This window comes from Corynebacterium sp. MSK004 (genome assembly GCF_030232515.1).
Taxonomy (GTDB): domain Bacteria; phylum Actinomycetota; class Actinomycetes; order Mycobacteriales; family Mycobacteriaceae; genus Corynebacterium; species Corynebacterium hesseae.
Window position 1 is genome coordinate 1 of sequence record NZ_JASPKB010000005.1, and the last position, 114,972, is coordinate 114,972.

Below are 114,972 nucleotides of genomic sequence, written 5' to 3' on the forward strand. Positions count from 1 at the left end.
TGCCTGACGACCCCGTAGAAATCGCCAGGCAGCAAAACTGGGGCCAGGACGCACTCGCCAAAGCACAAACCCTAGCCAACCAGGAAACACAAGCCACCAGCGGCCACGAAGACGGCCGACCAGCAACCTACGACAGCGCCATCGACACTGCCTACAACCACTCTATGGGAATACGCAAAGGTCACATACGCTAAACCCCAACCCCCACCAACACAATCTGTCGTTTAACTCGACACACCGGAAAACAACACGTTTTGTCGTTTAGGCCTCATTGTCTAGTCTTTAGCCCAAACCGAAAAGGCGGCGAGCATGATGCTCGCCGCCTTTTATTGTTGTACCCCGTACGGGATTTGAACCCGTGTTACCGGCGTGAGAGGCCGGCGTCCTAGGCCGCTAGACGAACGGGGCTCGTTTAGCTATCCGTTGCGGACTTGCTAAACACTATAGGATCGACGAAAGAATGCACAAATCGGCAGCTAGTATGGCTTTTTACACAAAGAAAATCCCGAACCTCGTTGCCGCTTTCGACTGCGATGAAATCATTGACTCTCAGGGCCCGGGCGCGGATCGAATCAGTGGTTATTCCGCTGGCGTGCCGTTGGCAGCTGGGGCCGGAGCACTCGTTAGTCATCGCTAGAGGTTCGGGAGGACACGTGCGCTAACAGCATGTGGTGCAAGGCTCCTACTTCGCTCGAATGTTGGCTTTAAGAAGTTGTGGATTATGGCGATGCCGCCTCGTATTATCTGCTAGAGTCGCGTCGGCGATAGTGATGATTATCAGCTTCCGCCATCCGCTCTCCTTTCTGTCGGGAATGCCTTATACCTGCAGTGTATGACCGCCAAAGGCATAGCGGAAGGGATTAGACCAATTGGCCACTGGTATACCCCCTGGTAACTTTCCCAAGTCCGCTTACACTTGGACTTTTAACCCTCCGGTAAGGGGCACAACCACACCACTCCTTGATTACAACAGCCCGCACCCCTTACTTGCACTTAATGCAAGTGATACACTTGCATTAGATGCAAACAAAGGAGTCAGGCCATGAACGATGAACTCAAGATCATTCAAGACGCCCAACAGCGGACCGCCTGGACACAAAGCTGGTGGGCGGTGGCACTTGTAGCGCTCGGTATCGGTAGCAGTCTTGCGCTATCCAAGGTGTCCTGGTGGTACACACTCGCTATCCTGATACCGACGTTCATTCTCGGTTTCCTCCTCAAGGACAAAATCGCGAACCCTTTTGTTCGCCCCAACCCCAACAAGGGGCCGAGGAACGATCGCGCGACATGGTCACGGGTAGTCCTCCCCTTCGCCATGATCATGTCAACTACACCGACCCCCGACACGTGGCCGTGGATGATCGCTTGCGGAGTCATAGTTACTGGCGCGACAGCCTGGATGCTTTACGAGAACAGTAACTCCGCCGTAAAGGGCATCAATGTCTAGGAAAGCATCTCACCAGCCCCCTGAACTAGACCCAGTCATCCACCCCATCAATCGGCTCAAGATCTGCGCCACACTCTTCTCCGCCGGCGCCACCGAAGGACGGCAGATGAAGTACGGACAACTCGCCGAGCTTACGGAGCTTCCCGCCGATACGCTCTCCAAGCAACTAAAGCACCTCGAAGACCACGGCTATGTAAGCCGCACGCGGGAGTACGGCTCTACGCGCGCCAAGGACGCCGTGTGGGTCACGCTCACCGAGGCGGGTGCACAAGCTTACGTGCAGCACGTCGAGGCGCTCAAAGCGATGACTGCGGGCCTATAGGCTGCGCAGCCACTGCGTGATGCGATCCCCCAGCTGTGGAAACTCGGTATAGCCGTCGTCTTCAAGAAAGTGTCCCGCGTCGTGGATGGTGATGGACACGGCCGAGAGTGCGTCGGCAAGCTGCTGCGTGAGAGCGGGGTCTACTAGGACATCGTTGGTGGACACGAAGACCTCTGTGTGCGCGATGTGGTGTTTGACAGCAGCTACGTCGACGCGAGCCTGGCCAATAAACTCGTCAAGCTCTGGGATGACACGAAGCTTCTCCACAAACCCAGAGACAATGAAGAGCCCAGGAAGCTCCCACTCACCCTCCAATGCCGTGAGATAGTGCAGCAACGCGGTGCCGCCCAGGCTATGCGTGATGATGCAGGTATTAGCGTTTGGACGCTCAATATCGTTGCGTATCGACTCTACCCACTCATCGAGCTTCGGAGCGTTCGGTTCCGGCAGCGCGATGGTGTGAACGGTGTGGCCATCGGCGGTCAACAGTCGCTCTAGCCACGGGAACCAGTGACTGTCAGGGCTGGCTTGGTATCCATGAACAATGTAGAAGTGCATGGTCGCCAATTATAAGAAAAAGAGTGGCAAGCACGTAATGCTTGCCACTCTTTAAGTGGTACCCCGTACGGGATTTGAACCCGTGTTACCGGCGTGAGAGGCCGGCGTCCTAGGCCGCTAGACGAACGGGGCATAGAACTGTGACCGCTGACTGCAAAGTGCCGCTGCACTTTGCGCAGTTATCACTGCTGGCCTACCAGGACTCGAACCTAGAATGACGGTACCAGAAACCGTTGTGTTGCCAATTACACCATAGGCCATTATCGCTTTGAACTTGCTTGGGGCTTAACCCCTCGCCGCTCGCTGCAACGGTTTATTACTATATCCAGCACCACCGATACACACAAATCGCCAGGCCAGATAGCATTTTCGGGACATTAAGAACGATTCTTAATGCCCCGAAATTACAGGCCTGTGAGACTAGCGCCTGAGACTACTCAGCGCTCCACGGCGTCACGGCCAGAGCTGCCTTAAGGCGAGCCAGCGTGGACTCCTTGCCCAGCAGCTCCATGGACTCGAACAGCGGCGGGGAAACCTGCTGCCCCGAGACCGCGACGCGCAGGGCGCCGTAGGCCTTGCGAGGCTTGAGACCGAGGTCGTCGATAAGCGCGCCAGAGAGAACCTTTTCAATCTCTTCGGTCTTCCACTCCCCGAGCTCCTCCAACTTCGCAATGGAGACCTCGAGAGGCTGAACAGCCTCCTCCTTGAGGTTCTTCTTGGCCGCCTTGGCGTCGAGCTCCAGCTCAGCGTCCGGCGTGGTCAGGAAGGACATCAGCCCGTAAGCGTCAGACAGCGTCTTAATGCGGGTCTGCACCAGGTCGGCGGCGAAGGCGAACTTGTCTTCCGGGTAATCCGCAGGGAAGTCGGTGTACTCGGTGAGGTAATCCCGCAGGCGCTGGGCAAAGTCAGCCGGCTCAAGCAAACGAATGTGGTCGGCGTTGATGGCTTCCAACTTCTTCTGGTCGAAACGGGCGGGGTTGCCCAGGACGTCGTGCACATCGAAGTTGGCAATGAGCTCATCGACGGAGAAGATGTCCTTGTCCGCGGAAAGGGACCAGCCCAGCAGGGACAGGTAGTTGAGCATGCCCTCCGGGATGATGCCCGCATCGCGGTGGTTGAACAGGTTGGACTGCGGATCGCGCTTGGACAGCTTCTTGTTGCCCTCACCCATCACGAACGGCAGGTGGCCGAACTCCGGGGTCTGCTTGGCAATGCCCAACTCAATGAGCGCCTCGTAGAGGGCGAGCTGGCGCGGAGTGGAAGACAGCAGATCTTCGCCGCGCAACACGTGCGTAACCCCCATGAGCGCGTCATCGACGGGGTTAACCAACGTGTAGAGCGGTGCGCCATTGGAGCGGGCCACCACATAATCCGGCTGGGTCTCCGACTTAAAAGTCAGCTCTCCGCGCACCAGGTCATTCCAAGTCCAATCCCTGTCCGGCATGCGGAGGCGCCACACCGGCTTTCGGCCTTCCGCCTCAAAGGCATCGATCTGCTCCTGAGTGAGGTCGCGGTCAAAGTTGTCGTAGCCAAGCTGCGGGTCGCGGCCGGCTGCCTTGTGGCGCGCCTGCACTTCTTCATTGGTGGAATAAGCCGGGTAGACATAGCCGCCATCCTTGAGCTTCTGCAGGACATCAGCATAAATATCCATGCGCTGCGACTGACGGTACGGCTCGTCCGGACCACCCACATTGACGCCTTCATCCCAGCCCAAGCCGAGCCAGTTCAGCGAATCAATGATGGCCTGGAAGGACTCCTCGGAGTCACGAGCGGCATCGGTGTCCTCGATGCGGAAGATGAGCTTGCCGCCGGCGTGGCGGGCATAGGCCCAGTTGAACAGCGCCGTGCGGACCATGCCCACGTGGGGCGTTCCTGTGGGCGACGGGCAAAAACGTACGCGGACGTCGGAAGTTGTTTCAGTCATGTCAACCATCGTAGTTCAGCGCCGAGTTGCTGCACCGCCCGCCCCACTTGGGGGTAATTGAACCCGGTTTCCACTAAGTGCGAACTGGGATTTCAATCCGACCCAAACGGAATTGATTTCCATTCCCTATAGTGAAATTCTCTCGACAGAACTGAAGAAAGGTTCCACACTGTGGCTCGAACTCGCTCCGTGGCGCTGCTTACCTGCGCCACACTTCTCTTCTCCCCCGCTACCGCCGTAGCCGGCCCTGACGACGGCAAACACGTGGCCACCAAAACGCACATCGATTCCCCCAAAGCATTCTGGGAAGACGATTCTCTTAACCTCAAGAGCCATTCAGCCGAGTCTGACCACGACCTCGCCGACACCGTCACGTGGGTAGGCAAAGGCTGGGACCAAAACGGCACGAACCAATACCAGTTCACCGTGCCTGAAGACCCTGCGCTCTCCTTCCTGGGGAAGCCGGGCGAAACCTATTACATGGCCCCTGCCAGCGTGCAGGGCAGCCTGGACCCGGTATGGATGGGCTTTGGCGCGGACACTGAGCTGCCTGTCGACAGCTTCCGCGATAACATCGCCTCCCTCGACCTGTTAAGCGTCGATGGACCGGGCGAAGTAGAGATGTTTGGCTACTACCCCGGCCCTGGAGGGCTTCAACGATTCTTTGGCACGTCGGAGGGCGCACCTCACTCCGCGTGGCTGACTAGTGGCACGCATACCCACAACTTCACTGTCTTTTCCAAACCCGGGCGCTACCAGCTCACCTACCAAACCACCGCGCGAAACAAAGACGGCGAGTTCATTTCCTCCAAGCCGACAACCACGTCCATTCAGGTCGGCGGGCAGCGCCCGTCAGACCACAGCACTCCCTCCCTCAAGAAGCGCTTCGAACAGGCATCCGGAGGGGATGCTAGCCAGAAGGACTACCGCCTGCGCATCTCCCCTGCCAAGTCCCGTGACAAAGATGGAGATGAGCGGCTTTCCTCCATCGACTTCACTGGGGGCAGTAACGGCACGCTCACGCTGCTTATCGACGGCTACTTCCTCACCGATCTAGCCGTGAAAGATGGCAAGGCACACTTCGATGAATTCTTAGGGCCCGAGGCCTCAACAATCCAAGCTGTGTACACCCCGGAGGACGGCAGCCCGCGCTGGGTGAGCAAGGAGCTCGCCTATTCTGAAAACGCTGAGCTTTCTACCTCCTCGAAGACGTCCGCGGAGTCCTGGGAGGAGACGACCAACCCCCGTCAACTCTTCTCCGGAGAAGAGGTTTCGCTATCTGACACGGGACTGTCCGCGCGCGCCATTCCGGAGGGCGAAGACGCCACCCGCATCATCCTGGAGGCAGCCGATAAAAACCTGGAAGGCTACGTGCACGGTGGCTTCTTTAGTAAGGGAAGCTCGCTTCCGGACATCGATTTCGACGGCACTATCACCCGCGGCCGCGCGGAATTTGTCGTCGGTGCCGATGCAAACTTCAACGGCAATACCGTGCGCCTCGATATTCTTCCGCACCCAAGCATCACGCAAGACTCCGGCAGCATCACGCTGACCGACAACTTCGCTTTCGGAAAAACGTACGAGCGCGTGGGCAAACTCGGCGCTGGGGCTCAGGCTCCTGCGCCAGCCCCAGATAACACTCCTCAGCCCGAACCCGGCGACAACACCGGTGTCTGCGCCGACAAGGCAGTGCTCGACCACGGACACGTCGATATTGCGGTAGCCCGTGACGGCGATAAGTTTCTCACCCGCCTCAAGGATGAAACGGCCATCGTGGATAAGAAGACCGTTGAGCGCCCGCTTGACGACGTCGTCCTCGCAGTACACGACAACGCCCTGCGCTCCCGCCCTGCCGCGCTCAACGGCAAGGAATTCGACTACCTGGGCAAGGAGAAATTCTTCCTCCTCCCCCAGACTCAAGAGCAGAGCATCATCTGGCCGGGATATAACACCCAAGCTCTCAACTACAAGGACTACAAAGACGGCAAGGTCATGCTCAATATCAAGCCCGTCGAGAAGCCTGAAGGCGCAGAAATTGGGCTCTTCACCACTGAAGGATTAGGCAAAGGTTTTACCCCGCTGATCAACTCAGCGGAGGGGGACTTGTCCATCGAGACCACTTTTGCCTCGCATACCCACAGCAATTGGGTCTTTACCAAGCCGGGTATCTACAAACTCGAAGTCAGCTACACGGCTACCACCACCGATGGCAAAGAAATTGCCTCCGCACCCCAGGTGCTCACCGTCGCGGCTGGCGACGCCGCAATCAAGGACTGCGCAAGCTCAAAGGAAGGAAGCGAAGGCGAAGGCACCAACACACCCGGCGGTAAGAAGCCAGGAAACACGAAACCCAGTGGAGATAAGGGGATGACGTCCTCTAAGCCCAAGCTCGACAGCCTGTGGGGATTAGTGCTTCCGGCCGTCGTGGCCCTCATTTTCCAACGCCTCTTCAATTTCTACAACGACCACAGAGCCCAGATCGAGGCCCGCTTCAACGGTCTACTTCACCGCTAGAAAGGACACTTCGATTGCATTCCGCACCGCTGAAAACATTCAATGCCGCCGTGTGCGCCATCGCCGTGACACTTCTCGTGGCCGTCTTTGGCTTTCCAGCGACTGCCCGCGCCGAAAGCGAGGTTATAGATTCTGGGCACGTGGATGCCTTCTATGTCTCCGCGCCGGATGGTCAGCTGACGCTGTCGATGAAGGAAGACGTAACTGGTAGTGGCGTCATCAGGCCCGGTAACGATGTCACCCTCAAGGTGGCTGAGGAGGCATGGAGCGAGGCGACCGAGCGCATCGATGGCATCGGCACACCGACGTACTACCTCCCCCAGACCCAGGACAGCTCACTCCTGTGGCCGGGTTGGGATACGCAAGCGGCCCAATCTGCTGGATATAAGGACGTGAACTTCGAATTTGTTGAGGTCACCGGGCCCGGCGACATTTTCATCTTCGAAACCGCAGGCTTTGGTGATATTCAACCGGTCACGGACGCCGGCGAGCTCGACTTGGTGTCCGGTGACGTCATCAATCAGGCTTACCCGGCGCACCGCCACGTCAATTGGGCGTTTAGCGAACCTGGTACGTACACCATGACTGTTCAGGCTGAATCCAACGGCGACACGAGTAATCAGGTCACCTATACCTGGGACGTCGGCGACGGCGAAGCCGCTCCCCAGGATTCCGGGGACGAGGAATCCAGCGTCGATGATGGCACTGACGGTGCCGACGATGACCACGGGACTGCGCAAGGCGCCGCCTCCCCTGAGCAACCTGCTTCCTCCAACTCCGGCTCACGCTCTCACGCTGGAAGCACCGGAGCCGGCAGCTCTGGAGGCGCTGCCCGCGGATCGGCCACCGCTGCCGGTGCCAAAGACACCAAACAACAGGCCCACAACAAGGAGCGTAAAGACCGCACAACTCGCGGGGAAAGGAAGGAGCGCAAGCCTTCTCACCGATCCGCCGAAACCGCAGACGGGGAGAATGTGGACACGGTGGCTGCGGCCGGCTACTACGACAGCGGGCAAAACCTGTTGCCGTGGGGCATCGGCATCCTCGGCCTGGGAATGCTTGTGCTGGGCCTGGCGCTAGCGCGCCTCGCGCTGCTGAGGGGCCGCGACTGATGCCTCGGAAAGTACGCACTCGGATGGCGTGCATCGCGATTCTTTCCGCCATCTCTCTCGGTGCCTCAGCGCTGAGTGGCTGCGCGAGCACTGCCAGCGGAGACGATGCAAAGGTGAAGGTGGTGGCGACGACACCGATACTGGGGGACGTCGCCAAGCATGTGGCCGGACATGACGCCACGGTGACGACCCTGATCCCCGCGGGAAAGGATCCCCATACCTTTGAACCGAGCCTGCGCTCGGTGCGGGACATCGCAAACGCAGACGTACTGCTGTCCAACGGGTTTCTTCTCGAGCCACAGAATTTGCTGAAGTCCATGAAGGAGTCGTCGGATGTGCCCGTCACGGAGGTGGCGGATCAGGCTTCCACGCGTGGAGCGAAGCTGGTCCCGCTGGTGGAGAACATCGCGCTCGACGCCGTGTGGCTGGGGTTGCGCGTGCGCAACGCGCCCCTGGGGACCTCAAGCGTCGACCTGCGCCTGATCGACGCAGAAGGCCCGGGCGATGCCGCCGCCTACGTGGTCTCTACATTCGGTACGCCAGAGGTCCTTTTTAACACCGCCGATGGGATAGATCCGCGCGAGGATTCCACGACGCTGCCAGCCAACGCCCACACGCACGTGTCCTGGGCTTTTAGCAAGCCCGGTATCTACAGGATGAGCTTTGGTGCTCACGATGGCTCCCCGCAGGAGTTCACAGTGGCGGTGGGCGTAAGCGCACCTGAGGGGATGCACGAGCTCGATGCGGGCCACGTGGATATCACCGCTGACATGGCTACAGGAAAACTCGATTTGGAGGACCAAGGCGAGCGTTTTGATCCGAAGACCACGGTGTTGCGCGTGCCTAACTCCGCGCTGCAGGAGATCCCGCCGGATCCCTCCTACCGTTTCTTAGGCCGTCCAGGCGATGAAACCTATCTCCTGCCGCAGGCGGTGTTAGGAAAGCACATTCACGGTGAGGTGGACCCGCACCTGTGGCATAACGCCGCCAACGTTGTCAGTTTTACCGAGGTCATCGCTGAACAGCTTGCCCAGGCGGACCCCTCGCACGGCGCGGATTACCGTGCCCGCGCACAGGACTACATCACGCAGTTGCGGGAAGCCGATGCCGAAGTAAGACGGCTTATCTCCGCCATCCCGGAGCGCAACCGCCACCTCGTCACACCCCACCACGGATACGCCTACCTGGAGCAAGGCTACGGCATTGATATCGCGGGCTTCGTTACTCCGAACCCGGCCATCGAGCCCTCGCCGCGCGATGTCATTGCTCTGCGCCGCACCTTGGAGAACCTCCAGCTTCCCGCCGTATTCGTAGAACCAACGCAACAAGCCAGCGCGGATGTCATCCGGGAAGCCGCCGATTCCCTCGGGGTGGCTGTATGCCCGATTTACGGCGACACGCTTGATGACGCCGTTCCGACGTATCTCGACCTCTTGCGCTTCAACGCGCACTCACTCAACCGCTGTCTCAGCAACACAACAAAGGAATCTCATGTCTAAACTCACCATCCGAACCGTCACTATGCCGCTTGCGGCAACGCTTACCGCCGCGGCCTTGGCTTTCGCACCGGCAGCTGCCTTCGCCGGAGATCTCGCCCAGGTGGTCAGCTCTAACGAAGAGGTAGCCGCGCCTGGAACGGCTGCCACCATCGATCACGGCCACGTCGACCTAGGGCTCCTGCTCTCCGAAGGCCAAGCTGAGTTCCTCGCTCGCGATGATTCGGCTGAAACACCCGTGTGGCGCCAGCCCGAGGATGTGGTCTTCCAGGTGGGTGACAACGCCCTGTTGACTCTGCCGGAGGACAAGGCATTCTCCTTCGTTGGCGCAGAACCTGGCTCGCAGGTGTGGGTCGTACCGCAAACGGAGCAGGCTGACGTTCCGTGGTTGGGCTGGAATACCCAAGCTCCCTCATTGGCAGACAATGTTGAGCGAGGAGTGACCATGGAGTTCCTCGGGCACCAAGGCCCGGGTGACTTCTCCCTCTTCCTGCAAAACGGCGGCTTCGAAGAACCTCAGCTGCTGTGGTCTACAGCAACCGGGGACTCAGAAGGCTTCTGGGTGGACTTGGGCACTCATACCCACGCCAATTGGGTGTTCACCGAGCCCGGCATTCACCAGATCCGGGTCCGCATGAGCGGCGAGGGCGCAGGAGAAAGCGCCGGAAAAGAGGTAGCTGCCGAAGCCACCTTGACCTTCGCTGTGGGCGATGACGCCGACGTTGCGCAAGCACAGGCCGTGGAATGGGACCCGAATGCCGAGTCCTCCACCACGTCCGGCTCTATGTCGGCATCGGTGCCGACGTGGATCTGGGTGCTCGCGGGCGTAGGCGTCCTTGTGCTCATCGGTGCCATCATCGCGGTCGTGCGCGCGAAGGGTGGGCGGCGTGGCTAATCCCTTCATTACGGTAAATGATCTGTCCGTATCGCTGTCCGGCCGCCGCGTCATCGACGGGGCAAGCTTTTCTGTTAACCCTGGCGAGTTTATCGGCCTCCTCGGCCCGAACGGCGCTGGCAAAACCACGCTCATGCGCGCTGTCTTAGGCCTCGTGCCCTTTACCGGGACCATCGACGTGACCACCTCGCTTGGCTATGTCCCGCAGCGCCACGACGTGGAGTGGGACTTCCCCATCAGCGTGGCCAAGGCGGTGCTGAGTGGGCGCACTGGACTAGTGGGGTGGTTCCGGCGCCCAGGGCGCCTCGATAAGGAGGCCGCACGGCGCGCCATCGAGCTGACCAACCTGGAAGAATTCGCACGGCGTCCTATAGCCCAACTTTCCGGCGGGCAACGCCAGCGCGTCCTCATCGCCCGCGCCTTAGCCTGCGAACCAGAGGTGCTGCTTCTCGACGAACCTTTCACCGGACTCGACGCCCCCAATACCGAAGAGCTCTTGCTTCTCTTTGACAAGCTCACTACGGATGGCACCAGCGTTGTCATGTCCACGCACAACCTCTCAGAGGCCGTGCATTCCTGCTCACGGCTTGTGCTCTTCAACCGGGGCATCATCGCTGACGGCCCGGCGGAAAGCCTGCGCGCAACCCCGCAGCCGTGGAGCACCACCTTCGGGGTCTCAGCCTCCTCACCCCTGCTCTCCGCGATTGGGGTGGCGGCATGATCGACATCTCGCTAGTTGAGTTCTTCCAAGACCTCACCAACCCGCACTTGGACTTCCTCGCCCGCGCAGTAGGGATCTCCCTTCTCGCCGCAATCGTGTGCGGCGTGGTGGGGTGCTACGTCGTGCTGCGTGGAATGGCCTTCATCGGCGATGCAGTGTCCCACGCAGTGTTTCCGGGACTGGCCATCGCCTTCGCACTTCACGGGTCAGTACTGCTGGGCGGCGCCGTGGCGGGTTGCGCGGTGGCCGTGCTCATCGCGTGCTTCTCCCAGCGGCGAACTGTGCGCGAAGATTCCGTCATCGGCATCTTCTTTGCCGCTTCCTTTGCGCTCGGCATGGTGATCATCTCACGCGTGGAGGGCTACACGGCCTCGCTCACCAGCTTTCTTTTCGGCTCGCTGACGGGTGTCTCCCACGCTGATCTCTACACCGCGTTCACCGTCTCGGTGCTTATCGTGGCCACAGTATTGCTCCTCGGCCCCCAGCTCACAGCCACCTGCCTAGACAAAGAGACTGCCCGTGCCATGGGGCTTCCCGTCTTTGTCCTAGACATCGTGCTTTACCTTTGCGTCACGGGCGCGGTGGTTATCTCCGTGGGAACCATCGGCAACGTCCTCGTCCTGGCCCTCCTCATCACCCCAGCCGCGACCGCCAGGCTGCTCTGTGACTCGCTGGGGTCAATGATGGTCGCCTCCGCGGTGATCGGTTCGCTGGGCAGCTTCTTCGGAATCTACCTTGCATGGGCCATCGATCTTCCCGCCGGCGCAACCATCGTGCTGCTGCTCACCGCCTGCTTCCTTGTGGCGTGGGCACTCTCCCCTCTACTGCATTCCCGCCGCGACGCGGCATCCACCTCGCAATCACACACCTCGAAGGAGACCTTGTCCGCATGAACTCTTTCCATATGACACGTATGAGCTTCCGCCCGCTTACCCTGACCGCTGTCGCTGCACTAGCTCTCAGCACACCGCCGTTGGTGGCCGCTGCACCGCCAGCCCTCGCCGAAGAGCACGCGAGCGAGGCCTCCTGCGATGCCGACTCCCTGCACGCCTTTACCCGTGGACACCAAGACCTAGCATTGGTCGGGGATTCTGGAAGCCTCTCCTTCTTGGCCCGCGATGACGAGTCAGGCAAGGACTACACCTCCGGCGAGTTTTACGTGGAGGTGGGCAGCAACGCCGCCTTTGAAGAATCCGCAGGCAACGACATCCCATCGAAAGGCTGGCAGATTCCCCAAACCCAGAACCCGGATATCCCGTGGGTTGGATTCAACACCAGCTACCTCGACGAGGCTGCGGCAGCCGACGCCACCCTATCCTTAACGCTGCACGCCGCGCCGGACGGCGGGCGCATGGTGGGTTTCCAGAACTCTGTGGGCGCTGAACCCACCGTGCTCTTTGATTCAGATAACCCGGATATCACTTGGGACTACCCCGATCACTTCCACAGCCACACCGGGATAATCTTCACCGAACCGGGAGCATACGCCGCTACCTTCACGTTCACGCTCAACGATGGCTCCGAGCACTCCATCGACGTACCGTTCTTGGTCGGCAACGCCGATGCCTCCGACATCTGCGAATTGGAGTGGGACTCCAGCGAAGGCGACAATGCTGGCTCGGGCAGCCCGAAGAACCGGCCGCAGCAACTGGCCAAGGACATCAATGACACCTCCAAGTCCATCGCACAGTTGGATAAGACTATGGACAAAACACTCAAGGAGGCAGATACCCTCCTCAACGGTGGAAAGCCCTCCGAAACAAGTCGGGCTCAAGATTCGCGGCACTCCACGCGTCCGAGTGCACGCAGTAAAGCACAACCGGGAACATCATCAACGTCAAAAGAGCCCAGTACTGAACGCCCAGCTGATGGCCAGCGCTCAGTGTCGCAGTCCCAAAACTCGACACAGAACGGTGTAGCCCACACAGCGCAAGGACAGAGAGATTCGGCACACCGTGGGGCGTCGCCAAGCACTGCTTCCTCAGGAGAAAAAGGCTCCACGCGCAACACCGCTGCCAACCGGGAACGCGGCGCAAAGCAGGAAGCACAGCAACAGCACTCTGCGTCCGACTCCAACGAAGACTATGCTGAGGCCGAAAACATCCAGGCCATGAGCTATGGAGCACCGATGGTCGGCTTCTGGGCAGGCTTTCTCGCAGGCATGGGCTCCCTGGCCCTGCTACTTGGTATCGGGCTGTTTGTTGCCGTGCAGTTCTTCCGCCCGCGCAATCGCGACTAGCACCTCGATACCGGTCATATCACAAAAGCAAGGGATCTGGTTTCGGCGCTAGCAGCGGAAGGAACTAGAGTTATTCCTTATGTGTGAAAACAGACCCTCTACCGCCCCCGACTTCCTCCTGTCCCGCGCGACGGGGTCTGTGCGTACCCAAGGTTCAACCACCACCTTTAGCGATGTCGATGATGCAGTGTCCGCACTACGTGCCGGCAGCGCGCCCATGGTCGTCGGGGCACTTCCCTTTCACAAGGGTGATCCAGCTGCGCTCACCGTGCCGCGCAGCATCATTCGTGAGGACGGGCCTCTTGAGCCCCATGCCTACTACCGCAGCGGCAAGCTCAATGCGCGCGTGACCGGTTTTGATCCGGAGCCGGAAGAGCACCTGCGCCGCATTGAGGCCGCCATCGCTACGATCGAAGCCTCCAAACTGGACAAGGTGGTTCTTGCTCGCGCCGTTGACATTGAGTTCAATGCTCCGGTGGATCCACTCCTCGTGGCCGCGCGGTTGATCGATCTATCCTCGCACCGCGATGGCTTCATCGCCGACCTCTCGCCGGCGGGGCGCCCGGGTTCTATGCTCGTGGGCTCCTCCCCGGAAGTGTTGATTAAGAAGCAAGGATCAACGGTTACGGCCTTCCCCCTAGCTGGCTCGGCGCCCCGCCAGGCCGATAAGGCACGCGATATCAAGGCCGGTCAAGACCTCCAAAACTCAGGCAAGGATCTGCGCGAGCATGCCTTCGTCGTGGACCACATCCGCCGGATCCTGCAGCCGCTGTGCAGGACTCTCGACGCCCCCACCACCCCGCAGCTGACCTCCACGAACGAGATGTGGCATCTGGGGACCCCGATCGCGGGAACACTGAAGGATTCGAATTTCACGGCACTCGAACTGGCCGAGCTGGTCTACCCCACCCCCGCTATCTGCGGTACCCCCACGGAAGCCGCGCAAGCGCTGATCGAAACCGCCGAAGCCGACCGCGGCTTCTACGCCGGTGCAGTGGGCTGGTGCGATGACTCCGGCGATGGCGAGTACATGGTGGCCATCCGCTGCGCCGAGGTGGCCGGCGATGGGCTCTCCGCCCGCGCGTGGGCGGGCGGCGGAATCGTCGTGGATTCCGACCCGACGGCCGAGCTTCAGGAAACCACGGCGAAGTTGCGCACCATTCTCAAAGCACTCGGCCTTTAGGCGCGCTCAATCGGGTTGGTCAGGCTGCCCACGCCGGGGATCTCAATTTCGATGGTATCGCCCGGCACCATCGGCGCCGTACCAGCCGGGGAACCTGTGGTGATGACATCGCCGGGCAGCAGCGTGTACGACTGCGAGATCTCCGCGATGATGCCGCCCATCTTCACGATCATCTGGTCGGTGTTGGAATCCTGCTTTTGCTCGCGCTTGCCATCGTGGGTCAGGTAAGCGTTGATCTTCTGGTCATCGAGGTCGATGCAGTCCAGGTCCGTCTCGATCCACGGGCCCAGCGGGCAGAAGGTGTCAATGCCCTTCGCACGTGCCCACTGGCCATCCTGGAACTGCAGGTCGCGCGAAGAAACGTCGTTGCAGATGGTGTAGCCAACGACGTGATCCCGCCACTTCTCCGGATCAATATTCTTCGAGACCTTTGAGATCACCACCGCGAGCTCTCCCTCGAACTCCACGTTGGTGGCGAACTCCGGGATCTTGATGGGGGCACCAGGGCCAATGACCGCGGTGGAGGGCTTAATAAAGATCGTCGGCGGCAGGTGCTCCGCGGATTCCTTGAAGACCTCAGCCACGTGGTCGGCGTAGTTTCGGCCAAGCGCCACGACCTTGGTGGGCAGGGTCGGCGCCAGCAAGCGCACCTCGCTCAGCGGCCACTCGCGGCCAGTTGGCTCCGGCGGGGTAAACGGGGTGCCGGAGATTTCCTTGGCCACCAGCTGGTCAAGCGGGGCGTCGGCGGGGCCATCAATGATGGCGAAACAAATACCTTCGGTGTGAGCAATTCGTCCTAAACGCATGACGGCCATACTACTCGCAAGGGTTTTTCACTCGCGTTCAGGGGCTAGGTGTAAAGCTTGCAAAGAACGCGATGATACTGCAGGCGTCCAACCTGTGGTACAACGCCCGCTCGGCCGCCTAGCGCTTGGCGACGTCCCCCAAGGTCACCGCCCGCGTGCTCCCCCGCAGTGCTAGATATAGCTCAGCGCAGGCCAAAGCATCACTCAGCGCATTGTGATTGCCATAGCGTGGCAAACCGTATCTCGCGCGAACTCGGGGAAGCCGCAGGTCCTCGCCGCGCGGATAAGTGCCCATGCGTTCCATGTGGCGCCGCTCGATAGCAAAGGTATCAACCACGCTCAGCCGAGGGACCTGACCAAATATCTCTTTGGAAGCCGCTTCTATGAAGCCCACCTCCACAGGCGCGAAGTGAGCGAGTAGCGCTCGGCCGTTCAGGGCCTTTCGCAACTGCTTCATCGCCACTTCGCGTTCCTCGCCGGCATCGACTTTGTCTTGGGTGAGCAAATGGACATGTGCATCTTCGGCCACCTTCGCGCCGCGCACCACGGTATAGCCGGCGCCAGATAAGTCGATAACACCGCCGTTCACCGGTACCCACCCGATAGAAACAATCTTTCCTGTGCGCGGATCAAGACTCGTGGTCTCCATATCTACGGCGAGTAGCCCTAGCTCTTCGAGCGGGGTACTTCGTGCGGGCGCGCCCCAATCCGCGCGGCGGCTCCACCGGCTCCACATCTAGATACTCCTCACCGGGTACTTGGTGGCAAGCGCGTTCTGCATGGATTTGATCGCACGGAAAGCATCGCGCAGGTGCTCGCGATCCATCCGCCCCAAGCTCTTGGGGTCAATGTGGTAATCCGGCTTGTGCCCTTCCCGCAACTGTCGGGCCTGGTGCTCGAAGGAAAGGGATCGGAGGTAGTCGAAGGCGTCGAGAAGCTCCTGTGCACCGCGGCGGCTCACCGCGTTCCCGGCGGCTTCGCTTAGGCGCTGGCGGGTGTCCACAACCGTGGAGCCGGATGCTAAGGCAAAGAGCCGGGCCATCTGGACAATACCCGCGGTACCTCCCTTTTTGATGTCGAGGGTATGTGCATAGTCGCCATCGCGCTCCACCACGAGTCCGCGGAAGAGCGTCAGTGGCGGCTCGCGGCGCGCGGCCAAGCTAGCCAGGTGGGCGTGCAGGCGCGTCGCACCCTTGCCCATCTCCACGGCGGCAGTGTGGACCTCGAGGGCCAGCTCCTCGCTTCCGTAGAGTACGCGGAAGTCGAAGAAAATCTGGGCGTTGAGCAGCGCCTCCGGTTGGGGGTCCCGGATCCATTTGCGGAAGGTGTCGATCCATTGGGAGCGCGTCATCCGCCACTCGGCGTTCATGGCCATCATGTCACCTGGGCACAGAGCCTGACCGGCGGCGGCAAGGCCCTGGCACACGAAGGTACTAAACCGTGCGAAATACTCGCCGTGCGCGTTGGCATCATAATCATCCGCGAGGACGAGCGCATTATCTTGATCTGAGGCCAGCGCCATCTCGCGCCGCCCCTGCGAACCCACGGCCACGAAGGCATACTCCACTGGCGGAGGACCCAGTTCTTCCTCGGCGAGGGTGCACAGACGGCGCGCTACCGCATCGGCGGCCAGCGTGACCAGGCTGGACGCTTCCGCCGGCGTAGAGCCGCGTTCCACGAAACGCCCGGCAAGAAGCGTGGCTTCGCTGAAGGCTTCACTAAGCTCAGCGGCATTGGCGCGCCGCGAGAGATCTGCTGCGAGGTAGACCGGATCATTGTAGAGCAGCCGCGTGATGTCCGATTGCGTGACTATTCCCTGTAGGCTGCCTTCTTTAACCACCGGCAGGTGGTGGATTCCGCGCTCGGCCATGTGCAAGAGTGCTTCCATGGCCGGGGCATCCGCCGACACCGTGAGGGGCTGAGGCGTCATGATCTCCCCCACCGATTCAGCAGGGTCGCGCTCCGCGGCGAGCACGCGGGTGCGCAGATCACGGTCGGTCACAATGCCGGCAAGATGCTTGGCTGAATCTGAACCCGGTGTAACAACGAGCAGTGAGGACACACCGCGGTCCGTCATCAGCATCGCGGCTTCACGGATGGTAGTGGCAGCCGGCGCAGTCAGTATGTCGGCGCGAATGAGCTCTCGCAGCGGCGTGCGTAAAACGTCGGTCGAAGTGGATTCAGAAAGCTCGCGCGCTGCGGCGCGGATCTGGCGCGATTGCGCTGAAAAGAATCGCCCAATGTCGGGGTTCCGGCGGGACAACTCGCTGAAGTCCTCCTGCGCCAGGGTGAAGACGAGGCTGTCCTCCACCGCGACCATCTCATAAGCGGAGTGAGGCTCCCCCTGCAGCGTGGAATAGCCAAAGGTGAGGCCGGATTCGCGGCGGTCTAGCAGCATGCCGTCCTCCCCCAGCACATCAATCGCGCCGGTGCGGATGATGTGCAGGTTGGCATTTTCTTGCCCCAGCTTGATGGGGATATCCCCTCGGCGCAGGTAGATCATGCTCAACTGTGAGGACAGCGCGTTAAGCTCTTCCTCCGGCAAGTGGGAGAAAGGCTCATTCTTGGCCAGGAAGCTGGTGACCTCGTCTATTTCGACGCTCATGCGCCAACCATACAGGGCTAGGCGCTGAGCGCGGAGGCGATTCGATCACCAATTTCGGTGGTGCGCGCTTGTGCGTCGCCGCGAGAGGAGACGTCGGCAGCCACGGCCTCTTCGATGCGCACGGCGTTCTCCTCATCCCCGAGGTGGCGCAACAGCATGGCCGCCGACAGGATAGCCGCGGTGGGATCCGCGATGCCCTTGCCTGCGATATCCGGCGCGGAGCCGTGGACCGGCTCGAACATGGAGGGGTTAGCGCCGGAGGCATCGATGTTGCCGGAGGCAGCCAGACCAATACCGCCGGTGACTGCTCCCGCCAAGTCGGTCAGGATGTCGCCGAAGAGGTTGTCGGTCACGATGACGTCATAGCGCGCTGGGTCGGTGACCATGTAGATCGTTGCGGCATCGATGTGGTTGTAATCTACGGTGACCTCGGGGAATTCCTTCGCAACCTCGTCCACCGTGCGCTGCCAGAGGCCACCGGCGTTAACAAGGACATTGGTCTTGTGCACCAAAGTCACGTGCTTGCGGCGGCCCATCGCACGCTGAAAGGCATTACGCACCACGCGTTCAACGCCGAAGCGCGTGTTCTGGGAGACCTCCGAGGCCACCTCGTGTTCAGTACCTTCGCGCAGCGTGCCGCCGTTTCCACAGTACAGACCTTCGGTGCCCTCACGGACAACGACGAAGTCGATATCGCCTGGGTTTGCCAGCGGAGAGGTGGACGTCGGGTACAGCTTGGAGGGGCGCAGGTTGACGTGATGGTCCAGGGCGAAACGCATCTTCAGCAGCAAGCCGCGCTCAAGCACGCCGGGCGGAACCTCACCGGGCGCACCAATGGCGCCGAGCAGGATGGCGTCGTGTTCGCGCAGGGAGGCCAGGTCGGCGTCGGTAAGCAGCTCCCCGTTGCGCAGGTAGCGTCGTGCACCAAGGTCATAGTCCGTAACCTCAACGTCCTGGCGCACCGCGCGCAGGACCTTGAGTGCTTCCGCGGTTACCTCGGGACCGATTCCATCGCCGCCAATCACTGCCAGTTTCATTTTGCGGGATTCCTTTCTCACATATTGGATATTTGTGAGAGTACCACTCCCTCTGCCTGGAGGGCGGCGAAACCCCCGCAAAGAACCGTTCTTGGTCCTTCACGGGGGCTGGGATGAAAGGTTTAGCTGTCCAGACTAGGCATCCAAATCAAGCTGGCGGCAGGTAGCACCCAGCGCCGCGTTGATTTCCTCGACAAGCTCTTCCGGTACCTCGCGCTCAACTCGCAAGATAAGGACTGCATCGGAGACATCCTTGCCCTGGGTCAATGCGGCCGCCACAATGTTGATGCCGGCAGCGCCAAGCTTCGTACCCACAGTACCCAAGGCACCCGGGGCATCCTTGTAGGAGAAGAAGAGATTGCGGCCCGTTGCGCGCATGTCGACGCCACGGCCATTGATGCGGATGATCTTCTCGACGCCGTCGATGCCAGTCAGGGCACCAGTGAGCTGCGAAACCAAGCCGTCGGGGCCGATAACCTTAACCCTCACGGAGGAGCGGTGCCCCTTCGATTCCACGTTGGTCTTGACGTCCACGCTCACGCCGCGGCTTTCGGCGATCTGCATCGCGTTCACAAAAGTAACGGTCTCCGAGACCACGCCAGAAAACAGCCCGCGAGCAGCGGACAAACCAAGAGCCGAAACATCCTCGTTGGCCAGCTCGCCGCAAGCCTCCACTTCGACGGCAACCGGCGCAGCGTCCAACAGGTTGCCTGCGACGAGGCCCAGCTTGCGTGTCAGATCCAACCAGCCGGCAACCTCTTCGCCGACACGGCCGCCTTCGACGTTGACGGCATCGGCAACGAATTCGCCGGCCAGTGCCTTGAGCACGGAGGCAGCCACATCGGTACCCGCGCGGTCCTGAGCCTCGACCGTAGACGCGCCAAGGTGCGGGGATACGGTAACTTGCGGAAGCTCGAAGAGTGGGGAATCCGTGCACGGCTCGGAGGCATAAACATCGAAGCCGGCGCCGCGGTGGTGACCGGATTTGATCGAAGCAGCCAAGGCTGCCTCATCCACGAGGCCGCCGCGGGCAGCGTTGATAATGATCTGCCCCTTCTTGGCCTGCGCCAGGAGCTCGGCGTCAAACATACCGGCGGTCTCCGGAGTCTTGGGCAGGTGAATGGTCACGAAGTCAGCGCGAGACATGAGCTCCTCAAGGGGCACCAATTCCACGCCCAGCGCTGCCGCACGGGCCGGGTTGGCATAAGGGTCGTGCGCGATGACGGTGGTCTCAAATGCCAGCAGGCGCTGGGCAAAGAGCTGGCCGATGTGGCCGAAGCCCACGATGCCGATGGTCTTGCCGTATACCTCAACGCCCTTGAAGGAGGAACGCTTCCACTCACCTTGGCGCAGGGACTGATCCGCCGCCGGAACCTGGCGTGCGGTGGCGAGAAGCAGCGCGATCGCCTGCTCGCAGGCGGAGTGGATGTTGGAGGTCGGCGCGTTGACAACCATGACGCCACGCTCGGTGGCAGCGGGGATATCAACGTTGTCCAAGCCGACGCCGGCACGCCCCACAATCTTCAGGTTCTTCGCTGCGGTCAACACCTCCGCGTCCACGGTCGTAGCGGAGCGGACGAGGAGGGCGTCTGCCTCCGGCACCGCGGCAAGCAGCTCCGCGCGGTTGGGACCGTCAACCCAGCGGACTTCAACTGTGTCCCCGAGAGCATCGACGGTGGATTCTGCAAGCTTATCGGCGATAAGTACGACCGGCTTCGACATAACTTCCTTCACTAGTCTGAAATGTGGATGCCGAGAAGTGTAGTTTATTCTTTCCAGCCCTGAGCGATTTTATGCGTGAATTCTGTCACTGAACCGAATTCCGGCCCGAGGGCCACGATCGGGCCATCCGCCAACCCCGCAGTAATCGCCGCGCCGGCTTTCGTTGCCGTCGGATCCGGTTGCGCCATCACGAACACCGTACCGCCATACGCGGTGGCGTTCACCACGTTTGCTAAAGGGCTGTCCTTCGTCGCAACGATCACCGGTGCCATCTGCGCATCACGGCGCGCCTGGGCAGGAATCGCTGGCATCTTTTCCTTCGTAAGGTGCTGCGACAGGGGTTCCCACGCGGCCTTCAACTCCGTCTTGGTTGAGGAATCTAGGCGGGTGATGCTGTCCACCATGCGCTCGCGATTCACCACCACCTTGGATTCAAAGCGGAATGCGGTGTACTCCCCCAGCGCCTTGGTGTTTCCCGGATCATGCACCACTTCGCGTTCGCCATTGTGGCTAGCCCATGGGACATCCCCGATGACGAGGATCTGGTCAACGTCAAGGTCGGTAAGCAGCTGCGAGATCTGCGGGCGAATCGAGGAATCGTAGGTCACCATTGGCACGCGCTGCGATACGCTCAGCGTCGCGGCCCGCAGGGCAGCGGCATCTGAGTCTTCGGCCAAGATCAGCGTATTGCTTTCCTTGAAGAACAAACGCGCGGAGTCAATTCCCCAGCGGTCCTCAACCACCGTAACCTCGTTGGCGAATTGCGGGTCAATAAGCCGCAGACGGTTTTCTTCGCTCGCGCGGGCTAGGTCAATCTCCGCCTCAGGGCGGGCGGCAATGTCCTGCGTCAGGATTGGCTCACCGCGCCCCAACGAGGAGCAGCCCACGGCCGCAAGCGCGCTCATGCCCAGCAGCAGCGCTACAGGCACGACACGCAGTGCACCCAGCAACGACACCTTAACGTGCAAAGGCCTGCGGGCCCTCTTCGCCGCCGGAAAGGTTCGCCTCATCCACGTCGCGCACAACCTTCTTGTTGAGCGCGTACTCAACGATGCCCACGAAACGCTCGCGGCGATCGGCAAAGAACTGATGCGCAGTCTTCGCAGTCAGCAGCTCCGGCTCTAAGTCATGGGAGGCCAGCACGCTGTCGAACTCGGCGTCTTCCATGATTGACTTCGACTGCACGCGCGGCAGGTAGCGTTCCGGCGAGTGCCCGTCGAGGACAACTTCTGTGCGCTTGCCCATCGGCGTGCGGTTGAGCACGGAGTTGGCGAGCACACCGCTGACGCCGTGGCGCTCACACCAACGAAGCGGGAAGACCGGGAAGAAGCCTGGTTGCAGCTCCTCGAAGCTGTGGCGGTTGAACGGGCGGCCGGTACGCCAGTCCTTCGCGCCGCGTGCCATGAGCAGAGCATAGAGGCCGTGCCATACCCCGTCGTGCTCCCCCACAGACAACAAGCGGGACTCGCGGAAGGAGGCATCGCGCACAGTCTTCGGGACATCCTCGGTCTCACCCGCGACCCACGCCGTGACCTCATCGACATCACGCGCGGCGCGCAGCCTCACTGCAGAAGAGCCATAAAGCTCACCAAAGACGCCGCTCCAGAACCACTGGTTGAGGCGGTCCCATGCGTCCTGGCTGGACAGCACGCCCTTCTTTTCTGCCAGGCGCGCAAGGATGACAGCCAGCGGAATGATCTGCTCGGAATAAGGCACCTGCTCAAGGGAAAGAATGCAGCGCTCGGCCAAGAACTCAGCGACCTCACGGAAAGTAATCACCAGGGTTTGCGAGGCCTTGCGGTACTCATTCAGTGACAGCTGCAAGATATCTTCGCGCTGGCCGCCAGCGTTCCCCTTCTCCCCGGACACCAGCAGCGAAACTGCCGAAAGGAACTCGTTGCGGCCGATGCCGTCGAGCGCGGGGAAGGCACGCAGCTGCTTCTCGACGCCTGCCCAATCCTCCGCCAGGTGAAAGTCCGGATCTTCAGAAGCAAAGACAGCCGTCAGGAGATCGAAGACGTCCATCTGCAAACCGGCCGAGTTAGCCTGAGCGAAAATGGAGCCAATTCCCGAGCTCGCCGTCTCGCGGGAGAGGCGAATCATCGGAACCGTGTAGCCGGACAGGGGCCGTAGAATCCGGTTATTGAAGGCAGCGACGACGTCACGGGTGGCGCCATCGTTGGCAGCGGCGAGCTCGAAGAGCATGCTGGTGCCTTCCTCACTCAGCAACGCCGAAACCGGGATGCAGCACGCCTGCACTGCGGCCTCGCGACTATCCAAGGTGCCCTCGATGTTCGGCGCGAAGTGGGAGCGCAGTTCGCCGTGCTGGTTGATGGCGAAGACAGCTTCATCCGGCATGATGTCCTCGGAGGTAGCTTTGCGCAGGTCCACGAAGTACTTGCGGGAGACTTTCTTGGAGCGGAAATCGGTGGTATCCACAAAGCCCTCACCGCGGAAGCAGTGATACAGGGTGGTGAGCCTCTGTTGCCCATCGAGCAGGAGCAGGCCGGGGTTCACCCCCGTGTTAGGCGCGCCCGCGAGAGGCCGTGGCCGAAAGCGCATGGCTTCATTGCGGGTATCCAAGGCCATGAATGCACCGAGCGGGTAGCCGCGCAGGACGGTGACGATCAGCGATCGAATTCGGTCTTCATCCCAGGCATAGGAGCGCTGGAAATCGGGCAGCTGAATATCACCGCGATCGATGCGAGCGAAAAGGTCATTAAGGTCATAGCTTGGCGTAGAGAAACCCATGGCCCCGAGCCTACAACTAAATGTGGGAACATGCCCGTTTATGTGCGAACATCACATCAAAAGGAAATCCCGCTGACCAGTGGCCAACGGGATTCTTTAGTCGAAGCGCAGTTTAGGCAGTTGCATCCAACGGATTCTTGACCCAGCTCATGAGGTCACGCAGCTGGGAGCCGGTCTGCTCAATCGGGTGGGAGTTCACCTTGGCGCGCAGCTCCTCCAACTCCTTATTACCGCCTTCAACGTTGGCGACGAGGCGCTTGACGAAGGTGCCGTCCTGGATATCAGTGAGGACATCCTTCATGCGCTCCTTCACGGAAGCGTCGATGACGCGCGGGCCGGAGAGGTAGCCACCGAACTCAGCGGTGTCGGAACAGGAGTAGTTCATGTTCTTGATGCCGCCCTCAACGATGAGGTCAACGATGAGCTTCAGCTCGTGGCAGACCTCGAAATAAGCCATCTCAGGCTCATGGCCAGCTTCTGTCAGGACCTCGAAGCCGTTCATGATCAGGTACTCCACGCCACCGCACAGGACCGCCTGCTCACCGAAGAGATCGGTCTCGGTCTCATCCTTGAAGGTGGTTGGGATAACGCCGGCGCGGGCACCGCCGATGGCCGCAGCATAGGACAGGGTCAGCTCGCGCCCCTCACCCTTCGGATCCTGCTCGGTTGCGATCAGGCAGGGAACGCCCTTGCCGTCAACGAACTGGCGGCGAACCAGGTGGCCCGGGCCCTTCGGAGCAACCATGCCGATGGTGATATTCTCCGCCGGCTTGATCAGGCCAAAGTGGATGTTGAGGCCGTGACCGAAGAACAGCGCGTTGCCGTCCTCCAGGTTCGGTTCGATATCCTCTGTAAAGATCGCCGCCTGGGAGGTATCCGGTGCCAGCAGCATGATGACATCAGCCCACTTGGCGGCCTCAGCGTTGCTGAAAACCTTGAAGCCAGCCTCTTCAGCCTTATCGCGGGACTTCGAGCCTTCGCGCAGGCCGATGGCGACCTCAACGCCGGAATCACGCAGGTTCATAGCGTGGGCGTGGCCCTGGGAGCCATAGCCGATGATGGCGACCTTGCGGCCCTGGATGATGGTCAGGTCTGCATCAGATTCGTACAGAGTCTCAATAGCCATGTTTGATGTTCCTTTTCTTTTGGGTTAGTTCGCACTACGCATCCAGTAGTGACTCGGCCTATTGAATTTGTATCACACCTTGGGACAGTTTGCCCACCTTGTGGGATTTCATTTCGTCGGTGCCATTGCTTTCGGGCCGCGCCCCAGTGCGACGTTGCCAGATTGCACCAGCTCGCGGATACCGAAGGGCTCGAGGACGTCGAGAAGCGCCTGCAGCTTGCCCGGGGTACCGGTGGCCTCCACGACCACGGACTCCGGCGACACATCCACGATGCGTGCGCGGAAGATGTTCACTGCATCGACCACCTGAGGGCGGTTAGAGTTATCCGCGGCTACCTTCACCAACATGATGGAGCGCGCAATCGTGTTCTCTTCCTCGAGCTCAACTACCTTGAGCACCGGGACGATTTTGTTGAGCTGCTTCGTCACCTGCTCGATGATGACCTCGGAGGCATCCACGACGATGGTCAGGCGGTTAATACCTTCCGTCTCGGTCCGAGCGGACACCAGCGAGATGAGGTTGTAGCCACGGCGGGTGAACATGCCGGTCACACGGGAGATGATGCCCTCGATATCCTGAACCCGCACGGAGAGGATGTGTCGGGTGATGTCGTCTTTAGCCATTGTTTTCGGCCTCCTCGAGAGATTCGTGGATGTCGGCCGGTTCCTCGGCCGCGGACTCATTGTCATCAAACAGTGGGCGCAGGCCCAGGGCGTACTGGATTTCCTCGTTAGAAGCCCCGCCGCCAATCATCGGCCACACCTGGGCATCCTGGCCCACAATGAAGTCAATAACCACTGGACGGTCATTAATTGAGCGCGCACGTTCAATCGCGGGGCCGATCTCTTCTGCTGTGGTGACGCGAATGGACTCGCAGCCCAAGGCTTCGCTGAGCTTGACAAAGTCCGGCACATACTCGTCGTGCTCGCGCAGCTTGGTATGGGAGTACTTGTTGTCATAGAAGAGCGTCTGCCACTGGCGCACCATGCCCAGGTTGCCGTTATTGATCACGGCAACCTTGATGGGAAAGCCTTCCACGGCCGCGGTGGTCAGCTCCTGGTTGGTCATCTGGAAGCAGCCATCGCCATCAATAGCCCAGACCTCTCGCTCCGGGCAGGCAGCCTTCGCCCCCAGCGCCGCGGGCACGGCGTAGCCCATCGTGCCGGCGCCACCGGAGTTGATCCAGCTGCGGGGGTGCTCGAAGTCAAGGAACTGCGCCGACCACATCTGGTGCTGGCCCACGCCCGCACAATAGATAGCCTCCGGGCCAACGATGGAGCTGAGTTTTTGGATCACCTCTTGGGGGTTGAGCAGGCCATCTGACGTCGGCTCAAAGCCGCGCGGGAAGCGGCGCTGCATGTTCCCCAAATACTCCATCCACGGACCAATTCGCGGGGCATCCAGCTCCGCATCATTGGCATAAGCCTTGGTCAGACGCAGAAGCACCTCGCGGGCATCGCCCACGATCGGAACAGCCACCTCGCGGATCTTGCCGATTTCCGCCGGGTCAATGTCGGCATGGATCACCTCGGCGTGGGGAGCAAAGGTGTCCGTATCACCGGTCACGCGGTCGTCGAAGCGTGCGCCCACGGCGATGATAAGGTCCGCGCGCTGCAGGGCCGCCACCGCGGGCACGGTTCCGTGCATACCGGGCATACCCATGTGCTGCGGATGGTTATCCGGGAAGGCACCGAGAGCCATGAGCGTGGTCACCACAGGGATACCGGTCAGCTCCGCAAACTCGCGCAGCTCGCGGGAGGCCTCGGCCTTGATGACGCCGCCGCCAACGTAGAGCACCGGACGCTCGGCGCGCGCAATGCGCTGAACAGCCTGGGCAATCTGGCGCGGGTGCGGAGTAGTCGTGGGCTTGTACCCCGGTAGTTCCGGCATCTTTGGGCCCGAATATTCCATAAAAGCGTTCTGCACGTCCTTCGGAATATCCACGAGCACAGGCCCTGGGCGCCCAGTGGCGGCGAGGTGGAAGGCGGCCGCGATCGCCCCGGGGATATCTTCTGCCTTGGTGACGATGAAGTTGTGTTTCGTAATCGGCATCGTAACGCCGCGGATATCGGCTTCCTGGAAGGCATCGGTGCCCAGCAGGGAGCTGCCCACCTGGCCCGTGATTGCCACGACAGGAATCGAGTCCAGGTTAGCGTCAGCCAGCGGGGTCACCAGGTTGGTCGCACCCGGGCCGGAGGTAGCGATCATGACGCCGACCTTTCCGGATGCTTGGGCGTAGCCTTCGGCTGCATGGCCGGCCCCCTGCTCGTGGCGGGTGAGCACGTGGCGCAGCTTCGTGGATTCAAAGAGGGCGTCGTACAGCGGAAGCACGGCGCCACCCGGAATGCCGAAGACAAGCTCGGTGCCGAGATCTTCGAGGGTGCGGACAATGGCGTGTGCGCCCGTGATGCGCTCGGGCGCCCGCTGTGGCGGTGTGGAAGCTGTCACGGTTGATGTGCTCCTTCAGTGGGGTGGGTGGTGAAGAGATCATCCAACGAGTAACGCCCCCGTCTTTCCTTCCTGGGTGTGAAGGTAACGGGGGCGCTTGCTGGTCGACGTCACTTGTGGACTCGCTACGGCTCGCGCCGCCCGGGTACTACTACGAGGTGAAGTCGAATAATGATCATGGGCTAAACTGTACACTGATAGAAACACCACCGCTGGCATTTACCCCCATTTTTGGGATCTTTTTCTCATTTTGCGAGATTGCACAGGTGGGGCGGTTCGCCACCGCGCCGCACAGTCAATTACGATGACCCACTATGACGTCCTCACACCCGCAGAACGCATCAACTCGTGCCGAACACCCCACGGCCGAAACGTTCAAGCCCACCCGCGAACATCTCCTCGGCATTGGCATCCTCGCCGCCATTGCATTTCTCAGCATTGGCTGGGCTCCGAAGTACCTCTTTTGGGTCCTCATCTTCCCGGTGCTGGCCATCTGGTGGGTTCTACGCGCACGCACCACCGTTGACGGCAAGGGCATCCACATCACCTATGGCTTCCGCGGCCCCAAGAACATCGCGTGGGGCGACTTCAAGGGAATCGGCTTCCAGCGCTCGCGGGCCTACGCCCGCACCACAAGCGGCAACAACTTCAACCTGCCGGGAGTGACCTTCAACTCCCTCCCCCGCCTTGCCGCCGCTTCCAATGGGCGCATCCCCGACGCATTGACTGCAGGCCGTGATGCTGCCGACGACAAGGTCATCATCGTCCACCGAGATGGCCAGCAAGTCCTCCTCACCAAGGAGGAATACGCCGAGTACCTCAAGAAACACCCCGAATTAAAGGAATAACCATGTACCCGCTCCGCTCCAAAGTCACGACTGTTGGCCGCCAGGCATCCGGTGCGCGCGCACTATGGCGCGCTACCGGCTCCAAGGAGAGTGACTTTGGCAAGCCAATCGTCGCTATTGCCAACTCCTTTACCCAGTTCGTCCCCGGCCACGTCCACCTCAAGAACGTCGGTGACATCGTGGCCGATGCCGTGCGCGAAGCCGGCGGTGTGCCCAAGGAATTCAACACCATTGCCGTCGACGATGGCATCGCCATGGGCCACGGCGGCATGCTGTACTCCCTTCCTTCGCGTGAGATCATCTCCGATTCCATCGAGTACATGGTCAACGCCCACACTGCCGACGCCCTAGTGTGCATCTCCAACTGCGACAAGATCACCCCGGGTATGTTGAACGCCGCGCTGCGCCTCAACATCCCCACCATCTTCGTCTCCGGCGGCCCGATGGAGGCCGGCAAGGCCGTTGTTGTCGATGGCGTGGCGCACGCGCCGACAGATCTGATTACGGCAATCACGGCGTCGGCCAGCGACGCCGTCTCCGACGAGGGCCTAACCCGCGTGGAGGAATCCGCCTGCCCCACCTGTGGTTCCTGCTCCGGCATGTTCACCGCCAACTCCATGAACTGCCTCACCGAAGCGCTCGGACTCGCACTGCCAGGCAACGGCACCACGCTAGCCACCCACAGCGCGCGCCGCGCTCTCTTTGAACAAGCAGGCCGCACCATCGTCGAGATGTGCCAGCGCTACTACGGCGAAGAAGACGACGCCGTTCTCCCGCGCTCCATCGCCACCAAGGAAGCTTTCACCAATGCCATGGCGCTGGACATGGCTATGGGTGGTTCCACCAACACCATCCTCCACACGCTGGCCGCCGCGCAGGAGGGCGAGGTGGACTTCACGCTGGAGGATATCAACGAGATTTCCTACCGCGTGCCTTGCCTGTCCAAGGTGGCGCCCAACGGCACCTACCACATCGAGGACGTGCACCGCGCCGGCGGCATCCCCGCCATTCTGGGCGAGCTGCGTCGCGCCGGCCACTTGAACCTCAAGGTCCATACCGCGCTCTACGACAACGCCGAGGAGTGGCTCGACGATTGGGATATCCGCGGTGGCAAGGCTACCGACGCTGCCCGCGAGCTCTTCTTCGCCGCCCCCGGCGGTGTGCGCACCACCGAGCCTTTCAGCCAATCCAATCGCTGGGATGAGCTCGACACGGACGCTGCCAATGGCTGCATCCACGACGCCGAGCATGCCTTCTCCTCCGACGGCGGCCTGGTCGTCCTGCGTGGCAACCTCGCCCCCAACGGGGCCATCGTCAAGGCAGCCGGCGTTGACGAGGAACTGTGGACCTTTACCGGCCCAGCCCGCGTGGTCGAATCCCAGGAAGAGGCCGTGTCCATCATCCTGAAAAAGGAGGTCCAGCCCGGCGATGTCATCGTCATCCGCTACGAGGGCCCCGCGGGCGGTCCCGGCATGCAGGAGATGCTGCACCCGACTTCCTTCCTCAAGGGTTCTGGCTTGGGCAAGGCCTGCGCCTTGATTACCGATGGCCGCTTCTCCGGCGGCACCTCCGGCCTGTCCATCGGACACATCTCCCCCGAGGCTGCCCACGGCGGCCTCATCGGCCTAGTGGAAAACGGGGATCCCATCACCATCAACATCCGCGAGCGCCAGCTCACCCTCGACGTGGACGAAGAAGTCTTGGAACGCCGTCGCGCCACCGAGGAGCAGCGTGAGAAGCCCTGGACGCCGAAGGACCGTAATCGCCCAGTCACCAAGGCACTGCGCGCCTACGCCAACATGGCCACCTCCGCTGACCGTGGTGCGGTGCGCGTGGTGGATGGTTACGTCAATTAGAGTATGGGGCGATGAATTTCGCCACTAACGCCGCAAGGCGCACACTTTTCACCGCCGCCGGGCTCATCATTGGCCTGGTGGGCGTCATCCGCCACGTCCTCCACACGGACTACCCTGTGGACATGATCATTTACCGTGAGGGCGTCCGCGCCTTCATGGAGGGCCGCTCGGTCTACTCGGAGCCCATGTACGCCGGGGATTTGGCGCTCCCCTTTATCTACCCGCCCTTCGGGGCACTGGTCATGGTGCCGCTGACAGCCTTTGACTGGATGAGTGACGCCCTGGCGGGCGATATCATGATCGTCCTCTCGGACGCCCTGGTCTTTGCGTGCCTCTACGCGATCTTCCGCGCACTCAAGGTGCCGCACCTGTGGCCCACCGTGGCGATCGCGTGGGCCGCGGCGATGTTCTTTGAGCCCATCCGCCTCAACAACGGTTTTGCGCAAATCAACATCGTCATCATGGCGTTGGTCATCTTCGATCTCGTCCCCCGCAAACGCAAACTTCCGCAGGGCTGGCTGATAGGCCTCGCGGCAGCCATCAAGATCACTCCCTTGGCCATGCTGCTCTACTTCCTGCTGCGCCGCGAGTGGAAGCCGATCCTCACAGCCTTCGCCTCCGCCGTCGTGGCCACCTTGCTGGCCGCGGCCTACCGCTGGGAGGCCTTTGTCGAATTCTTCAGCTCAAAGCTTCTCGATATGGGCAAGGGCGTAGACTTCGGTGTGGCCACGGACTATCAGTCCAATTCCTCGCTCAAGGGCGTCATCCAGCGACTCTTCACCTCCCAAGAGGCGATGGACAACCACGGCACGCTCATCAACATGCTGTGGCTGGTCGCAGCGCTCACGGTCATCGGCCTCGGCTCCGCACTCATCCTGGCTCAGATGCGGCGCGGCCTGCTTGTCGACGCCCACCTCACCACCGCCACAACCATGCTGCTCATCTCCCCCGTTTCGTGGTCCCACCACTGGGTGTGGCTGTCGCTCATCGTGCCGGTTCTGGTCTACCGCGCATGGTCCTGGCGGAATTCCACCTGGGTCGCCGGTAGCTTGCTGGCTGTGCTGGCCGCCTGGGTGGGCATGCTGCTCACCGTTCCGCCGAAGTGGTGGTTTGGTGACAGCATCGATGTCCACGCGATGCCGCTGTATCAGAAGTTCTTGGTCGATGACTTCGTGTGGCTAGCACTCCTCAGCTGCATTCTCTACGCCATCTGCCTCAAGGCTCGAGGCGCTCAATCCGACAAGCCACAAACCGAACTCGCTGCGGCCCAAACCAACTAAGCCCCGAAACGCAAAACTGCCCGTTCTGACAAAGTTGTGCGCCGCCACTGCAGCGCGAGGGAAAACTTTGGCAACATTGGCACCTCAGCGACGCCATACCATGCGCCCAACTCAGCCCTCAGCTAAATCCTTGAGTGCTGCCAAGTGACCGTCGAAGGCAATCTTGCCGTGCTCAGTCAATGCGACCCACACCGAGTCCTTAGCACGGCTGGTGCCATATTCGCGGAAGCGAGTCACGTAGCCGGCTTGTTCTAACGCTCCGAGCTGCTTGGACAGGGAGGCGTCGGAAAGCTCCGTGCGATCGCGCAACATAGCGAATTTCATCTCACGGTTGACGTCCCCACCCTGTGTGGCGCCAAAGGCATTGAGCGTGGCGCAAATCTTAAAGCGGTTGAGCGGGTGGATTATCGGATCGAGCTCACTCATCGCGGCATCCTATTCAGCGCACCGGTGTGCAACGTCCAAAAGACCGACAAACTGCACAGCACACCTGCGATGCACGAGGCAATAACGTGCCCTTCAACAAAGGGATTGAACAGTGCCGGCAGCATCATAAACCCCAATCCTGCGTAGAAGCGCCAGGTCACATTCCTGGAGGCGTGCGGATCAACCTTCTGACGCATCGAATCCCGCACCCCCGTGCGGTAAAAGAAGGCAAGACTCACCAAGAGCCCGAGTACAAGAAGCAGTCCACCAACAAGAACGAGAGGATGGACGTCATCCTTGATCCACATGTAGGCAAACCACGCGCCGTAAGCAGCCGATGCGAGCAAACTCAGCCAGATAGGCGGCCGCTTCGCCGCGGCTAGCTGTTGTTGCTCCTCAAATGCGAGTGCTTCTCGAACATCCTGATCGGACAAAACTAAAGCTCCCCTCCTGCGGCACCAAAGTCATTGTTTTCCATTACGGAAACCAACTTACTTTACGCAATGGCAAACAACAACAGTTGGTGTATAACTGCAGGCTGGGAGCTTAAGTAGGCGCTAAAACTCTTAGCTCAACGGGTTGACGCCAGCTCCAAACCACCAGATGGCCACGAGCGCGGCAACGCCAATGACGACAAAGACCCACGAGGTTGCCAGTGGGCGACGGGTCCAGGAGCGATTGAAGTCAAGGGAGATGAATCCCGGACCGGTGAACTGCAGGGCCACAGCGATAACAAAGAGCACCAGACCCAGCCAGACGCTCTCATTCCAGGCAAAGACATCCAACCCAGCACCGGAGGCATTGAGGCCGTGGATAGCAGAAAACCCAGTAACAATGAGGCCGAACATGGCCGCCAGCGGTGTAACTAGACCCAGAAGCAGGAAGGCGCCGGCAATGAGCTGGACGGTGGGCACGCCGATGGCCAAGGCCGCCGCCATGGTGTACTCACCGAACTCATTCTCCAAGCCTGACAGCCCCTCGTTGCCGCCGAGCTTAAAGAAGGTCGAAGCACCAGCCACGAGCAGGTAAACGCTGAGCGCCAGGCGCACGAAAAGTAGACCAAAGTCAATGGTGCCTCGGCGAGCCGACGAGTGCTTTTCTTCTACAGCCTCCGTCTCGGTTGAGGTGACTGGCTCAGCCGCAGGGTCAGCCACGGCAACGGCGCTGGGCTCTTCATCAGCCTCGGCCGCCGGCATGGCAGTCGTCTCCGTATCGGTTCCTGCCGTCGCCTCCGCGCGTGGGAAAGCAGTAGTTTCAGTTTCAGCATCTGCGGCAGCGCTATCGAAAGACAAGGAGTCGCGGGAAGCGCTCTCAAAGGTTTCGGTCTTGGCCTCAGGCTCTGCCTCAACGGCGGGCTCTTCGGCCTTCTTAGGCTTGATCACCTGCGGCTCGGCGCGCCCCGGGCGCTGGAAGAGGCTGCTCTTCTTCGGCTTTTCGGCCGCAGCTTCCGCGGGCGCGTTGTCCTTCACGGAGTCTTTGCCCGTGTAGGTCGGGATATCGTCATCAAAGTCGGTGGCTTTATCAGGAGTTTTATCGCTCATACCTCCAACTTAAGGCAGCACAGCACCCTTATGGTGCATCTTTACCGGCGCGGCGCGAAGCTAAAACCGCATGGCCAGCGTTTAAGACGTCTTCGGTGAGATCAGCAAGCAACTCCGACTCCAGCCGCCAGCGCTGCCAGTAGAGGTCGATGTCGAGCGGGAAGTCGTCGAGAAGCACTAGCTCCCCGGACTCCAGCAATGGCTGGGCCTGCAGGCGCGGCACCAAGCCCCAGCCCAGGCCGTAGCGCACGGCCTCCACATAGGACTCCGAGGAGGGAATCTGAGATACCCGTGCGCGCAGGACGTGCGAGTCGATGAAGCGCTCACGCATGGCGTCATCCAAGGTGGCGTCGTTCGGCCCGAAACCCACGATGGGCAGCGTCTCCCAGTCCTCAAAGGTCTCCGCCAGCTCCGGCGCAGCGACGGCAAAGTAGCGCATGGTACCGAGATACGTGGATTCGCAGCCAGAGACCGGCGTTTGCTCGCGAGTCACAGCTCCCAGAACGTCACCGCGGCGCAGCATCGCGAGCGTACGGGCCTCATCTTCGATGCGAATGCGCAGCGCCGCCTCACCGCGCTCGGCGGTGCGCTGGATTACAGGCCGAAACCACGTGGCCAGGGAATCCGAGTTGATGGCAACAGTCAGTGGCACGCGGGACAACCGCTCAGTAAGCCGCGCATCCGCTTCCGCCTGGACCAGCGCCATGCGCCGCGCGGCTTGGGCGACGATCTCCCCCGCCTCAGTCACGGTGACGGGGGTCCCGCGGCGCAGGAGGATGCGGCCCGTCGACACCTCCAGTGCCTTGATGCGCTGGCTCACGGCCGAGGGAGTGATTCCCAACACAGCCGCGGCACCCTCGAAGGAACCTTCATCGATGATGGCCAGCAGCGTTTCAGTATGGAGCGGGTTCATGAAGCAATATTAAACCAGATGTAGAACATTTAACTGGACTTCATATGTCGCTATACGCACACTAGAAGCCATGTCAGTATTGCTCGCAGGATTTGCGCTGGGCCTGTCCCTCATCATCGCCATCGGACCGCAAAATGCCTACATCATCAAGATGGGTATTAAACGCGACCATGTCGGCCCCATCCTATTGGCATGCTTGCTTTCCGACGTCATCCTGATCACCGGCGGCACCGCCGGCGTCGGCGTCCTTGTGGAGCGCTTCCCCACCGCGCTCGTCGTGGTGAAGTACCTCGGCGCGGCCTACCTCATCTACTTCGGCTTCACGTGCTTCCGCGATGCCTTCAAGAAGGAACAGGAAGCGCTTGTCATTGAGGAAACCGCACCGGTGGCCCAAGTGGTTGATGAGAATTCGGGTTCCTCTGGGACACCGGGGAACTCAGTGCTTACGAAGATCCGCCCCCGCATGCGCTCGAAATCCTGGGTCAAGCCCGTCCTCGGCGCATTGGCGCTGACGTGGCTCAACCCCTTAGCCTACGTCGACGCGCTGGTCATGCTGGGCTCCATTGCAAACCAGTACGGCGACCAGCGCTGGGTGTTCGCAGCCGGCGCCATCATGGCCAGCGCAGTGTGGTTCCCCTCCTTGGGCTTTGGCGCCTACAAGCTCTCCCACGTGCTGGCCAAGCCGACGACGTGGCGCGTCGTCAACATCGTCATCGGCTGCGTCATGTTTGCGCTAACAGCGAAGCTCTTGCTCCACTAGTTCTTCTGTGATTCCTCGGGGAGGTCCTCATCCTCGGCGGGGTCTCCCACCGCGCCGGTTTCTTCCACCCAGGCCTTGATCTCTTCGTCGCTGCGGTCCTGCTCCACGGCGTCGCGCTCGGTGTAATAGGAGTGATCGTTGCGGTTTTCTTCCCACTCTTCCTTGTCGAAATCGAGCTCCTCATCTGAATCCAGCTCATCAACAACATCGGAGACGAGATCCTCGAAGAGGGCTTCATCATCCATGTTGGAATCGGCGATCTGCTGACCAATCTCATCGTCGTAACGCGCTGCGTCATATTCCGAATCGGGGTGCAGCTTCAGGTGAAGCAGGGCGCGGATGCGCTCGCGGCGCAAGCCTTCATCCTTGATCTTGCCCAGGGAACGCAGCCATCCAACCACCAGGATGACGACGAGGACGATGCCCATGTAGCCCAGAACCGGGTACACATACTGCATGAGCGCCTTGAAGCCGGCGAAGGAAACCGCGAAACCTGCAAGGCAGCCGGCGATAAAGATGATGCGGTACTTGGACTCGTTGCCGGAGGACAAACGCTTACCCAGCGCATAGAACATGCCGATGGCCGTATTAAAGATCATCAGGTAGATGATGACTGCCATGATGACGCCAAGGACTGGGTGAACGTTGTCCACCAGGGTCAGCATCGGAATATCTGAATCGCCCACATTCTCCGCGTTCATCAGCAAGGAGAAACCAGCAATGGCCATGAGCACCGCGTAGACCGCGCCGCCTACAATGCCACCGACACCAGCCTCACGCGGGCTGATGTTATCGCCACCGATCACCAAGGACATCGATACAGCCAGAATGAGGGCGAGGCCGTTGTAGTTCAGCGCGGAGACCAACCAATTCGGGATCGGGGACTCAATCGCTTCAGAGGCGCTAATCGCCGCATCAACGCTCTCCGGCATGTGCAGCAAGGTATAGGTGCCCACGAAGAGAACGGCGATGATGATGGTCGGGGTCAAAAGGCCGATAACTTGGGAGACCTTGTCCACGTCGAACATACCCGTAACCATGACAAGCACGAGCATGAGCAACGAACCTACCCACGCAGGCCAACCGAACTGCTGCTCCATGTTGGAGCCAGCACCTGCCAGCATGACGAAGCCCACCGCAAATAGCGTGAGGATTACCGCGACATCAAGAATGCGCGAGATGATCGGGTGGGTAATGTTGCGGAAGACTTGGTTGTGTTCGCTGGCGTGGAAGTAGCTTCCTAGTTGGAGGAAGACTGTACCGGCAAGGGTCATGACCAAACCGGCAACCAGGATTCCCCACATGCCGGGAATACCGAAGGACGTAAAGTACTGGACAACTTCCTGTCCCGTGGCAAAGCCCGCACCCACGAGCAAGCCAATGAAGGACAAAGCGATGCCTACGACGTTTTTATAAGACACGTTTTCCTATCTGTTTTCTAGTTTCTTCTCTTTATGCTTTATGACTAGCGCATAAAAACGCGCCATACCTTTGATGAAGTACGGCGGCACACTACTACCACGGTACTCCATCATGACAGGAAAACATGTGTGCGGCCATGGAGAGCTTGCTCCAATGGCCGCTAAAGCATGAGGCGGCTCACCTCTTAATGCTCGGCAAACGTAGCGGTATCAATGACGAATCGGAACTTCACATCACCCGCAACGATGCGCTCATAGGCGGCATCGACGTCATCGACGCCGACCTTCTCAATGACCGCTCCCAGGCCGTGCTCGGCACAAAAGTCCAGCATTTCCTGGGTTTCTGCGATGCCGCCAATGTTGTTACCGGTGAGCACCTTGCCGCCGCCCACCAAGCGGTTGAGGCGCAGCGGGAGTGCCTCCGGTGGAAGGCCGACGACGGACATGATGCCGCGCGGCTTGAGTAAGCACAAATAGTCTTCGAGGTCATACTCGGCTGAGATGGTGGACAGAATGAGGTCGAACTCTCCGCGGTGGTTCTTAAAGAAGTTCTCTTCTTCTGTGGTGGCGAGGGTGCGGCTTGCCCCCAACTTTGAGGCTTCCTCCGCCTTGCGCGAAGTGCGCGAGATGACAGTGACATCTGCACCCTTGGCAGCGGCGATCTGGACACCCATGTGCCCCAAACCGCCGAGCCCCACGACGGCTACCTTTTGCCCTTCCTTAACATCCCAGCGAGCCAGCGGAGAGTACGTGGTAATTCCCGCGCACAGCAGGGGCGCGGCGACATCAAAGTCAAGGGCATCCGGTATACGCAGGACGAAGTCCTGATTCACCACGATCTTTTCCGCATAGCCGCCTTGAGTAATCGTACCGTCCACGTCGGTGGAGTTATAGGTGCCCACACCACCATTGAGACAGTTTTGCTCCATACCGGCTTGGCACTGCTCGCACTCGCCACAAGAATTCACCAAGCAGCCCACACCAACGCGGTCCCCCACCTTAAATTTGGTTACTTCCTCCCCCACGGCAGAAACCACGCCGGCGATTTCATGGCCCACCGTCAGCGGAAAGTGAGCCTCGCCCCACTCATTGCGGATGGTGTGAATATCCGAGTGGCAGATGCCGGCTGCCTTAATATCGATGACCACGTCGTCGGCGCGCGGGTCACGGCGCTGGATGGTCACGACCTCGAAGGGCTCGTTCGGGCCGGACTTCTGCAGTGCTTTGGTAGAAATAGTCATGGCGACCACGGTACCCCGTAGCCGCCTGACCTCGCCTAATGGAAATTTATACCAATTAGGAGAGCTTCTTCGCAATCAGCTTATTGACCTGTCCCGGGTCAGCCTTGCCCTGGGTAGCCTTCATGACCGCGCCAACGATGGCGCCGGTGACCTTCTTGTTGCCGGCCTTGTACTTCTCCACGATGTCCGGGTTCGCAGCCAGGGCATCATCGACGGCCTTCTCGATTGCGCCGTCATCGCGCACAACCTCGAGCCCGCGCTTGGCGACGACCTCGTCGACGTCGCCCTCACCGGCCAGCACGCCGTCAACTGCTTGGCGAGCCAGCTTGGTGGTCAGCTTGCCTTCCTTAACCAGCTCGACCACGCGGGCAACGTGGGCCGGGGTGATGTCGAGGGCACTCAGCTCGACGCCGGCTTCATTGGCCTTACCCGTCAGGTAAGAAACCCACCAGGAGCGGGCCTCGTCCGGGCTGGTTCCGGCTTCCACGGTTTCGATGATGAGATCCAAGGCACCGGCGTTGACCAGATCGCGCATCTCCTCGTCCTTGAGGCCCCACTCCTCTTGGATGCGGGCGCGGCGAATCCACGGCATCTCCGGCAGGGTTTGGCGGATTTCCTCAACCCACTCGCGGGAGACAATCACTGGCGGCAAGTCCGGGTCGTTGAAGTAGCGGTAGTCCTCCGCGGTCTCCTTCGGGCGGCCCTTCGAGGTGGAGCCATCCGTTTCCTGGTAGTGGCGGGTTTCTTGGACGATCTCGCCACCGTCGACAAGCACCTGCGCCTGGCGCTGCATCTCAAAGCGCACCGCCTGCTCGACAGAGCGCAAGGAGTTGATGTTCTTGGTTTCGGTACGGGTACCGAACTCCTCCTGGCCCACCGGGCGCAGCGACACGTTGGAATCCACGCGCATCGAACCCTGATCCATGCGGGCATCGGAGACCCCCAGCGCTGCGACGAGCTCGCGCAGTGCGGACACATAGGCGCGGGCAACCTCGGGGGCGCGCTCACCGGCGCCAATAATCGGCTTGGTCACAATCTCGATGAGCGGAATGCCCGCGCGGTTGCAATCCACCAGCGAGGAGGTCGCGCCATGGATACGGCCGTCGGCACCGCCCAAGTGGGTGAGCTTTCCGGTGTCCTCTTCCATGTGGGCGCGCTCAATCTCTACGCGCCACTCGGTGCCGTCATCGAGGACGACGTCAAGGTAGCCGTCGTATGCAATCGGCTCATCATACTGAGAGATCTGATAGTTCTTCGGCTGATCCGGGTAGAAGTAATTCTTGCGGGCAAAGCGCGACGATTCCGCAATCTTGCAGTTCAGCGCCAGACCGATCTTGATGGCGCCTTCCACGCCCTTTGAATTCACCACCGGCAATGCTCCGGGCAGACCCAGCGAAACCGGGTCCACGTTGGAATTGGGGGCTGCGTTGAAGTTCGTGGGAGAGGTGGAGAACATCTTGGTTTCCGTATTGAGCTCCACGTGAACTTCCATGCCCATTACGGGTTCGAACTTTTCCAGGACCTCGTCGTAGTCCATCAGGTCATACATCGCAGCAGTCATGCGTGCCATCTTAGTATGTCAACGCGACACCGTGCGCAACCGCCTAACCCAACAAGGTGATGCCGTGCGTAATAAGAATTTTGGCAATCATGGCCGCTGGATACACCATGGCATAGCCCAAGGACACACGCTGATCAGTGCTCGTCCGATTATTCACAAAAGCGAGAACTGCCGGTTGAGTCTGAGCTCCGGCCATAGCACCCGCCGTCTTTGTAGCGCCGACGCGCAGGAATCGGCGCATCACAAGGGCAAACCCGAATGCGACCAGCGTTGTGATGATGATGCCAAGGAGAAGAATCTTCCACCACGCGCCGCCTGTAAAGGCACCGGCGATCTCCCCGCCCGCATTCGTTCCGGCTTGGGCCAAGAAGAGCAACAGTCCGAGCTCGGAAAGAATCGTGTTGGCTGAGTGCGGCAATGCGGTCACTGTATTGCCGATTCGCCCAATCCGCGCCATGACCAACGCGACGATGAGAACGCCGGCGGCAGCACCGAGGTTGAAGGAAGATCCGCCCGGAAGCGGGATATCGATATGCCCTACAAAGATGCCAAGGGCCAAGCCGAGGCCGAGGGATACGGGGTTGATATCGGTTAGGCCTTGCGAAGAATCCCCAAGAAAGTTTGAGATCTCGCGCAGCGACTTCTTTGAGCCCACGACGCGCACGCGATCTCCCAGCTCCACGATGTGTTCGGGGATAGCAACCTGATCGTTGTCCGCACGGCGAACGCGCGAAATGCGCGCGCCCCACCGGTCAGACAGCTGGTTGTTCAGCTCCGCAATAGTCAGGCCAGCCAAGCTGTGCTCGGAGATAGTAATGCGACGAAAGTCTAGCTCGTGGCGGTCATCGTTGAGGATCTGCGGGGATTCACGGCCAGCGCGCTCAATGATATTGTCCAGATCTTCCGGGGCACCGACGAGCGTGACCACATCACCTGGGTGCAACACATCGAAAAACTTCGGCAGGACGATATCATTGCTGCCGACGCGCCGCAGGCGGGTCACTTGCACTTCCCCGTTGCCGATGTCTGCAATCTCTGCCACCGCGATTTCTCTCAGAATCTGCATGTGCTGGCGCGTGACGGGTGACAGGCTGTCGTCGTCATTCCCGGCGTCGCGAAGCACGAGCACCGTGGCCGCGAGCATGCCGATGACGCCGAATAAGTAAGACACCGCGTAGCCCACGGTTGCTGCGCCGGGATCACCCGTAGCTTCCGACGCCGCCGCCAACGCGGGGGTATTCGTCACAGCGCCGGCAAAAGTACCCGCGATGGTGGCATTCGATAGCCCAAAAACATAAGTGCCCAACCCCCACGCGGCAAGCGCCGCGACGATGAAGACTCCAATCATCGACAGCACTGGGCCCGTCGCCGTTTTTAGCGACTTAAAGAAGGACACCCCAGAATTATTGCCAATGCCAAAGGCAAAGAGCACCAAGCCGAGCATTCCCAGAATGGGAGGTACGGAGGCCTCCACACCAACGGCGGAGGCAGCCGCCGAAAAAGCAATACCGAGGAAGAGAACGGCGGCCGCCCCTAAGCTAATTCCCCGGGTTTTGATGCCGCCGAGCGCCATGCCGATGCCAATCAGCAAAAACACCAACAGGACCGGCTGCTCAGCAAGGAAAGCTAATACGCTTGTCATCGAAACCTTTATTAACTATGGGCGACCTTGTCGCAGCGTTTAACCGAAGAGGGCTTGCGCGTTGGCATAACGCTTTGCCGGAACCACCTTCAGCTTGCCCACGGCATCCTCGAGCGGGACGAGATCGATGTTTTCACCGTGGAGGGCGACGCACATTCCGGACTGACCATTGTGCGCAGCACGGGCGGCGTGGGTGCCGTAACGGGTTGCCAGGACGCGGTCATACGCCGTCGGCGTGCCGCCGCGCTGGATGTGGCCGAGGACCGTCGTGCGCACGTCGTAACCAGTGCGCTTCTTGATCTCATCACCGATGACCTGGCCAATTCCGTTGAAGGTCTGGTGACCAAACTGATCGACACCGCCCGCTTCGAAGTCCATGGTGCCTTCCTTGGGAAGTGCGCCTTCGGCGACGCAGATGATGCCATACTTCTCACCCATCTGGAAGCGGCGTTCCATCGCCTTGGTGATATCTGCGATATCGAATGGGACCTCGGGGATCACCGTGTAGTGCGCGCCGCCAGCCATGCCTGCATGCAGCGCAATCCACCCAACGTGGCGGCCCATGACCTCCACGATGAGGATGCGGTTGTGGGACTCAGCAGTGGTGTGGAGGCGGTCAATCGCATCGGTGGCCACGGACACGGCCGTGTCGAAACCGAAGGTGTAGTCCGTTGCATTGACGTCGTTATCGATGGTCTTTGGCACGCCGACAACTGGGATACCGTTGTCAGAAAGCCACTTAGCACCCTTGAGAGTTCCCTCGCCGCCAATGGCGACGAGCGCATCAACCTCAGCATCGGCCATATTGGCCTTGATGGTGTCCAGCCCAGCCTTGAACTTATCTGGGTGGAGGCGGCCAGTACCAAGGATGGTTCCGCCGCGAAGGAGGATGCGGTCAATTTCAGCGTCGTCATAAAGGTCACGGCGTCGGTCTTCCATCAGACCAACCCAGCCGTCCTCGTAGCCGACGACCGTATCGCCGAACTCGTTGGATGCGGTGCGAACGACCGCGCGGATAACAGCATTCAGACCGGGGCAATCACCACCGGATGTCAGTACAGCAAGACGCATGACATCCAATCTACTCGCTTCCCTATTGGCTCGCAGTCTCCACACCAGCGTGCAGGGTATCCCGGAAGAAGAGCGACGCAATGCACCCGACGAAAAGGATCGCAACGATAGCGACCAGAGAGTCCGCCGCGCCGGCGACCTGCATGACTGCTGATACACCGGCCACACCAATCACCGAGCCCACCTGTCGCGATGTGTTATAGACACCGGAAGCAGCTCCCATGAGATGTGCATCAATATCGCGCATCGTCGTCGCGGCATTGGATCCCCAAATAAAGGACTGTCCCGCCCCCAAGGCCGCACATGGCAGGCTTAGCCACCACCCCGAAACACCCGCGTGCATGAGGAACCACAGCACGGCGAAAGTGGCAATCAAAATGCCGAATCCCGTGAGCGCTAATAGTCGCGGATGCAGCCTATCTGCCAAAATGCCCGCTAGTGGTGACACACACAAAGAAACCAGAGCCATCGGCGTGACGATCATTCCGGCATCTCCCGCCGATATCCCCTCCTCGACCTGCAACCACATCATGATCGGAATCATCATCGACGCAGCCATAAAGCCCATGGACACGATGGCCACCGTGCCCACGGAGTAGTTACGGTCCTTAAACAACCCAAGCGGAACGAGCGCTGCCGCCCCACGGGCTGATTGCAGGCGCACGAAGAGAGCCATTCCGACAATTCCGGCGACGAGGAGGGCCCAAATCCACCACGGCCAGCCAGTCTCTGGCCCTTGTTGCACCGCAAAGACGAAGCAGGTCAACGCGACAAACGACGCCCCTACCGACGCGAATTCAATCCTTCCGGTCGCCGTCGGCAAGGCAGGCACCCACAGGCCGGAAAGTACAATCGCTGCAATGACAATGGGAATGTGGATCCAAAAGACCGCCTGCCACCCAAACGCGGCTACGACGAAGCCTCCCACTAGCGGTCCAGCAAGAGTGGCCAGCGAACCCACCACGCCCCAGGCACCCAGCGCACGGCCGCGCCGCTCACGAGGGAAAACACGGTTGATCACCGCCATGGTCTGCGGCATCTGAATGGAGGCACCTAGACCTTGTAGCGACCGCGCGGCGATGAGAAACTCTACGGATGGCGCCAGCGCACAAAGCAGTGCACCAAGGCCAAAGAGTCCGTTGCCGAGCTGAAACATTCGCTTCTGCCCGTAAATATCCCCTAGCCTTCCAGTAAACAGGAGGGGCACGACCACGGCGAGCAAATAGATGGCGGAGACCCACAGCACCTGATTGACGTCGGCGTTGAACTCACGACGGACGTCGGGAAGCGCAACGGCAATCATGGATTGGTCGAGCAACGACATGAAAAAGCCGAGTGACAGCGCCGCCATGGCGAGCCAAGCTTGCTTTTCTGACGTGGGCGTTGCTGCGTGATTCATGGAGGGAAGTCTAGCCACCGCCCATGCAGGCGGCCTAAACTGAAGCGCATGGGAATGATTGACATCAAGAAACCACAGGACGTATCGACGGCCGCGACCGTCTCTCTGGGTCTCATTGGCGGTTGGCTCACAGCTCGGGAAACTGGAATCCGCCCGCTTGGCGGCGTAGTGCTCGCCGCCGCTGGCGTCTGGGCCGGACGCAGCTGGTGGGCTAAGACGAACCCAGCCACTACGGCCGGCCTGGCTGCTCTATACACCGGCGCGTTTGGCCTCTCTCACCCGCTGGCTAAGAAGATTGGCTCCTGGCCGGCAGTCCTGGCCGTCACCGCCGCAAGCGCTGGCGCTGCCTACGCGCTTTCCGACGCCCAGTAGATCCCCACGCCCCACGTGCCGCCAACAACGCGCGTGGGGATTTGATTGTTTTCTCCCCCCCTACTACGCCCTATCGAACCTCCTGGCTAACATGGTGCCGCTACCCCCGTTTATAGTAGCGACTTGACGTGAATTCACTACTGGCTATGGCTATGTGCGGTGAGGGTCGGTAGAATCATTGTTAGAACATTTCTTCTAACTCATTTTTCTCGGGGGAGACATTCATGACTACCACCGCCACGCACCCTTCAACCTCCTCTTCTTTCTTCTTCTCAACAACGAATCCGAATAATCCACACGCTATAGCCCGCGCGGCAGCCCGCCGCGCTATCTACAACACCTGGGTTGGTGCTATGCCCAGCCTGCAGGCTGATATCAACACCACCGCTTTAAGCTTGGTGGCTGCCTGGTCACTGCCGGAAGGCCACATCAAAGCAGGTCTGCGTGCTATCCACCGGCTTGATAGCCTGCCGAAAGTCAAAGCCATACAAGACACCTTGTGCCTGCTGGACATTGAGTCCTTGATTGCTATTGACCAACCCATGTCAGCCCTGACGGCCCTGACGGATGAAACCCTGGATTTTATCGACACCATCCTGGCTGACTTCTTCACCCCTTCGAAACCCAATCAGGCTTTTCCTACCCGCAGCCAAATCAGGCGCAAAGTCCGCGACATCTGTAAAACCCTGGACGACTCCATTGCTTTTCGCGACACCCGCCCCAAAGACACCTACCGTTTCTCCTCCAACGGAACCTCTGCCTGGCTGGAACTCCAGGTTGGGGAAGACACCGGCATTAAACTCGATGCCTTCATCCACACAGCCGCCGCAAAAGAAGGAATCACTGTTGCTGAAGCGGTCATCAAACTCTTAAGCGGCGAAATACAACCACCAGCCACCGTAGTTTTACACACCTACCAAGCCTGCGATATTGAGAATGCCCCGACCTTCATTGAAGGCTTTGGCTGGCGGCAAGAGGCTATGCCGCATGATAAAACCCGGGACTTAACCGGCGAGGTAGCCGAAGCAGACGGCTACCAGCCAGGTGTTGTCATGCGCAAACACGTCGAAGGCCGCGACGGGACCTGCCGGGTCGGCGGGTGTGAAGAGCCAGCCTTTCTTACCCAGCTTGACCACCGGCACAACTGGGCTGAAGGCGGGCCAACCCATCCGAAGAACCTGGCATGCTTATGCCAAGGACACCACAATATGAAAACCGATGGCACCTTAAAATACCTGCTGGACCCCTACAGTGGGGATGTTATCTGGCTTTTCGCCGACGGTACCTGGACCATCAACGAAGCAGAAGGACCCCTGGCACCAAAACAAAAACGGTGGGCGCAAACAGTCGCCCAACACATCACCGCCACCAGGAAACGTGTGCGCGAACAAGCCCAACACCTCAAACAAGAACTCGACGACTACGCACAACAACAAGCCAAAGCTAAAGCCGAAACCCAGACCAACACCGACACTGACAACGGCGAGGACATCCCCTTCTAAACCCCGTCGATTCAAACGACGACGATGACGAAGAACAGGGGCCTAGCCTTCGTCGAATCAAACGACGACACCACTCCAAACAACCGAAAGGACAAGAAGCCAAGAACACATCCACCGTCGAATAAAACGACGAAGACCGGCGGCCTCCCACGTTTCCGTGAAAGGTCACCGGCTGAGGAGCACTACAAGGTGCAGTTCTGTGCGCTACTTGCGCCCTGCTTCGTAGGCGGCACCAACCTTGTACAGGCGGTCATCCTTGAACGCCGGAGCCATGATCTGCAGGCCGGTCGGCAGATTGGTGTCAGACGCCAAGCCGGAGGGTACAGACATGCCGCACACGCCGGCAAGGTTCAGCGGCAGGGTGCAGAGGTCGAAGTTGTACATCTCCATCGGATCCTCAACCTTCTCCCCCAGCTTGAAGGCCGTGGTCGGCGTGGTCGGGGAAACAAGGACATCGACCTGTTCGAAAGCGCGCTCAAAGTCCTGTGCAATGAGGGTGCGCACACGCTGTGCTTGAAGGTAGTAGGCGTCGTAATATCCGACGGATAGCGCGTAGGTACCCAGCATGATGCGGCGCTTAACCTCAGGACCAAAGCCAGCAGCGCGGGACAGAGACATAACCTCTTCCGCGGAGTGGGTTCCGTCATCGCCCACACGCAGGCCGTAGCGCATGCCGTCGAAGCGGGCCAGGTTGGAGGAGACCTCACACGGCATGATGAGGTAGTACGCAGCTAGTGCATCGTCGAAGTGCGGGCAGTCAACCTCGACGATCTCCGCGCCCTGGTTCTTCAACTGCTCAACCGCAGCGTGGTAGGCCTCCATCACGCCCGGCTGCCAGCCGTCGCGCTCGAATTGCTTGATCAGGCCAACCTTGACGCCGGAAAGGTCGCCATTGGCGCCTTCCTTAGCGGCGGCGACTACCGGGGCAACCGGCTTATCCACGGAGGTGGCATCAAAAGAATCGTGTCCAGCAATGATTTCGTGCAGCAGTGCGGTATCCAGAACCGTGCGGGCAGTCGGACCTGCCTGGTCCAGAGAGCTTGCAGCTGCGATGAGGCCGTAACGCGACACCGTGCCGTACGTCGGCTTGACACCAACGGTGTTGGTCAGTGCAGCAGGCTGGCGGATCGAGCCACCAGTGTCAGTACCGATACCCAGCGGGGCCTGGCCCGAGGCAAGAGCCGCAGCAGTGCCGCCGCCGGAGCCGCCCGGAGTGCGCTCTGTGTCGTAGGGGTTGTGGGCTGGACCGTAGGCGGAGTTCTCATTGGAGGAACCCATTGCGAACTCATCGAGGTTCGTCTTACCCAGAATCGGGATACCTGCCTCGCGCAGCTTGGTCACCAGCGTGGCGTCATAAGGTGACACCCAGCCCTCCAGCATTTTGGAGGCGGCGGTCGTGGGGGCGTCGGTAGTAACGAGCAGATCCTTGAGCGCCAGCGGCACGCCAGCCAAGGCAGAGGCGGGTTCTTCGCCGGCGTCGAGGGACTTATCGACGGCGTCGGCAGCCGCCAGTGCTTCCTCCGCGCCAACATGGAGGAAGGCGTTGAGCTCGCCATCGGTCTCCGCGATGCGATCCAAGAATGCCTGAGTAACTTCGCGGGAGGTGAGCTCACGGGAGTGAATCTTCTCAGCCAGCTCGGCGGCGGTCAGTGCGGTAATGCCCTCGGTGGGCGCAATGAATTGTGCCATTCTTATTCGTCTCCTCCACCCAGAATCTGCGGAACCATGAAGCGGTCATCTTCAGCTGCCGGCGCTTGGTCCAGGGCCTGCTCGGCGGTGAGGGTGCGCACAATAACGTCCTCACGCATTGGAGCATGTACGGAGTGCGGGTGCGACATTGGCTCCACACCTTCAGCCTCGACCTTGCCCACCGCGGACACCGAGTCCACGATTTCGTCGATCTGCGCGGCGAACTGCTTCAGTTCTTCCTCGCTCAGGGCCAATCGCGACAGCTTTGCCAAGTGCGCGACCTCGTCACGCGAAATATCAGACACGCGAACTCCATCCTTTTATTCATTGAGACGGTTGATAGCTAAGCACCCATGGTACTGCACAGCTGTTGCCGCGCCACCACCACTCCTCCCCTAAGTGAAGCTCATACTATTGAATAGTATTCGACAGGTTGGGTAACATCGATCGAGTTAGAAAGCCAAATATCCCCTCCCTACTTATTCACCTTCCCCAGAAAGAACGATATGTCGTACCTCGTCCGTGTCCTTCTCCCTGACACCCCCGGCAGCCTTGGCCTCCTTGCCAACGCGATGGGCAGCATCGAGGCAAATATCCGCTCCGTCGACATTGTGGAGAATTTCCCAGACGGTACGGTCATGGATGACATCGTCTTGGATCTCCCCCAGTCCACCATGGCGGATGAGATCATCACGGCAGCACAGACAGTGGAAGGAGTCGAGGTCGACTCCATTCGCCCCTTCAGCGGTCGCGTCGACCGCCGCGGGCAAATCCACGTGCTGGCCAAGGTTGCCGCACAACGCAACGTGACGGCCGCAATGAGCGAAGTCTGCGCCGCCATCCCCAAGGCGCTGACGTCCAATTGGGCCGTTGTTATTGCGAACGACGAGAAGATCAGCCGCATCGCCGCCTCAGACGCCGCGCCTGCCGACGACGGCTCGATCCCCACCGACCTCAACATCACAACGGCTCGCGTGCTCAATCCCGAGAAGGACACATGGATCCCGGAATCCTGGACGCTCATCGAATCCGCGCTGGCCGCTGCTCCCCTCGTGGGAACGAACTACGTGGTGGTGATGGGCCGCGTTGGTGGACCCGATTACCTCGCCTCCGAAGTTGAGCACTTGGGTGACTTGGGTGCCATCTTGGGTGCGTTTCTTACTTAGCGGGCAAGCAACGAGTTGAGTCCCGCGGCGACATCGGGGACCACGTGGTCCACCTCTTCGGTGATCTGCGTTCCCGGGAACGTGAAGGACTCGGTGGCGATGGAGTGCATCGAGAGATCATTGAAGCTATCGCCGAAGGTGTAGAGTTCAGCTTTTTCGTGGCCGAGATGATCAAGCAACCGCGTCAAGCCCTCACCCTTGTTATGGCCAGGTGGCATGATGTCGTAGAAATCGCAGTTAAAGGATGATTCGACGGCACAATTCTCGCGGACCCACTCGTCCACCTCGCGGCGCAGCTCAGGGTTGCCAGGGATCCACAGGGACAACAACACAGTGCTGCGCTTGGCGACGTCCCCCGGATCCACCACTTCCGTATTCGCCACCATGGAGGACTCGCGTCCTGCGAGGCCATCCCACGCTACCTGGTCGGCTCCAGACAAGCCTGTGAGGTAGATATTCAACGGCAGGCCGGTGAAACGAGCGACAATGGACTGCACAACCTCACTCGGCAGATGCTCCTCGTGCAGGATGGAATAGTCGCCGCCGGTGATGACTGTCCCGTTGTAGAGCACGTGGTAGTCCAGCTCCACGCCGAAGGGTTCGAGTGTGTTGCGCGCATTGGCGATGGACTTGCCCGTCGCGGAGACGGCCAAGTTGCCTGCGGCACGCCACTCAGCGATGGCTTTTTGTGTGGCCTCTGTTATGTCTTCGTTGACGTAAACAGTGCCATCCATGTCTAAAGCCGCAATCTTCATGAACCGTAGTGTATTAGACCTTCAACGGCTGAGTCCACCACCGCGGTGCACGCCTTGTGGATGTCGGGTTGTGCCCAGGGGAAGGTGAGGGAGACGTCGGCAAGCGCATGCATGGGCAGGTCATTGTGCCCGTCCCCGAAGGTGATGAGCTCAATGTCAGAGCGCTCAACTTCCAGGTGACGAAGCAGCCAAGTCAAGGCAAAGCCCTTGTCGTGACCGGGCGGCATGATGTCGAAGAAGTTGCGGTTCATCGCGGTACCTACCGGAAAGCGGTCCGTGACCCACTGCGCGATCTTCCTCTGCAGGTCTGGGTTGCCCGGGGTCCAGGCGGCAACAAGCGGGAAGACCTCTTCCTCAATGCGTGACGGCGGGACCGGCACGGGCTCACTGATGATGGGGTTGTGCACGCCCGCCACGTTGCGCACGAGGTAGCCGTCCGGGCCTGTCAAACGTGTGCAATAGAGGTCGAGCTTTGGTGTGTCATGCACCCGCTCATACACGGCACGAACCACCTCGGGCGGTACATGGTTTTCGTAGAGCAACTCATAAGAGCCATCCATGATGACGGTGCCGTTGCAGAGCAGGTAGTAGTCAAAGTCAACGCCAAAAGGCTCTAGTGCACGCCGAGCAGAATGAGGAGACTTGCCCGTGGCCACGACAGCAAGGTTGCCCGCAGCGCGCCAACCGGCAATCGCCTCCGGCACGTCTTCGGGCATGTGGCCATCAAAGTAGATAGTGCCGTCCAGGTCGAAGGCGGCTAACTTCATGCCTCGCCCGTTTCAAGGAGGCGGTTGAAGCCTTCCTCATCCAAGATGGTCAAGCCAAGGTCGCGGGCCTTCTGTTCCTTTGAACCGGCGTTTTCTCCGACGACGACATAGTTGGTCTTCTTCGACACCGACCCGGAGGCCTTGCCGCCACGGGAGATGATGGCCTCCTTAGCGGAATCGCGACTGTAGTTCTCTAGGGTTCCGGTCACCACCACGGTGATTCCCTCCAGCGTTTGCGCGGGCTTATCGCTGGATTCTTCCTCCATGGTCACCCCGGCGGCGGTCCACTTCTGCACGATGTTGTCGTGCCAGTCCACCTCGAACCATTGCTTAAAGGATTCCGCGATGATGCCACCCACGCCATGAGTATCCGCCAGCTCCTCCACCGATGCCGCGCGCAGCGCCTCCATGGAGCCGAACCGCGTGGCTAACGCACGCGCGGCAATGGGGCCAACGTGGCGGATGGACAGCGCTACGAGCACTCGCCAGAACTCAGCCTGACGGGCGGTCTTGAGGTTCTCCAGCAGCTTCTTGCCCGAGGCGTTGAGCGCGCCCTTCTGGGTGGTGTAGACCGAGGATTTAAGGAGTGCTTCTTCATCGAGATCAAAGAGTTCTGCCTCGTCCACGAGCACTCCGGAAGAAATCAAGTCCGCCGCCGCCTTCTCCCCCAGCTCACCAATGTCAAGCGCCTTGCGGGAGGCCAAATACTCCAGACGCGCCGCCAGCTGCGCTGGGCAGCTGCGGGTATTCGGGCAGCGCCAGTCCTGGTCGCCTTCCTTCTGCGGTGCCAGCTTCGTGCCGCATGCAGGGCAGTTCTCCGGGAAGACCCAATCGGTCTCACTGCCATCGCGCTTGTCTAGGACGGGGCCGAGAACCTCAGGGATGATCTCTCCGGCCTTGCGGATGACAATGGTGTCCCCGATGAGGACGTTCTTGTTCTTGACCTCGAACTGGTTGTGCAGGGTGGCCATGGAAACCGTCGAGCCGGAGACAAAGACTGGTTCCATGATGGCGAAAGGCGTCACGCGCCCCGTTCGACCGACACCGACCTCAATGTTAAGAAGCTTGGTGGTGACCTCCTCCGGTGGGTACTTATACGCGATGGCCCAACGTGGCGCACGTGAAGTCGCTCCTAAGGAGCGCTGGCTGGCCAGGTCGTCGACCTTGATGACGAGACCGTCCATCTCGAAGTAAGCATCGTGGCGGTGTTCCTCCCAGTAGGTCACGCGCTCTTGAACCTCCTTGGTGGTGGTGACCCGCTGGGTATAAGGCGACACCGGGAATCCCCATGCCTCCAAGGCCTGGTAGGCGTCGTGTTGCGAGGCTGGTTGGAATCCTTCGCGCGCGCCGATGCCGTGGCAGACCATGTGGAGCCGGCGCTTCTTGACGTCCTCCGGGTCCTTCATGCGCAGTCCGCCCGCGGCCGCGTTGCGGGGGTTGGCAAAGGTGGGCTTACCATCCTCGCGGCGTGCGGAGTTAATTTCCTCAAATTCATCCGGGCGCATGTACACCTCGCCGCGGACCTCTACCAGGGAGGGAACCGGGTATTCTTCGCTGCCCGTCAGCTCACGTGGGATATCGGGAATAACACGCGCATTAGCAGTGATGTCCTCACCCACGCGACCATCACCACGCGTGGCGGCCGTGGCAAGCTTGCCGTCACGATAGACCAAATCGATGGACAAACCGTCAATCTTGAGCTCGGTGAGATAGGCCTTTGCCGGGGTGCGGTCCAGCCAGTCCTGCAACTCGTCAGCGCTAAAAACGTTGTCCAAACTGTACAGGCGTTCCAGGTGCTCGATGTCAACGGCGCCCTCCGGGGCAGCGCCCACCTGCTGGGTAGGCGAATCCGGAGTTTGAAGCTCCGGGTGTTCCGCTTCCAGCGCCAGCAAGCGCTGGAAAAGGGCGTCAAAGTCCGCATCCGGGATCGCCGGCTCGCCGTTGTAGTACAGCTCGCGGTGCTTGCGCACTTCCTGGGCAAGCTCGGACCATTCGCGTTGGATATCTACTGCATCACTCACGAGTCACTAGTGTAGCGGGGCTGCCGGACACAGCATGTTCCTGGCCAAACGTCCTATCCACGCCACAAATATGACATCGGTAGCGCACAAAGTTTGTCTCCCAAGGGCTGCACATAGGGAATCGGAGCCAAGACAAATCCTCCACGGAAACGGGGCCCTAGTTTCTCGCTCAGTGCACGCAAATGCCGAACCTGTCCTGCCTTGACTGTCGCACCGGATTTAACCTCAAGCGCAGCGATGCTATTGTCCGCGAATTCGATGACAACATCCGCTTCCATCCCGGCACTATCACGCCAGTGGAGCAGCTGATGCTGACTTTCAGCCCAACCCTGCTGGGCAGAAAGTTCCTGAAGGACAAACCCTTCCACTAAATGCCCTAGATGCGACTGCACCAGCGGATTCATGAGCATGTCTCGAGTTTGCCCCGCTAACCAGGAAGCCAGACCGGAATCAGTGACCCAACTTTTGGGCTTGGATATTTCTCGCGACGTCAGATTTGATTTCCACGCTTTCACCTGTGAGGAAAGAAACAGCCTTGACAATGTATCGAGGTAGGAGCGGACAGTGGACGCTGGGATTTCCGCTTCACGTGCGAGCTTCGCCGGAACTAACTCCCCCGCCTGATGTGCTGCGAGTAGTCGCAACAACGATTGCAACCTTCCCGGCTGTGCGCTTTCCCGGGATAGGGTTTCTTCAATCACCGTCACATGTGAAACATAAGACTCGAACCAAGCTCGGCGCATCCGATCTTGCAGCTCTAATGCAACCGGATAGCCGCCCTTCAGCACTTTGTCCACCAAGCCAGCTCGATCTACTTGTTCCGTAGGAACAGAACGCACAGGCAATTCGACGAGCTCATCGAGCCTATCTACAAAGGCGCCGTCACTGACGGTTTCACAAATTTCTTGTTGGCTCAGTGGGTGCAAATGGAGATCAATAATTCTTCCTGCAAGGGAATCCTTCTTACCCACTCCCCGAGCAAAATCTGATGAACCAGTAATGATAAATCGACCTGGCCGGCGGTTCCTATCCACCTCGGCTTTTAACGGCAGTGTGAGCTCGGGAAGCCGCTGAATTTCATCAATAATCAGCGTTGCGTCACCACCTTGCTGCACAAAGGTCATCGGATCCTCTTCCGCTAGTGAGAGAGCAGCGGGATCATCCAGCGTTACATACACAGCACGTTCAAGGCCGAGATGCCTTGTCAACGTCGACTTGCCAACCTGCCGTGCGCCCGTGACGTGGACAACGGGTGAGAAGGTCAATGCTTCTCGGGCAAAACCTTCCATACCGCGTCTAATATACCGTTCCATAAATAGCACTCTACCTGCAGTTGGTCATTCTGCAAGGCTTTGTCCGTCATTCTGCAAGATATTGATCGTCATTCTGCAGTTCTATATCCGTCATTCTGCAGGACTTCCACAGTGCATGTCCGAGCCGGGCGCTAGAGTGTTGTCCATGAACTTCGACGCCACCCGTATGCTCTCCTTCGACCTCGAGACCACCTCCGTAAAGCCCAAAGAAGCCCGCATCGTCACCTCTGCCCTGGTTCGTATCGACGGGCGCGAGGTAGATAAGCGGGAAATGCTCGCTGACCCCGGAGTGGAGATCCCCGAGGAGGCCGCCAAGATCCACGGCATCACTACTGAGAAGGCCCGCGCGGAGGGTCGCCCGCACGACGAAGTCCTCAAGGAGACGGTCGATGCCATCTACCAGGCCTGGGAGGAAGGTCTTACGCTCATTGTCTACAACGCCGCCTACGATCTCTCTGTACTGCGCGCGCTGACCGGGGACTTCACGGTGAACGGCCCAGTATTCGATCCTTTCGTCATCGACCGGGTGAAGGACAAGTGGCGCAAGGGCAAGCGCACCCTGGAGGAGGTCTCTGCCCACTACGGCGTGGAGCTGAGCAACGCGCATGAGGCTACTGCCGACGCCCTCGCGGCCGCCCGCGTCGCTTGGAAGCAGGTGCGCCAGCACTTCCCCGAGCTAGCACAGATGGACACCAACGAGCTCATGGAATACCAGGCCGTCGAGTGGTACAAGGACCGCGAGTCCTTCAAGAAGTACCTGGAAGGACGCGGTCGGGATGCCTCGGATGTCTCCACCGCGTGGCCGATGATTTCTTAACTCCAGTACCCAATCCTCAACTAAGCCTTGCCAGGTTTCTAGATTTCTGGAATTCTAGATTCCATGGACACAACAGTCGAAGCACGCCTCGCCGAGCTTGAAGCGCGCGTCGCCGCGCTCGAGGGGCGCACGAACACTGCCGACGCCAGACCTACACCCACCACCACTGAAGAAGACTCGACCTACTGGCTGGTCGACGCCCTCGCACCCAACGAGCAGCTTCCCGACGGTTCCGTCATCTTTGGCGGCAACATAAACGTCGGCAAGCGCTCGTACGCCTACCAATGGCAGCGCCCCACCACGTTCGTTACCGATGAGAGCTGGGCGGAGAACCTCGAGCGTCTCTCCGCGCTGGCTCATCCCGTCCGCGGCGAAATCCTCCGCCGCCTCCTCGCCGCACCCGCCACCGCCGCCGAGCTTGTCGAAGAAAACATCGTCTCCTCCACCGGCACCGCTTACCACCACTTGAGCGCTCTAACTCATGCGGGCTGGACCACGAAGTCTGGCGGCGAATACTCCATCCGCCCGCCCCGCGTTATTCCCCTGCTCACCATTATCACCGCAAGCGAGGACCATTAATGCGCAAAATTGTCTTAGCCGTCATCACTGCTACTGCCGTTGCCGCCGTCCTGCTTGTCGCAGGCCCACAGAGAATTACGCTGGCACAAGACAAGACTGGCGACGAAAACCTAGCCACCCAGCTGGAACAGCACTCAGAGTCCGGCTTCCACAACCTCACCGCCTTTACCCTCCAGGACGGCAAGGCCACCTTCGCAGGACTGGGCAGCGACGAGCACACGGAGGTCGAAATTGGTTCCGTCACCAAGATGTTTACCGGCGAGCTGGCCCACCAGCTCGTCGAAGAGGGAAAGCTGAGAACTGACACCACTGTGGGCGAGGTCCTTGACGTCGGCGATGCACCCGTCGCTGACGTCACCGTAAGGGAGCTGCTCGACCACACCTCTGGACTACCCGCCGTCGCCAAAGCGAACGTCCTCAGCTTTTTCGCCTCAACGATCACCGGTTCGAATCCCTATGAAGGTGAGACCGTAGAGGACATCGTGGACGCTGCCACGAAGGCCGAGCTAAAGGACCGCGGCGAAGAATCCTATTCCAACCTTGGCTACGGGCTCTTGGGTCATATTTTAGAGACCGCCGCCGGGCAGCCTTATGAGCAGATGCTCAAGGAGCGCATCTTCGAGCCAGCTGGCATGACAGAGACCTACCTCATGACGCCGGGCTCTGTGCCTGCCGACGCTCCACGGGGACTTACCGCCACCGGCCGCCATGCTGAACCCTGGGAGATGGAAGGCTCCGCACCCGCGGGGGCGATCCGCTCCACGGCGAGTGACATGGCCAAATTCGCTGAGTGGTTTATGAAGAACGGCGATATCGACTACGGCTGGCAGCCTCCCAGCAAGGACAATGCTGGGTACTGGCACAACGGCGGCACCTACGGTTACTCGACCATGCTCATCATCGAACCAGAGACCAAGCGCGCCGCCTTCGCCAACAACGATTCCCTTGCCGGCACCGAAGACCTTGCCCAAGCTCTATTCGACGAGCTCGCATCTTAAGGAGTAACCATGTTCCTCACCGTAGCGCTCGCAGTCATCACCGCTTCGGAGCTTTGGGCCGCATGGAAGGCCCTGAGAAAGCCCCATTCCATTGCTCAAAGCATTGGCACCACGACGATTACGATCCTCACCATACTCTTCATCGGCTACGCCATGCCCTGGCATACCTCGGTCAGTTTTGGCTGGTGGTACGCCCTTGTCGCAGCCTGCTCGCTACACATCGGCGCGGTAGCTTGGCAGGCCGTGCAACCATCTAGCGGCACAGACGCTGGTCAAGAAGCTCCCGTACGATAGGACTATGAGCTCCTCCCCTACCTGCACCGTTGAAATCCAGGACGTAGACAGTACAACCATCGCAACCCTTCAGCACCGCGCCGCTACCGCTGGTGTTTCCCTCGAAGACTACGTGCGCAACATCCTCACCAGGGTCGCGTCGTCCCCATTTACCGCAAACAGAAAATCCATCGAAGAAAAGGCGGCCGAACTCTCCCAGCGTGCACCTATCGATGTGAAGGGAGACTTCGACGTCATCGCCGCAATCCGCGCCGGACGAGACACATAGAAGACTAAGGAGATCGTTGGTCTCCCTAGTCGCCGCCCTCAGAAAAGTCTCCCAAATCTCCCGAGTTTAAAAAGTCTCCCAAATCTCCCAATGCTCTAGGATGAGGCTATGTCCCCGCACGAGAATCCCTTCCGCCCCACCTTCGGCGTTCCACCACTATTCTGGGTCGGCCGCACGGCAGTGCTCGACACCTTCCGCGCAGCGCTTGACTCCCAACCAGGCAGCCCGGGCCGCTCGCTCATCATCAGCGGTGCCCGCGGTATCGGCAAGACGGTCTTGCTCAACGAGATAGAAGATATCGCTTCTAGTCGCGGGTGGATCACATTGCGAGCCTCGGGACGCAGCTCCATGGTTGACGAGCTCGTTGACACCACCATCCCGCGCATCATGGACAAGCTGGCCCCGGCGGACAAGCACAAGGTCAACCGTGTCGGCATTGGTGGTGTGGCAACCATCGGCATCCAGCACAACACCGAGGAAGCCTATAAACCCACGCTCAACACCCGCCTGCGCGAGCTTTTAGGCATGCTCAAAGGCACTGGCGTGCTGCTCACCATCGACGAAGTGCAGGACGCAGACGCCGAGAACCTAACTTCCCTGGCCGTGACCTACCAAGACTTGGTGCGCGATGAGCTCGACGTCGCTATTGTCGCCGCGGGCCTTCCACAAGGCGTCAACCGCCTGCTGGACCTGCCGGGTGTAACCTTCCTACGCCGCGCGCAGAAGTTCGTTCTGGGCCCGCTCTCCCCCGCGAACGCCGAGGTGGCCTTCACCGAGACCGCCGCACAGTCCGGGCTCGAGTTCACCGATGATGCGGTTGCAGCGGCGGTGCGCCTGTCGCGCGGCTACCCCTACATGGTGCAGCTGGTGGGCTCACTGGCTTGGGGAAAGGCGCAGCGCGAGGGTGGGAGCAGTATCGAGGAGAGTGACGTCGCAGCGGTGTCAGCCGAGGCTATCTCGGTTTTGGGCGCCCAGGTACACCAGCCCGCTACCCTTTCGCTTCCACCGGCCCAGCGCCTCTTCCTCGAGGCGATGAGCGCGGTCATGGAGGACGGCACGGCAGAAATCAAGAACATCGCCGCGCACCAGGACCGGACGGTGCGCTCCTTGTCGGCCACACGCCAAAGGCTTATCGACGCCGACCTCATCGAACCCACCGCCCATGGCCAACTCCAGTTCGTTATCCCGTATATGGAGGCCTACTTCACCACGACGGATAGCTTGGGGCGAGTTGACTAAAGGTCACCGGCATCGCGAGTGAGGATGCCGGCGGTCTCGGTTGCCGAGCGCAGGGATCTGGCGGAGGCCTTGACGGGATAGACGTCGAAACGGTCGACGAGCAGGTCGCGTGGCATGCCGATGCGGTCGAGGTGCCGGGCCAACGCGATAGCCTCCGCGCGGGCATCGGAACCTTCAATGCCCAGACCAATCCGGTGGCCCGCGTTAAGGTGTTCGCCCAAGCCATCAAGGTGACGCGGGGTCTCCAGACCGCGGAAATCCGTGAGGAAGGTCGTGGCAGCAGGCGCTAGCGACCACAGCGGTGGGGCGTGTAGGTAGTCTGCTTCGAAGGATTGTAGGAGGTCGAGCGCGACCTCATCCGGGACCGCCGGGATGGTATCGAAATCTGTGGTGCCAGGGACGCGGCCGGCGATGATATCGGCAAGCAGGGGCTCGTCGAGCTGGATAGCGACCTCCCCGTGGAAGCGGCGCGCGACATCCGCGGCGTGGACACGGACTCCGTAGAGAAGTGACTCCGCGAGCTCGTTAAAGGCGCCGCGGTCGGTGAGAACGCGGTGGCCGTCGGAAAGCTCAATGCTGGCCGCAAGCGACCACGGGCCGAGTGCTTGCACCTTGACGCGGGGCACGGTTTCGCCCCAGACTTCCTGGACCTCGTCGAGGTCGCGCTCCAAGCGGTCCCACGTGCGGCGGGTCAGCAGCTGCGGGCGCGCCGTCATGCGCCACGAGCGCGGGCCTCGGTCGATGGAGATGGCCTCCAGCATGCCGGCGGTGCGGCCCACCGCATCGGAGCCCAGCCCACGCTCGGGCAGCTGCGGGATGGCAGGAAGTTCGGTCTCCCCCATGATGATGTCCGCGGCCTCCGCGATGGAGGTACCGGGCATGGGGCCAAGGGCGAATCCCGTCATCTCATCTCCTTCCGAATTTTTTCTTTTAATACCGAATCAAAGACTACGGCGACATTTATAATGCAATTCACAAACCACTAAGTCGAAGAGGTAAAGGATACTCCTGTGGCACTTGAACAGTTTTCTGGCTGGACCTTCTATTCTCCTTGCGAGATTCCGAGCGACATTCCGTCAGTTCTCGCAGCCAACGAAAAGCCCATTTGCGCATTTAAAACTGTCCGAGACGCAGCCGTCTTCACTAGCCACCGATTGATTATCCGAGATTCTCAAGGTCTCACTGGAAAGAAAGTCGAAATCTATTCTCTCCCTTACTCCTCCATTAATATGTGGTCGACGGAGAATGCTGGAAAGCTCCTAGACGTAAATGCTGAACTGGAGCTCTGGACACGAGCTGGCCACTTCAAAATCAACATCGGGCCCAAAGTCGATATTCGGGCACTCGATCGACTCATCGCTGACTGTGTGCTTCGCTAAACTACTCGGTCCCGCAGATGGTGCCGGAGCCCAGGACAATATCGCCTAGCTCGTCCGGGCTCGGCAGGTAGAGCACGGCAGCCTGGCCACGAGCCACACCGGAAAGAGGCTCCTTCAGGTCCAGCGTCATGCGGTCGGCTTCACGGTCCACGTGAGCGTAGCAGTGAACGACGGAACCGTGGGCTCGCACCTGCACCTCGCAGTCGAAGTCACCTTCCATCGCTGGGTGCAGGTACTTTAGGCGGTCGGCCTCGATGCGGGTCACGGCCAGGTCTGCGCGCGACCCGACGGTGACGGTGCCGGTGGCCGCGTCGATGTCGGTGACGTAGCGCGGGGAGCCGTCGGCAGTCGGCGTCTTGATGTCCAGGCCCTTGCGCTGGCCGATGGTGTAGTTCCACGCGCCATCGTGTTCCTTGAGTTCGTTGCCCTCGGTGTCCACGATCATGCCTGGGCGCAGGCCGATGGAACGCCCCAGGAAGGCCTGGGTATTGCCGTCCGGGATGAAGCAGATGTCATAGGAGTCCGGCTTGGCCGCCGTGGAGAAACCATGGCGCTTGGCCTCCTCGCGGATTTGCGGCTTCGGGGTATCACCAATCGGGAAGAAGCAGTGGTCCAGCTCCTCCTTGGTAATAACACCCAGCACATAAGACTGGTCCTTGTTCTCATCCAGGGAGCGGCGCATGTAGCCGTCGGCGTCGATAGTGGCATAGTGGCCCGTAGCCACCGCATCGAAGCCCAGCGCCATGCCCTTACGGAGCAGGGCTGCGAACTTGATCTTCTCGTTGCAGCGCAGGCACGGATTCGGGGTCTCGCCGCGGGCATAGGAGTCCACGAAATCACCGATGACGGCTTCCTTGAACTCCTCGGAGAAGTCCCACACGTAGAAAGGAATGCCGAGCTTGTCGCAAATGCGGCGGGCATCGGCGGAGTCCTCCAAGGAGCAGCAACCGCGTGCCTTCTCACGTGTCTGCTGTGCATCCTTGTGCAGGGCCAGGTGCACACCAATGACGTCGTGGCCCGCCTCCACCGCGCGTGCCGCGGCGACCGAGGAATCGACGCCGCCGGACATGGCTACCAATACTCGCATGCTTTCCCCTTCTTCCTTCTTTCGTCCACTTAGGCTAGTCGCGGTGTACCCCATACCCCAACACACTGAACTCACGCTCTATTCCCTAAGCTAAAAGGCATTATGGGAAGAAAGCGCAACAAGACCGATTCAATCGCGGGCACCTACGAGATTTCCACGGGGGAGCTTGTCGTCGAAGCCGACCCCTTCCGCGATGGCGCCTTCATCCTCAACATCAACGGCGTGCCCTCCTCACACCTCATCCCCGAAGACCCACGTACCCTCGAATTCGAGTACATGCGTTGGATTGCCGCTGCGGTGGAGAACCTGGCGCCCGGCAAGCGCCTGCTCCACCTGGGCGGCGGTGGCTGTTCTCTCCCCCGCTACTTCGCAGACCTGTGGCCGGATTCCCACAACACGGTGGTAGAGCTCGACGCGAAACTGGCCGAGCTCATCCGTGAGCTGGCCGATATCCCTGCCGCTCCCCGCGTGAAAATCCGCGCCGGTGAGGCACGCGCGGTGACGGAAGGCTTCCCTCCGAATCGCTTCAACGTCATCATCCGCGACGTCTTCGCCGGCGCCGTCACGCCAAAGCCTCTCACCACCCAAGAGTTCTTCCAGCACGCCCACGCCACCTTGTCACCTGGTGGTCTTTACGTTGCCAACTGCGGTGACCACTCCGACCTGCAAGGGGCGAAGGCAGAACTCGCCGGAATGGCAGAAGTCTTTGCACACGTTGCCGTTATTGCCGACCCTCCCATGCTCAAAGGCCGGCGCTACGGCAACATCATCCTCATCGGCTCAGACACCGAGCTGCCTGTCGACGGCTCCCCGCAAGCCGCCGCGCTTGCTAAACCGCTGCTGTCCGGTGCGGTGCCCGCGCACTTTCGCGACGAGTCCTGGACCCGCCGCTTCTTCAAGGAGGCTAATCCGCGCCACGACGCCCCATCACCGCGTAGCGATTAACGCAGACTATTGAGCAGATCCGCCACTTGCTTGGAGTCGAGATTAGGCACCGCAACGCCTGCGGCGTGACCAGCGCTGCGTGCGGCGCGGTCAGCATTTTCCACGTCCTGCTGGCTGACGTTATCGGCGTCAACGTCCTGGAGGTGCTGCGCGTTATCCAGGAAGATGGCTAGATCGCCGATGCTGGCGTCATTGTTGGCCATGTCCTTGAGGTCATCGGTGCTAATGGCGCCGTCGTTAAGCAGCTTTTCCGCCTGCTCAATGAGTCCGGTCGCATCGACATCGAGCCCCGCGTTCTTGGCGGCATCGGCGACGGCCGGCACGGCCACAGCACCCGCTGCCAGAGCCAGGATTCCAGCGATCAGCACGCCGGCGTCGTCGCCTAGGTCAATACCCGGGATGACCATGTCATCCAAGATGCCGCCGAAGTCGATGTAATTGCCGCCGGAGAAGGACTGCAGCTGTGCCTCAGTACCGTTAAAGAGGTTCATGTCAACATCGGTTTCGATACCGGCAACGCGGCCGCTGCCGGAGCGCTGCCAGAAGGCCAACTTGTCCCAGCCGCCGACTGGGTCCGGCGCGGTGTCCTGGTAGGCGGCCAGCCACAGAGGGTACTCGGAGAAGCGTGTGGAATTGCCCATCTGGCCCATCCAGAAGTATTTGTAGGTGTACAGCATCGGCGTGCGGCCGGTTAAGGTCTTTACCTCAGTCATGAAGGTGTCGATCCACTCCTCCAGCTGAGCAGTGCTCAGGCCCTCATCGACCTCAATGTCGAGCACCGGCGGCAAGGTTTGCGTCGGCACCAGTGCAATCTGGGAGGCAAAGCTGGCCGCCTGCTGCTTGGCGTCACCAGCCGGGCGCGCGTAGTGGTAAGCGCCGACCTTCAGTCCAGCCGCTGCGGCAGCATTGGCATCGCGTACGAAGTGGTTGTTAACAAACCCAACGCCTTCAGTGGCCTTCACAAAGGCATAGGACTGGCCATCAGACTTCACAGCGTCCCAATCGATTCCGCGAAGGGACGCGTGGTTATTTCCGGAGACATCCACACCGGAAGGTGCGGTGGACGGGATGGCAACGGCGGTGGATACGGACAGTGCCACGGCCGCTACGGCAGTAACGGCGGCGGTAACAAGGCGACGTGCATGGCTCATGCGCGCCACACTACCGCTTTAACAACATGAGTAACAGATGCAACACGCGAAACTTTAAACTCGTTTGCCACAGTTTTAACACCGCCACCAACGCCGTCCCGATAAACCGGTGCAGCAAAGGAACGGGCAATGCTTGGCGACGCCCCTCCAAAAGGTCCGGTCATCAGAACTAAGGGCTTCAACAAAGCTGTCAGCAATCGGAAGGCTGGAGCCGCTCCAGTTATGTGTGTCGCTTTTCGACCGGATAAACCTTGTGCTCCGGGTCATACCAGAGCACACGAAACAGGCTTCCTGAGCGGAACCCCCACAACCGGCAGGCACCACTCAGTCTAAAACGGAAGACTCGTTCTTCATTTTGGTCTAGCTGTCGTAGTCGATTCTGCGCAGCTTTACTCAATTCGTTGATTGCGTGATCATGGTTGCGCCGGTGCCCCTGGGCTCCTTCGTTTTCACACTCTGCCCAAGTCTTCTTAGTTAGATCATCAAGGAACTTAAGTAGTTCCACTGTCTCGTTGGCACTCAAATCCCATCGGCGTCCGTCACCATCGCCAGGAACCTCATCTATCTCCCTAGCCGTCCAACGAACTAATTCGTTCTTATATGAGGCATCTTGTGTTGCGCTCACCGGAACCTTTTTATCGTCAGCCGTGGCAACCAGCGGGGGCACGTACTTTCCACCAGCGTTATTCCTTTGGCGCGCAAGCTTCTTTTTCTTACGCTTTCCGCTGCCCATCGTTATGCGCTAGCCGCGGATTGCATGGCACTGTAAAAGTCTTGCATGACCTCTAGGCTGACTTCGTTCGTGGAGGGAGCGCCATCTGCAACGCCCACGCGCGCCTCGCGCCACGGACGTTCATTATGAGACAAATCGCTCAGCTGCTGACCGTTCAAGTGACCATAAGCAGCTAAGACTGCATCAATGGTGTCTTTCTCATCTGCAGTTAACTGAGTAGAGTCACCGGGAAACATGTCAGTGCTCGCGGTGAATTCTCCGCGGTGGCACCTATAAAGGTCACGGCAAACAGGACCGTTAGCCCATGCCTCTATGCGGGAATTGAACAAGGGCTTTTCATCCCACACGAGACTCCATGCTTGGGCGTAGTAAACGAGCTTCTGGAGCTTCATAGTGCTTACACTAGAATCAACGTTTTCCAGAATGTAACGAGCTACATCGTTGACGCGCGCCATATCCAGCTCCTTTCGCCCTTGTCCTGGTGCATGTTTCTACCCTTCACTTTCTATTATCCACCAGACTGCGCGTGCACCAACAGATACACGAGAAGTCTCGTGTGCGTCCCCCCATCAGTGTGGCATAGGCAAAGAGCCTACTCGCTTTACAAACACCACTTGACTCCTTATAACCATACATCTGGCGGACAAATTTGGCTCCCGACTACTTGGAATTCAATCCATCCACAATCCGTACCGTCTCCATGGCCACGCGCACGACTTTCCCAATCAGGTCCACGATGTAGCGCGGATTGCCTACCTCGTCGGCCCAGTCATTGGGGTCGTTGACGATGCCCGAAGCCTTGTCCTTCTTGACCTGGTAGCGGTCAATCAGCCAGGCGACTGCTGAGCGCGAGCCCAACATGTACTCGTCGGCTTCTTCCGGAATGCCGGCGATGGTCACGCGTTTGTTGTAGATCAGCTTCGTCACGTCATTGACGTTCTTGCCCGTCTCCGGATCCTTGCGCTTGGCCCACTTCATCTTGAGCACGCGCCACGTCTCCCGGTCAGCCTCATCACCCGTGACCTGAATGTCTAACGGCCACGGATCCACGGTCTCGTAGTTGACGTGAAGGGACATCAGCTCCTGCCCGGCAGCAGCAAACTTGTCGAACTCCGCACGCGAACTCGGTGTCTCGATATGCGGCAGCATCTTCTTCAGGTCAGCCGCGTACTTCGTGCGGTAGTCAGGGTCGTGCAGCTTGCCGTAGACAAAATGGAAGATGTCATCACCCGTAATGTCTGCACCCAGCGCGTCACGATAGAGAGCCTTGATCTCATCAGTGATGTTGTCCACTCGCACGTAGCCGTCGATGACCTCACCAATCGAACCGTAGACGCTGGCTTCGCCTTGCTTAACGACGCCTCCCTCACCGAACAGCCCACCGTCGTCGGCCTCGACGGCGGCCCAGGTGAAGCGGGGGAAGAATTGGCCGGTGTCCAGGGTGTGCAAGTTTGGTAGCAGGTCAGTTGCGATAAGACCGAAATCATAATGCGATGCAGACCCAGTCAATACAAAGCCAATGTTTCGGTGCTCTGGAGTTGGAAACATGACTGGAAGCTTGTAGGTCATGTCATTGAGCGACTGTTCGAAATACGCCCGTTGCTTGGTAAACGGACGATAAAGCGATCCAAAGACACGATCAGGCTGCACGAGAATTTCGGTATCTTTGGCTGCGAGATTTTTAAGCGTTCGATTCCATGACGCTTTCGTTGTATCTGCGTATTGTGGATGCACTCGCAGGAAAGCCGTTACGTCCTGTTCCTTAGGCTTCGTGTTCCCCTGGTCAGCTAACCATTTATGAAGCAAAGCTGTTGCCTCAGTGTATGTACCAGTCAAGACTCCCAACTTCGAGAGCAGTTGGCCGTCGGTGTGCGCATAAGCCCATGCGTCGCGAGCGGTAGAAAGACCACGAGAGTACACTTCAAAAATCCTTGTCGCGGCACCATTCTTCACGCTAATAGCTGGCCAGTTTTCAAACTCCTCTGATCGTTGGTTCAGCCAGTCGCCTTCCTTATTTGGCACGATCTCCTGCCAATCCAAGTACTCAACATTCGAGTTTTCGACAATCTCAAGCTTCTCATCACGGGTAGCGCCATCGGGGGTCTGTACATAGTGCAGGTTGAAGCCAGTCTTGTTCGGGTCCTTTACTCCGACAAATACAGCGATCGTGGTCTGCGATCCCGCCCCAAAAATCTGGCCTCCCTCTGCTCGCCAATTGGAGTTACGCATATTGCCACGAAGATTAAACACATAGAGATCCGTGAAATCCTCCGCCATCGACAAGCGAACTCCATCGCCGGTGTTGCCATCAATCCATCCACCATTAGAAACGAACGCAACGATGCCTTGGGCACCAATGCGGTCGGTGGCCCAGCGGAAGGCACGTAGGTAGGAGTCGTAGAGCGAGTTCTTATTGGTCGCGGTGGACTTTGCAGCGTAGGTCTCCGCAATCCGCTTATCTAGGCTCGGGTACTTCAGGTTTGCGTTGAGGTCGTTCGCGGACTTCTGCCCTGCGGAGTACGGCGGGTTACCAATCACAACGTTGATGGGTGCTTGCTTCTGGCGCTCAATGGTCTCGTTGTTCTCACGGAAGATGTTGAGGTCTGGGATGTCGCCTTCCTCGTGGATTTGGAAGGTATCGGCCAACGCAATGTTGGTGAAGGGAACGTACTCGGGTGCAGGTTCGCCGTTGCGCAGGGCTGCCTCTTCGCGCAGGGCGTTGTAGGTGGTCTCAATGTTCACCGCTGAGACGTAATAGGCCAGCAACATGGTCTCGGTTGCGAAGAGCTCATTGGCGTACTTGCGGGCGAGGTCTTCCGGTTTGATGAGTCCGGACTGCAGGAGGCGAACAGTGAAAGTAGAGGTGCCCGCGAAGGGGTCGAGGATGCACACTCCCTCATCGGTCAATCCCTTGCCAAAGTGCTTCTTGGATACATCGTCGGCAGCACGCAGGATGAAATCGACAATCTCGACTGGGGTGTAAACGATGCCGAGAGCCTCGGATTGCTTCTTGAAGGCTTTGCGGAAGAAGCGCTCGTAAAGCTCCTTGATGACCTGCTGCTTGCCGGAGGCAGAGTTCACCTCGGAAGCACGGATGCGGACGGACTCGTAGAACTTCTCTAGGGACTCGGTTTCGGTATCGAGGTTCGCCTTAGACACGGCCTTGACCATCTTCTCCATCACTTGGGCCACGGGGTTGTGGGTGATGAAGTCATGATTCTCAAACAGCGCGTTGAAGACCGGTGCTGTAATGAGATGCTGCGAGAGCATCGAGATGGCGTCTTCTTCGCTGATGCCATCGTTGAGGTTGTTGCGCAGGCCTTCCACGAAGCTGTCGAATTCGGTGCGGAGGGAGCCATCGGCGCCGTTGAGAAGCGCCTTGATGCGGGTGATTTGGTTCTCCGCGATGGTGGCGACATCGTCGGCCCAGTCCTCCCAATAGGTGCGGGTGCCGACCTTATCCACCAGTTTGGTGTAGATGGCTTCTTGCCACTGTTCCAGAGAGAACAGGGCGATCTGCTGGGTCACCGTCGAATTATCAGCCAGCGGCTCAGGGGACTTTGTTTCATCCGCTTCCTTGAGCTTCTCAGTGTCGCTCTTCTCGTCATCCCCTGGCACGTGGACGACGTCGATGGGTAGGTCTTCTTGACCCGCCGTGCCGTTCAGAGCGATGGAATTAATCTTCGCATTGAAGCGGTCATCGTGGGCGCGCAGCGCGTTGAGGATCTGCCAGACCACCTTGAAGCGCTGGTTATCGTCGAGCGCTTTTGCCGGGGAGACATTGCTGGCAACGGCCACGGGCAGGATGATGTAGCCGTAATCCTTGCCTTCGGACTTGCGCATGACACGGCCGACGGACTGGACCACGTCCACCATGGAGTTGCGGGGGTTGAAGAAGATAACGGCGTCCAGCGCCGGGACGTCTACGCCCTCAGAAAGACAGCGCGCATTGGTGAGCATGCGCGACTGTTGCCCCCCCCCCTGAAGGAGCCTCAAGCCAGGAAAGCTTGGTGCCTCGTTCCATGGCGTTCATGCCACCGTCCACGTGCTGGGCGGCAACGTGGAGGTCGACGTTGGTCAGGGAGACGTCGTTAAGCACTGCTTTTTCTTTGAGCAGTTCCTGGTGGGTACCGATGAGTGATGGGTAGGTCTCCGCAATGAGCTGGGAGGTCTTGATGTCCTTGGCAAAGGCCACGGCGCGCTGCATGGGCTGGGCGTCTTCCTCAAAGCCGCCCTTCTTGCCCTGCAATTCACCGGAGCGCTTGGCCAAGCCGTTCCAGGCACCAATCATGGCGGAGGCGAGTGAAAGGTTGACCTGGTTGTTCTCACTGTGGGCCATGGCTTGGGCGGCCACGGATTCATCCACGGTCATGACAAGCACCTTGTAGTCAGTAAGCAGCCCCTTGTCCACGGCTTCGCCAAAGCCGAGGCGGAAGAACTCTGGTCCGTAGATGGCTTCATCATCCATAGAGGCCAGCTCCGCGGAGTGCTCTTCGGCCTTGCCCTTGACGGCTTCGTCATAAAGGCGCGGGGTGGCTGTCATGTAGAGGCGCTTGGCTGCCTTGATGTAGTCGGCATCGTGGACGCGGACAAAGTTGCTGGCGTCCTCACCGGCCAAGGTGATGCCGGTGGTGCGGTGGGCTTCATCGCAGATGACGAGGTCGAAATCATCGAGGCCTACCTGCTGGGCATCTTGTACTGCCTGGATGGACTGGTAGGTGGAGAAGACGATATTGAGGCCCTTGGCGCGCTTGCCGGATTCAAAGCGCGTGGTGATGTCCTTGCCTTCGGTGGAAACTGGGACCTCAAGGTCATAGACGGCGATGTCCTCGGCCTTCTTGGAGACCTTGCTGTCGGAGCACACCGCGAAGGCGCGCATGTCGAGGCGGCCCTGGGCGGTCCACTCCTTCAAGGTTTGGGAGAGCAAGGAGATGGACGGCACGAGGAAGAGAATCCGGGCCTTGCCGCCGTTGTCCTCAGCGACGCGTTCCGCCAGGCGCAGGGCGGTGAAGGTTTTTCCGGTGCCGCAGGCCATGATGAGCTTGCCGCGGTCATGGGTCTTGAATCCTTCGATGGCTTTGTCGATGGCCGCCTGCTGGTGTGGGCGGGGTTCAAAGGTCTCGCGCTGGGAGAGGTTGATCTGGATGGTTTTATCGCGCACTTCCGAGCCAGGGAAGGCCACGTCCCAGTTGATGGGTGATTCCGCGATGGCGGAGATGCCAATGCGGCTGGTTGGAATGATCTGGTTGGCCAGCGCATCTTCTGCATGGGAGGACCAGTGGTCCGTGGTGGAAATAATCAGGCGGCTGCCGAAGTGCTGGCGGCCTTCTTCCGTTTGGAAGGAATGACCAGAGGCTTCGAAGAAGGAATCCAGGTGGGACTTCTGAATGCGCGCCTTAGAGTCATAGAACTTGCACTGGATGGCGGTCCACGTGCCGTCATCCACGCGGCGGGCCACCAAGTCGATGCCGGTGTCAGCCTTGCCGCCGTTGTAGCGCCAATCCGTCCAGCGGCAGACCTCATCGAACTGGTTCTTTAAGGTCGGGTCGGTCTTGAAATAGTTGACCATCAGCTTCTCAAAGGCAATGCCGTACTTTGCCTTCGGTTGGTTTTCGCGCAGCTGGTCTAGGACCTCAGAGAACTTCGACATGAGAACATTGTGCCCGAAGGTGTGCACGAGGTTCTGTCAACACACTGGTCTTAGCGTGGATCTGCTTTGCTGGGTTCCGTTGCGCTTTGCTCCGCTTTGGCTTGTTTACGCTCAGCCAGCCAGGTCTTCACAGCTCGGGCGGCGTCGGCTGCGCGCATGTCGGGCACATAGGCGTGAACGACGGCGAGTCCAATGGCGGGCAGTGCCAGCTCATCGTTGTAGGCCAGGTACCACTTGTGCTCTTCCGGCTGGAACTTGCGTTTGGAGGCAGCCAAGCTGCGGAAGCCGTAGAGGGGTTCCATTTCTTCGCCGAGGCGGGTGAGGAGGGCGTCGAGAAGCCCGGGTTCCTCTGGTGTACCTGACAGGGGCGCGCCGGAGAGCGAAATCCAGGCGCAGCCTTCGCCGGCGGCGATGATCATAGCCTCAGAGATGAGTAGCTCGATTGCCCCCTTGAAGCCGTGGTCGGCGCGGCGCATGACGTCGAGGGTGTAGCCCACCACGCTTCCGTTCTCACGAACAGGGAGCCAAGATGTCACGCCGTGCAGCGTGCCGTCCTCCCCCAGCGCGAGCAGTAGCTTGGTGCCTTCCTCCCGCAGCTCGTTAACACCGCCCAAAGTAAAGCCCATCTCTGGGAGAGCTTTGTCAGAGACCCATTCTTCGGAGAGCTCGGCAATTTTGTTGCGGGTGGCAAGATCGAGGTCCTTCCACTCCGTCCACAGCGTGGTGACGCCCTCTTTGCCGGCCTTGTTGCGGGCGGTGCGAATGTTCTGGAATTTCTTGCCTTTGAACTCCGTGTTAGAGGTGTCCAGGACGGCCTCCTCAGCTACTTCGAGGCGGCGGAAGCCGGGACGGGTAAAGCTTTCCCGTACCGAGTACCAGGCCGGGCGCCAGCCTTGTTCGCGGGCGAATTCTTCGAAGGCCGCTGCGGTGGCCTGCGGGTCATTGCCCGCCGGCTCGCCGAGGCTGAGTGCAATGCCGTTGTGGACGCGGTAGGCCACGTAGTTGCTGTCGTTAAAGAAGTAGCGGTTCCCCTTCCACAGGGTCATAGCGGAGAGGTGGTCACCACTGCCCTGCTCCAGGATGGCGCGAGCGTGGTCACGAACCTCAGCGGCCTCGGGGTTCGCAGGAGTAGCGAACATGCGATAGACCACCCAGGAGGTGTACATCCAGAACAGAGTGCCGACCCACTCGTAGAAAGCCCACGTCAACCAGGTGGTCGGCGCGAGCTTGAGCGGAAGTAGCGTAGCCACGACTGGCGGGACATAGCGCAGAGGGAGTTCGGCCAGGATCGATCCGGCAGTGGCTGTCTCGACGAAGCCGTCCTTGAAAAGTAGTGCGCCAACGCCCCAAAGAGCGGCCGTGATGACAAAGGCAGCTGCGATCTTTCCTGCGGCTCGGCCCAGCGCGCGCACACTTTCGTGGATGTGGAACACGCGGCGGTTCCAGATGAGCACGACGAAGCAGGTGGCCCAGGGCAGGACCACAGCGGCGAGATTCACGCCGTAGAGCACAAGGCCTTCTTGGCTAAAGTCCCACAGCTGAGCTAGAAGCACAGCGATGACGAGTACCTGGGTAAGGACGGATAGCAACCACGCAAGACGGCGTCCGCGGATGAGGCCGAAGCACAGTACGAGTTGGATGATGAGCGGCATGACGCTGGCGATGGCCGGACCCACGCCGTGGACGCGGGCGAAATCAAGGGCAGCTTGGCAGGCCTGGCTTGTGGGGTCAGCCTGGCAGATCTCAGTGGCGTGATAAGCAGCAGAGTTGAAGGACCACATCAGCCGGGTGACTGGGCTGAAGGGCCCTTCCGCCAGTGGGTCGAGCGCCACGAAGGCTGGGCCGATGGCTACCACTCCCACGATGAGCGCGGTGAGAACTCGGCGCTCCGGCACCGAGGCACGATGGAAAGCGGCTGGGCGCTCCGCGCTCGTGCGGGGCACAAAGACACTCCATGCGATACCGGCCGCGATGGACAGCACCGAGGCGCTCACGCCGAGGACATCGCTCAAAGTACCGCCATACAGGGCCATGGTGAGCGTCAGGGCGAGGATGCTGAGGCGTACGCGGCGCTGCCAGAGGCGCGGCATCCACGCAGAAGCGAAGCCGGCTGTGCCCACTATGAAACCGATGGGTGATAAATCAGTGGAGCTCAGAAGATCATCACCCCAGCGGTTGAGGCCGATTTCTTCGATCCCGTGGGCGGCCACATAGGCCACGGGAACGGAGATAAGCTGCGCGGCAATACCAACGGCAAGTGTCCGCACGGAGCCCAACCGGTATTCCGAAGGAAGAACGAAAGCTAGGGCCATGAGGGTGAGTGCCACAACTGCGCCGAAAGTACGGCCGGTCAGGCCGATCGTTTGCGTAATGCCCGCCAGCCCTGGAACCGCGTAGGTCACGATGATCAATACCCACATCAGAAGGATCAACACCCACGTCACCGGAATGCGCCGCGCGAGGTGTCGGAGGTTGTTAGCGCTGAAGATCTGCATCTTGTACTCCATCGAAAGAATCGGTGAGGTCTGCCAGCCCGCCCCGGCGGGCAACCCAGGCAAATACTTCGCGCAGGGCGGGACGCCACACCTCGAAGGAATGGCCGCCCGGGCGGGAAGTGTAGTAGGTGGCCATGCCGGCGCCTCGTGCGGCGTCGTTCAGTTGGCCGAGCGCTTTCACCGCAGCAGTATCCCGGTTACCGGCGATGAAGATGGCCTGGTGATCGGGGTACTTTTTCGTCGCCAGCAGGTGTGCAGGATTAGCGGCTTGGTAGGCGGCTTCATCGCCACCATAGAACTTGGACACGGTGGCGGCGTGGTTTCCAATAGTGGGTTCGGCCTCGCCGGAGATGTCCACTGCCTGGCCATAGGCTTCGGGATGATTGGTGAGGATCTGTAGTGAACACGTCCCTCCGTATGACAAACCAGCGACGGTCCAATGTTGTTGATTCTCGTCGACACGGAAAGCGGTCTTGATTCCTGTCGGCACGTCGGTCGTTAGGTAGGTCATGACCTTGGCCACGGAGGTGTCCGCGCAGATGGGGTTGGCGGTCTCACTGCCGGTGGCATCGACCGCCACGACGATGGGGCTTAGTCCCCCATTGGCGCGTTGGAAGGCATCGGCGGTTTCGGCCGCCTCGCCGGAGCCGAACCACTGCTCCGGACCACCCGGGTTGCCGTGGAGCAGGACTAGAACGGGAAGGTTTATATCCTTTTTGCTCCAATAGGCCGGCGGGATGTAGGCAATGGCCTGGCGCGCGCTGAACCCTGAGATGGCACCCGGAAGATCCACGTGCACAATCGCAGCGGAATCCGAGGATTTCATGGCCTTGAATTGGCTGTAGTCCATCTCTTGGGCCACCGGCGTGGGATCGAGCGAGGCGATGTCCGGATAGGACTGGTACTCCATATTGGCCAGACCGGCTACCGCAAGTGCCGAGAATGCCGCAATCACGGCCATGAGGACTCGTCGGCCCGCATGGTGAATGAGGGAGATGAGCGCTGCAATGGGGACAAGCCCGGCAACAAAGAGGTAGAACGGGACGTCCCAGTGCTTGAGCACGAAGAATGCTACGGTGGCAATGACTGCGGCGAGAAGGAAGGACACGACATCGCGTTTGCGCAGGCGCCACGCAATGAGCAGCGCACTGATGACCAAGATAGCAATGTAGATCCCACCGTTCACGGGGTCCGTCAGCGGTAGGCCTAGCACAGACTGGATGAAGTTATTCACGGATTAAACATAGACCCACGCCGTGGCGAAAGCGCTGTAGTCTCCCTGTGAATATGCCCGAATAGCTGTGATCTTGATTGAATACTTGCGCTAAACCGAACGAGCGCGACGAATGATCTCCGGAAGCTCCGCCAGAACCACGTCAATGTCCTCGTCGGTGGTGAGGCGTCCCAGGCTAAAGCGCAGGGAGCCGCGTCCGTGTTCCTCATCGATGCCCATGGCTTCGAGCACGTGGGACATGCGGTTAACGCCCGCGTGGCAGGCGGAGCCGGCGGAGGCTTCGATGCCGGAGGCGTCGAGAAGCATGATGAGGCTGTCACCATCCGTGCCCGGGAAGGACACGTGGAGGTGGGAGGCCAAGGTGGGCTCGACGGAGTTGATGATGACGTTGTCGATGCTGGACTCGATGCCGGCCTTGAGCTTGTCACGGAGTGCGCTCAGGCGAGCGGTCTCCTGCTCCATGTCCGCGACAGATTCACGCAGGGCCGCGGCGAGTGCGCTCGCGCTGGCCACGTCCACGGTGCCGGGGCGGATGCCGCGCTCCTGGCCGCCGCCGAAGGCAATGGGTTGAGGCGCCGGGGTGCGGCGCGCGAGCAGCAGGCCGATGCCGCGCGGGCCACCGAACTTGTGGGCGCTGGCCGCGAGCGTCGTAGCGCCCAGCTCGTGGAAGTTGATGGGCAGCTTGCCGGCGACCTGCACTGCATCGATGTGCACCGGGGTGTTCTGCGCAGCGGCGCGCTGGGTAATATCCGCGACCGGCTGAATGGCGCCGGTCTCGTTGTTGGCCCACATGCAGGTGGCCACCGCGGCAGAGGTATCCAGGGCGCTTAAGTCGCTGACGTGGCCGGTGGAATCGACTGGGAGCAGCTCCACAGTGGCGCCGTGCTCAGTCTGGAGCTTCTCCACGGTTTCGAGCACGGCGGGGTGCTCGATGGGGGTCGAGATGATGTGCGGTGTCGTATCCGACCCCGCACGGAAAAGGCCCTGAATGGCGATGTTGTCCGCCTCCGTGCCGGAAGAGGTAAAGACTACCTCGATGGGTTCGCAGCCGAGCAGCTCGGCGACGGTCTCGCGGGCGTCATCCAACACGGAGCGCGCCTTGCGCCCGGAGCCATAAGCCGAGCCGGGGTTCAGGGACCCGGCGGCGTCGACCCAGGCGTCGATGGCGCACTGGCGCATGGGTTGGGTGGCTGCATAATCGAGGTAGCGAGGCATTAGTTGCCGGCCCCCTTGCGGGACTCAAGCTCGGTGACCAGCGCCGGGGCGATCTCGTGAAGGTCGCCCACCACGCCGAGGTCGGCGATCTGGAAGAACGGCTCGTCCTGATCCTGGTTGACCACAACGATGGTCTCCGAGGTCTGCATGCCGGAGGTGTGCTGGATTGCACCGGAAATACCCAGGCCGATGTAGAGCTTCGGGGAGACGGTCACGCCGGTCTGGCCCACCTGGTGGGCCGGGTCGTAGAAACCCTCATCCACGGCGTCGCGGGTAGCGCCGACGGCGCCACCGAGGACGTCGGCAAGCGGCTCCACCACGTCGGCGAATTTGTCGCCCACGCCGCGGCCGCCGGCGACGACGACCTTCGCGGAGGTCAGCTCCGGGCGGGCGGTCTTCTCTGCCGGGGTGAAGGAGGTGACGGTGACGTCCTTAGCGGTGGCGGCGGGCAGCTCGAAGGGAGCCGGTGCCGCAGTGACCGGCTGAGGTTCAGCAGCCACGGAGCCCGGGCGCAGGGTGTAGACCACGGAGCCGGTGGCCGTGGAGGAGGTCTCGTAGGAGCCACCGAAGATGGTGTGGTGTGCGAAGCCATCAGCATTGATGCCGTCGACGTTGACCAGGGCGCCCGAGCCCAGGCGGGCGGCGAGGCGGCCGGCGATCTCGTTGTTGGTCGGGGTGGCGGCCAGCACGATGGGCGCCGGGTTGTTGGCGGCCAGGGCGTGGAGGGCGTCGACCTCCGGGGTGACGATGCGCTGCTCATAGTCCGCAGCGGTGGCCTGGACTACCTGGGCGGCGCCCAAGTTGCCCAGCTCGGCGTCGAAGGAAGCTGCGGTGGCGGCGTCCTTGGCCACGACCACGGCGGAGACGGTACCGAGTGCGCGGGCGGCGGTAATCAGCTCGCCGGTAACGGGGCTGAGCTGCTCTGCTTCGTGCTCAACTAGGACATAAACGTGAGACATGTGTTTTCTCCTTTAACCCTCGATGAGATTCTTGGCGGCCAGGAAGTCCGCGACCTTGGCGGCAGCCACGGCTGGATCAGGATCGGTGATGACCTCACCGGCGGTGCGGGCCGGGCGCTGCGCTGAGGCGGTCACCGTGGTGGTGGACGGCACGCCGTCGATGCCCAGGTCCGCCACGGCGAGCGTGGTGACCTCAGCCTTCTTGGCGGCCATCAGGCCCTTGAAGTTGGGGAAGCGCGGCTTGTCGGCCTTATCCGTAAAGGACAGAATGGCCGGCAGGTTGGCCTCAAGTTCCCAATGGCCGTGGGCGTCCTCGCGGGTGCCGGTGGCGGTGGCGCCGGCCAGGGAGGCTGCCTTGAGCTCCGTGAGCGCGGGCAGCTGGCGGTACTCGGCCAAGAGCCCAGCGAGAAGGCCGGTGGAGGCGTCCGAGGAGTTGTTGCCCAGGGTGATGACCTGGACCTCACCGAATTTCTCAGCCACCTTGTTGATCGCGGCGTTAAGAACCCAGGCGGTGGCCAGGGCGTCGGCGCCGGCGAGGGCGTCGTCCGTCACGTGCACGGCGTGATCCGCGCCCATGGCCAGGGCCTTGCGCAGAGCCTCGTCGGCTGCCGCCGGGCCCATGGTAAGCGCCACGACCTCATAGCCGGCATCAGCGTTATCGTCGCGCAGGCGCAGGGCCTGTTCGACGGAGTACTCGTTGACCTCATCGATGACGTTATCCACCGAGGTGCGGTCCAACGTGTGGTCCGCCTCGAGGGTCTTCGTTGACCACGTATCCGGTACGTGCTTGACCAGAGCCACAATGACTGGCATGTGGGCACTTCCCCTTCCGTAAATTTTGAAACTATTAGGGTGCGTAATTACCTTCGGACGATACTACTCGCGGTCCACACAACACCGCGACTCCCTTCGCACCAATGCGCGTGACCACGAGGGTTTTGGCCGTTGAACCCTTAAGCTTGAGCTTCTTGCGCAACTGATCCGGGTTCACGTCTTGCCCGCGTACCAGGATTTCCAGCGAGCCAACATCATGGGCAACCATGGCCGCCTTGAGCTTCTTCATGGGGACCAACTCGATGAATTCAAATCCGGAGGTGCCGTGAGGCAGGCGGTCACCAGTGAGGTAGGCAATGCGCGGGTCCAGCTGGTGCAGGCCTTCCCGCGCGGCGTAGTGGCGCACCAGCCCGGCGCGCACGATGGCGCCGTCGGGGTCGATGAGAAAGCGGCCGATGGGGCCGGCGTCGGGAAGCTCGTGCTCTGCGATGCCGTCATCAATGACGTCCGTGGTCACTCCTTCGGGCGTGGTGTTGAGGACCACTGCCCTCTTCCCCGTTCCCAGGCCCGGGGTGTACAGGCAGGTTTCCTTCACCCCGCCGTCGAGGCTGACCACGCAGGCCAGACCTTCCCATTCGGAGTGGTCGATTCCCGGCGCGCATTTGATGGCCATCTCACCGTGGGTGTCCAGCAGATCTGCCGGTGGTGGTAGCAGTTGGTCAAGCCGGGTGATGCGGTTGCCGCCTTGGCGCCGGGCGGGATCGGCGATGCAGACCTGGGCGGTCGTCGTTGTTGTCAGCGCATCTGCGCGAAAGACGGGATGCTCAATGTTGTGCCGCGCCATGGCCACGCGCGAGGCATCCAGGTCGCTGCCCACATAAGCACCGGGGCGATAAGCCTGCCCCTCGGTGCCGATGGAGCAGGTGAGGTCGTGGACTAAGTCCACGTTGCGCTCCTGGAGGAATTGCGCGCGGTAAGCCGCCACCGCGGGTGGAGTGGCCTGTTGTGCAGAGTCGTGGTCCATAAGCCAGTCTTGCGGCAGCTTTCCGGAGCTGCGGGCTTGAATGAGCTCGGCTACGGCGCGCCCATAATCACCGAACTGGGCCTGCAGCTTGGCGACGTCCCTCAGGTGCGCCTTCTTTGTTCCCTCCAGGTCCGCCGCGGCGGCGTCGATGGCGGCTGCATTCTCGCGCAGAAAGGCGACTTCGTCCAGGGTGTAGCTCATGGTGTGCTTTTCTAGATGCGGTTGACGGGGAATGTGGTGAAGTACTCGCGGTAGCGTTCATCGTCCCGGGGATCCCCGATGATGGGGCGCAGATCGGAGAAGGAGGCATCGTCCAAGACTTCCTTGACGCTGGAATAGGACGTGAGGCGCTTGAGCTGCGCCCAGGTGGGGATGGCTAGGCGTACCAGCCCGGCGCGCCAGCCGTCGAGAACCAGTTGTGGATCGAACCAACCGGCGTCATCGGCCTCCCCTGTTTCGCCATCCGGTTCTTGGCCCTCGGGAAGCACACCGATGAAGAAGAAGGTGTCGAACCAGTGGTCATTGTCCTCACCTGCCCAGCGGGACCAGGGAAGGAACATGTCGGCGTCGACACGCATGCCGTTGTGTTCCAGGAATTCGGTAAAAGAAATCTCGTGGGATTCCAGTAGCTCGCGCTCGCGGTGATAGCGCGAGGCATCGGAGACTAGGCCGTCTTCGCGGATGGCCAGCAGCGTACCGGCCTCTTCGAAGAGTTCCCGGGCCGCGGCGAAGACAAGGGCGTGGGCCTTGTACTTGGTGACACCCATGCGGCGTGCCATGGACACCACTGAGCGGCCTGCCCACAGTTCGCCGGAGTCCCAGGTGCGGGGTGGGAAGTCACGCGGGTCTACCCCGCCGCCGGGAAACACGACGTGGCCGGGGTAATTGCGCATGGTGCGCACGCGTTCCTGGATCCACACGCGCAGACCCTCTGCGGTATCGCGCAACAGGAGGACGGTAGCGGCCAAGCGTGCCCCATTGAAGCCGGTGGTTTCGCCAGGGTCGATGGCATCAAGGCTGTCGTGGATGGACTGGCTCATGCAACTTTCCGTGTCCGCGAAGGAGCAGAATTCTTGAGGTGAACTAAAGATTAGCGGGTGCGCCGGGCGAAGTACCGCTCCCCAATGCGGTCCACCTGGATGGGTTGGTGGAAGGCCTTGGAGAGGTTTTCCGACGTCAGGACAGAATTAATGAGTCCTTTGGCCACGACCTTACCCTCATCCAGGAGCATCGCATGCGTAAACCCGTAAGGTATTTCCTCCACGTGGTGGGTGATCATGACAATCGCCGGGGCATCCGCATCGAGCGCTAGGTCCCCGAGGTAGCCCACCAGGTCCTCGCGTCCACCCAAGTCCATGCCGGCGGAGGGCTCATCCAGGATAAGCAGCTCCGGGTTGGCCATGAGCGCGCGGGCGAGGATGACGCGCTTCTTCTCGCCTTCGGAAAGGGTGCCCCAGGTGCGCTTGGCCAAGTGGGATGCGCCGACCTGAGCCAGGATGTCATCGGCGCGGGAGAAATCCATGTCTTGGTAGTCCTCACGCCAGCGGCCGAGCACGGCATAGCCGGCGGAGACCACGAGGTCATCGACGCGCTCATTGTCCGGGATTCGGTGTTGGACGGCGGCGGAGGAAATGCCGATGGCGGCGCGCAGATCGCGCATATCCGTCTTACCTAGGCGCTCTCCCATCAGGTATGCCACGCCGGCGGAGGGAAACTCTTCGGCGGCGGCCATCCGCACCAGCGAGGTCTTGCCCGCACCGTTGGGGCCGATGATGACCCAGCGTTCGTCGAGCTCCACCTGCCAGTCGATGGGCCCCACCAGCGTGCGCCCACCCCGTCGCAGTTCGACGCCGCGGAAGTCAATCAACCAATCTTCGTCGGTGTCCATAAGTTCAGGGTTTTGCTGGCTTTGTTGCTCTGGAGTGTTCACACGCACCATTGTGGCCGAAACCTTCCGCCCCCGGTGAAACTGACACAGCCTTCCCCGGTGAAACTGCCACAGCTGCATTATTCTATGGGCATGACTCAACGCCTTGGTATCGACGATGTCCGCCCCTCCCTCTCCGGTAATGCAGCCTCGAAGGCCGTTGTCGGAGAGGTCGTTCCTGTTACCGCGCTGGTGTGGCGTGAGGGCCACGATGCCGTCGCCGCGACGCTGTCGGTGTGGAACACTGACTCCCCGTCCACTTCTGCCGTGACCATGACGGTGGATCCGGAGAACCCGGATCGGGTCCACGGCGTGTTTAGCCCGGCCACCGCCGGCCGCTGGTTTTTCCGCGTCGATGCCTGGTCCGATCCGATGTCCACCTGGCGCAACGCGGTGGTCAAGAAGATGGAGGCCGGTCAATCCGCACAGGAGCTCAGCAACGATCTCTTGCACGGCGCCGAGCTCTTCGAGGAGGCGGCAATCCAATGCCCGAGCGACAAGGCGGATCTGCTCTTTAAGGCGGCGAAGGAGCTGAAGGATGAAACGGGGGACGTCGACAAGCGCGTGCGCACCGCGCTGTCCGACGAGGTCGCGGACGTCCTCCACCACCACCCCCTGCGGCACCTGCTGGTGGAGGGTGACATTCACGAGGTCCTCGTGGAACGCCGCGAAGCCCTCTACAGCTCCTGGTACGAGCTCTTCCCACGCTCCACCGGCGGTTGGGATGCCGAGGGCAACCCCGTGCACGGCACGTTTAAGACCACGGCACAGGCACTCGAGCGAGTGGCAGCCATGGGTTTCGATACCGTTTACTTCCCACCCATCCACCCCATTGGCAAGGTGCACCGCAAGGGCCGCAACAATTCGGTGGTGGCTGAGCCCGATGATGTGGGCTCGCCGTGGGCCATCCAAGATCACTCCACCACGCACCCGGACCTGGGCACCATGGAGGACTTCAAGGAGCTGGTCAAGAAGGCCGCCGACTTGGGCCTGGAGGTGGCCCTGGACCTGGCTCTGCAGGCCTCCCCGGACCACCCGTGGGCTAAGACCAACCCGGAATTTTTCACCGTCCTGGCCGATGGCACCATTGCCTACGCGGAGAACCCGCCGAAGAAGTACCAGGACATCTACCCGCTGAACTTCGATAACGACCCGGATGCCATCTACGCGGAAATCTATCGCATCGTCATGATCTGGATCGAGGCCGGCGTGCATACGTTCCGCGTGGACAACCCGCACACCAAACCAGCTAACTTCTGGAACTGGCTGATTTCCAAGGTGCATGTGACTCACCCGGAGGTCATCTTCCTCGCCGAGGCCTTCACCCGCGCTCCGCGCCTGTTCGGCCTGGCCAAGGCAGGATTTACGCAGTCCTATACCTACTTCACGTGGCAGACCTCCAAGCACGAGCTCACCGAATTCGCGCAGATGCACGTGGAGCAGGCCGATATCTGCCGCCCCAACCTCTTTGTCAATACCCCGGATATTCTCCACGAATCCCTGCAGACCGGTGGGCGCGCCATGTTCGCCATTCGCGCTACGCTGGCTGCGACTCTCTCCCCGCTGTGGGGCGTGTACTCGGGCTTCGAGCTCTACGAGCACCAGGCCGTCAAGCCGGGCAGCGAGGAGTACCTCGACTCGGAGAAGTACGAGCTGCGCCCGCGCGACTTCCAGGCCGCTGTCAAGTCCGGTGACTCCCTGGAATCCTATATCCGGCTGCTCAACCTCATCCGCCGCGAAAACCCGGCCCTCCAGCAGCTGCGCACGCTGCGCTTCCACAACACGGATAACGAGGCCATCATCGCCTACTCCAAGGCCGATCCTGCTACCGGCAACGTAGTGCTCGTGGTGGTCAACCTGGATCCGCGCAACGCGCAGGAGGCCACGGTCTTTGTGGATCTGGCCGCCGTGGGCCGCCACCCGGGTGAACACTTCACGGTGCAGGACACCATCAGTGGTGCCGCCTACGAGTGGTCCGACCGCAACTTCGTGCGCCTGGAGCCGCTGCGTGACGTCGCCCACATCTTCATCCTCCCGCCAGCCCACCATGACCTGCAGGAGCGCATTGCCTGGCGCCGAGTGAACGACTACCGCGCCTAGGTTCTTAGGCCCCTGAAACCCCACGCTGAACCAGTACCCCCTTCATGGGTAGCGCGGGGTTTCTTTTCTGCCCCGCGAGCGGGTGTTGTTCGGTAATTTGGTCTTTATGAACATCCCGGCCTCAGACCTCGAACGCCTTAACAACTGCCGCCACCACGCGCCCCATGATTTTTATGGCTGGCACGACGGAACCGTCCGCACTCGCCGCCCCGGTGCCGAAGCCGTCGAGCTCGTCACCGCTTCCGGCACCACCGCGATGCGCGCGGTTGGGGATGATATCTGGGAGGCCCCGCTTACCGAAGAAGCAGACTACCGTCTGCGCATCACCTACCCGGGCCAGCCCGCCATCGAGGTAGCGGACGGTTATCACTTCCTGCCCACCCTGGGCACCCTGGATCAGCACCTCATCGGCGAGGGCCGCCACGAGCGCCTCTGGGAAGTACTGGGCGCAAATCTCAAGAGCTACACCACCGACCTGGGAGTAGTCGAGGGCACGGCCTTTGCTGTGTGGGCGCCCAACGCGGAGGGCGTGGCCGTGGTCGGTGACTTCTGCGGCTGGAACCCTACCCAGTACCCCATGCGCAGCCTCGGCTCCACGGGCATTTGGGAGGTCTTCATCCCCGGTGTGGGCGAAGGCGAGCGCTATAAGTTTGCGGTCCACGGCAAGAACTCCCCGCGCATTGATAAGGCGGATCCCCTGGCCAAGCGCACCATTGCCCCGCCGGAAACCGCCTCCGTGGTGGCGCGCTCCAGCTTCGAGTGGAGCGATGAGGAGTGGATGAGCAAACGCACCGGAGACCTCGACGTCCCGATGAGCGTCTACGAGCTCCACGTCGGCTCCTGGAAGGTAGGCGCCAACTACAGCAGCTTGCGTGAGGAGCTCATCCCTTACCTGGTTGAACACGGTTTTACCCACGTGGAGCTGCTGCCCGTGGCCGAGCACCCCTTCGGCGGTTCCTGGGGCTATCAGGTCTCCGGCTACTACGCTCCCTCGGCGCGCTGGGGCTCTCCGGATGAGCTGCGCGCGCTTATCGACGAATTGCATAACGCTGGCATCGGTGTCTTCATCGACTGGGTGCCCGCGCACTTCCCCAAGGACGAATGGGCGCTGGGCCGCTTCGATGGTCAGGCACTCTACGAGCACCCGGACCCTCGCCGTGGTGAGCAGGCCGATTGGGGCACCTATGTCTTCGACTTCGGCCGCAACGAGGTGCGCAACTTCCTCGTGGCTAATGCCCTCTACTGGGCCGAGGAGTTCCACGTGGATGGCCTGCGTGTCGACGCCGTTGCTTCCATGCTTTACCTCGACTATTCCCGCGAAGAGTGGCTGCCCAATATCTACGGCGGCCGCGAGAACCTTGAGGCCGTCCAATTCCTCCAGGAGACCAACGCCACGCTGAACCGTACGAACCCGGGCGTGCTGACCATCGCCGAAGAATCCACCTCCTGGCCGGGCGTGACCGCCCCGACGCATGAGGGCGGCCTGGGCTTTAGCCTGAAGTGGAACATGGGCTGGATGAACGACACCCTGGAGTACTTCAAGCACGAACCGATTCACCGCCGCTACCACCACGGCGAGCTCACCTTCTCCATGGTCTACGCCTACTCGGAGCGCTACGTGCTCCCGTTTAGCCACGACGAAGTTGTGCACGGCAAGGGCTCCTTGTGGGAGCGCATGCCGGGCGATGACTGGAATAAGGCCGCGGGCCTGCGCGCGCTGTATGGCTACATGTTCTCCCACCCGGGCAAACAGCTGATGTTCATGGGCCAGGAGTTTGGCCAGACAACCGAATGGGCAGAAGGCCACTCCGTGGACTGGTCCAACTTGGAGGGCTGGGGCAACGAATGGCACCACGGTATCAAGCGCTTGGTGCGCGACCTCAACGCGGTGTACAAGCAGCACCCGGCACTTTGGACCCAGGACTTTACCCAAGACGGCTTCCAGTGGGTCAAGGCTGACGACGCCAACAACAACATGCTTGGCTACGTCCGCTATGGCAAGGACGGCTCCGCGCTGCTGGCGGTGTGCAACTTCTCCGGCAGCTCGGTGCCCAACTATGACCTCTGGGTGCCGCGCGATGGCGAGTGGGAGCTAGTCATCAACACAGACGACGCCGTCTACCAGGGTGCTGGCAACGACCTTGCCCACCGCGTGCGCTCCGAAGGCAACCACGTACAGCTACACCTGCCGGCCAACTCGGTGCAGTGGTATGCCTTCCGTGGCTAGTTTCTAAGAACACAACTGCCCGACCTGCCAAAGATCACCGCTGAGATCGAATTCCAGCCGCTAGTTTTGGCAACTCGGGCAGTTGCAGTTTTCAGTCTTGTGCGTGAGTATCGAGGAAAGCTCTTACGCGAGCATCAATGTCATCGCGCAACGCATCCATTCGCTCCCCTCCCTCTAGACCACGCACGGACGGGTCCTCAATCTCCCAACGCTCAGCCACTCCGTCATAGTCGGCATCACCAACGATGATGACATGATCCACCGAAGACGCGAGGCCGGCATCAAGCAACGTTGGCGTTCCTGACATGTCGGCGCCGACCTTTGCAAGAGAGGCCTGCGCCTCGGCGTTCACGCCCTGCGCACGATGCTGTTCAGTGGTCTTTACGCCTGCGGAGTGAACTTCCCAATCGGGCGCATGCTTCTTAGCTAAGGCAGCCGCCATCTGAGACTTACCGCGGTTGGTATTGCAAAGGAAAAGTACGGAGGTCATGCCTCCGCACTTTAGTCATATTTCGGTGTGCCTGTAGGGCCAGATCCCTAGTTCTTCTTCACCGCGTAGTACACCGGCAGGGACTTCCAGTTGAACGTCACGTCCTGGACGTTCTCGGACCAGCCGCCGACCACGTTTGGGTAGAACAGCGGGATTGAAGGAAGGTCACGCAGCAGCAGCTCCTGTGCCTGGTTGTAGAGCTTCGCGGCTTCCTCCTCATTTGCGGCGCCGTTGGCCTTCACAATCAGTTCATCGAACTCCGGGTTGGAGTACTTCGAGTCATTGGAAGCTACACCCGTGGTGAAGTTTGGCCCAAGGAAGTTACCCATCGAGGGATAGTCGGCGAACCACGCCGTGCGGTAGGCGCCATCCATCCGCTCGGTGCGGTAGGCATCGCGGAAGGACTTGAAGTCCGGGTAAGGGTTGCCCACGGCCTGGATTCCCAGCGTGTTGCTGATGTTGTTAGCCACGGCATCGGCCCAGTCCTTGTTATCACCATCGGTGTTGTAGTTGATCGGGAACGAGCCTTCAAAAGCACCGTACATCTTATCGGCCTCCGCCCACAGCTTCTTCGCCTCCTCCGGGTTATAGTCCAGGTTTTCCGAACCGGGCAGGCTGTCGTTGTATCCGTTCAGCACCGGTGACGTGAACTCGCGGGCCGGTGTGCGGGTGCCATGGAAGATGGTCTCCGCGATCTCCTCACGGTTGATAGCCATCGAGATTGCCTTGCGGCGCAGCGTGCCTTCTTCCCCACTAAAGTGCGGGGTCTCCATGTGGATGGACATCTCCAGATAGGTAGCGGCCGGCTTGGTCTCCTGACGGCCGGCCAGGTCCTGCTCATAGCTGCCGAAAGCGGACGACGGGATCGCTTCGAGCACGTCGAGGTTATTCGCCAACAGGTCCATGTAGGCCGCGCTGGAATCGGCTCGATGATCAGGTTCTGGTTGTGGTTCCATTCCTTGATCTTGTAGGGACCGTTGGACACCGGGGTCTCTCCGAAAGCCTGTGGGTCCTCCAGCGCGGCCACGGGGACCGGGAAGTAGGCGTTGTAGCCCAAGCGGCTCGGGAAATCGCTTTCCGGCTGGATGAGCTCAATGGTGAAGGTGCGTTCATCGATGACCTTGAGGCCCTCCATTTCTTTGACGCCTTCCCCGTAGCCCTTGATGGAGGAGAAAAAGCTCTCATTGAGCTGCTCGTTGGCCACCGCGTAGTTCCACGTATCGACGAAGGTATCCGCGGTCACAGCAGAGCCATCGGAGAACTTCAGGTCCGGCTTGAGCGTGACCTTGTAGGTCTTCTCCCCTTCCTTGTCGATGGACTCGGCCATTTCGTTGTGCACGTTGCCGTCGGCGTCGTAGTAAACCAACCCGGAAAACAGCATGTCGACGATGCGTCCGCCGCCGTTCTCATTCGTCATCGCGGGAATGAGCCCCTGCTGCGGTTCGGTACCGAGCACGCGAACATAGTTTGATCCGCCGGCACTATCGGAGCTATCGCTTCCGCAGGCGGCAAGGGTAAGAGCAAGAGAGGCGGCGCCAACGGCGCCGAGGAGCTTGCGCATGAGAGTCCTCCTGAAAGAGTCAAACAACCATTGTGCTGTATCGCACAAACAGGAATTTAACATGCCATACGTCACATCATTGCTTGAACGCAAAAAAGACCCTCAGGAGAAGACTCAACTGAGTCATCCTGAGGGTCCAGCCCGCGACAGTCCGGGAAGGTCGCTCTCGGGCCCGGCACAAGCTGGCCCCTTTTACTACGCCGTCTTTAATACAACGCGCTGGCCAGCTTCGTGCGCGCGGCCAGTACGCGCGGGTCACCGGAATCAAAGAGCCCAAAGAGCTCCAAGAGGCGGGTCTTGAGCTGTTCCTTCTCGTCCCCGGCGGTGCGCTTCATGGCCTCGATGAGGCGCTCGAAGGCGCGGTCGGGGGCGCCGGCGACGACTTCGGCATCGGCGGCGTCGAGCTGTTTTGCCACGTCCTCTGGGGCGGCATCGGCGGCGGCGATGGGGTCCTCGCTACGGTTAGCCGGATCCAAGCGCTTGAGCAGCACAGTGGTGTCACGCGCCTGCTTAATCTCCGCATTATCCGGCTCGGCGGCCAGAATCTCCTCGTAGGTAGCGATGGCAGCGTCGAAATCGCCACGGTTGAGCGCGTCCTCAGCCAGGCCCAGGCGAGGATCTGCTGCTTCTTCCTCTGGGCTCTCCCCCGCCACATCTTGGTCAGGCAAACCTTTGAGCTGGGGGCCGAGCTTGTCGACGATCGCCGCTACCCACTGCTCTAGGTTCTCGCGCGGCTGCCCGCCCTCGAAGTTGGTGACGGGCTGGCCGGCTGCGATGGCAACGGTGGTCGGCAGATTCTGCACGCCGAAGACCTGCGCCACCTGGGGCACGACATCAGCGTTGATATAGCCCACGATGAACTTGAGCCCACCGGCAGCCGCCATCTCCTCGAAGTCCTTCTTGAGCTGCTCGGAGGCCGGGGAGCGCGGCGAGCCGATCAGAGCGATAACCGGCACCTCCGCGGAACGGCGCACCAAGTCATTCTCAAAGTTCTGCTCGGTGACCTCGAAGAAAGGGGCAATTCCTCCGCCGGAGTTAGCAGCTCCGGCATTTGCGGATTGAGCTTGCGCCCGCGCCTCCGCCTGCTGCTTGATAGCACCCAGGTCGAGGGCTCCTCCTACGTACGGTCCGGTCACTTATTCTCCTCCAGGTAACGATTAACGGAATCTACTTTTTGGGTTATCTGCCCGGTCACGCCTTCGCGGATATCGGCTTTAATCACCAGGCTCGTGCGCGGCGAAACCGCGCGCACGGCATTGGTGGCTTCCTTGATAACCGCGAAGACCTCATCCCACTCGCCTTCCACAAGGGTAAACATGGCATTGGTCTCATTAGGTAAGCCGGAAGCACGGACAACACGCACGGCTTCGGCGACGGCCTCGGACATCTCAGCGCGTTCATCGCCCACGACGGAGGGGGCTACGGAAAAGGCAACAATCATGCCCGCTATCCTACCGCCGCTCCCAGCAGTGCCGGTGCCAGTGTCGGCGATCATCTGCGCGCCCGCCGGTATCCCGCGGCCACGCCACGATGTGCGCCACCCCGGGAGGTATGTTCTGGTTGCATCCCGGGCACACGTAGTACTTCTGAGCGGCCGCGCTGCCGACGTGTCTCATAACGAAAGGCTCGCCATGGGTCCAGCTCGGCCCTGGTACCGTCTGCGAGCCGAGGAAGGCACTGCCGTCGCGCGGCAGTGACCGTGGCTCTTCGCGGATCCTACGATTGCGGCGCGGCACTAGAACAACCGCAGCTCGTTGGACTCGATGCCGCGCAGCTCTTGGTAGTCCAGGACGACGCAACGGATACCACGGTCTTCCGCCAAGGTCCGCGCTTGGGGCTTGATTTCCTGCGCTGCGAACACACCGTGGACTGGTGCTAGCAAGTCGTCGCGGTTGAGCAACTCAAGGTAGCGCGTGAGCTGCTCAACGCCATCAATTCCGCCGCGGCGCTTGACCTCGACCGCCACGAATTCATTCTTCGAGTTCTTGGCCATGATGTCTACCGGACCAATCGCGGTGGGGTACTCGCGGCGCACCAGCGAGTACTTCTCCCCCAACGTTTCTATGTGTTCCGCCAACAGCTCCTGCAAGTGGGCTTCCACGCCATCCTTGACCAAGCCGGGGTCTTCTCCCAGATCCATGTCAATCTCCTGGTGAATCTGGGCGATAGTGATGCGCAGCTGCTCACCTTTCGGGTTTTCTACCAGCCACAGCTTCTCTCCTGTGTCCTCGCCGTCGATATCCTCGATCGCCGACTCCTCAAAGGTGCACGGCGGAGTCATCCAGTTCAGCGGCTTATAGGCACGGTCATCCGCATGGATGGACACCGAACCATCGGCTTTGATGAGGATGAGACGGTCCGCCATGGGAAGGTGGGCGTCGAGACGGCCTACGTAATCTACCGAGCATTGGGCGATGACAACACGCATGCCCTCTACCCTATCGTTGGGCGCTACTTCTTTGGTAAGCGGGTAGCTCGCTGGCGCATCTGGCGATAATCCAACTTCTCTTGGCGCTTCGACGGCGCCGATTCCACCCACGCATTCAAGGCCATGATTCCGTGCGCATCGGAAGCAATCTCATAGTCCCGCCCATCGATGCTAATCCGGATGATCTGGTGACCAGAGGGCATAAAAGAAGCCTCGTCATCATCCATTGGGCGGGTGCTGCCCAGTTCGATGTCGAGGCGATTAAAGCGTTTGTTGGCGCGCGGCAATACGGAGCGAAGCTTGAAGTACTCCATATACTCGCCGTCATAACGCACGAGGCCGTGGCGCCACGTATGGGAATCCTTCGAAGGAAGCCGGCGCAGAAGGATGCTCGTTCCGCGGGAACGCACCGTAAAAAACCGTACTGCGGCCAGAATGACGACAACCAGAAGAATCAGTGCGCACAGACCTAAAAGAATAGATAGCCCTTGGAGCACCTGAGAGTTCATGGGTTGATTTCCTTCACCGCGAGTAAGAAACGTTGCGTTGATTCTACCGCTCGCGGAGGAGACAATGCTAGTCCTTGCTTGACCTTGGCGCAGATCACGAAGGAACCCCACCCCCTCTTAGCGAGGGTGTGGGGTTCCTAGGTGAGAGTGGGAAGGGCGGTCATTGCTGCCCGTCGTTTCCCTCTCCGCTCATCCGTTAGCTGTTGAAGCGGCGGGCGGCGCGCAATGCGGCATCGCCACGGGACCTCGTCAGCTCGCGCTCAGACTTCAGGTCTTCCTGTGCCTGTGCTTCATCGACCTCCGAGGCCCAGATGGCCCAATCGGCGAGGACGGTGATCTTGTTCTCGGACACGGAGAGGAAGCCACCCTGGACAGCGGCGACACGACGCTCGCCGTCCGCCGGGTGGATGGTCACTACACCATTGTCGATCAACTGACCGACCATGGGCTCATGGCCAGGAAGCACGCCGATCTCACCCTCGGTGGTTTCAGCCGTCACCATGGTGGCCTTTCCGGTCCACAGCAGGCGCTCGACGGAAACCAATTCGGCGGTGATGTCAGCCATGTGCCTCTCCCTACTTCTTCTCGGTCAGCTTCTTGTACGCAGCCTCGACGTCGTCCAAGCCACCCAGGCCGTTGAAGGCCTGCTCCGGGTAGTGGTCGAATTCGCCGTTGCAGATGCGCTCGAAAGCATCGATGGTATCGGCCAGCGGCACGTAGGAGCCCGGCAGGCCGGTGAACTTCTCTGCGACGAAGAAGTTCTGGCCCAGGAAGCGCTCGATGCGGCGAGCACGCTGAACGGTGATCTTGTCTTCCTCAGACAGCTCGTCCATACCAAGGATGGCGATGATGTCCTGGAGCTCCTTGTTCTTCTGCAGGATACCGATGACACGCTGTGCCACCTCGTAGTGGCGCTCGCCCACGATGGACGGCTCCAGAATACGAGAGGTAGAGGTCAGCGGGTTCACTGCCGGGTAAATACCCTTCGAAGCAATACCACGGTCCAACTCGGTGGTGGCATCGAGGTGGGCGAAGGTGGTCGCCGGAGCCGGGTCGGTGTAGTCATCGGCCGGCACGTACACGGCCTGCAGGGAGGTAATGGACTTACCCTTGGTGGACGTAATACGCTCCTGCAGCACACCCATCTCATCAGCCAGGGTCGGCTGGTAACCCACGGCGGAAGGCATACGGCCCAGCAGGGTCGACACCTCAGAACCGGCCTGGGTGAAACGGAAGATGTTGTCGATGAACAGCAGCACGTCCTGGTTCTGAACATCGCGGAAGTACTCCGCCATGGTCAGGCCGGACAGAGCCACGCGCATACGGACTCCTGGCGGCTCATCCATCTGGCCGAAGACAAGTGCGGTGTCTTGAAGAACGCCCATCTCCTCCATCTCGAGGAAGAGGTCGGTGCCCTCACGGGTGCGCTCGCCGACGCCGGCGAAGACGGAGGTACCGGAGAACTCGCGTGCGATACGAGTAATCATTTCCTGGATAAGAACGGTCTTACCCACACCTGCACCACCGAAGAGGCCGATCTTGCCGCCCTTCACGTACGGGGTCAGCAGGTCGATGACCTTAATACCGGTCTCCAGGATCTCGGTCTTACCCTCCAACTGGTCGAATGCCGGCGGTTCGCGGTGGATGCCCCACTGCTCGCCATCGCGGCCCAGACCCGGCTGGTCAAGGCAGTCACCGAGGGCGTTGAAGACGTGGCCCTTGACCACATCGCCCACCGGGACGGAAATCGGCTTGCCGGTGTCGGTCACGGCTGCACCGCGGACGAGGCCGTCGGTCGGAGCCATGGACACGGCACGGACGAGGTTGTCACCGAGGTGCTGAGCGACCTCAAGGGTGACGATCTTTGCAACAGCCTCGAGGGAAACCTCGACGGTCAGTGCGTTGTACAGTGCCGGCAGCCCGCCACGCGGAAACTCCACGTCGACGACCGGACCGATGACACGCACCACACGGCCGGCGGTAGCCGACGACTGTGTGTTCTGCTCTTGCAGAGCTGTAGTCATAATCTAGTCACTTTCTGCGCTTTCGGCGAGCGCCCCAGCGCCACCGACGATCTCTGTGATTTCTTGGGTAATCTGCGCCTGACGGGCCTGGTTGGCCACGCGCGAGAGGTCCTTGACCAGCTCGGTTGCGTTGTCAGTTGCAGACTTCATTGCGGTACGGCGTGCGGCGGACTCGGAGGCCGAGGACTCCAAGAACATCGCAAACAGGAGGCGGGACACGTACTGCGGAAGCAGTGCGTCCATGAGGGTGTCCGCATCCGGCTCGAAGTCGTAATCAGGAGTGATCTGATTGTTCGGCTCGGCGTCGGAAAGCGCGGACTCACCCATGTTGTAGTCCTCTTCCTCGATAACCGGTACCACCGGCAGCAGCTGCTGCACACGCGCGGTCTGGGTCAGCATGGACTCGAACTCGGTGTACACAACGTGGACCTGGTCAAAACCGCGAACGGTCTCGCCCTCCACGTTAATACCCTCGCGGGTCTTGGCCTGGCCATTCGAACCGGCGACGAAGCCGTCGATGATGTGGCGGCGCACGTCGTGCGTCTTCTCCCAGGTTGGATCCTGCGAGAATCCAGTCCAGCTGCCTGCGACCTCGGCCTCACGGAACTTGTAGAAGCCAACGCCCTTGTTGCCGGTCACGTAGCGGACGGTCTCGAAACCCTCACTCTTGAGCAGGGCTTCCAGCTCGGCCGCCTTCTTGAAGATGTTGTTGTTGTAGCCACCGCACATACCGCGGTCCGAAGAGACCACGAGAATGGCGGCCACCTTTGCATCTTCGCGTTCCCGGAGCATCGGGTGATCCAGGGACGTGTGCGCCGCCAGCTTGTTGAGCACGTTGGACAGTTCACGTGCATAAGGCTGCGACGCCTCTACCCTGGCCTGAGCCTTGGTAATGCGCGAGGTAGCAATGAGCTCCTGTGCCTTGGTGATCTTCTTGGTGGAATTGACGGACCGGATGCGGTCACGCAGTTCACGAAGATTAGCCATGGTGTTCGCTCCTCCCTTCTTTATCTAGACGGTTAATTCTTAGAGCGTGCGAAACTCTATTTGGCCGTCTTGCGGGAGACGTTGAGCTCGGTCTTATTCACGTCATCCGCGGCGAGCGGGTCAACCGGTGCCTCGGTGCCGAGGTTGTTGCCCTCGGTCGTGCGGAAGGACGGAATGAAGTCCTTAGCAGCTGCAACAAGTGCATCCTTGGACTCGTCGGTCAGAGCGGTACCGCCCTGGATCTGCTCGAACACCTGCGGGGTTGCAGAGTTGAGGTGATCGTGCAGCTCCTTCTCGAAGCGGCGTACGTCCTCGACGGGAACGACGTCGAAGATGCCCTGGTCTGCGAGGAAGATGGACACCATCTGGTACTCGACAGGCTGCGGGGAGGACTCGGACTGCTTGAGCAGCTCGACGAGACGCTCACCGCGCTCCAGCTGAGCCTTGGAGGCCGGATCCAGGTCGGATGCGAAGGCCGCGAAGGCCTGCAGATCGCGGTAGGCAGCCAGCTCAAGACGCAGGTTACCGGCGACCTTCTTCATACCCTTGGTCTGTGCGGCACCACCAACACGGGAGACCGACACACCGACGTTAATTGCCGGACGGACGCCCTGGTTGAACAGGTCGGACTCCAGGAAGACCTGGCCGTCGGTAATAGAAATAACGTTGGTCGGAATGAAGGCGGAGACGTCGTTCGCCTTGGTCTCGATGATCGGCAGTGCGGTCATGGAACCTGCACCCATGTCGTCGGAGAGCTTCGCAGCGCGCTCCAGCAGACGGGAGTGGAGGTAGAAGACGTCGCCCGGGTAAGCCTCGCGGCCCGGCGGACGGCGCAGAAGAAGGGAAATCGCACGGTAGGCCTCAGCCTGCTTGGTCAGATCATCGTAAATGATCAGGACGTGGTTGCCCTGGTACATCCAGTGCTGACCCAGAGCTGCACCGGAGAACGGTGCCAGCCACTTGAAACCGGCGGCGTCGGATGCCGGAGCCGCCACGATGGTGGTGTACTCCAGTGCGCCGTGCTGCTCCAGGGTGTGGCGCACACCAGCAATGGTGGAGCCCTTCTGGCCGATGGCGACGTAGATGCAGCGAACCTGCTTGTTCTTGTCGCCAGATTCCCAGTTAGCCTTCTGGTTCAGGATGGTGTCGATACAGACAGCGGTCTTACCCGTCTTACGGTCACCAATGATCAACTGACGCTGACCGCGACCAATCGGGGTCATCGCGTCAATAGCCTTGATGCCGGTCTGCATCGGCTCTTCCACCGGCTGGCGCTGCAGCACGGACGGTGCCTGCAGCTCGAGGACGCGGTCCTCTTCAGCGGTGATCGGGCCCATGCCGTCGATCGGCTGGCCCAGGGGGTTAATTACGCGGCCGAGGAATTCCTCGCCCACGGGGATGGAGAGAACCTCGCCGGTCCTCTTGACCTCGTCGCCTTCTTTAAGCGACTCGAAGTTGCCCAAGACCACGACACCGATGGAGTTGGTGTCAAGGTTCTGTGCGACGCCAATCACGCCGCCGGGGAACTCGAGCAGCTCATTCGCCATGACGGACGGCAGGCCCGAAACCTGCGCAATACCGTCAGCTGCCGAAATGACCACGCCGACCTCCTCACGGGAGGCCTCCGCGGAGTAGCTCGAGGTGTAGTTCGCAATCGCGCTACGGATCTCGTCGGAGGAGATCGTCAGCTCCGCCATGTTCTTCCTGCTCTCGGTAGTATCTTCCAGCAATTACTTAATCGTTTCTGTCGTTTCGGCTTATGCCATCTGCGCACGAAGGCGAGCAATCTTGCCTGCCGTCGAGCCATCGATGACTTCGTCGCCGACGCGGATGGTCATACCACCGAGGAGGCTGGTGTCAACCTCAGAGTGGATGGACATCGCACGACCATAAATTTTGCCCAGCTTTTCAGCGAGTGCTGCCCGCTGGCTATCGTTCAGCTCACCCGCGGTGGTCACTCGCGCGATGGTACGGCCCTGCAGCTTGGCTGCGGTGTCCGCCAAACCGGCGAGATCATCAATCGGGTTCTGCTCCGGGCGGCCAATGGCCTGCAGCGCAAGCGCCTCAGTAACCATCGTGACCTTGCCGTAGAGCACGCTTGCCAGCAGCCCGACCTTGCGATCGGACGTAGCAGTACGGTCTGAAAGCAGCTGGGTCAGTTCGCCTTCGCGGTCAAGCACGCGCGACAGGGAGAAGAGCTCGTCTTCCACCTGGCCCAGCTTGCCCTCAAACTCAGCGCCACGCAGCAGAGCGCGGCGGCCGAGGATGATGAGGCCACGGGCGATATCACGCGGCGTCGACCACTGTGCGGCGGCGGCCTCCTGCAGCACCTGGAGTGCAACCGGGGTGACCTTTCCACCGAAAAGGGTCTGGGCCAGGGACTTGCGCTCCTCGGAGGTAGCGGCGTCGTCGGTCAGCGCGACACGCAGTTCGCGGTCACCGTCGAGGACGCGGACCACCTCGAAGAGGTCCTGGCCTGCCTGGGTAGCAGTCGCCACCGAGCGGTCGCCGGAGAGGAACTCATCCAGCTTGGACTCAACGGTAGCGAGTGCTTCGCGGCTAGCTGCCTTCATCGTTGCCTACTTTCCGGCCGGTGCCACAGTGTCGAGCTCGGACAGGAAGTTATCAATCGTGGAGGACTGCTTGGTGGCGTCCGAAAGTTCGCCGCCGAGCAGCTTCTCTGCCAGGTTGATGGAGTTCTGTCCGATGTCGGAACGCAGCTCAGACACGACCTGTGCACGGGAAGCTTCAAGCTGCTTCTCGCCGGCGGTCAGGATGCGACGAGACTCTTCCTCTGCAGCTTCCTTAGCCTCTGCCTCGATCAGCTTGCCGCGCTCGCGCGCCTGCTCGCGGATCTCCGCAGCCTCTGCTCGAGCATCAGCGAGCTGAGCATTGTACTTTTCCAGAGCGGCCTTTGCTTCGGCCTGCTGAGCCTCCGCACGCTTAAGGCCACCTTCGATCCGGTCTTCACGCTCCTGCAGCATCTTGTTGTATGCCGGAAGAACGAGCTTCCAGAACACAATCAGGATGATGGTGAACGGAATGAGAGACCAGACCAAGTCGTACATCTTGGGCAGAAGGATAGAGTTGCCCGACTCGAGGGGCAGGGTTTCACTTCCTTCTGCTGCAAGGTAGTAAATGACGTTGTTCATGGGGCTCCGTTCTTAAAGTTCGATTTACTTTGTGTAAAGCGCTCTTTAGAACAGGAAGCCTGCAACGAGGCCAATCAGGGCGAGGGCCTCAACGAAGGCGATACCCAGGAACATGGTGGTACGCAGCTGGCCAGCCATCTCCGGCTGACGTGCCATGCCCTCGACGGTCTTGCCGACGAGGATACCGATGCCCAGACCCGGGCCGATGGTTGCGATGCCGTAGCCGATGGCGCCGAGGCCCTTGAGGGTGGACTCGTCAGCAGCCTGAGCAAGAATGATTTCGTTCATGATGAAAGTCGTTCCCTTTCAAAGTTTTCCCACGGATTCTTCCGCGGGGGATGTGGTGGTTTTGGGGTATTTAGTTAACCGCGAGGTTCGCGTTGTTGTTAGTGCGAATCTGCATGCAGCGACAGTTCGATGTATACCGCCGTCAGCAGGGCGAAAATGTATGCCTGCAGGAAGATGACGATAATTTCGTACAGCGTGAACAGAACCGCTGCGACCAGAGTGAGGCCACTCAGTGCGGTCCAACCGTTGAACTGGAAGAAGAAGAAGTTCGTTGCCGAGTACAACAGGACCAAAATGAGGTGGCCAGCCAGGAAGTTCGCCATCAGACGAAGAGCCAGCGTGACTGGGCGCATGACAAACGTAGAGAAAGCCTCAATCGGCACGACAAGCACGTGCAGCAACGGCGGCAGGTTAGGAATAACCACCGAGGACTTGATGAACTTGCCGAAGCCAAAGCGCTTGGCGCCGGCGTAAATCATGGCGATGTACGCGACGACAGCCAGCACGATTGGCATACCAATACGAGCGTTCGGAGAGATGTTTAGAGCTGGAACAATAGTTGCTACGTTCCAGAACAAAACACCGAAGAAGATCGTGGCCAGGATCGAAAGGAATCGACGTCCTTCCTTGCGGCCCAAGATGTCTTCTGCGATGTGAATTCGTACGAAGTCAATCGCATGCTCCGCTACGTTTTGCAATCCTTTAGGAACCAGCTTCGGGTTCCTGAAGGCGACAACAAAAAGGAGCACCAGGATGGCCGCCATGAACAGACGAACCAGCATGATGCGATCCAAAGCGAACCAACCGTTGGCGAAATCGGCGAAAAGAAGATCGACGACTTCACCATCATCGGTTACGTGCCCCGGGAAAAATTCTGGATCCAGTTCGGGTGCGTGAAACTCACCCTTCATGGCCAATGTCGTAACGCTCAGCGTTCTCTCCCGTGTTCGGGCCACACAGCTTGTCGAAGGCTATGTGGTGCGATGGACGTCTCAAGCTCTTTGCCCTGTCTACGGACTCCGTCGCACATCAGCGTAAACAGGGCAAGGATAAACCGTACTTTTTCGGGATAGCATGGCGCTAACCCGCGGTAACCCGAAGAGAATGCTATCAGTTCGCCCTCAAGTTTTCGCACGTGGGGGCCCCGTTGCGGCCCTAAAGGCACAGCCTAGTGCCAGTGGGCGCTATAAAACGCCCACATTCTGCCGAAACCCTGCCAAGTGTATTTGGTCACACACCCGTGTTTTCCCACCTTGACGGGGGTAACGGGCGCTGTCGCCGTGGCCACTTAACTACACAAAAAGCCACCCTCCCGGGGTCACCGGAAGCAGTGGCTTACTCTAAAAGGTCGAGACTGGCTAAGACACGTAGGTCACGTTGGATGTAATCACACCCCAGACCTCAGTGCCGAGTGTTACCGCCAGCGCCAGCAGCACGGTGACGAACAGCGCCATCGTGTCGTAGAACTCAAGATCCTTAATCAGCAACAGCACCATAATCAGGATGACCACCTTGAGCAGCCAGCCGCCGAGCACCACCGCCATCGTGGTCGACGGCGTGGTGCGCGCAGTAAGAAGAACTGAGGCCGCGGTAAAGAGCACGAAGCCGCCGCCGATGGCCGCGCCGACGAGTACGCCCCAGATTCCGGGCAACCCGCGGACACCGCCCCAGATAGCCAGGGACGCGATGGTCACGACGACAAGGCCGATGGCCCCGAGGCGGAGCGCACGCTTGAGGGGGCGCCGATGATCGTCGTACGGCGAAAGCTCTTCGGAGGTCGTTGAATCAGTCACAGCCCCATACCCTACCTCAGGAGGGATCCGTTTCCAGCACCACGCTGGTGGGACGCGGCTGGCGCCCAAGCTTGCCCTGGCGCAGCGGAATCAGGGTCACGCCAAAGGCCACAACGAGCGCGACAAGCGCTAGTACGACGGCCACGGGCGCGGGGACGATGGAAAAAGAGACCGCCCCGAAGGCCACCGCAGAGACCCACAGGTACAGCACCAACACGGTGCGGCGGTGGGTGTGCCCCAGCGAGAGCAGCCGGTGGTGGATGTGAGCCTTGTCCGCGGCGAAGGGCGAGCGCCCCTGGGACACGCGCCGGATCACGGCCCAGACAAGGTCGAGGACTGGAATAAAGACCGCAGCAACAACAACGATGACGGGTGACATCAGCGCCACGATGTCTACGGTGCCATACAGCGACATGTTGATCTTGCCCGACGCTGAGGTCGACGCCGCGGCAAGCAACAAACCGATCAGCATCGCTCCGCTGTCCCCCATGAAGATGCGGGAGGGCTCGAAGTTATGTGGAAGGAACCCGGCGCACACGCCCACGAGCGCCGCCGCGATGATCGCCGGCGGATAGGCGGAGACCGCCCCACCCTGGTCGTGCAGCACGGTCAGCGAGAAAAGCAGGATGGCACCACCTGCAATCATGCCCAGCCCGGCAGCCAGCCCATCGAGCCCGTCCACGAAGTTGATGGCGTTGATGAGCAGGACCGTAAAGAACGTAGTCAAGAGTGTCCCCTGGACCTGGTCGAGGATGACCGTGGTTCCATCACCAAAGGGCAAGAAGAGAAGAGTCCACGTCAGACCGAGACCGCTCATGATGGCCGCGGCCACCAATTGCCCGATGAGCTTGACCAGAGCACTCAGCTCCAGCAGGTCATCCACCACGCCGACGAGTACGATGGCCGCGGCTGACCACAGCACAGCGATCATCTCCGGCGTGACCGGCATAAACCCGCGAGTCAAGGCTGGAAGCTGGCCCGCGAGATAGACAGCAGCCGCAAACCCCGTGAACATGGCAACGCCACCCAACTGCGGGGTGGGTTGCGAGTGACTATCACGCAGACGAATCTCCGCCACCTGGCCGCTGCGCACCAAGACGCTGCGCACCAGTCCGGTGGTGATGTAGGTAAACGCCGCCGCGACGAAAATGATCAACGCCAGTTCGCGCAGCGGCACTCCGGTTCCAGCCACTGATGTCTCCTTAAGAGGATTGGCTACCCGGTCGGGTGCGCAAGGACTCTGTAGACACTCCGATGACCTCGCCAATCTGCTCGGCGCTCAGCGCGCCTTCGCGCAAGAGGTAGGGGCGCGGACCGGACAGATCGATAATGGTGGAGGGCTTGCCCACCTCGGCCTCTCCCCCATCCAGATAGACCGTGACGGCCTTGCCCAGCTGCTGCTTGGCGGCAATCGCGGTGGTCGGCGGGGTTTGCCCAGAAATATTCGCGGAGGAGACCGCCATGGGGCCGACCTCGCGGAGGAGCTCAATAGCAATGGGGTGCAGGGGCATACGCAGCATCACCGTGCCACGGGTATCGCCCAAGTTCCAAGGCAGCGAAGGCGCTTGCGGCACCACGATGGACAGCCCACCCGGCCAGAAGGCCTCGATGAGGGTCTGCGCGGTGTCATCCAACGAAGCGACAAGCCCCTTGACGGTGTCCCAGGAGCCGACGAGCACCGGCACCGGCATGTCCGGGCCGCGGTGTTTGGTGGCCAAAAGGCTGGCCACGGCATCGTTATCGAAAGCATCGCAGCCCAGCCCGTAGAGCGTGTCGGTGGGCATCACGACGAGTCGGCCTGACTTGGCTGCTTTGACGGCAAGTGCCATGCCTTCCTCGCGCTCAGCAGCGTCCGCACAGTTATAAATCTGTCCCTGCATTGGTCTCTCCTTTAATCCCGTTCCTATCGGCTTGTCGACCAATCTTCGACCAATCTACTGTACTCCCCGCTTCGCTGTGACAAATCGTGCGGTGCCAGTGAGGTCCTTGAGCACCTCGATATCGCTGAAGCCGCCGTGCGCGCGCAGGGCTTCCTGCACTTGTTGGGAGGTCTCGTCGTCGTGCTCAATGCCCACCCGCCCGCCGGGGCGCAGCAGCGCGGCGATGGTCGGAATCATCGCGTTGATGGTCTCCATGCCGTCTGCTCCCCCAAACACCGCATCGTGCGGATCCTGGTAGACCTCTGGGTCCAGGTCCGGGGTCTCCGGAACGTAGGGCGGGTTGGTGAGCACGAGGTCAACGGTGCCGTGCAGCTCCGACAAGAGCTGGGCGTCGGTGACGTCGCCCTGCACCACGTTCACAGAACCCGCCCGGCCGCGCGCAGCGGTTGCGGCATTGCGCCGGGTGTAGGCCAGGGCGGCGTCGGCAAGCTCCACTGCCCACACCTGGGCCTGCGGCACATAGTGGGCGACGTACAGCGCCAGCGCCCCGGATCCGGCGCACAGATCCACGACGCGGGGAGATTGCGGGTCAAGTTTCGTCATCTTCCCCGAGTTAAATCTCTGAAGAGATTTAACTCCCCAGTCGGCGAGCACCTCCGTCTCCGGGCGCGGGATGAACACGCCGGGGCCCACCTCGAGTTCGAGGGCGCCGAACCACGCCACGCCCAGGATGTGCTGGAGGGGCTCGCGCGCTTCACGACGCCCCACCAACGCCCCATATGCCACGTCAAAGCCGGGCATCGGAGCCTCGTTAAGCGGGATGTCCATGTGGCCGCAGTGGATGAGGTGGGCAGCCAGCAGGCGCGCGTCCCACTCGGGTGAGGGGACCCCGGCAGCGCGAAGGCGCTCCGTGGCATCACGAAGCGCCTCCCGATAGGTGTGAAAAGTCACCGAATTAAACCGTGCCTTTTCTCTTCTAGTCCTCAGCCTCAAGGCGCTCCGCGCGCTCCTGGGCCTGCAGGGCATCAATGAGGTCCTGCATGTCACCGTTGAGCACGGAATCCAGGTTATTGGCCTTGTATCCGATGCGGTGGTCGGTGATGCGGTTCTCCGGCCAGTTATAGGTACGGATACGCTCGGAGCGATCCATGGTGCGCACCTGGGAAGCGCGCTGCTCGCCGGCCTCAGCCTCGCGGGCCTCACGCTCCATCTGGTCCAGGCGTGCCTGCAGCACCTGCAGGGCGCGCGCCTTGTTCTGGATCTGGGAGCGCTCCTTCTGACAGGTCACCACCAGGCCAGTGGGCAGGTGGGTAATACGCACGGCGGAGTCGGTGGTGTTCACGCCCTGGCCGCCCTTACCGGAGGAGCGGTAGACGTCGACGCGGATGTCCTTGTCATCGATGTTGACTGCTTCGACTTCTTCCGGCTCCGGGTAGACCAGCACTCCGGCTGCGGAGGTCTGGATGCGGCCCTGGGACTCGGTCACCGGGACGCGCTGCACGCGGTGGACGCCGCCCTCAAACTTGAACACGCTCCACGCGCCATCACGGGACGGGGTCTTGGATTTGAAGGAGATGGACATGTCTTTGACGCCGCCGAGGTCGGACTCGTTGAGGCCCAGGACCTCCCACTGGAAGCCGGCCTTGTCGGCGAAGCGCTCGTACATGCGGGCTAGGTCGCCAGCGAAAAGTGCTGCCTCTTCGCCGCCGGCGCCGGCCTTGATCTCCATGATGATGTCCTCGGAGTCCTGCTCATCGCGCGGAGCGAGCAGATCCGCGAGCTTCTCCTCCAGCTCCACGACGAGCGGTTCGAGGCGCTCAACCTCGGGCTGGAACTCGTGGTCCTCATAGGCCATCTCTTTGGCGTCGGCCAGGTCTTGGCGGGCCTGGACGAGTTCATCGTTGACAGCAACGATGGGGCGCAGTTCAGCGTAGCGCTTGGACAGCTTGCGGAACTGCTTCTGATCTCCGGCTACATCCGGGTCAGCCATCTGCATCTCGATGCCCTGGTACTCGGAGACGATGTCATCAACGAGGGAAACCTGGTTCGACATTATTTGTAGTCCTCCTCATCCATATCTGCCGCCATGGGCGCAGACGAGGCCACCTGCATGAGGAATTCGCCGTTGGAGCGGGTCTTCTTGAGCTGCTTGATCAGCAAATCGATGGCAGCAAAGGAATCCAGGCCGGAAAGGATGCGGCGCAGCTTGGTCATGATGCGCGCCTCCTCCGGAACCAGGAGGAGTTCGTCCTTGCGGGTGCCGGACGGGTTGACGTCCACGGCCGGGAAGATGCGGCGCTCGGAGATGGCGCGGTCGAGCTTGAGCTCGGCGTTGCCGGTGCCCTTGAATTCCTCGAAGATGACCGTGTCACCGGTGGAGCCGGTTTCCACCATCGCGGTGGCGATGATGGTCAGCGAACCACCATTTTCGATGTTGCGGGCAGCACCCAAGAAGCGCTTCGGCGGGTACAGGGCGTTGGAGTCCACACCACCGGACAGGATGCGGCCCGACGCCGGGGAGGAGTTGTTGTAGGCGCGGCCCAGGCGGGTGATGGAATCGAGGAGGACGACGACGTCCTTGCCCTGCTCCACCAGGCGCTTGGCGCGCTCGATGGCCAGCTCCGCCACGGAGGTGTGCTCTGACGGCGGGCGGTCGAAGGTGGAGGCGATGACCTCACCGTTGACGCTGCGCTGCATGTCCGTGACCTCTTCGGGGCGCTCGTCCACGAGGACCACCATGAGGTAGCACTCCGGGTTGTTCGTGGCGATGGCGTTGGCGATGTTTTGCAGGATCGTCGTCTTACCGGCCTTCGGCGGGGAGACGATGAGCGCGCGCTGGCCCTTACCAATCGGCATGATGAGGTCGATGACGCGGGTGGTGAGGATCTTCGGGTCCGTCTCCAAGCGCAGGCGCTGGTTCGGGTAAAGCGGGGTGAGCTTGGAGAAGTCCGGGCGGTCCTTCGCAGTCGCCGGATCCAGTCCGTTGACGGTGTCGACTTCCACCAGCTGGTTGTACTTGCGGCGGTTGCGGCCGTTGCCGTGGGTGTGGGTCGGGCCAGAAACCTTGACCTTGCCGGTCAGCGCGTCGCCGGAGCGCAGGCCCAGGCGGCGCACGAGGTTGTTGTTAACAAAGACATCGGAGCTGGCCGCGCGGTAGCCGGTGGTGCGCAGGAAGGCCACGTTGTTGTCCACGACCTCCAGGATGCCGCCGACTACCTGTACTTCATCGCCCTCGCGGATCTGCAGATCGTTGCCACCATTGCCGCCACCATCGCGGTCACGCCCGCGGCGGTTACGGCGGTTGCGGCGGTTGCGGCGGCCGCCGCCATTGTTGTCATCGTCGTTGCGGTGGTTGTCGCGGCGGTTATTGTTGTGGCCGCCACCGTTATTGCCACCGTTGCCGCCATTGCCGCGATCACCGTTATCGGAGTTGTTTCCGCCGCGGGACTGGTTGTCCTCGGACTTTCCATTATTGTCCTCAGCACCGTTGTTATTTCCGTTGCCCTTGGCCTCTTCGCGGGCCTCGCGCTCCTGGCGGCGGGCGCGGTTGCGGCGGGCGCGGCGAGCCTGGGAGCGGGACTCGTAACGGTGCTCGTCGTTACCGTCGTTGTGCTCGGACTTATCAGCCTTGTCAGATTTGGCAGCTTCATCATTCTGCTGCTTCGGCTGGTCCTGCTTGCGCTTCTTATCCTGCTCCGGCTGCTCGGAGTCCTGGTCTGCGGCGCCGGCAGGGCGAGAAGCCTTGCGGGTAGCGCGGCGCGGCTGTTCGTCCTTCTTGGGCTCCGCTTGGGCAGCGGCCTTCGCGCCGCGCGCCGGCACCTGGCCGGTGGTCAGTGCGGTGATGAGATCCCCCTTGCGCAGTCCGGAGACGCCGCGAAGTCCGCGCTCCGCAGCCAGCTTGCGCAATTCCGGCAGCTTCAGGGACGCGAGATCCTGTGCTGCGGTCTTGTCCGTATCGCTCACGGATATCCTTTCGTCGCTTCACCAACGCGCGCCGTCTATTCAGCCGCACCCGCACTGTGCGTGGTGCCGCTCCACGTGGGCGTTGGAAGCCAGTGTGTAATTGAGATGGTCCGCCGCCACCAGCGAGTTCACGCAACCGCGATCCCCGTGGGCGGTGGTTTTCTTTGGCTCTCCCCCCTCTCCGGCCCTGCGGAGCAGAACGTGAAGAACTCCTTGCAGAACTCCGAAAAGAACTCAAGGAAGCGGCCGCGGGTCAATCGCGGGGAGATATTTTAAGAAGGCGACTGCGAGCGTATCTCTGCCCTCTCATTGCCGCGCGCACCGTTGGACTGCCATGAGTTTTTCACCGCAGGTGTGCGCACCGTGGAGGGAGCTCGGAGGTGCGAGGAAGGCTTTCCCCGCCAGTCGCGAACAACTATACCGCATCCATCCACCGCGCTCACACTGACACGGCTAAAGTGGTGCGCATGCTCTCCACAATGCAGGATATCCCGCTGTCCCTCACCCGCATCCTGGAGTACGGCTCCTCCGTTCACGGCCAAACCCAGGTAGTCACGTGGCACAGCGCCAATCCCGGCAACGAACGCGAAGAGACGACCTTCGCCGATATCGGTGCACGCGCCGCCGCTTTCGCCCACGCCCTGCATGACACGCTCGGCATCACTGGTGATGAACGCGTGGGCTCCCTGATGTGGAATTGCGCAGAGCACCTCGAAGTACTTTTTGGCACTGCCTGCAAGGGAGCGGTGTTTACGCCGCTCAACAAGCAGCTCATGAATGATCAGATCCGGCACATCATCAACCACGCCGAGGTTCGCGTCATCGTCGCAGATGCCCGGTTAGCGGATCAGCTCGCGCGCGTATTGGACGGCGTGGAGTGCGTGCGCGCGGTGGTATTCACGGGCGTCGACAAGCCCAGCATTGCCCTGCCGGGCAACGTTGAGGTTTATAGCTACGAGCAGCTTCTGGATGGGCGCTCCACCGTCTACAACTGGCCAGTCCTGGATGAGCACACCGCTGCCGCCCTGTGCTACTCCACTGGCACCACCGGCGCTCCGAAAGGTGTGCTCTACTCACACCGCGCCCTGTTTTTGGAGGGGATGCAGTTGCGTTCTTCCGACTCCCTGTGCGTGACCCATGGTGAGACCTTCTTGTGCTGCATTCCCATCTATCACGTGTTGAGCTGGGGCGTTCCCTTTGCGGCGTGGATGACGGGCACGCCGCTGGTGCTTCCCGACGCCGACGTCTCCCCCGCTACCCTGGCCAAGATCATCGCCGCCACCTCCCCGCGCGTGGCGCATGGCGTGCCCACCATTTGGATTCAGCTCTTCGTGCACTACCTCAAGAACCCGCCGGAGCGCATGACGCTGACGGAGATTTTCGCCGGCGGATCGCCCGTCCCGCCGCAGCTCATCAAGAGCTGGGAGGAGCGCTATGGCGTGGACGTGGTTCACGTGTGGGGCATGGCGGAAACCACCACGGTGGGTACCGTGGCGCGCCCGCCCTCAGGTGCTTCGGGTGAAGCCCGGTGGGCCTACCGTATTTCCCAGGGGCGCTTTCCTTCCTCCCTGGAATACCGGGTGGTCAATGACGGCCACGTGGTCAACACCACGGACCGTAATGCCGGCGAGATCCAGGTGCGCGGCAACCTGGTGACCGGCTCCTACTATCACTCGCCCACCTCAGAGGACGGCGGTGCCGCCCACGAATTCCGCGGGAAGGACGTCGAAGATGCCGCCGCCAAGTTCACGGCCGACGGCTGGCTGCGCACTGGTGACGTAGGATTCGTCAACGAGGATGGCTTCCTCACCGTGGAGGACCGCGCGCGCGATGTCATCCGGTCCGGCGGCGAGTGGATCTACTCCGTCCAGTTGGAAAACCTCATCATGGCCAACCCGGTGGTGCTCGAATGCGCCGTCATTGGCTACCCCGACAAGCAGTGGGTCGAACGCCCACTAGCTGTGACCGTTCTTGCGGCGGATATCAGCCCCACGATTGAGACCGCCGAGCGCCTGCGTGACGGGATGCGCTCTGAGCTTCCATCGTGGATGCTGCCGGAGTACTGGACCTTCGTGAAGTCCATCGACAAGACCTCGGTGGGCAAGTTCGACAAGAAGGATCTTCGTGCCCATCTTGCCGAGGGCGCCTATAACATCATCCGGCTGAAGGGCCCGGGCGAGGCGCAGCGCCTCGATACCGAAGAGGGCGCCACGCAGTAGAGGGGCCGTGCGACTATAGATCTGCTATTACTCCGGCTAAAGTGTGGTTAATGTCTGATCGCGTCTTTCTGCCTACGCCCTCCCCGCGCGGTTCCACCCGCGGCGGTGCCGACGCAACGCCTCCGGACCTGCCGCCTGCATTAAGCGATGGTCGCCGCGACTTGCTCGACCGTTATGGACGCCAAGCGCGCGACCTTCGAGTCTCGCTGACCGATCGCTGCAACCTCCGCTGTACGTATTGCATGCCCGCCGAGGGCCTCGAGTGGATGCCCACTGCCCAGACACTCAGCGACGACGAGACCATCCGCCTCATCAGGATTGCCGTAACCCACTTGGGCATCCGCCAGGTGCGCTTTACCGGCGGCGAACCTTTGCTGCGCAAGTCGCTAGAGAAGATTATCGCCGCCACGACGCAGCTACGCACAGACGAAAAGTTGGCCCCCGCCACCGCACTGACCACCAATGGCTTGGGACTCCCCCGCCGCCTGGACGGTCTCATTGAGGCGGGGCTGGACCGCGTCAACATCTCCCTAGACACCATTGATCCTGAGCTTTATGCCCGCCTCACCCGGCGCGACAGGCTGGGCGATGTCTTCGCCGCCATCGAAGCCACCACAGCCGCCCACCGCGAAGGGCGTCTGGGCACGGTCAAAGTTAATGCCGTGGTTATGCCCGGAGTAAATGAAGAGGACATCGTCCCCTTGGCGCGCTACTGCCTCGAGCGAGGCGCGCAGCTGCGCTTCATCGAGCAGATGCCATTAGGCCCGCGCGAAGAATGGGAACGCTCCCGGATGGTCACCGCAGAAGATATTTTGGCTCGTTTGGGAGAAGAATTCGAGCTCACGCCTGTGCAGAAGCCCCGAGGCTCCGCCCCCGCCGCACTGTGGACCGCGCAAGCGCGCGATGGCTTAATACAGGTAGGCCGAATCGGCGTCATCGCATCCGTGACAAGGCCTTTCTGCGGCAATTGCGACCGCACGCGACTCACTGCGGACGGCGCTGTGCGTAATTGCTTGTTCGGCAACTCGGAGACGTCCTTGCGGGACTTGTTGCGCGGCGGCGCTAGCGACGCGGAACTCGCCGCCGCGTGGGCGGGCGAAATGTGGAAGAAGCTGCCGGGCCATGGTGTGGATGATGAAGGATTCCTCCAGCCCGATCGCCCGATGTCCGCCATCGGCGGCTAGATTGGGTGCAATGACAAGCACTGGGACTGACTTAAGCATCGAGGAGTATTTCGACCGCCTCCACGCATTGGTTCGCGTCCTGCCTGCGGAGCGCGCTCCCCTTGTACAAGGCCGCGTTCTGGCCGAGCCACTCTTCGCCCGTCTTCCCCTCCCGCCGCGGGATAATTCGGCGATGGACGGCTTCCTCATCCCAGCTCCGGCGTCACCTGATGACTTAACCACCCCATTCACGCTGCCTGTTATAGGTGATGTCCCAGCAGGCTCACCCACTCAGGTCCCGCAGCCTGGGACCGCGGTGCGAATCATGACTGGCGGGGAGGTTCCGGAGGGTTTTGATGGCCTGGTCATACCAGTAGAAAACACCGATGTTCCCCTAGGGCCCGGACCTGTGCCTGAAACCGTTACGGTGCACCACCTGCCCGACCGTAACCATATCCGGCGACGCGGTTCCCACATCGACGCCGGCCACCAACTCGCTGGATCTGCCACGCTTGTCGACGCCCCCCTTATCGCCGCCAGCCTCTCCTCCGGCGTTGACAGCGCCGTGGTTCACCGCATCCCACGAGTAACCATCATTGCCACGGGTGAGGAGCTGATCAACGGCCAGCTTTCCGATTCGAATGGGCCCATGCTCGAAGCCCTCATTTCTTCCACCGGTCTCTGCGAGATCACCCGCACGGTCTGTGGAGATTCCCCCATTGAGCTGCACCGGCGCTTCAACGCGGCCGCTGCGGATTCCGATCTCATTGTCACCACCGGCGGCGTCTCGGCCGGCGCCTTCGACGTGGTTCGCGCCGTGATTGAGGATGCCGTGGAACGCGATGATTACTGGTTCGGCCACGTCAACCAACGGCCCGGCGCGCCTCAGGGCCATGCGCTCTGGGACGGTATCCCCGTGGTGTGTTTGCCGGGCAACCCGGTGGCGGCGTTTGTCTCCGCACACCTCTACCTCACCCAACTGCTGCGCTCTCTGCGCGGACTGCCCCGCCCCGCGGGTGTCAAGGACCGGCCGTGCCTCACGGCCGTCGCCGGTGCGGACTTCCCCGAACCTCACCACCCGCTCATTCAGCCGTGCTCCATCACCATGACGGAATCCATTACCGCAAGCCCACCGCCGGGTCCGCGTATGCGCAGCCACCACGTTGCCGCCCTTCCGGGCACACACGGCTTTGCGCTGCTGACGAGTCCGGTCGCCGCCGGCGAGCAACTTACCGTCTACCCTTACTAGCTTCACAATCCGCCTCCACATCCCCCACCCCTCCATTGCTACCAAAGATCGCGCATCTGAACACCCGGATCGGCCCACTCTTCGTCAGCTAGGCTAGGTCCACGCTAGGAAAGGATTCTTGTTTAGACATGAAGTTCACTCACCTCAATGCCGCCGGCTCCGCCTACATGGTGGACGTCACCGAAAAACAGCCCACGGTACGCACAGCTACCGCCCAAGGCGAGGTCGCGTGCTCACCAGAAGTTCTCACCGCGCTGCAGGAGGGAACCGTGCCTAAGGGCGACGTGCTTGCGGTTGCGCGTGTTGCTGGCATCGCGGCGGCCAAGAAAGTTCCTGATCTCCTTCCGCTGGCCCACACCATTGGGGTACATGGCTGTGCGGTGGATATTGAGCTGTGTGAAGACCACGTTTTCATCGAAGCCACAGTTCGCACCGCCGACCGCACCGGCGTGGAAATGGAGGCGCTCACCGCGGTGAACATCGCCGCCCTAGCGCTCATCGACATGGTAAAAGGCGTCGACCGCTCCGCCTATATCCGGCGCTGCGGCATCACCGCAAAGTCCGGCGGTCGCTCGGGTGATTGGTCCCGCGAACTGCCCGGCGCGGAAGGATAGAGAACAATGCCAGGTGTCATTGTTTTGGCGGGCGGACGCGGCACACGCATGGGAGGCGTGGACAAGGCAAGTATCACTCTCGCCGGTGAGCGCCTTATCGACCGCCTCCTGCGCCAGCTTCCTTATGGCGCGCCGGTAGCGGTCGTCTCGCCCTATCGTTTGGGCATGCCCCAGGTGTGCGAAAGCCCCCTGTTTGGCGGGCCTGCCGCAGGCATCGCTGCGGGCCATGCCGCGCTGGTCAGCTCCTCAGAGCCCACCACCGCCATCTTTGCCGTCGACGCCCCGGATTCCCCGCGTATCCTGCCTGTCCTAGAACAGGCCTTAGAAAGCTCCGATGCTGATGCCGCAGTGGCTGCCCTCGACGGGAGTCTACAACCGCTGTGTGCGCTGTGGCGTACTAAGGCCCTCACCCGCGCGCTGGAGGAGCTCGGAGATCCACGCAACAAGCCGGCCATGCACTTACTGAGGCTCGCGGGCACCATCACTGAGGTCGAGGCAACGCCCGCGGTGCGCGATATCGACACCTTGGAGGAATTACGTCTACGGCGCGAGCGCCTTGCTACTCAACGATAATCTGGCCGTGCTGGCCCTTCTCCGCGTTCGTCATGAGGTGGTTGACAAAGGAGTAGGTCCCCGGCTCGTTGAAGGTCATCTCCACGAATCCGCCCTGGGCCGGTAGAAGGTCCAGCGCCTGGGAACCGGAATCCTTCGCGCCCTTAATCAGGTAGGCGCCTTCCTTGTACACGGTGTCGAACTGCTCGCCCACGACGTGGAAGCTCAACGGCAGATCCGGGCCGAGGTTGACCACCCAGATGCGCACGGTATCGCCCACCTTGGCGCGCAGCGGGGCAACATCATACTGGTTGGGATAGTAATTGAAGGCCGTGAGGTCATAGTCGCCGTCGCTGACGCGCTGCGCATCCGCCCCCTCTGCTTCTTTGCCCGCGGAGGCCAAGAAGACCTCGTTTGACGTCATGACATACTCCGCATCAACGTCTGCCAGGGCATCTTCACCGCGCGGATCAATGATGACCGCGCCCGCCATACCGTTGGCAATGTGCAGGCTCATCGGCATGGTGGAGCAGTGATACATCCAGATACCTGCCCGGTGAGCCACGAATTCATAGGTCAACGATTCGCCCGGCTGGATCGTCTTCATGTTCTCATCCGGGTTGACCTCACCGGCGTGAAAGTCCACCGAGTGCCCCATCGAGCCCTCATTCTTGATGGTGATGCGGAACTTATCCCCTACCTTGCCGCGCAAGGTAGGCCCGGGTGCTTGCCCGTTGAAAAGCCACCGGGTTTGGCGCACGCCTGGGGCAACCTCGACTTCTTCCTCGGTCATCGCCCACGTTTCCTCATGGAGGTCCCCTTCGGCGGGGGCAAGGGAGGCATCAAAAGCCTTAAAGTTCTCGCGGGCTGCCATGCGCTCGGCGGCCGAGGGCACCGTCGCCGGTGCGCCGGCGGAGCCGGTGCTTTCCGACGCCCCCGCATGATCATGCTCACCGGATGCTGACTCGCCGACGTTGACCATGAATGTCATGCCCTGCATCTTGTGCCCGGCGATCGTGCAATAGCCTTCCACGGACTCCTCGATGATTCCAGCATCGAGCTGCACCGTTTCGCCCGGTTCCACCCGGCCCGTCTCCTCGCGCCCAATCTTCAGGTCATGAACCTGGTCACCGGTGTTGGTGAAATTCACTACGAGGTGACTGCCCGCTGCCACGTCAATGGAGGACGGCACAAAGGCCATGCCGTCCACGGAGACGTCAACAGTCACGGCGTCGGCGGATGCCACCGTAGCTGGGTCCTGTTTGCCTGTGGTCGAGTTGAACACAGCCAGTCCAATGACAGCGAGGAGCGCGACGATGATGATGAGCCAGGACGCCCACTTCTTTTCGGAATGCTCCTTCTTAACGGGCACGCTTGACATGAACTTCTCCTTGAGATGATGCGACGGCCCATGCCAGGGCCGCACTATTGGCGATGAGTCCTAGCCACATCATGATAAGCCCGGCCACAGACACACCGGCAATGCCGAGGAGGCTGAGCACACCGCCCACGTTAATGAGCCCTACTCGCAGGAACCCGGCAATATGCCCGTGCGCGGGACGGGCCGCCCCGGCCAGGATGGGCAGCATGTGATGGAGCACCCCGGTGACCAGCTGCAGCAGGCCGGCACCAAGAAACACCGGCATGAGCAGTAACGTCACCGCGCGTGGGTAGGCCCCTGCGATGGTGGCCGCGGCGTCACCGGCGCAGAGCGCCACCATCCACACCAGCCCCGCCATCGCGGACACACTAGCCGTGGTCTTGTCGCCACCAAGTGCACCGGCCAGCACTGGCTGGATGATGAGTACGGCAGCAAGCACGGTGAGCAGCTGCGCCATGCCGGCAGCGCGGGTGAGCCCGGAGGCGTCGGCAAGCATGGCCACCCCCAGCCCCACGCAATGCACGGTCAAAGCCCGGCTGCACCGCGCCCGAGCAACCGCTGAGATGGGGGTTCGGGTCAACGTGGGCAGCAGCGTGATGACCGTGCCCAGGATGGTAAGCAGGCCGAAGCCCCACACCATCCCGCGTGAGTGCGCGGCCACCAACAGCGAGTAATTCCCTACCCCGTGCGCAGCCAGAATGACCAGTAGCACCGAGAACACCATGAAGCAGGCCGCCGCCAGATAAAAAGGCACGGTCACGGCGAAAGAACCAGATAAAGAGCCCCGGAGCGTGGTCCACAGCGCCCACAGGTGCCACGCAACGGCAGCGATGACCAGTGCCGAGCCACTATCTGAGAGCACGCCCCAGTCATAGCCCGCGCGATCAACAAGGAGAAGAACTAGCCCCACCTGAACCAGCCCTACCCGCGCGCCCACCCCGCGGAAACCGGCAGCCGGAGTGCGGGTGAGCGCCTCCGTGAAGTGGGTACTGAATACGAGGATCGCGGTGGTCAGCGCGCCGAGGGTAAATGGGTGGATGAGGTCCCACCACACGACGGGTGCTCCCCAAAAACTTGCCACGGTGATTCCCACGCCGACCGTGATCCAGAACGCGACGAGGCTAAAGGCAAGGGTGTGCCAGCGCCGGCGCGAAGCCAGGGAGACATCACGCAGAGACATATCTGACATACTTATTTGCACGGATATAATCGTAGTAAATTAGTTGCACGGGCAGCAACGCCCGCCGCCCTAGAACTCGAAAGGAATCCATCAATGAACTTGCCGCTTGTCGACGCCTCCAAGGGCCGCGACATTCCCACCCTTAACGCGTCCGAAATCCCTCATGCAGTGCGTCACGGCGCCGTCCATGGAGCCTTGGGCACCCTCAACGTGGGCGAATCCATGATTCTCATTGCTCCACACGACCCGCTTCCGTTGCTCACAGAGGTGGACCAGCGCGAAGAATCCTTCGACCGTGAATACCTCAAGAAGGAACCAAAGGAAGTTCACATTAAATTCACGCGAACCGCGTAAAGATGCCGTAACGTAACTGACCATGCGCCGCTTGAAAATTGCTGTCTCTGTTCTCGCCGCCGCGCTGACAGTGGCCGGCTGCACCTCGAGCTCCGACGAGCCGTTGCAGGTATTTGCCGCGTCCTCCACGCGCGTGCTTAATGACGACCTCTCCGGCGCATCCGAAGCCCCGCTGGCGTTCAACAACGGCGGCTCTTCCGCCCTAGTTCAGCAAATCAATGAAGGCGCTCCCGCAGATCTGCTCCTCACGGCTTCCCGGGAGACCATGGATGATGCGACTGCTCAGGGCACCGTCGACACCCCCGTGACCCTAGCCAGCAACGTCATGGTCATGGTCGTGCCGAAGGGCAATCCCTTGGGACTGCGCTCCGCGGCCGACCTAGAACCCTCTGCACGCCTCGTGCTCTGCGACCCAAGCGTGCCCTGCGGCGCCATCTCCACGCGCATCATGGAGGCCAACAACTGGGACCTGCACGCTTCCTCCCTGGAGGGACAGGTAGCTGACGTCCTGGGTAAGGTCGCCTCCGGTGAGGCGGACGCCGGATGGGTCTATTCCACCGATGCCGCTGCTAGTGAGGACGTCGAGGCCATCCCGCTGGACCACGCGGAAGACTTCCGCAATGAGATCATGGGCGCGGTGGTAACTGATTCACCCCGGCACGACGAAGCCCAGGATGTCCTCAACCTCCTCGATTCGGATTTTGACAGCACCTGGGAAAAATACGGTTTCACCCCGGTGGACTAAGTGTCACGCGTGATTTTGCGCGAACAGCGCCCGCGGACAACGTGGCCGGTCATCGCCGCCGGCGTGCTCGCTGCGGTCTACATCCTTGCCCCGGTGCTCGCCCTCGGGGTGCGAGTGCCCTGGCCGAAGCTCGCCGACACGCTGAGCGCTCCGGCGACCCATGACCTTCTCCGCGTCAGCCTTTCCGCGGCGGCGTTGTCTACCTTGCTGTCCACGATCCTGGGCACCTGTCTGGCTCTGTGGCTCCAGCAGCTGCGCCGCGTGTCTCACCTTGTGCGGCTGGTGGTCTACCTCCCTTTGGCCATGCCTCCCGTGGTGGGCGGGTTGGCGCTCACCGCACTGCTCGGGCGCCGCGGACTGCTTGGCCCGGTTTTAGAGCAGGCTGGGCTGCACGTGTCTTTCGCCTTTCCCGGTGTTGTGGCAGCTCACTTATTCGTCACCCTGCCCTTCGTGGTGGTGGCGGTAGATTCTGCGCTGCGGCAGCTCGACCCCGAAGTCGTGGCCAGCGCGCGGGGCATTGGCCTGAGCACAGGAACCATCCTTCGGCGCATCATCCTGCCCGCTATCCTCCCTGCCGTGTTCACCGGCGGTGCTCTGGCGTTCGCTCGCTCGCTGGGTGAATTCGGAACGACGATCACCTTCGCCGGATCCCTGCCCGGTTCTACTCGGACCATGCCCAGCGGCATCTACCTTGAGCGCGAGGTCAGCGCGGACAATGCCTATGCGCTGTCGGCCGTATTGATCGGGATAGCCATCCTCACGCTCACCGCGGCCGGAATGCCTCTGCTGCTGCGCCGCCGCCGCGAGCAAGCTGTGCGCGCTTTGCAGCCCATGGACACGGCTAAGCTCCGCACGATGACCTCCCCACAGGTTTCTCCCCGCGATCTCGTCGTCACGATTGGTACCACCACCACGTCGTTCCGTGGCGGGCGGGTGACCGCTGTGGTTGGCCCCAACGGGGCTGGCAAGACCACGTTGATGCGTTTCATTAGCGGGCGCTTACAGGGAGCCCAGACAAATGCCGAGCGTGTGGTCATGCTCTCCCAGGACCCCGGGCTGCCTCCCACCGCCACCGTGGAACAAGCTTTGACCATGGTGACCAAGGATGGACAAAGGACCCAGGAGTTGCTGAACGCAGCTGGATTGCAGGAGCTGGGCCATGTTGACGAGCTTTCCGGCGGGCAGGCCGCGCAGGTTGCCCTCCTGCGCGCGCTTGCGGCGCGCCCAGAGGTCTTGGTCGTGGACGAGCCTTTTGCCGCCATGGACGTAGAATCCGCCGCCCGGTGGCGCCACCTTTTGCGCCTCTCAGCGGCCGACCGCACCACCATCATTGTCACCCACAACCGCGTGGACCTCACCACGCTGGCGGACGACATCGCTGTAATGGAAGCCGGCGAGGTCATCTCCCTAGGGCCCGTGTCCCTGCTGTTGGAGCAGCCCACCACTCACTTCATGGCGGAGCTATCAGGCGTCAATCTGCTACGGGGCAGCCTCCGCGATGGGGTGTTCACTCCTGCTCGCAGCGGTGACCACTGGGCGGCCTTCCCCCAGAGCGCACTAAACTTCGACAGCACCGGTGCGCTGAGCGCCACAATTCTTGCTGACTTGGGCAGCTCAACCCTGGTGGAGATCGATGGCCAACGGGTGACTCTAGACCAACCGGCACGCAGCAAGGCCCCCGGTGAGGTTGTGCCTGTGTTCCTCGATTCCGCTGCTTTAAGGCTTTATGCACTGAAATAGGGGAAGAGATGCGAGCGGATGTAAGATCCTCGTAGCGTTGTCCAAGGAGAGGCCGTTTATGTCTACGTCATCTGCGCATAGCCCGCGCTCGTCTACTGAGCTTTTTCCCGACACGATGAAGCTCTCCCCCAAGCAGAGCGAGGTACTCTCAACCCTGCAGACATTCCCGCAAGGAGCACGCGCCGCCGAGATTGCACAGGAACTGGGGATGCACGTTAACACCGCGCGCGGCCACCTAGATGAGCTCGTTAACGCCGGCGCGGTGCGGGTAGTTACCGCCCCAGCGCACGGGCGTGGGCGCCCCTCCCTGATCTTCCAAGTACGGGTACCCGACAACCGTTCGGTGGCGGAGGAATACGTCACGCTGATTAGCGTCCTGGTCACAGCGCTGGCGGATAAAGAGCAGCTCAATGACTTTTCATCCGAGCAAGCGCGAGAGATCGGCCGCGCGTGGGCTAAAGCCACGGCCAACAGCCGCGGTGCTGAGGCGCTGGCACCGCTCTACCGGACGATGCGCGATATGGGTTTTGACCCGGTAACCTCGGTGGAGCAATTCGCCGAAGAAGGCCGCACCACAGTGCAATTACACGCCTGTCCGTTCGTCACGGCCGGAATTCAGCCCTCCCCCTTCGTCTGCGCCATCCATGATGGCTACCTAGATCAAGCGGCTGCCGATTCAGGCGGGCGGCTTAGCCTGAAGCTCATTCCTAAAGCCGGAAACGGCGTGTGCCGAATCGACGTGGAAGAGAGCAGCTAGCTAGGCTAACCGCGCTCGACGGTGACCGGCCCGGCGACCTCCAGCTCCAGCACGCGCAGGTTCTGCCCGCGGGCATCATCGAGGATCTCCTCCTCGATGGGCTCGGTGTGCAGGACCATGACGGTGGGGCCAGCGCCGGAGAGATAGGCGGCGTAGCCGCGGTTGCGCAAGCGGTTCACCCACTCCGCGGTGACCGGCAGGACATCAGCGCGATAGGGCTGGTGCAGGCGGTCGCGGGTACCCTCCCACAGCAGGTCCGGGTAGGTGGTCAGCGCCGCCACGTTTACTGCAGTGCGGGAGACGTTGAAGGCGGCATCGGCATGCGTGACGTGCGAGGGCAGCACGCGGCGCACGGCCTGCGTCGACGCATGAAAGTCCGGTACCAAGGCCGTGGCCTTAATGCTCGGGTGCACGTCCAAGGTCGCGGCACGGTACTCCGGCAGCGAGCGGCCGTCGACAGGCACGGTGGTCCAAGAGACCACGGCGTTGCCCAACACAGAGGCAGCTGCGTTATCCGGATGCCCTTCGAACGCCGAGGACAGCTGCACAACCTGCTGTTCCGAAAGCGGGAATCCCGCTAGGCCATTGCCCGCGGCCACGCCGGCCACCGCGGCGGACGCCGAGGAGCCCAGGCCACGGGACTGCGGGATGTTGTTCGTGCACACCACGCGCAGGCCGGAGACTTCTACGTCGGCAGCCTTCAGCGCTGAGCGGATGGCCTTGACAACGAGGTGGGAGCCATCGCGCGGCAGCTCGTCTGCGCCCTCGCCGAAGATCTCCACCTCCAGGCCGGAGCGGGTAACTTCCACCTCCACGGTGTCGTAGAGACTCAGCGCAATACCCAGGGTGTCGTAGCCCGGGCCCAGGTTGGCCGAGGATGCCGGGACCTGGACGGTGACCTTGGTGCCTACTTCGATATCGATACTCATTGTTCTCTCTGAGTCCCTATACGCCCAGACGAATGACGGAGTGTACGGCCTTGACCTCATCGAGCTCGCCGAGGGCTGCGACGATCTCCTCGAGCACCGCTTCCTTCGCTGCGTGGGTCACCACGATGAGGCGAGCGGTGGCATCGCCGTCCTCCTGGCGCACGGTGCGCAGTGACACCCCGTGGCGGGCAAAGACACCGGAGATGGCAGAAAGCACGCCGGTGCGGTCTTCAACTTCCATGTCGACGTGATAACGAGTTTCCACTTCTCCGAACTCCGCAATAGGTAGGTTGGCGTAGGTGTTCTCCCCCGGCGCTTGGCCGCCGTGGACAATGTTGCGTGCCGCGCCGATGACGTCACCCAGCACAGCCGAAGCCGTCGGGTTGCCGCCGGCACCGTTGCCGTAGAACATCAGGGAACCGGCGGCCTCCGCCTCGACGAAGATGGCATTGTAGGACTGGCTAACCGACGCCAACGGGTGATCCTTCGGGACCAAAGTCGGGTGCACGCGGGCATTGACGGATTCCGCGCCGGTCTCCTCATCAACCAAGCGCTCACAAATAGCGAGCAGCTTGATGGAATAACCGGCTTGGTTGGCGGCCGCGATATCGTCCGCGGTGATCTTGGAAATGCCCTCGCAATAGACGTCGTTGAAGGTCAGGCGGGTGTAGAAGCCAAGGGAAGCCAGGATGGCGGCCTTGGAGGCGGCGTCGTGGCCCTCCACGTCCGCGGTGGGATCGGCCTCGGCGTAGCCCAGGCGGGTGGCCTCAGCCAGCGCGTCCTCGTAGGAGGCGCCGGTGGTCTCCATGGCGTCCAAGATAAAATTGGTGGTTCCGTTTACGATTCCGGAGATGCGCTGGATCTTGTCACCGGCCAGGGAACGGCGCAGCATGCCGACGACCGGGATGGCGGCGGCCACCGCAGCCTCGAAATAGAGGTCGACGTCAGCGCGCTCAGCAGCCTCCGCCAGCTCATCCGCGTGCGCGGCCACGAGGGCCTTGTTGGCGGTGACCACGGATTTACCGGCATTAAGGGCGGCGAGGACGAGCTCGCGCGGGAAGTCAATGCCGCCGATAACCTCGACGACGAGGTCGATATCATCGCGCAGGACGAGCGCCTTAGCGTCGTCCGTCAGCAGCTCCTTCGGCACGCCCGGACGAAGCTTGTTCTTGTTGTGCACGGCTACGCCGCGGATCTCCACCGGGCCGCCGATGCGGTGCGCAAAAGCGTCCGCATTCTCCTGTACGAGGCGGAAAACCTCGGCGCCTACGGTGCCAAACCCAAGCAGCGCAATACCTACTGGTTCGCCTTCGGGCTTCTTGCTACGGTTCGTCGTCATGGTGTCCCTTTGTTGATGTTGCGTGTGATTCTTACGTGCTAGCCCATCACTATACAGAACGAGCTGTCTATTTCTATACAAAATGGCCGGCACTGGGCGCGACCGGCCATGTCATAGTGAATAAAATAC

The 114,972-nt window shown here is 61.0% G+C and carries 104 protein-coding genes, 3 tRNA genes and 2 pseudogenes; 38 read left to right on the top strand and 71 right to left on the bottom strand.

All coding sequences use genetic code 11. From position 1 onward, the window contains the following. Window positions 1-194 (top strand): annotated as a pseudogene (locus tag QP999_RS06855) (IS1249 family transposase); the annotation flags it as partial. A 141-nt stretch (window positions 195-335) separates the two neighbouring features. Here QP999_RS06855 and QP999_RS06860 read toward each other — a convergent pair. Further along, a tRNA-Glu gene (locus QP999_RS06860) sits at window positions 336-408 on the bottom strand. 73 nt (window positions 409-481) lie between these two features. On the opposite strand from QP999_RS06860, the gene QP999_RS06865 reads away from it, so the two are divergent. The 3 genes from QP999_RS06865 to QP999_RS06875 all read left to right on the top strand — a co-directional run bounded on the left by QP999_RS06865 (window position 482) and on the right by QP999_RS06875 (window position 1,769). Continuing rightward, entirely contained in the window at window positions 482-637 is a 156-nt protein-coding gene (locus tag QP999_RS06865) for a hypothetical protein (RefSeq protein ID WP_154761985.1), read from the top strand. Window positions 638-1,042: 405 nt separating this feature from the next. Next, window positions 1,043-1,447: a hypothetical protein gene (locus QP999_RS06870; RefSeq protein ID WP_070683080.1), complete on the top strand. Its 405-nt coding sequence runs from the start codon at window positions 1,043-1,045 to the stop codon at window positions 1,445-1,447. After that, entirely contained in the window at window positions 1,440-1,769 is a 330-nt protein-coding gene (locus tag QP999_RS06875; RefSeq protein WP_284847953.1) for a transcriptional regulator, read from the top strand. The genes QP999_RS06870 and QP999_RS06875 overlap by 8 nt, the downstream gene beginning before the upstream one ends. Here the strand turns inward: QP999_RS06875 and QP999_RS06880 are convergent. From QP999_RS06880 to gltX, 4 genes are all read right to left on the bottom strand, one after another. Next, window positions 1,764-2,327, bottom strand: coding sequence for an RBBP9/YdeN family alpha/beta hydrolase (locus QP999_RS06880; protein WP_284847954.1), 564 nt, complete (start codon window positions 2,325-2,327; stop codon window positions 1,764-1,766). The two genes, QP999_RS06875 and QP999_RS06880, sit on opposite strands and share 6 nt — an antisense overlap. Window positions 2,328-2,383: 56 nt before the next feature. Next, window positions 2,384-2,459: transfer RNA gene (locus QP999_RS06885), tRNA-Glu, on the bottom strand. Between the two features lie 56 nt (window positions 2,460-2,515). Then, a tRNA-Gln gene (locus QP999_RS06890) sits at window positions 2,516-2,587 on the bottom strand. Between the two features lie 173 nt (window positions 2,588-2,760). Beyond that, window positions 2,761-4,260 (bottom strand): glutamate--tRNA ligase, encoded by a 1,500-nt coding sequence (gene gltX, locus QP999_RS06895; RefSeq protein WP_284847955.1) that lies wholly within the window; start codon window positions 4,258-4,260, stop codon window positions 2,761-2,763. Between the two features lie 162 nt (window positions 4,261-4,422). Here gltX and QP999_RS06900 point away from each other — a divergent pair, with 162 nt between their 5' ends. From QP999_RS06900 to QP999_RS06935, 8 genes are all read left to right on the top strand, one after another. Continuing rightward, on the top strand, window positions 4,423-6,765 hold the full coding sequence (locus QP999_RS06900; protein WP_284847956.1) for a choice-of-anchor M domain-containing protein: 2,343 nt from the start codon (window positions 4,423-4,425) through the stop codon (window positions 6,763-6,765). 14 nt (window positions 6,766-6,779) lie between these two features. Next, the gene (locus QP999_RS06905; protein WP_070565369.1) at window positions 6,780-7,877 is read left to right on the top strand and encodes a choice-of-anchor M domain-containing protein; all 1,098 of its coding nucleotides are present in this window, start codon (window positions 6,780-6,782) and stop codon (window positions 7,875-7,877) included. Beyond that, window positions 7,877-9,376, top strand: a complete 1,500-nt coding sequence (locus tag QP999_RS06910) for an anchored repeat ABC transporter, substrate-binding protein (RefSeq protein WP_284847957.1) — start codon at window positions 7,877-7,879, stop codon at window positions 9,374-9,376. Before QP999_RS06905 ends, QP999_RS06910 begins: the two co-directional genes overlap by 1 nt. Continuing rightward, window positions 9,369-10,268 (top strand): choice-of-anchor M domain-containing protein, encoded by a 900-nt coding sequence (locus tag QP999_RS06915; protein ID WP_284847958.1) that lies wholly within the window; start codon window positions 9,369-9,371, stop codon window positions 10,266-10,268. The genes QP999_RS06910 and QP999_RS06915 overlap by 8 nt, the downstream gene beginning before the upstream one ends. Then, window positions 10,261-10,989: an anchored repeat-type ABC transporter ATP-binding subunit gene (locus tag QP999_RS06920; protein ID WP_284847959.1), complete on the top strand. Its 729-nt coding sequence runs from the start codon at window positions 10,261-10,263 to the stop codon at window positions 10,987-10,989. Before QP999_RS06915 ends, QP999_RS06920 begins: the two co-directional genes overlap by 8 nt. Further along, window positions 10,986-11,882 carry an anchored repeat-type ABC transporter permease subunit gene (locus tag QP999_RS06925; protein WP_070524407.1) on the top strand — a complete coding sequence of 299 codons (897 nt, stop codon included), beginning with the start codon at window positions 10,986-10,988 and terminating at the stop codon, window positions 11,880-11,882. The genes QP999_RS06920 and QP999_RS06925 overlap by 4 nt, the downstream gene beginning before the upstream one ends. Further along, on the top strand, window positions 11,879-13,228 hold the full coding sequence (locus QP999_RS06930) for a choice-of-anchor M domain-containing protein (protein WP_284847960.1): 1,350 nt from the start codon (window positions 11,879-11,881) through the stop codon (window positions 13,226-13,228). The genes QP999_RS06925 and QP999_RS06930 overlap by 4 nt, the downstream gene beginning before the upstream one ends. Window positions 13,229-13,307: 79 nt before the next feature. Further along, window positions 13,308-14,411 (top strand): isochorismate synthase, encoded by a 1,104-nt coding sequence (locus QP999_RS06935; protein WP_284847961.1) that lies wholly within the window; start codon window positions 13,308-13,310, stop codon window positions 14,409-14,411. Here the strand turns inward: QP999_RS06935 and QP999_RS06940 are convergent. From QP999_RS06940 to QP999_RS06985, 10 genes are all read right to left on the bottom strand, one after another. Beyond that, window positions 14,408-15,217, bottom strand: a complete 810-nt coding sequence (locus tag QP999_RS06940; protein WP_185963178.1) for a fumarylacetoacetate hydrolase family protein — start codon at window positions 15,215-15,217, stop codon at window positions 14,408-14,410. The two genes, QP999_RS06935 and QP999_RS06940, sit on opposite strands and share 4 nt — an antisense overlap. Window positions 15,218-15,335: 118 nt before the next feature. Continuing rightward, window positions 15,336-15,953, bottom strand: coding sequence for a 3'-5' exonuclease (locus QP999_RS06945; RefSeq protein WP_269948208.1), 618 nt, complete (start codon window positions 15,951-15,953; stop codon window positions 15,336-15,338). Further along, window positions 15,954-17,822, bottom strand: a complete 1,869-nt coding sequence (locus tag QP999_RS06950) for a DUF294 nucleotidyltransferase-like domain-containing protein (protein WP_101736417.1) — start codon at window positions 17,820-17,822, stop codon at window positions 15,954-15,956. A gap of 17 nt (window positions 17,823-17,839) precedes the next feature. After that, entirely contained in the window at window positions 17,840-18,859 is a 1,020-nt protein-coding gene (locus tag QP999_RS06955; RefSeq protein ID WP_284847962.1) for a 3-isopropylmalate dehydrogenase, read from the bottom strand. A 135-nt stretch (window positions 18,860-18,994) separates the two neighbouring features. Further along, window positions 18,995-20,581, bottom strand: a complete 1,587-nt coding sequence (gene serA, locus QP999_RS06960; protein ID WP_284847963.1) for a phosphoglycerate dehydrogenase — start codon at window positions 20,579-20,581, stop codon at window positions 18,995-18,997. A 44-nt stretch (window positions 20,582-20,625) separates the two neighbouring features. Then, window positions 20,626-21,510 carry a hypothetical protein gene (locus QP999_RS06965; protein WP_118854827.1) on the bottom strand — a complete coding sequence of 295 codons (885 nt, stop codon included), beginning with the start codon at window positions 21,508-21,510 and terminating at the stop codon, window positions 20,626-20,628. A gap of 28 nt (window positions 21,511-21,538) precedes the next feature. Next, window positions 21,539-23,332 carry a GmrSD restriction endonuclease domain-containing protein gene (locus QP999_RS06970; protein WP_070685223.1) on the bottom strand — a complete coding sequence of 598 codons (1,794 nt, stop codon included), beginning with the start codon at window positions 23,330-23,332 and terminating at the stop codon, window positions 21,539-21,541. A 112-nt stretch (window positions 23,333-23,444) separates the two neighbouring features. Next, window positions 23,445-24,458: a ketol-acid reductoisomerase gene (gene ilvC, locus QP999_RS06975; protein ID WP_070685225.1), complete on the bottom strand. Its 1,014-nt coding sequence runs from the start codon at window positions 24,456-24,458 to the stop codon at window positions 23,445-23,447. 108 nt (window positions 24,459-24,566) lie between these two features. Further along, window positions 24,567-25,082, bottom strand: a complete 516-nt coding sequence (gene ilvN, locus QP999_RS06980; protein ID WP_070528612.1) for an acetolactate synthase small subunit — start codon at window positions 25,080-25,082, stop codon at window positions 24,567-24,569. Then, window positions 25,075-26,907 carry an acetolactate synthase large subunit gene (locus tag QP999_RS06985; RefSeq protein WP_269948203.1) on the bottom strand — a complete coding sequence of 611 codons (1,833 nt, stop codon included), beginning with the start codon at window positions 26,905-26,907 and terminating at the stop codon, window positions 25,075-25,077. Before QP999_RS06985 ends, ilvN begins: the two co-directional genes overlap by 8 nt. 314 nt (window positions 26,908-27,221) lie before the next feature. On the opposite strand from QP999_RS06985, the gene QP999_RS06990 reads away from it, so the two are divergent. Genes QP999_RS06990 through QP999_RS07000 form a run of 3 tightly spaced genes read left to right on the top strand, consistent with a single transcriptional unit; the run spans window position 27,222 to window position 30,891 of the window. Continuing rightward, window positions 27,222-27,755, top strand: a complete 534-nt coding sequence (locus QP999_RS06990; protein WP_070683065.1) for a PH domain-containing protein — start codon at window positions 27,222-27,224, stop codon at window positions 27,753-27,755. Window positions 27,756-27,757: 2 nt separating this feature from the next. Next, complete coding sequence (ilvD, locus tag QP999_RS06995) at window positions 27,758-29,611, top strand: dihydroxy-acid dehydratase (protein WP_284847964.1); 1,854 nt, start codon at window positions 27,758-27,760, stop codon at window positions 29,609-29,611. 11 nt (window positions 29,612-29,622) lie between these two features. Next, window positions 29,623-30,891, top strand: coding sequence for a glycosyltransferase 87 family protein (locus tag QP999_RS07000; RefSeq protein WP_284847965.1), 1,269 nt, complete (start codon window positions 29,623-29,625; stop codon window positions 30,889-30,891). Between the two features lie 111 nt (window positions 30,892-31,002). Here the strand turns inward: QP999_RS07000 and QP999_RS07005 are convergent, their stop codons facing one another. From QP999_RS07005 to QP999_RS07020, 4 genes are all read right to left on the bottom strand, one after another. Continuing rightward, entirely contained in the window at window positions 31,003-31,317 is a 315-nt protein-coding gene (locus QP999_RS07005) for a transcriptional regulator (protein ID WP_070683062.1), read from the bottom strand. Beyond that, window positions 31,314-31,751: a hypothetical protein gene (locus tag QP999_RS07010; RefSeq protein ID WP_070564297.1), complete on the bottom strand. Its 438-nt coding sequence runs from the start codon at window positions 31,749-31,751 to the stop codon at window positions 31,314-31,316. The genes QP999_RS07005 and QP999_RS07010 overlap by 4 nt, the downstream gene beginning before the upstream one ends. A 132-nt stretch (window positions 31,752-31,883) precedes the next feature. Beyond that, window positions 31,884-32,858 carry a DoxX family protein gene (locus QP999_RS07015; RefSeq protein WP_284847966.1) on the bottom strand — a complete coding sequence of 325 codons (975 nt, stop codon included), beginning with the start codon at window positions 32,856-32,858 and terminating at the stop codon, window positions 31,884-31,886. Window positions 32,859-32,886: 28 nt separating this feature from the next. Continuing rightward, the gene (locus QP999_RS07020; protein ID WP_284847967.1) at window positions 32,887-33,771 is read right to left on the bottom strand and encodes a LysR family transcriptional regulator ArgP; all 885 of its coding nucleotides are present in this window, start codon (window positions 33,769-33,771) and stop codon (window positions 32,887-32,889) included. A 70-nt stretch (window positions 33,772-33,841) separates the two neighbouring features. On the opposite strand from QP999_RS07020, the gene QP999_RS07025 reads away from it, so the two are divergent. After that, the gene (locus tag QP999_RS07025; RefSeq protein ID WP_284847968.1) at window positions 33,842-34,531 is read left to right on the top strand and encodes a LysE/ArgO family amino acid transporter; all 690 of its coding nucleotides are present in this window, start codon (window positions 33,842-33,844) and stop codon (window positions 34,529-34,531) included. Here the strand turns inward: QP999_RS07025 and QP999_RS07030 are convergent. The 6 genes from QP999_RS07030 to QP999_RS07055 all read right to left on the bottom strand — a co-directional run bounded on the left by QP999_RS07030 (window position 34,528) and on the right by QP999_RS07055 (window position 42,866). Then, the gene (locus QP999_RS07030; protein WP_284847969.1) at window positions 34,528-35,952 is read right to left on the bottom strand and encodes a YkvI family membrane protein; all 1,425 of its coding nucleotides are present in this window, start codon (window positions 35,950-35,952) and stop codon (window positions 34,528-34,530) included. The genes QP999_RS07025 and QP999_RS07030 overlap by 4 nt on opposite strands. A gap of 185 nt (window positions 35,953-36,137) precedes the next feature. Further along, on the bottom strand, window positions 36,138-37,193 hold the full coding sequence (locus tag QP999_RS07035) for an NAD(P)-dependent alcohol dehydrogenase (RefSeq protein ID WP_284847970.1): 1,056 nt from the start codon (window positions 37,191-37,193) through the stop codon (window positions 36,138-36,140). Between the two features lie 55 nt (window positions 37,194-37,248). Continuing rightward, the gene (gene gatB / locus QP999_RS07040; protein WP_284847971.1) at window positions 37,249-38,754 is read right to left on the bottom strand and encodes an Asp-tRNA(Asn)/Glu-tRNA(Gln) amidotransferase subunit GatB; all 1,506 of its coding nucleotides are present in this window, start codon (window positions 38,752-38,754) and stop codon (window positions 37,249-37,251) included. Between the two features lie 43 nt (window positions 38,755-38,797). Further along, a complete protein-coding gene (locus tag QP999_RS07045) occupies window positions 38,798-40,396 on the bottom strand; it encodes an aspartate:alanine exchanger family transporter (RefSeq protein ID WP_284847972.1) in 1,599 nt (532 codons plus the stop codon). A gap of 39 nt (window positions 40,397-40,435) precedes the next feature. Beyond that, window positions 40,436-41,467 (bottom strand): ATP-dependent 6-phosphofructokinase, encoded by a 1,032-nt coding sequence (locus QP999_RS07050; RefSeq protein ID WP_070524457.1) that lies wholly within the window; start codon window positions 41,465-41,467, stop codon window positions 40,436-40,438. 22 nt (window positions 41,468-41,489) lie between these two features. Next, on the bottom strand, window positions 41,490-42,866 hold the full coding sequence (locus QP999_RS07055) for an MFS transporter (RefSeq protein ID WP_284847973.1): 1,377 nt from the start codon (window positions 42,864-42,866) through the stop codon (window positions 41,490-41,492). Between the two features lie 48 nt (window positions 42,867-42,914). Here QP999_RS07055 and QP999_RS07060 point away from each other — a divergent pair, with 48 nt between their 5' ends. Together QP999_RS07060 and QP999_RS07065 are read left to right on the top strand one after the other, a co-directional pair. Then, window positions 42,915-43,238, top strand: coding sequence for a hypothetical protein (locus tag QP999_RS07060; RefSeq protein ID WP_070524461.1), 324 nt, complete (start codon window positions 42,915-42,917; stop codon window positions 43,236-43,238). Between the two features lie 224 nt (window positions 43,239-43,462). Then, complete coding sequence (locus QP999_RS07065; RefSeq protein WP_284847974.1) at window positions 43,463-44,740, top strand: HNH endonuclease signature motif containing protein; 1,278 nt, start codon at window positions 43,463-43,465, stop codon at window positions 44,738-44,740. 204 nt (window positions 44,741-44,944) lie between these two features. On the opposite strand, the gene gatA is transcribed toward QP999_RS07065, so the two are convergent. Both gatA and gatC read right to left on the bottom strand, forming a co-directional pair. Next, window positions 44,945-46,429, bottom strand: a complete 1,485-nt coding sequence (gene gatA, locus QP999_RS07070; RefSeq protein WP_070597056.1) for an Asp-tRNA(Asn)/Glu-tRNA(Gln) amidotransferase subunit GatA — start codon at window positions 46,427-46,429, stop codon at window positions 44,945-44,947. A 2-nt stretch (window positions 46,430-46,431) separates the two neighbouring features. Then, window positions 46,432-46,734: an Asp-tRNA(Asn)/Glu-tRNA(Gln) amidotransferase subunit GatC gene (gene gatC, locus QP999_RS07075; protein ID WP_070525257.1), complete on the bottom strand. Its 303-nt coding sequence runs from the start codon at window positions 46,732-46,734 to the stop codon at window positions 46,432-46,434. Between the two features lie 201 nt (window positions 46,735-46,935). Here gatC and QP999_RS07080 point away from each other — a divergent pair, with 201 nt between their 5' ends. After that, window positions 46,936-47,595, top strand: a complete 660-nt coding sequence (locus QP999_RS07080; protein WP_070624924.1) for an ACT domain-containing protein — start codon at window positions 46,936-46,938, stop codon at window positions 47,593-47,595. Here QP999_RS07080 and QP999_RS07085 read toward each other — a convergent pair. The 4 genes from QP999_RS07085 to QP999_RS07100 are packed head-to-tail and all read right to left on the bottom strand — an operon-like array spanning window position 47,592 to window position 52,451. Further along, the gene (locus QP999_RS07085) at window positions 47,592-48,350 is read right to left on the bottom strand and encodes an HAD hydrolase family protein (protein WP_070525254.1); all 759 of its coding nucleotides are present in this window, start codon (window positions 48,348-48,350) and stop codon (window positions 47,592-47,594) included. The genes QP999_RS07080 and QP999_RS07085 overlap by 4 nt on opposite strands. Beyond that, window positions 48,347-49,117, bottom strand: coding sequence for an HAD family hydrolase (locus QP999_RS07090; RefSeq protein ID WP_070624922.1), 771 nt, complete (start codon window positions 49,115-49,117; stop codon window positions 48,347-48,349). Before QP999_RS07090 ends, QP999_RS07085 begins: the two co-directional genes overlap by 4 nt. Next, window positions 49,114-51,138, bottom strand: coding sequence for an NAD-dependent DNA ligase LigA (gene ligA / locus QP999_RS07095; RefSeq protein WP_070684290.1), 2,025 nt, complete (start codon window positions 51,136-51,138; stop codon window positions 49,114-49,116). The genes QP999_RS07090 and ligA overlap by 4 nt, the downstream gene beginning before the upstream one ends. 53 nt (window positions 51,139-51,191) lie before the next feature. Continuing rightward, entirely contained in the window at window positions 51,192-52,451 is a 1,260-nt protein-coding gene (locus tag QP999_RS07100; RefSeq protein ID WP_070525251.1) for an ATP-binding protein, read from the bottom strand. Between the two features lie 145 nt (window positions 52,452-52,596). Here QP999_RS07100 and QP999_RS07105 point away from each other — a divergent pair, with 145 nt between their 5' ends. The 6 genes from QP999_RS07105 to QP999_RS07130 all read left to right on the top strand — a co-directional run bounded on the left by QP999_RS07105 (window position 52,597) and on the right by QP999_RS07130 (window position 56,646). Next, entirely contained in the window at window positions 52,597-53,268 is a 672-nt protein-coding gene (locus tag QP999_RS07105) for a 3'-5' exonuclease (RefSeq protein ID WP_070563067.1), read from the top strand. Window positions 53,269-53,331: 63 nt separating this feature from the next. Continuing rightward, window positions 53,332-53,847, top strand: coding sequence for an ArsR/SmtB family transcription factor (locus QP999_RS07110; protein WP_070563064.1), 516 nt, complete (start codon window positions 53,332-53,334; stop codon window positions 53,845-53,847). After that, complete coding sequence (locus tag QP999_RS07115) at window positions 53,847-54,845, top strand: serine hydrolase domain-containing protein (protein WP_070563061.1); 999 nt, start codon at window positions 53,847-53,849, stop codon at window positions 54,843-54,845. The genes QP999_RS07110 and QP999_RS07115 overlap by 1 nt, the downstream gene beginning before the upstream one ends. A gap of 9 nt (window positions 54,846-54,854) precedes the next feature. After that, entirely contained in the window at window positions 54,855-55,139 is a 285-nt protein-coding gene (locus QP999_RS07120; RefSeq protein ID WP_070563058.1) for a hypothetical protein, read from the top strand. A gap of 4 nt (window positions 55,140-55,143) precedes the next feature. Further along, entirely contained in the window at window positions 55,144-55,407 is a 264-nt protein-coding gene (locus QP999_RS07125) for a FitA-like ribbon-helix-helix domain-containing protein (RefSeq protein WP_070525241.1), read from the top strand. A 108-nt stretch (window positions 55,408-55,515) separates the two neighbouring features. Then, window positions 55,516-56,646: an ATP-binding protein gene (locus QP999_RS07130; RefSeq protein WP_070525238.1), complete on the top strand. Its 1,131-nt coding sequence runs from the start codon at window positions 55,516-55,518 to the stop codon at window positions 56,644-56,646. Here the strand turns inward: QP999_RS07130 and QP999_RS07135 are convergent. After that, window positions 56,643-57,551, bottom strand: coding sequence for a uroporphyrinogen decarboxylase/cobalamine-independent methonine synthase family protein (locus tag QP999_RS07135; RefSeq protein WP_070525236.1), 909 nt, complete (start codon window positions 57,549-57,551; stop codon window positions 56,643-56,645). The genes QP999_RS07130 and QP999_RS07135 overlap by 4 nt on opposite strands. A gap of 105 nt (window positions 57,552-57,656) precedes the next feature. On the opposite strand from QP999_RS07135, the gene QP999_RS07140 reads away from it, so the two are divergent. Next, window positions 57,657-58,025, top strand: a complete 369-nt coding sequence (locus QP999_RS07140; RefSeq protein WP_070525234.1) for a PH domain-containing protein — start codon at window positions 57,657-57,659, stop codon at window positions 58,023-58,025. 1 nt (window position 58,026) lies between these two features. Here the strand turns inward: QP999_RS07140 and mnmA are convergent, their stop codons facing one another. Further along, window positions 58,027-59,112 carry a tRNA 2-thiouridine(34) synthase MnmA gene (gene mnmA / locus QP999_RS07145; protein WP_284847975.1) on the bottom strand — a complete coding sequence of 362 codons (1,086 nt, stop codon included), beginning with the start codon at window positions 59,110-59,112 and terminating at the stop codon, window positions 58,027-58,029. A 102-nt stretch (window positions 59,113-59,214) separates the two neighbouring features. Here mnmA and QP999_RS07150 point away from each other — a divergent pair, with 102 nt between their 5' ends. Further along, window positions 59,215-60,057 carry a spermidine synthase gene (locus QP999_RS07150; protein ID WP_284847976.1) on the top strand — a complete coding sequence of 281 codons (843 nt, stop codon included), beginning with the start codon at window positions 59,215-59,217 and terminating at the stop codon, window positions 60,055-60,057. Here the strand turns inward: QP999_RS07150 and QP999_RS07155 are convergent. The 13 genes from QP999_RS07155 to QP999_RS07210 form a co-directional block, all read right to left on the bottom strand. Continuing rightward, a complete protein-coding gene (locus QP999_RS07155) occupies window positions 60,054-61,208 on the bottom strand; it encodes a glycoside hydrolase family 25 protein (protein WP_070624916.1) in 1,155 nt (384 codons plus the stop codon). The genes QP999_RS07150 and QP999_RS07155 overlap by 4 nt on opposite strands. 220 nt (window positions 61,209-61,428) lie before the next feature. After that, the gene (locus QP999_RS07160) at window positions 61,429-61,941 is read right to left on the bottom strand and encodes a hypothetical protein (RefSeq protein WP_070563051.1); all 513 of its coding nucleotides are present in this window, start codon (window positions 61,939-61,941) and stop codon (window positions 61,429-61,431) included. A 2-nt stretch (window positions 61,942-61,943) separates the two neighbouring features. Then, the gene (locus QP999_RS07165; protein WP_070525225.1) at window positions 61,944-62,396 is read right to left on the bottom strand and encodes a Panacea domain-containing protein; all 453 of its coding nucleotides are present in this window, start codon (window positions 62,394-62,396) and stop codon (window positions 61,944-61,946) included. A 205-nt stretch (window positions 62,397-62,601) separates the two neighbouring features. Next, window positions 62,602-65,901: a type ISP restriction/modification enzyme gene (locus tag QP999_RS07170; RefSeq protein ID WP_371440684.1), complete on the bottom strand. Its 3,300-nt coding sequence runs from the start codon at window positions 65,899-65,901 to the stop codon at window positions 62,602-62,604. Further along, on the bottom strand, window positions 65,873-67,591 hold the full coding sequence (locus QP999_RS13445) for a restriction endonuclease (protein ID WP_502870654.1): 1,719 nt from the start codon (window positions 67,589-67,591) through the stop codon (window positions 65,873-65,875). Before QP999_RS13445 ends, QP999_RS07170 begins: the two co-directional genes overlap by 29 nt. A 50-nt stretch (window positions 67,592-67,641) precedes the next feature. Further along, complete coding sequence (locus tag QP999_RS07175; protein ID WP_070525223.1) at window positions 67,642-70,086, bottom strand: bifunctional lysylphosphatidylglycerol flippase/synthetase MprF; 2,445 nt, start codon at window positions 70,084-70,086, stop codon at window positions 67,642-67,644. After that, window positions 70,067-71,320 (bottom strand): alpha/beta hydrolase, encoded by a 1,254-nt coding sequence (locus QP999_RS07180; RefSeq protein WP_070525221.1) that lies wholly within the window; start codon window positions 71,318-71,320, stop codon window positions 70,067-70,069. The genes QP999_RS07175 and QP999_RS07180 overlap by 20 nt, the downstream gene beginning before the upstream one ends. A gap of 90 nt (window positions 71,321-71,410) precedes the next feature. Continuing rightward, entirely contained in the window at window positions 71,411-72,535 is a 1,125-nt protein-coding gene (locus QP999_RS07185; protein ID WP_284847977.1) for a cysteine desulfurase family protein, read from the bottom strand. Further along, window positions 72,535-73,494, bottom strand: a complete 960-nt coding sequence (locus QP999_RS07190) for an electron transfer flavoprotein subunit alpha/FixB family protein (protein WP_284847978.1) — start codon at window positions 73,492-73,494, stop codon at window positions 72,535-72,537. The genes QP999_RS07185 and QP999_RS07190 overlap by 1 nt, the downstream gene beginning before the upstream one ends. A 12-nt stretch (window positions 73,495-73,506) precedes the next feature. After that, the gene (locus QP999_RS07195; protein WP_284847979.1) at window positions 73,507-74,307 is read right to left on the bottom strand and encodes an electron transfer flavoprotein subunit beta/FixA family protein; all 801 of its coding nucleotides are present in this window, start codon (window positions 74,305-74,307) and stop codon (window positions 73,507-73,509) included. A gap of 34 nt (window positions 74,308-74,341) precedes the next feature. Beyond that, on the bottom strand, window positions 74,342-75,493 hold the full coding sequence (locus tag QP999_RS07200; protein WP_250223787.1) for a THUMP-like domain-containing protein: 1,152 nt from the start codon (window positions 75,491-75,493) through the stop codon (window positions 74,342-74,344). A gap of 11 nt (window positions 75,494-75,504) precedes the next feature. Further along, entirely contained in the window at window positions 75,505-76,332 is an 828-nt protein-coding gene (locus QP999_RS07205; protein ID WP_070525210.1) for an NUDIX hydrolase, read from the bottom strand. Window positions 76,333-76,382: 50 nt separating this feature from the next. After that, window positions 76,383-77,180: an ABC transporter ATP-binding protein gene (locus QP999_RS07210; protein WP_369815762.1), complete on the bottom strand. Its 798-nt coding sequence runs from the start codon at window positions 77,178-77,180 to the stop codon at window positions 76,383-76,385. A 132-nt stretch (window positions 77,181-77,312) separates the two neighbouring features. On the opposite strand from QP999_RS07210, the gene QP999_RS07215 reads away from it, so the two are divergent. Together QP999_RS07215 and glgB are read left to right on the top strand one after the other, a co-directional pair. Then, the gene (locus QP999_RS07215) at window positions 77,313-79,319 is read left to right on the top strand and encodes a maltotransferase domain-containing protein (RefSeq protein ID WP_070597116.1); all 2,007 of its coding nucleotides are present in this window, start codon (window positions 77,313-77,315) and stop codon (window positions 79,317-79,319) included. Window positions 79,320-79,425: 106 nt separating this feature from the next. Next, a complete protein-coding gene (gene glgB, locus QP999_RS07220; protein ID WP_284847980.1) occupies window positions 79,426-81,546 on the top strand; it encodes a 1,4-alpha-glucan branching protein GlgB in 2,121 nt (706 codons plus the stop codon). Window positions 81,547-81,637: 91 nt separating this feature from the next. On the opposite strand, the gene QP999_RS07225 is transcribed toward glgB, so the two are convergent. From QP999_RS07225 to rho, 21 genes and pseudogenes are all read right to left on the bottom strand, one after another. After that, on the bottom strand, window positions 81,638-82,036 hold the full coding sequence (locus QP999_RS07225; protein WP_070531156.1) for an arsenate reductase/protein-tyrosine-phosphatase family protein: 399 nt from the start codon (window positions 82,034-82,036) through the stop codon (window positions 81,638-81,640). Window positions 82,037-82,083: 47 nt separating this feature from the next. Then, a pseudogene (locus QP999_RS07230) lies at window positions 82,084-83,597 on the bottom strand (peptide ABC transporter substrate-binding protein). 206 nt (window positions 83,598-83,803) lie between these two features. Then, the gene (locus QP999_RS07235; RefSeq protein WP_070525201.1) at window positions 83,804-84,733 is read right to left on the bottom strand and encodes a tetratricopeptide repeat protein; all 930 of its coding nucleotides are present in this window, start codon (window positions 84,731-84,733) and stop codon (window positions 83,804-83,806) included. Next, window positions 84,730-85,038 carry a thiamine-binding protein gene (locus QP999_RS07240; protein ID WP_070597070.1) on the bottom strand — a complete coding sequence of 103 codons (309 nt, stop codon included), beginning with the start codon at window positions 85,036-85,038 and terminating at the stop codon, window positions 84,730-84,732. Before QP999_RS07240 ends, QP999_RS07235 begins: the two co-directional genes overlap by 4 nt. A 10-nt stretch (window positions 85,039-85,048) precedes the next feature. After that, window positions 85,049-85,333: an Rv1322 family protein gene (locus QP999_RS07245; protein WP_083312509.1), complete on the bottom strand. Its 285-nt coding sequence runs from the start codon at window positions 85,331-85,333 to the stop codon at window positions 85,049-85,051. Next, window positions 85,333-86,025, bottom strand: a complete 693-nt coding sequence (nucS, locus tag QP999_RS07250) for an endonuclease NucS (protein ID WP_010187052.1) — start codon at window positions 86,023-86,025, stop codon at window positions 85,333-85,335. Before nucS ends, QP999_RS07245 begins: the two co-directional genes overlap by 1 nt. A 23-nt stretch (window positions 86,026-86,048) precedes the next feature. Further along, entirely contained in the window at window positions 86,049-86,534 is a 486-nt protein-coding gene (locus QP999_RS07255; RefSeq protein ID WP_070624897.1) for a DUF2550 domain-containing protein, read from the bottom strand. 196 nt (window positions 86,535-86,730) lie between these two features. Then, a complete protein-coding gene (locus QP999_RS07260; RefSeq protein ID WP_046648936.1) occupies window positions 86,731-87,099 on the bottom strand; it encodes a F0F1 ATP synthase subunit epsilon in 369 nt (122 codons plus the stop codon). 10 nt (window positions 87,100-87,109) lie between these two features. Further along, complete coding sequence (gene atpD, locus QP999_RS07265; protein ID WP_046648934.1) at window positions 87,110-88,558, bottom strand: F0F1 ATP synthase subunit beta; 1,449 nt, start codon at window positions 88,556-88,558, stop codon at window positions 87,110-87,112. Window positions 88,559-88,561: 3 nt separating this feature from the next. Further along, entirely contained in the window at window positions 88,562-89,545 is a 984-nt protein-coding gene (locus QP999_RS07270) for a F0F1 ATP synthase subunit gamma (RefSeq protein WP_284847981.1), read from the bottom strand. A gap of 56 nt (window positions 89,546-89,601) precedes the next feature. Further along, window positions 89,602-91,242, bottom strand: coding sequence for a F0F1 ATP synthase subunit alpha (gene atpA / locus QP999_RS07275; RefSeq protein WP_070528750.1), 1,641 nt, complete (start codon window positions 91,240-91,242; stop codon window positions 89,602-89,604). A gap of 60 nt (window positions 91,243-91,302) precedes the next feature. After that, window positions 91,303-92,118 (bottom strand): F0F1 ATP synthase subunit delta, encoded by an 816-nt coding sequence (locus QP999_RS07280; protein ID WP_070563259.1) that lies wholly within the window; start codon window positions 92,116-92,118, stop codon window positions 91,303-91,305. Between the two features lie 6 nt (window positions 92,119-92,124). Then, window positions 92,125-92,697 (bottom strand): F0F1 ATP synthase subunit B, encoded by a 573-nt coding sequence (locus tag QP999_RS07285; protein WP_070547241.1) that lies wholly within the window; start codon window positions 92,695-92,697, stop codon window positions 92,125-92,127. Window positions 92,698-92,742: 45 nt separating this feature from the next. Further along, the gene (locus tag QP999_RS07290) at window positions 92,743-92,985 is read right to left on the bottom strand and encodes an ATP synthase F0 subunit C (protein ID WP_010187073.1); all 243 of its coding nucleotides are present in this window, start codon (window positions 92,983-92,985) and stop codon (window positions 92,743-92,745) included. A gap of 98 nt (window positions 92,986-93,083) precedes the next feature. Next, entirely contained in the window at window positions 93,084-93,896 is an 813-nt protein-coding gene (atpB, locus tag QP999_RS07295) for a F0F1 ATP synthase subunit A (protein WP_284847982.1), read from the bottom strand. 447 nt (window positions 93,897-94,343) lie between these two features. Further along, complete coding sequence (locus QP999_RS07300) at window positions 94,344-94,778, bottom strand: Cg1360 family ATP-synthase-associated protein (protein WP_049155069.1); 435 nt, start codon at window positions 94,776-94,778, stop codon at window positions 94,344-94,346. 16 nt (window positions 94,779-94,794) lie between these two features. Next, a complete protein-coding gene (locus QP999_RS07305; protein WP_284847983.1) occupies window positions 94,795-95,970 on the bottom strand; it encodes an MraY family glycosyltransferase in 1,176 nt (391 codons plus the stop codon). Window positions 95,971-95,980: 10 nt separating this feature from the next. Next, on the bottom strand, window positions 95,981-96,658 hold the full coding sequence (locus QP999_RS07310) for an L-threonylcarbamoyladenylate synthase (protein ID WP_070702017.1): 678 nt from the start codon (window positions 96,656-96,658) through the stop codon (window positions 95,981-95,983). A gap of 54 nt (window positions 96,659-96,712) precedes the next feature. Further along, window positions 96,713-97,609, bottom strand: a complete 897-nt coding sequence (gene prmC, locus QP999_RS07315; protein WP_284847984.1) for a peptide chain release factor N(5)-glutamine methyltransferase — start codon at window positions 97,607-97,609, stop codon at window positions 96,713-96,715. Between the two features lie 25 nt (window positions 97,610-97,634). After that, window positions 97,635-98,711, bottom strand: a complete 1,077-nt coding sequence (gene prfA / locus QP999_RS07320; RefSeq protein WP_284847985.1) for a peptide chain release factor 1 — start codon at window positions 98,709-98,711, stop codon at window positions 97,635-97,637. Further along, complete coding sequence (gene rho, locus QP999_RS07325) at window positions 98,711-100,621, bottom strand: transcription termination factor Rho (protein ID WP_284847986.1); 1,911 nt, start codon at window positions 100,619-100,621, stop codon at window positions 98,711-98,713. The genes prfA and rho overlap by 1 nt, the downstream gene beginning before the upstream one ends. 467 nt (window positions 100,622-101,088) lie before the next feature. Between rho and QP999_RS07330 the strand changes: the two genes are divergently transcribed. From QP999_RS07330 to mobA, 5 genes are all read left to right on the top strand, one after another. Then, the gene (locus tag QP999_RS07330; RefSeq protein WP_284847987.1) at window positions 101,089-102,840 is read left to right on the top strand and encodes a long-chain fatty-acid--CoA ligase; all 1,752 of its coding nucleotides are present in this window, start codon (window positions 101,089-101,091) and stop codon (window positions 102,838-102,840) included. 50 nt (window positions 102,841-102,890) lie between these two features. Then, window positions 102,891-104,024 carry a GTP 3',8-cyclase MoaA gene (moaA, locus tag QP999_RS07335; protein ID WP_284847988.1) on the top strand — a complete coding sequence of 378 codons (1,134 nt, stop codon included), beginning with the start codon at window positions 102,891-102,893 and terminating at the stop codon, window positions 104,022-104,024. A 10-nt stretch (window positions 104,025-104,034) separates the two neighbouring features. After that, window positions 104,035-105,252 (top strand): molybdopterin molybdotransferase MoeA, encoded by a 1,218-nt coding sequence (locus QP999_RS07340; RefSeq protein WP_070563236.1) that lies wholly within the window; start codon window positions 104,035-104,037, stop codon window positions 105,250-105,252. 128 nt (window positions 105,253-105,380) lie between these two features. After that, complete coding sequence (moaC, locus tag QP999_RS07345) at window positions 105,381-105,866, top strand: cyclic pyranopterin monophosphate synthase MoaC (protein WP_046648922.1); 486 nt, start codon at window positions 105,381-105,383, stop codon at window positions 105,864-105,866. 6 nt (window positions 105,867-105,872) lie between these two features. Continuing rightward, complete coding sequence (mobA, locus tag QP999_RS07350) at window positions 105,873-106,439, top strand: molybdenum cofactor guanylyltransferase (RefSeq protein ID WP_284847989.1); 567 nt, start codon at window positions 105,873-105,875, stop codon at window positions 106,437-106,439. Here mobA and QP999_RS07355 read toward each other — a convergent pair. Both QP999_RS07355 and QP999_RS07360 read right to left on the bottom strand, forming a co-directional pair. Beyond that, entirely contained in the window at window positions 106,426-107,799 is a 1,374-nt protein-coding gene (locus QP999_RS07355; protein WP_193634372.1) for a multicopper oxidase domain-containing protein, read from the bottom strand. The two genes, mobA and QP999_RS07355, sit on opposite strands and share 14 nt — an antisense overlap. After that, a complete protein-coding gene (locus QP999_RS07360; RefSeq protein WP_070708391.1) occupies window positions 107,780-108,979 on the bottom strand; it encodes a beta-carotene 15,15'-monooxygenase in 1,200 nt (399 codons plus the stop codon). Before QP999_RS07360 ends, QP999_RS07355 begins: the two co-directional genes overlap by 20 nt. A 93-nt stretch (window positions 108,980-109,072) precedes the next feature. Between QP999_RS07360 and QP999_RS07365 the strand changes: the two genes are divergently transcribed. Genes QP999_RS07365 through QP999_RS07380 form a run of 4 tightly spaced genes read left to right on the top strand, consistent with a single transcriptional unit; the run spans window position 109,073 to window position 112,575 of the window. Further along, window positions 109,073-109,333 carry a DUF2249 domain-containing protein gene (locus QP999_RS07365; RefSeq protein ID WP_070708389.1) on the top strand — a complete coding sequence of 87 codons (261 nt, stop codon included), beginning with the start codon at window positions 109,073-109,075 and terminating at the stop codon, window positions 109,331-109,333. Between the two features lie 22 nt (window positions 109,334-109,355). Then, complete coding sequence (gene modA / locus QP999_RS07370) at window positions 109,356-110,078, top strand: molybdate ABC transporter substrate-binding protein (RefSeq protein ID WP_070708387.1); 723 nt, start codon at window positions 109,356-109,358, stop codon at window positions 110,076-110,078. A 9-nt stretch (window positions 110,079-110,087) separates the two neighbouring features. Continuing rightward, window positions 110,088-111,818 (top strand): ATP-binding cassette domain-containing protein, encoded by a 1,731-nt coding sequence (locus tag QP999_RS07375; protein ID WP_246817363.1) that lies wholly within the window; start codon window positions 110,088-110,090, stop codon window positions 111,816-111,818. Window positions 111,819-111,876: 58 nt separating this feature from the next. Then, entirely contained in the window at window positions 111,877-112,575 is a 699-nt protein-coding gene (locus tag QP999_RS07380) for a helix-turn-helix transcriptional regulator (protein ID WP_046648916.1), read from the top strand. Window positions 112,576-112,580: 5 nt separating this feature from the next. On the opposite strand, the gene thrB is transcribed toward QP999_RS07380, so the two are convergent. Beyond that, window positions 112,581-113,504, bottom strand: coding sequence for a homoserine kinase (gene thrB / locus QP999_RS07385; protein ID WP_070597084.1), 924 nt, complete (start codon window positions 113,502-113,504; stop codon window positions 112,581-112,583). A gap of 16 nt (window positions 113,505-113,520) precedes the next feature. Continuing rightward, window positions 113,521-114,843, bottom strand: coding sequence for a homoserine dehydrogenase (locus tag QP999_RS07390; protein ID WP_070563214.1), 1,323 nt, complete (start codon window positions 114,841-114,843; stop codon window positions 113,521-113,523). Window positions 114,844-114,972 lie beyond the last annotated feature (129 nt).

Bases quoted from the DNA above. Each gene is read 5' to 3' on its own strand.
- QP999_RS06950 (WP_101736417.1), bottom strand. From the start codon at position 17,822: ATGAGCGTCGAAATAGACGAGGTCACCAGCTTCCTGGCCAAGAATGAG.
- QP999_RS07280 (WP_070563259.1), bottom strand. From the start codon at position 92,118: ATGAAGGCAGCTAGCCGCGAAGCACTCGCTACCGTTGAGTCCAAGCTG.
- QP999_RS06870 (WP_070683080.1), top strand. From the start codon at position 1,043: ATGAACGATGAACTCAAGATCATTCAAGACGCCCAACAGCGGACCGCC.
- QP999_RS06915 (WP_284847958.1), top strand. From the start codon at position 9,369: ATGTCTAAACTCACCATCCGAACCGTCACTATGCCGCTTGCGGCAACG.
- QP999_RS07085 (WP_070525254.1), bottom strand. From the start codon at position 48,350: ATGAAGATTGCGGCTTTAGACATGGATGGCACTGTTTACGTCAACGAA.
- mnmA (WP_284847975.1), bottom strand. From the start codon at position 59,112: ATGCGAGTATTGGTAGCCATGTCCGGCGGCGTCGATTCCTCGGTCGCC.
- QP999_RS07330 (WP_284847987.1), top strand. From the start codon at position 101,089: ATGCTCTCCACAATGCAGGATATCCCGCTGTCCCTCACCCGCATCCTG.
- atpD (WP_046648934.1), bottom strand. From the start codon at position 88,558: ATGACTACAGCTCTGCAAGAGCAGAACACACAGTCGTCGGCTACCGCC.
- QP999_RS07270 (WP_284847981.1), bottom strand. From the start codon at position 89,545: ATGGCTAATCTTCGTGAACTGCGTGACCGCATCCGGTCCGTCAATTCC.
- modA (WP_070708387.1), top strand. From the start codon at position 109,356: ATGCGCCGCTTGAAAATTGCTGTCTCTGTTCTCGCCGCCGCGCTGACA.
- QP999_RS07045 (WP_284847972.1), bottom strand. From the start codon at position 40,396: ATGACAAGCGTATTAGCTTTCCTTGCTGAGCAGCCGGTCCTGTTGGTG.
- QP999_RS06925 (WP_070524407.1), top strand. From the start codon at position 10,986: ATGATCGACATCTCGCTAGTTGAGTTCTTCCAAGACCTCACCAACCCG.
- QP999_RS07190 (WP_284847978.1), bottom strand. From the start codon at position 73,494: ATGTCTCACGTTTATGTCCTAGTTGAGCACGAAGCAGAGCAGCTCAGC.
- QP999_RS07160 (WP_070563051.1), bottom strand. From the start codon at position 61,941: ATGGGCAGCGGAAAGCGTAAGAAAAAGAAGCTTGCGCGCCAAAGGAAT.
- QP999_RS07050 (WP_070524457.1), bottom strand. From the start codon at position 41,467: ATGCGTCTTGCTGTACTGACATCCGGTGGTGATTGCCCCGGTCTGAAT.
- QP999_RS07200 (WP_250223787.1), bottom strand. From the start codon at position 75,493: ATGAGCTACACCCTGGACGAAGTCGCCTTTCTGCGCGAGAATGCAGCC.
- QP999_RS07060 (WP_070524461.1), top strand. From the start codon at position 42,915: ATGGGAATGATTGACATCAAGAAACCACAGGACGTATCGACGGCCGCG.
- QP999_RS07130 (WP_070525238.1), top strand. From the start codon at position 55,516: ATGTCCCCGCACGAGAATCCCTTCCGCCCCACCTTCGGCGTTCCACCA.
- QP999_RS07005 (WP_070683062.1), bottom strand. From the start codon at position 31,317: ATGAGTGAGCTCGATCCGATAATCCACCCGCTCAACCGCTTTAAGATT.
- QP999_RS07020 (WP_284847967.1), bottom strand. From the start codon at position 33,771: ATGAACCCGCTCCATACTGAAACGCTGCTGGCCATCATCGATGAAGGT.
- moaA (WP_284847988.1), top strand. From the start codon at position 102,891: ATGTCTGATCGCGTCTTTCTGCCTACGCCCTCCCCGCGCGGTTCCACC.
- gltX (WP_284847955.1), bottom strand. From the start codon at position 4,260: ATGGTTGACATGACTGAAACAACTTCCGACGTCCGCGTACGTTTTTGC.
- QP999_RS07215 (WP_070597116.1), top strand. From the start codon at position 77,313: ATGACTCAACGCCTTGGTATCGACGATGTCCGCCCCTCCCTCTCCGGT.
- QP999_RS07090 (WP_070624922.1), bottom strand. From the start codon at position 49,117: ATGAAGTTAGCCGCCTTCGACCTGGACGGCACTATCTACTTTGATGGC.
- QP999_RS06930 (WP_284847960.1), top strand. From the start codon at position 11,879: ATGAACTCTTTCCATATGACACGTATGAGCTTCCGCCCGCTTACCCTG.
- QP999_RS07240 (WP_070597070.1), bottom strand. From the start codon at position 85,038: ATGATTGTTGCCTTTTCCGTAGCCCCCTCCGTCGTGGGCGATGAACGC.
- QP999_RS07025 (WP_284847968.1), top strand. From the start codon at position 33,842: ATGTCAGTATTGCTCGCAGGATTTGCGCTGGGCCTGTCCCTCATCATC.
- QP999_RS07175 (WP_070525223.1), bottom strand. From the start codon at position 70,086: ATGCAGATCTTCAGCGCTAACAACCTCCGACACCTCGCGCGGCGCATT.
- QP999_RS07210 (WP_369815762.1), bottom strand. From the start codon at position 77,180: ATGGACACCGACGAAGATTGGTTGATTGACTTCCGCGGCGTCGAACTG.
- QP999_RS06990 (WP_070683065.1), top strand. From the start codon at position 27,222: ATGACGTCCTCACACCCGCAGAACGCATCAACTCGTGCCGAACACCCC.
- atpA (WP_070528750.1), bottom strand. From the start codon at position 91,242: ATGGCGGAGCTGACGATCTCCTCCGACGAGATCCGTAGCGCGATTGCG.
- ilvC (WP_070685225.1), bottom strand. From the start codon at position 24,458: ATGGCTATTGAGACTCTGTACGAATCTGATGCAGACCTGACCATCATC.
- QP999_RS07155 (WP_070624916.1), bottom strand. From the start codon at position 61,208: ATGAGCCATGCACGTCGCCTTGTTACCGCCGCCGTTACTGCCGTAGCG.
- QP999_RS07080 (WP_070624924.1), top strand. From the start codon at position 46,936: ATGTCGTACCTCGTCCGTGTCCTTCTCCCTGACACCCCCGGCAGCCTT.
- QP999_RS07355 (WP_193634372.1), bottom strand. From the start codon at position 107,799: ATGTCAAGCGTGCCCGTTAAGAAGGAGCATTCCGAAAAGAAGTGGGCG.
- prfA (WP_284847985.1), bottom strand. From the start codon at position 98,711: ATGTCGAACCAGGTTTCCCTCGTTGATGACATCGTCTCCGAGTACCAG.
- QP999_RS07205 (WP_070525210.1), bottom strand. From the start codon at position 76,332: ATGAGCCAGTCCATCCACGACAGCCTTGATGCCATCGACCCTGGCGAA.
- QP999_RS07195 (WP_284847979.1), bottom strand. From the start codon at position 74,307: ATGCCAGTCATTGTGGCTCTGGTCAAGCACGTACCGGATACGTGGTCA.
- QP999_RS07185 (WP_284847977.1), bottom strand. From the start codon at position 72,535: ATGCCTCGCTACCTCGATTATGCAGCCACCCAACCCATGCGCCAGTGC.
- QP999_RS06865 (WP_154761985.1), top strand. From the start codon at position 482: ATGGCTTTTTACACAAAGAAAATCCCGAACCTCGTTGCCGCTTTCGAC.
- QP999_RS07150 (WP_284847976.1), top strand. From the start codon at position 59,215: ATGGGAAGAAAGCGCAACAAGACCGATTCAATCGCGGGCACCTACGAG.
- QP999_RS06955 (WP_284847962.1), bottom strand. From the start codon at position 18,859: ATGAAACTGGCAGTGATTGGCGGCGATGGAATCGGTCCCGAGGTAACC.
- QP999_RS07115 (WP_070563061.1), top strand. From the start codon at position 53,847: ATGCGCAAAATTGTCTTAGCCGTCATCACTGCTACTGCCGTTGCCGCC.
- QP999_RS07105 (WP_070563067.1), top strand. From the start codon at position 52,597: ATGAACTTCGACGCCACCCGTATGCTCTCCTTCGACCTCGAGACCACC.
- QP999_RS06970 (WP_070685223.1), bottom strand. From the start codon at position 23,332: ATGGGTTTCTCTACGCCAAGCTATGACCTTAATGACCTTTTCGCTCGC.
- QP999_RS06875 (WP_284847953.1), top strand. From the start codon at position 1,440: ATGTCTAGGAAAGCATCTCACCAGCCCCCTGAACTAGACCCAGTCATC.
- QP999_RS06940 (WP_185963178.1), bottom strand. From the start codon at position 15,217: ATGCGTTTAGGACGAATTGCTCACACCGAAGGTATTTGTTTCGCCATC.
- QP999_RS07340 (WP_070563236.1), top strand. From the start codon at position 104,035: ATGACAAGCACTGGGACTGACTTAAGCATCGAGGAGTATTTCGACCGC.
- gatA (WP_070597056.1), bottom strand. From the start codon at position 46,429: ATGGCACAATTCATTGCGCCCACCGAGGGCATTACCGCACTGACCGCC.
- QP999_RS07110 (WP_070563064.1), top strand. From the start codon at position 53,332: ATGGACACAACAGTCGAAGCACGCCTCGCCGAGCTTGAAGCGCGCGTC.
- QP999_RS07135 (WP_070525236.1), bottom strand. From the start codon at position 57,551: ATGACGGGATTCGCCCTTGGCCCCATGCCCGGTACCTCCATCGCGGAG.
- QP999_RS07165 (WP_070525225.1), bottom strand. From the start codon at position 62,396: ATGGCGCGCGTCAACGATGTAGCTCGTTACATTCTGGAAAACGTTGAT.
- gatB (WP_284847971.1), bottom strand. From the start codon at position 38,754: ATGACTGCTGCGATGTATGACCTGATGGACTACGACGAGGTCCTGGAA.
- QP999_RS07310 (WP_070702017.1), bottom strand. From the start codon at position 96,658: ATGCAGGGACAGATTTATAACTGTGCGGACGCTGCTGAGCGCGAGGAA.
- QP999_RS07285 (WP_070547241.1), bottom strand. From the start codon at position 92,697: ATGAACAACGTCATTTACTACCTTGCAGCAGAAGGAAGTGAAACCCTG.
- QP999_RS07055 (WP_284847973.1), bottom strand. From the start codon at position 42,866: ATGAATCACGCAGCAACGCCCACGTCAGAAAAGCAAGCTTGGCTCGCC.
- serA (WP_284847963.1), bottom strand. From the start codon at position 20,581: ATGTCGAAGCCGGTCGTACTTATCGCCGATAAGCTTGCAGAATCCACC.
- mobA (WP_284847989.1), top strand. From the start codon at position 105,873: ATGCCAGGTGTCATTGTTTTGGCGGGCGGACGCGGCACACGCATGGGA.
- QP999_RS07390 (WP_070563214.1), bottom strand. From the start codon at position 114,843: ATGACGACGAACCGTAGCAAGAAGCCCGAAGGCGAACCAGTAGGTATT.
- QP999_RS07260 (WP_046648936.1), bottom strand. From the start codon at position 87,099: ATGGCTGACATCACCGCCGAATTGGTTTCCGTCGAGCGCCTGCTGTGG.
- QP999_RS07255 (WP_070624897.1), bottom strand. From the start codon at position 86,534: ATGAACTCTCAGGTGCTCCAAGGGCTATCTATTCTTTTAGGTCTGTGC.
- thrB (WP_070597084.1), bottom strand. From the start codon at position 113,504: ATGAGTATCGATATCGAAGTAGGCACCAAGGTCACCGTCCAGGTCCCG.
- QP999_RS07000 (WP_284847965.1), top strand. From the start codon at position 29,623: ATGAATTTCGCCACTAACGCCGCAAGGCGCACACTTTTCACCGCCGCC.
- atpB (WP_284847982.1), bottom strand. From the start codon at position 93,896: ATGAAGGGTGAGTTTCACGCACCCGAACTGGATCCAGAATTTTTCCCG.
- QP999_RS07125 (WP_070525241.1), top strand. From the start codon at position 55,144: ATGAGCTCCTCCCCTACCTGCACCGTTGAAATCCAGGACGTAGACAGT.
- moaC (WP_046648922.1), top strand. From the start codon at position 105,381: ATGAAGTTCACTCACCTCAATGCCGCCGGCTCCGCCTACATGGTGGAC.
- ilvD (WP_284847964.1), top strand. From the start codon at position 27,758: ATGTACCCGCTCCGCTCCAAAGTCACGACTGTTGGCCGCCAGGCATCC.
- QP999_RS07290 (WP_010187073.1), bottom strand. From the start codon at position 92,985: ATGAACGAAATCATTCTTGCTCAGGCTGCTGACGAGTCCACCCTCAAG.
- QP999_RS07380 (WP_046648916.1), top strand. From the start codon at position 111,877: ATGTCTACGTCATCTGCGCATAGCCCGCGCTCGTCTACTGAGCTTTTT.
- QP999_RS07170 (WP_371440684.1), bottom strand. From the start codon at position 65,901: ATGCTCACCAATGCGCGCTGTCTTTCTGAGGGCGTAGACGTCCCGGCG.
- QP999_RS07225 (WP_070531156.1), bottom strand. From the start codon at position 82,036: ATGACCTCCGTACTTTTCCTTTGCAATACCAACCGCGGTAAGTCTCAG.
- QP999_RS06880 (WP_284847954.1), bottom strand. From the start codon at position 2,327: ATGCACTTCTACATTGTTCATGGATACCAAGCCAGCCCTGACAGTCAC.
- QP999_RS06945 (WP_269948208.1), bottom strand. From the start codon at position 15,953: ATGTGGAGCCGGTGGAGCCGCCGCGCGGATTGGGGCGCGCCCGCACGA.
- QP999_RS07360 (WP_070708391.1), bottom strand. From the start codon at position 108,979: ATGTCTCTGCGTGATGTCTCCCTGGCTTCGCGCCGGCGCTGGCACACC.
- QP999_RS06910 (WP_284847957.1), top strand. From the start codon at position 7,877: ATGCCTCGGAAAGTACGCACTCGGATGGCGTGCATCGCGATTCTTTCC.
- QP999_RS07015 (WP_284847966.1), bottom strand. From the start codon at position 32,858: ATGAGCGATAAAACTCCTGATAAAGCCACCGACTTTGATGACGATATC.
- glgB (WP_284847980.1), top strand. From the start codon at position 79,426: ATGAACATCCCGGCCTCAGACCTCGAACGCCTTAACAACTGCCGCCAC.
- QP999_RS07100 (WP_070525251.1), bottom strand. From the start codon at position 52,451: ATGGAACGGTATATTAGACGCGGTATGGAAGGTTTTGCCCGAGAAGCA.
- QP999_RS07035 (WP_284847970.1), bottom strand. From the start codon at position 37,193: ATGACTATTTCTACCAAAGCACTGCAGAAGTCCGGCCCGAACGAGCCC.
- nucS (WP_010187052.1), bottom strand. From the start codon at position 86,025: ATGCGTGTTGTCATCGCCCAATGCTCGGTAGATTACGTAGGCCGTCTC.
- QP999_RS07120 (WP_070563058.1), top strand. From the start codon at position 54,855: ATGTTCCTCACCGTAGCGCTCGCAGTCATCACCGCTTCGGAGCTTTGG.
- QP999_RS07365 (WP_070708389.1), top strand. From the start codon at position 109,073: ATGAACTTGCCGCTTGTCGACGCCTCCAAGGGCCGCGACATTCCCACC.
- QP999_RS07065 (WP_284847974.1), top strand. From the start codon at position 43,463: ATGACTACCACCGCCACGCACCCTTCAACCTCCTCTTCTTTCTTCTTC.
- ilvN (WP_070528612.1), bottom strand. From the start codon at position 25,082: ATGGCTAAAGACGACATCACCCGACACATCCTCTCCGTGCGGGTTCAG.
- QP999_RS13445 (WP_502870654.1), bottom strand. From the start codon at position 67,591: ATGTCGAAGTTCTCTGAGGTCCTAGACCAGCTGCGCGAAAACCAACCG.
- QP999_RS06935 (WP_284847961.1), top strand. From the start codon at position 13,308: ATGTGTGAAAACAGACCCTCTACCGCCCCCGACTTCCTCCTGTCCCGC.